Source organism: Micromonospora sp. NPDC004704 (genome assembly GCF_053601675.1).
On record NZ_JBSGCD010000003.1, the window covers coordinates 339,332 to 434,239 of the forward strand.

Consider the following 94,908-nt stretch of genomic DNA (forward strand, 5'->3'; position numbering starts at 1 on the left):
ACGGTTTCGTGGTGGTGCACAGCAACGGCTTCCCCAGCGGGCACACCAGCAACGCGAGCGCGTTGGCGCTGGTGGCCGTACTCCTGCTCTGGCCCCGGTTCGCGCGGACCGGGCGGGTCGTCACGGTTGCGCTGGCGGCGGTGTTTGCGATCTTCATCGGACTGACCCGGCTGGCGTTGCTGGCGCACTGGCCGGCCGATGTGCTCGGTGGCTGGCTGCTCGCGCTCGCGGTGGTCCCCCCGGTGGCGTACGCCGTGGACCGTCTCGCTCCCCGCCCGCCCGTTCCCGCGCTGGCCGCGAACCGGGCGCCCCGCTGATCCGAGAGGATCCCGAACCGCCGGACTCTTCGTGATCAACAGGTGTCCCTCCGTCGATTGACGGAGTGCGGGTGCCGACGGGTCATCGATTCGTCGGATGGCAACGGACCGATGGTGTGGTGGGATCGACGGATGGCCGTACAGCGTCGTACGACCGGTCAGCGCGAGGTTCTGCCGAACCGGGGTTCGACGCGTAGCCGGGTCCGGTCCGCAGCGCCATCCTGATCTCCAGCCACGGCGGCGTCGGACCCGTCAACTTAGGCCAGTACGGTGAGAGTGCCTGGTACGGCTTGCCACAGTCCCGCGATGGTCACCACCACCGATGAGCTGGGCCGTTCCGGGGGACCGCCCACACGGCGACGGCGACAAAGAGCAAGAGGAGGCCGGATGGCGCACGGGGAGGCCGAGCACGGCTGCGCCCGCGGCGATCAGCCGCTGTTCCGGGGTGACCAGGACGAGCAGTCGACTTCCTTCACGGGTAAGCCGATGCGTTGGGTCTGCGGAGCAGTGCCGGCCGGAGCCGAGGTGGCACCCGGCTCCGGCGCGACCGGGGTGGGCGCGTCCGGCGTCGGCCCGGCGTTGACCGGCCCGGCCCCGGTCGGCGGTGCACCGGTGGCGGAGCCGCTGGTGGACGACGGTGTGGTCGAGGTGGCGGTGGGTTCCCTGGTGCCCCGGCAGCGGATCGGCGACCCAGCCGGAACGTCCGTCACGACCACCACGGCGACCGGCGACACCGAGCCGGTGGACCCGGTCGACCAGGTCGGTGACGAGTTGCAGCGGGCGCCGTCCTGCCAGCCGGATCTGCCCGGATGGGCCGGTGGGCACCGACACGGCGCGGTCCGGCCACGAGTACGCGGGGACCGGCGGCAGCGACCACCGGACCGGTGGTGCTGAGATGACGGCGAGCCGCGCCCGGAAAGCGGGTGCGGTGTCACCGCCCCCGGTGGTGTCAGCGGGTACGGCGGCGGACCAGCAGCGAGATGCCGGCCAGGCAGATCGTGATCGCGACGACCACGGCACCGTTGAGCAGCAGCAGGCTGCGCAGGTCGGTGAGGACCCGGGAGAGGTCCTTGCCCGGGGTCAGGGAGTCCTCCTTGATCACCCGCTCGCCGCCGCCGATGCCGCCGTTGACCATGCTGGCCTGATTGGGCAGTGGCACCCCGGCGGCCTGCAACGTCTCGTTCATCGAGAGCCGGCCGAAGAACCAGGCCGGGGCGACGGTGGTGCCGTCGGGCTGCTTCGTCGGGCGGTACGCCCGAGGCCCGCCCTTGGCCAGCGGGTAGAGGTCGTAGGTCTGCTTCGCCACGTCGTCGATCAGGACCGTCACGATGTACTTCGGGCCGAGGTCACCGGCGGCCGGGGAACTGGTCTGTCCGGTGCCGCCCAGCCAGCCGACCTGGTCGAGCACGGCGGCGAAGATCTCCTGGTCGCCCTCGGCGCGGATGACCAGCGGCGCGGCGACCCCGTCACCGGTGATGGTGACCGAGTTCGGTGCGGGTGCCGGTGCGGCGGACGCGGGAGTGGCCAGGCCGAGCCAGGAGCCGACCGCGATCAGCAGCGCGGCGACGACCGTGAGTCGGTGCTTCTTCCCTCTGATCATCGCTGACCTCCCCGCCCCGTTCGATGGATGGCCTTGATGCAGGTCACGCACTGGTGTTGTTCGGAGTGCGGTCTGCTGCCGGGGCAGGTTCGTCGCGCTCACTACACAGACTCCGCAGAACGCCGCTCGGTTGCACCTGTTCGAGCAGTATTTGGAACTATCTGCGATCTAGGGTCGACTTAATGACGAGCCGTCGATCGGTGGCCGAATCGTATCTTCGCGGAGGACTCCATGGGGGGCAAATCAATCCGGGCCGCCGGCCTGCTGCTGGCCGCGATCGCCGGTGTGGCAAGCGTTGCGCTGACGGCGACGCCCGCCGCCGCGCACAACTCGCTGACCAGCAGCGATCCGAAAGACGGGGCCACCCTGGCCAAGGCACCCGTTCAGGTGACCCTGACCTTCCTGGCCCGGCTCGACCCTCGGGCCACGAAAATCACCCTTACCGGACCGGATAACGTTTCGGCCGCAAGTGCCGCGCCAACCTTTTCCGGCTCCAAGGCCACGGTCGGGTTCCGGCCCGGACCAGCGGGCCTCTACACCGTCGGGTACGAGCTCCCATCCAGCGACGGCCACCCCATCAAGGGCAAAATCAAGTTCACCCTCACCGTAGGCACAACCCCCACCGAGCCCCCCACCCCATCGGCAACCCCAGCCGCAGCCCCCACACCCACACCGTCCGCCACCACAGCCGCCCCCGCCCTCACCCCGCTGGCCGGCAGCGGCCAAGACAAAGACGGCGACTCAAGCTGGTGGCCCTGGGCCATCGGCGCCGCCGTCGTACTGCTCGCAGCGCTGATCGGCACCCTGCTAACCCGACGCCACCGCTCCACAAACCCATCGAACCAAGCCGATTAATTCAGCCACTGAAGCAGCAAAACGCTGATGAACGAAGGTGGGGGCCCGCCGTGCCCGCGGCGGGGATCAAGTTTGACGGCCCAGAGCGGGCACGGCGGGCCCCCACCCAACAGCATCAAGGCAACCGAACCCGAGCCCCCCGCAACCGCGCGAGCGTACGCTCCCGCCCCAGCACCGTCAGCGACTCGAACAACGGCAGCCCGACGGTACGACCCGTCACCGCGACGCGTACCGGTGCCTGGGTCTTGCCGAGCTTCAACCCCCGCTCGGCGCCAACCTGCTCCAGCGTCGTCTTCAGCGGCTCGGTGTCCCACGTCTCCAACGCCTCGAAGGCGGCGATCGCGGCGTCGAGCAACTCGGCCGAGCCCTCCTTCATCGTCTTGGCCCAGGCCGCCTCGTCGATCAGCGGGCTGGCCAGGAAGAGGAAGTCGACGTTCGGCACGATCTCGCTCATGACCGCGATCCGGGTCTGGGCCAGTGCCGCCACCGCCGCGAACGCGGCCGGGTCGAACTCGTCCGGCTGCCACGGCGGCGGGGCGATCGTGTCGGTGCCGGTCAGCCACGGCTGGCAGGTGGCGATGAACTCCTCGACCGACAGGGCGCGGATGTAGTCGCCGTTGAAGGCGCGCAGCTTCTTCTCGTCGAAGAAGGCCGGTGAGGGGTTGACCTCCTCCAGCCGGAACTCCGACTCGATCACCGACCAGGGCACGATCTCCCGGTCGCCGGACGGCGCCCAGCCGAGCAGCATCAGGTAGTTGCGCATGGCCGAGGCCAGGTAGCCCTCGTCCTTGTACGCCTCCAGGGCCACCTTGTCGCGCCGCTTGGAGAGCTTCTGCCGCTTCTCGTTGACCACCACCGGCACGTGTGCCCAGATCGGGGGCTTCACCCCGAGCGCCTCCCAGAGCAGTTGCTGCTTGGGGGTGTTCGGCAGGTGCTCCTCGGCCCGAATGACGTGACTGATCTCCATGATCATGTCGTCCACGACGTTGGCCAGCAGGAAGACCGGCGACCCGTCGCCCCGGGCGATGACGAAGTCCTCGATCAGCCGGTTCTCGAAGGTCGGCTCGCCCCGGATCAGGTCGACCACCACGGTCTCGCCCTCGTCCGGCGTACGGAAGCGCAGTGCGCGACCCTCGCCCGGTCCGAGGTTCTTGTCGCGGTGGTAACCGTCGTACCCCTGGTACTGCGAACCGGTGCGGGCCTGGACCGCCTCGCGGGTGCAGTCGCAGTAGTAGGCGCGACCGAGGCCGTAGAGCTTCTCGGCGGCGGCCCGGTGCTGGTCGGCGTTGGCGGACTGGAAGTACGGGCCCTCGTAGCTGCCGCGTTCGATGCCGATCCACTCCAGCGCGGAGAGGATGCCCTCGGTCCATTCGGGCTTGTTCCGGGCAGCGTCGGTGTCCTCGACCCGGAGGACAAAAACACCGCCCTGCTGCCGGGCGTAGATCCAGTTCTGGAGGGCCGAGCGGGCACCGCCGACGTGGAACATGCCAGTCGGGGAGGGGGCGAAGCGTACGCGTACCGTCACGGCCCAAGCCTACGGGCGACCCCGTACGCCCCCGCCACCAGGTTTCCGAACGGTCCGATTATCGTCGCCTCCGGCCATCGCACCGCTGACCAGGGGTGGTCAACGGCGCAGAACCGGTCGATCGGCGGCAACCGGCCGCAACGTGGACGAGAGCGGGCGGGGGGAGGCGCGGATGGTCCGGTTGGATGCCGTACGCCGGTTGGCTCCGGTGCGGCGGCTGGACTGGTCGGCGTGGCTGGCGCTCGGTCTGTTCGCCCTCGGGCTGGTGCTGCTCGCCACCGGGCTGGTGCCGGCGGCCGACGCCGACGCCACCCTGCACCGGATCGCCCCGATCCTGGTTTTCCTGTTCGCGGTGCTGATCCTGGCCGAGTTGGCCGCGCGGGCCGAGTTCTTCGACGTGCTGGCCGCCCGGATGGCGATCGCCGCCCGGGGCAGCTATCCGGCGCTGTTCGGGCTGAGCGTGGCGCTGGCCGCGGCGACCACCATGATCCTCAACCTGGACACCACGGCGGTCCTGCTCACCCCGGTCATGCTGGCGGTCGCGGCCCGCGCCGGGATCGCCCCGCTGCCGCTGGCGATGACCACTATCTGGCTGGCGAACACGGCGAGCCTGCTCCTGCCGGTGTCGAACCTGACCAACCTGCTAGCCGCCGACCGGGTGGGTCTGCCGGTGCTCGGGTTCGCCGAGCGGATGGCGCTGCCGCAGCTCGCGGCGCTGGTCGCGACCGCAGCCTGCCTCTGGTTCTGCTACTGGCGCCGGGGCCTGCGATCCGAGTCGCGCTACCAGCCGCCACCCCGGTTCCGCCCCCGCGACCGGGTCCTGTTCCGGGTAGCCGCGCTGACCTGCGGTTTCTTCGTGGTGGGCATCCTGGTCGGGGTGCCGATCGCGGTGGTGTCGGTGGTCGGCGCGGTGGTCCTGCTGGTGGCGTTCGCCGTCCGGGACCGGGCGCAGGTGCGCTGGGCGCTGATCCCGTGGCGGCTGCTGGCCCTGGTCAGCGGGATGTTCCTGATCGTGGACGCGGTCGGCCGGCTCGGCCTGTCCCGGCTGCTGGGTGTCCTGGTCGGTGTCGATCCCGGCCTGGGTGGGGTGTGGCGGGCCGCGGCCACCGGCGGCGTACTGGCCAACCTGATCAACAACCTCCCGGCGTACGTGGCCGCCGAGGCGGTGGTGCCGCTCGGCCACACCAACCAACTCCTCGGCCTGCTGATCGGCACCAACGCAGGGCCGCTGGTGCTGCCCTGGGCGTCGCTGGCGACCCTGCTGTGGCTGGAGCGGTGCCGGGCCGCCGGGTTGAGCCCGCGCTGGCCGCGCTTCCTGCGTACGGGCGCGTTGACCGCGATCGTGACGGTCGCCGCCGCCGTGAGCGTCCTGCTCCTGGAACGGTGACGGCGGCTCAGGGTACGGAGCGGATGTTGACCACCAGGGCGCTGCCGAGCAGGGTGACGGCGGCGGTGACCGCGTACAGGGTGGGGTAGCCGCCGAGGTGGACCACGATCGGGGCGGAGAGCGCCGGCCCGAGCACCTGCGGGGCCGCGTTGGCGATGTTGATCACGCCGAGGTCCTTGCCCCGGTCGGTGGCCACCGGGAGCACCTGCGTGATCAGGGCCGCGTCCACCGCCAGGTAGACGCCATAACCGGCACCGAGCAGGAGTGCCGCGACCAGGGCGGCGGGCCAGATCGGCCAGGCGGCGAGCAGCAGGGCCGCCACCGCCATGATCACACCGGCCCAGATGACAAAAACCTTCCGCCGCCCGGTCCGGTCCGACAGCCGGCCGGAGACGACGGCGGTGGCCATCATCCCGGCGGTGTAGAGCAGGATCAGGACCAGCAGGCCGGCTTCCGGGTCGCCGTGGCGGACCTTGTCCTGGAGGAAGTAGAGCAGGTAGAGGGTGCCGAGGGCGTTGCCCATCTGGACCAGGAACCGGGTGCCCCAGGCCCAGGCGAAGTCCGGGTGCCGGCGCGGGCTGATCCACATCCCGGCGATCAGTTCCCGCCACCGCAGCGTCGAGGAGTGCGTACGCGGCAACGGGTCGTCCGGGGTGAGCAGGGCGAACGGGAGCGCCAGCAGCAACAGGGCACCCGCGATCACCAGGTAACCGGCGCGGGTCCCGGTGACCACGGTGGTGACCAGGACCGCCCCGACCACCAGCCCGAGCGCCTGCGGGATGCCCACCCAACCGGAGACCCCGCCCCGCTGCACCACCGGCACCCGGTCCGGGATGGCGGCGGTCAGCGCGGCGAGCATGGCGTTGAGGCTGAGCTGGGCGGCGACCCAGGCCAGGGCCACGCCGAGGATGGTCCGCTGCTGGGCGAGGAGCAAAAACGAGCCGGCGGCGAGCAGTGCGCCGAGGACCGTCCAGACGTGTCGGCGCCCGACCGCCCGACCCCACAGCCGCAGGGACGTACGGTCCGACAGCGCCCCGGCCAGCGGGTTCGCCAGTACGGCGGCGAGCGCCCCGAGCCCGGTCACCACCGCCAGCATCCCCTCCTTGCCGACCGGTGAGATCGACTCGACCTGCTGCGGAAGCAGGATCTGGATCGGGGTGAAGAACGCCATCCAGACGCCGAGGTTGGCGCCGAAGATCAGTGCGATCCAGCCACGGCGTACCGGGACGGTCGGTTCGGTGAGGGCGGCGGGCAGGGACGCCGGCACGGGCTGCACGGTGGTCATGCCGGACCGTTGATCAGGTCGCGGTACCAGGCGTACGAGGTTTTCGGGGTGCGGGCCTGGGTGTCGAAGTCGACGTGCACCAGGCCGAACCGTTTGGTGAACCCCTCGGCCCACTCGAAGTTGTCCAACAGGGACCAGACGTAGTAACCGCGTACGTCGACGCCGTCGGCCATTGCCCGGTGCAGTGCGCGCAGGTGCCCGTCGAGGTAGGCCACCCGTTCAGGATCGTCGCATCGGCCGTGCGCGTCGATCGTGTCTTCGTACGAGCAGCCGCCCTCCGTGATGTGGATCGGGGGGAGGGCGTCGCCGTACTCGCGGTGCAGTCCGGTGAGCAGTTCGTGCAGCCCGTCCGGGTCGACCGGCCAGCCGAAGCTGGTGGTCGGGTAGCCGTCGAGCGGCACCAGGTCGAACGGGAGCGGGCTGTCCGGGTCGGTTGGCGCCCGTACGCCGGTGGGGTTGTAGTAGTTGACGCCGAGCGCGTCGATCGGCGCGGCGATGGTGTCGAGATCGCTCGCGTGCACGATGGACGGATCGGTGCCGGGGATCTCGGGGTAGCCGCGACCGAGGATCGGGTCGGTGAACAGCCGGTTGTGCAGGGCGTCGTAGGCCGCACCGGCGGCCCGGTCGCCGTCAGTCGTGCCCTGGAGGCGGACCGGGGAGTAGTTGTTGGTGATGCCGATCGGGCTGGTGGTCAGGGCGCGCAGGGCGGTCACCGCGAGCCCGTGCCCGAGGAGCTGGTGGTGGGCGACCGGGAACGCGTCGAAGAGCTGTTGCCGGCCGGGTGCGTGGACGCCGAGTCCGTATCCGAAGCTCATGTGGACGAACGGTTCGTTGAGCGTGATCCAGAGCTTGACCCGGTCACCGAGCCGGGCGGCGACCAGGCTCGCGTAGTCGGCGAACCGGCCGGCGGTGTCGCGGGCCAGCCACCCGCCCCTGTCCTCCAGGGCCTGCGGCAGGTCCCAGTGGAACAGGGTGGCGACCGGGTCGATGCCCCGGTCGAGCAGGGCGTCGACCAGCCGGTCGTAGAAGGCGAGGCCGTCGGGGTTGGCCGGGCCGGTCCCGTCCGGCTGGACCCGGGGCCAGGCGATCGAGAAACGGTACGCCCCGACGCCGAGCCCGGCGAGCAGTTCGACGTCCTCGGCGTACCGGTGGTAGTGGTCGCAGGCGACGTCGCCGGTGCTCCCGTCGACGACCTTTCCGGGGGTGCGGGTGAAGGTGTCCCAGATCGACGGTCGGCGGCCGTCTTCGCTGGTCGCGCCCTCTATCTGGTACGCCGAGGTGGAGACGCCGAAGGTGAATCCGGCGGGAAACTCGGGCAGCCGAGCGCTCATCCACCCCTCCTCGAAACGCGAAAGTTGTTCGGACTGTAGTCCCTCGGCGTGTCGTTGGATAGGCGTCCGGTTTGGTGCCAATATGCGCATAAGCTCCGAATGTTCGTACGATGTCCTCAATGGAGGCAGCTAGAGATGATGCTCATTGAACGCAGCGTGCGGGTGGCAGCGAACATCGACGCGGTATGGGACGTGGTCCAGCGCGCCGAGCGGCTGCCGGCCTGGCTCGCTGGAGTACGCCAGGCCGAGGTCCTCTCGGGTGAGGGTTTCGGCCGGCGGCAACGTGTTCGGGTCATCCGTGGCCCGGCGGTGGACGCCGAGGTGATCGCCTACCAGGCGCCCACGCTGATCGCCTGGCGCGAGCGGATCGAGGGGTCCGGCGCCCGCGCCGAGGCCCGTACCGAGGTCTACGTGGAACTCGCCCCCGACGGGGACGACGCCACCGCGGTCCGGCTGATCATGGTCCGGTGGCCCGCCGGCCCGATCCGGGGCGCCCTGCTGCGCTGGGGCATGCGACGCGTCGGCGCGAACCTGGAAGGCTCACTGGAACGCCTCACCGGCCTCGCCACCGTGAGCTGATCCTCTCGACGGCCCGTCTTTTCGGTGTGGTGCTCGTGTCGCGCCGACCCGTTACGGAATGACGGTCTGCTGCCGGCGGCGGTGGCCGGCGACCTTGTGCCGGTTGCCGCACCGCTGCATCGAACACCAGCGCCGCCGGCCGGGGCGGGACGTGTCCAGGTAGAGCAGGGCACAGTTGTCCCCGGCGCACCTGCGTACCCGGTCGATGGCGGCGGTGCCGAAGATCCGTACCGCGTCGCGGGCGATCTCGGTGACGAACTGACCGGCGCTGACCGGCCGCTGCCAACCGGCCGTCCCGGTCACCGGATCCCACCTCGGCACCAGCCCACGCCCGCCCGCCAACTCGTTGATCACCGCCAACTCCGCCCCGAACGCCCCGAACCGCCCGCCGCCCACGGCCAGCGCGTCACCGGTCGGCCCCTCGCCCGATGTGCCGTCGGCGCTCGTCGTGGCCACGGCGAACGCGACCGACCAGATCGCCTCGCGGAGTCGCCTCAGGTCGGCCAGGTCCTCGGGACCGGCGTCGACCTCGGACGGGTCCACCCCGTGCGCGGCCGGGTCGAGCCGGCTGAGCGCGGCCCAGGTGACGATGTCGGCCGGGCTGTGCAGCACCTCGAACCTGGCCCGGAACCCCTCGCCGCCGGTGGTGCAGACCAACTCCAGGCAGAGCGTTCCGGCGTCGAAGTCGAAGACCTGCCCGTCCGGGTGGTGCAGGGTGATGACGCCGGCCATGTAACCACCATAGGCGGTTACCGGATGGCCGTTCCAGGCGAGGGGAGAAACGGCACGGGCCCGTCCGGCTGGGCTGGGGGATCCAGCCAGCGGACGGGCCCGCGTGGAGACGTACCCGGGGACTATCCGATCAGGAGTCGCCGCCGGTCTCGCCGACCGGAGCCGCCGAGATGTCGTTGATCGCGTACTTCTGGGCCGCCTCGGCCGGTACCGAAGCCGGTACTACACCGCGGAGCGCGAGCTGCCGCAGCGTCGCCACGGTGATCGACTCGGCGTCCACGTGGAAGTGCCGGCGCAGGGCGTGCCGGGTGTCGGACAGACCGAACCCGTCGGTGCCGAGCGAGGTGTAGTCGCCCGGAACCCAGCGTGCGATCAGGTCCGGCACCGCCCGCATCCAGTCGCTGACCGCGACGACCGGGCCGGGCGCGTCGGCGAGCTTCTGGGCGATGTACGGCACCTTCGGCTCGGTGCCCGGGTGGAGCAGGTTGTACTCCTCGGCCTGCACCGCGTCCCGGCGCAGCTCGGTCCAGGAGGTGACCGACCAGACGTCGGCGGCCACACCCCAGTCCTGGGCCAGCAACTGCTGTGCCTTCAGGGCCCACTGGATGCCCGTACCCGAGGCCAGCAGGTTGGCCCGCGGCGTCTCGCCGCCGGCCGAGTTCGAGACCGACGGTGCCGGCGCGTAGCGGTAGATGCCCTTGAGCAGCCCCTCCACGTCGACGTCGGCGGGCTCGGCCGGCTGGAGGATCGGCTCGTTGTAGACGGTGAGGTAGTAGAAGATGTTCTCCGGATCCTCGCCGTACATCCGGTGCAGGCCGTTCTCCAGGATGTGCGCCATCTCGAACGCGAACGCCGGGTCGTACGCGACGACGGCCGGGTTGGTCGCGGCGATCAGGTGCGAGTGCCCGTCCTCGTGCTGGAGGCCCTCACCGTTGAGCGTGGTCCGCCCCGCGGTGGCACCGAGGACGAAACCGCGCGCCATCTGGTCGGCAGCCGCCCAGAACGCATCACCGGTGCGCTGGAAGCCGAACATCGAATAGAAGATGTACAGCGGGATCATCGGCTCGTCGTGGGTGGCGTACGACGACCCGGCGGCGGTGAACGAGGCGACCGAACCGGCCTCGTTGATCCCCTCGTGCAGGATCTGCCCGGTGGTCGACTCCTTGTACGACAGGAACAGCTCCCGGTCGACCGAGGTGTACTTCTGCCCGTGCGGGGAGTAGATCTTCTGGGTCGGGAAGAGGGAGTCCATACCAAACGTACGGGCCTCGTCCGGGATGATCGGCACCCACCGCTTGCCGAACTCGCGGTCCTTCATCACGTCCTTGAGCAGGCGGACGAAGGCCATCGTGGTGGCGATCTTCTGCTTGCCCGAGCCGCGCTTGACGTCGGCGAACCGCTCCGGGCCGGGGATGGCCAGCTTCTTGCCCTCGGTCCGGCGCGACGGCAGGTAACCGCCGAGCTGCTGCCGGCGCTCGCGCAGGTACGCCAGCTCCTCGGACTTCTCACCCGGGTGGTAGTACGGCGGCAGGTACGGGTTGCTCTCCAGCGCGCTGTCCGGGATGTCCAGGTAGAGGCGGTCACGGAACGACTTCAGGTCGTCCAGGGTCAGCTTCTTCATCTGGTGCGTGGCGTTGCGGCCCTCGAAGTGCGAACCGAGCGTCCAGCCCTTGATGGTCTTCGCGAGGATCACGGTCGGCTGGCCGGTGTGCTCGGTGGCCGCCTTGTACGCCGCGTACAGCTTGCGGTAGTCGTGCCCGCCCCGCTTGAGGTTCCAGATCTCGTCGTCGCTCATGTGCTCGACGAGCTTGCGGGTGCGCTGGTCCCGACCGAAGAAGTGCTCCCGGACGTACGCGCCGGACTCGGCCTTGTACGTCTGGTAGTCACCGTCCGGAGTGGTGTTCATCAGGTTGACCAGCGCGCCGTCGGTGTCCGCGGCGAGCAGCGGGTCCCACTCCCGGCCCCAGACGACCTTGATCACGTTCCAGCCGGCGCCCCGGAAGAACGACTCCAGCTCCTGCATGACCTTGCCGTTACCGCGTACCGGGCCGTCCAGCCGCTGGAGGTTGCAGTTGATCACGAAGGTGAGGTTGTCGAGTTCCTCGCGGGCAGCCACGCCGATCGCGCCCAGCGACTCCGGCTCGTCCATCTCGCCGTCACCGAGGAACGCCCACACGTGCTGCTGGGAGGTGTCCTTGATGCCACGGTTGTGCAGGTACCGGTTGAACCGGGCCTGGTAGATGGCGTTCATCCCGCCGAGGCCCATGGAGACGGTGGGGAACTCCCAGAAGTCGGGCATCAGCCGCGGGTGCGGGTACGACGGCAGGCCGCCACCCGGATGCGACAGCTCCTGCCGGAACCCGTCGAGCTGGTGCTCGGACAGCCGCCCTTCCAGGTACGCGCGCGCGTACATACCGGGGGAGCCGTGGCCCTGGTAGAAGATGTGGTCGCCGCCACCCGGGTGGTTCTTGCCCCGGAAGAAGTGGTTGAAGCCCACCTCGTAAAGCGAAGCGGAGCTGGCGTACGTCGAGATGTGTCCGCCGACGCCGATCTCCGGGCGCTGCGCGCGGTGCACGAGCATCGCCGCGTTCCACCGGATGTACGCCCGGATCCGGCGCTCGACGTGCTCGTCGCCGGGGAACCAGGGCTCGCGCTCCGGGGGGATGGTGTTGATGTAGTCGGTGGTGGTCAGCGGCGGTACCCCGACCTGGCGCTCTCTCGCGCGCTCCAGCAGACGGAGCATGACGTAGCGGGCGCGTTTGGCACCGCGCTCGTCGATCACTCCGTCAAGCGACTCGACCCATTCGCTGGTTTCTTCAGGGTCGATGTCCGGAAGCTGGCTCGGCAGGCCGTCGCTGATTACCGGGCGCTTGCGTTCCGTGGCCACAGGCGTTCCCTCGGTTGTGTGTGGGATTAGTCTCTGGCGCCATCCTGCCCCCTCATGCCCGGTTCCGTCACGCCTAGTGGCCGCAGACGCGACACTCGACACATGTACCCTCCAGTAACTTGGCGGCAACATGTTTGTCAGCTAACCGACGGTGGCGAAAGCTGACGCCCGGTTTGCGGGAGGAACGGACCCTTCCCGACCACTCGGGCAGACTGTGCCTCATGCACACCGAAGTCATCACTGTCCGGACCGGCTCCCGTCCCGTGGTCCGGGACATCACCCGGGAAGCGCAGCGGTTCGTCGACGGTCAGGGCGACGGCCTCCTGCACGTCTTCGTGCCGCACGCGACCGCCGGACTGGCGGTCATCGAGACCGGCTCCGGGTCCGACGACGACCTGCTCAGCGCCCTGGACGACCTGCTGCCGACCGACGACCGGTGGCGGCACCGGCACGGCTCGCCCGGCCACGGCCGCGACCACGTTTTGCCCGCCTTCGTGCCCCCGTACGCGACGGTGCCGGTGCTCGCCGGCCAGTTGGCGCTGGGCACCTGGCAGTCGATCTGCCTGGTCGACCCGAACGGCGACAACCCCACCCGCCAGGTCCGCTTCTCCTTCCTCCCCGCCTGACGCCCCGCCCCGCACTCCCCCCGCACCCCCCAAAACTCCGCACCCCCGAAGAACCCCCCTCCGGGGGGCGCCTCTTGTAGAGAAAGAGTGGCTATCCACCCTCGGATAACCACTCCTTTTCTACAAGAGTGCGGATCTTGGGGTCAGGGGCGGGTGGTTTCCTGGGCGGTGGTGTCGGGGGTTGCGGGGGACTGGCGCTGGGTGGCGGCCGGGGCGGGGTCGAGGGGGCGGTCGTAGGTTTGGTGGAGGCCGGGGACGCGGTCCTCGATCACGAACGAGGCGCGGGTGTACGCGGGGGCGTCCGGGGTGCTGACGTACGGCAGGACCTCGAAGTCGGCCTTCAGGTGCTCGTTGGTGATCTTCGTGAGGACGAAGCCCCGCTGGTTGTTGTAGAACCGCAGGTGCGGGTTGATCCCGAGGAACGGGTGCTCCGACGGGACCGAGTCGGCGCCGTCCCCGCCCGAGGTGATCGAGGAGCAGACCAGTTCGGTGCCGACCGTACGCGAGGTCGGGTCGGCGTAGTCGAGCTTGAGGTCACTGGCCCAGTGGGCGTGCACGTCGCCGGTGAGCACCACCGGGTTGCGTACGCCCGCGCCGAGCCAGCCCCGGGTGATCCGGTCACGGGAGGCGACGTACCCGTCCCAGGAATCCATGCTGGTCACCGTCGCCGGGCCGGCGTTGTTGTCCCGCTGGGCGAAGAAGACCTGCTGGCCGAGGATGTCCCAGCGGGCCGACGAGCGGCGGAACCCGTCGATCAGCCACCGCTCCTGGGCGGCGCCGGTGATCGAACGGGCCGGGTCGACCGCCGCCGGGCAGTCCTTGTAACCGTCGCCGCAGCCCTGGTCGTCCCGGTACTGCCGGGTGTCGAGCATGTGGAACGTGGCCAGCCGGCCCCACTGCACCCGCCGGTAGAGCTGCATGTCGATGCCGCGCGGGATCGACGTACGCCGCAGCGGCATGTTCTCGTAGTACGCCTGGAACGCCGCCGCCCGCCGGGCCGGGAACTCCGGGTCGGGCGCCTCGGGTACGTCGTCGGCCCAGTTGTTCTCCACCTCGTGGTCGTCGAAGACCACCAGCCACGGCGCCACCAGGTGAGCGGCCTGGAGGTCGGCGTCGGTCTTGTACTGGGCGTGCCGCTGCCGGTAGTTGGCCAGGGTGCGGGTCTCCGGACCCTCGTGGTCGCGCGGGTTCCCGCCGGGGATGTTGTACGTGTCCGGGGCGTACTCGTACTGGTAGTCGCCGAGGTGCAGGATCAGGTCCGGGTCGGCCTCGGCCAGCCGCTTGTACGCGGTGAAGTACCCGTGCTCGTACTGGGAGCAGGAGACGAACGCCATCGCCAGGGCCCCACCGACGCTCCACGGCGGGGGCGCGGTCCGGGTCCGGCCGACCGGTGAGGTGTACCGCTCGACGTGGAACCGGTAGAAGTACTCGCGTCCGGCCTGGAGCCCGTCGAGTTCGACGTGGACACTGTGTGCCGATTGCGGGCGGGCGAGCGCGGTGCCGGTGCGTACGACCCGGCGGAACCGCTCGTCGGCGGCGAGTTCCCAGCGAACCGGCACGGTGCGGGCCGGCATGCCACCGAGACCGTCCTCGGCCAGCGGCTGCGGGGCGAGCCGGGTCCAGAGGACGAAGCCCTCGTGGTCGGGGTCACCGGAGGCCACCCCGAGCGTGAACGGGTCCTCCCGCAGCGGCCGGGCCGGCGTCGCACCGGCAGCCGCAGGCAACCCACCCACGGCACCAGCGGCACCGACCGCCGCCCCGCTGAGCAGCAGAGTACGTCGAGAAACAGACACGGATTTCTCCCCAGGATCCGGAAACCAAGGACCCCCAAACCCTCTCGATCTCCCGTTCACCCCCCACCGCCCCTGCCTTACCCCCAGCCGAACACCAGGCGAAGACTCCCGTCGATCTTGCAGTTGTGGTGGTCCACATAGGCCGCATTCGCGGACATACGAGGCACCACAACTGCAAGATCGACGGGGGAATCGGGACTGTCTCGGCCAACGGTGTTTTCGGCAATGGTGTTCGACGCGCGGTCAGCGGTCCTCCGCCTCCGGTCGCGCCATCTTCCGGGCGTGTTCGGTCTTGAACCGTTCGATGAAGCCGGGTAGCTCCCGTTCGACGAAGGCGTAGAGGTCACGGGTGTAGACGAGCCGGTCGGTGAGAGGTGACTGTTCGCCGCCGAGCAGTTCGATGCCCCGGTCCATCAGGTGACGGAAGAGACGGAACCGTTCGGATTCGGCGACCCGGGTGAACCCGTCGGGCATGAGCTCCCAGGCGATGCCGCGCCGACCCGGGTTGGCCACCTTCCGGACCAGGCCGGTGCTCTCCAACATCCGGATCCCGGTGCTGACCGAGCCCTTGGACAGCCCGGTCATCTCGGCGATCTCGGTGGCGGTCGCGTAAGCCGGGTCGCAGATCAGGAGCCAACCGAGGACCTTGCCGTACGCGGGTGGCAGGCCCAGGCCGGTCAGCACGACGCCGGCGTCCTCGACGTAACGACGTTCGGGGGAGAACTCGACCACGGATCCCTCGCTTGTTCCCAATGTTCAAAGACTTGCAAACTAACCGTACGGCGACCCGTCCAGCCCCCGCCCCACCCGCGCCCGCCGGAAGTCGCACCCACCGAAGACTCCGACACACCCCGCCCGGCCTGCTCATGATCGTTGCGCGCTCACCTGTCGGATCGGCGGCTCGGAGAACAGCTCAGCGCGCAACGATCATGGACGTGACCTTGGCGATAAGAGCGCGGTAGGTGGTCTATGCGCGGGTACCGTCCTGCCCATGGCGCAGATCGGCGACCCAAACGCGGCCCCCGCCGGTGACGGTGGGGTGGCCGGTGAGGTGGTGCGCCGGATCATGCACGTGTCCGGGGCGATGCGGCACTTCATGGACCTCGACCTGGCCGAACTCGGGCTGACCCCGGCGGTCGCGAACGCCCTGCACGAACTCGACCCGGACCGCCCCCTGCCCGCCCGCGACCTCGCCGAGCGGCTCGACTGCGACCCGTCGAACATCACCATGCTGGTGGACAAACTGGAACGCCTCGGACTCGTACGCCGCCAGGTCGACCCGGCCGACCGTCGGCTGCGCACCCTGGTCGTCACCGACGAGGGCCGGGACGTACGCGAGCGGGTCGGGCGGATCATGTCGGACTCCCGACTCCTGGCCGGGCTCACCGCCGACGAGTTGGCCACGCTGCGCACCCTGATGTGGAAGGTTTCCGACGGCGGCTGTCCGGAAGAACCCGCACTGGGCTGATCGGCGCGCCACATCCGCAGCGCGGCGACCGTGTCTGAGTGGTCAGTGGTGGCAGAAGTCGGTAATGCTGTCCGACGTGACCACCCCTCAAGATCTCGACGATCGGTTCCGGGAGGCGGTCGGCGGTCTGGTCGTACCCACCCCGGTACGCTCGGCCGACGGGCCGGTCCGCGACGGCGCCACGCTCACCGGCGTACGTGCCATGGAGCTGTTCGACGCCCAGCTCACCAGCCGGCACCTCGACCTCGCCGCGCGCTGGCTGCGCAGCTTCGGTGAGGGCTTCTACACGATCGGTTCCGCCGGCCACGAGGGCAACGCCGCGGTGGCCGCCGCCGTACGCGCCACCGATCCTGCCCTGCTGCACTACCGCTCCGGTGCCTTCTACGCGGCGAGGATGGCCCAGGCTGCCGCCGTACCGGCGTCGGCGGGTGACGGTGACGGGTCGGACGAGGCGTCGAGCAGGGTTTTCGGTGATCCGATCGCGAACGCCGCTCGCGACGTGCTGCGCGGGATCGTCGCCTCGGTCGAGGAGCCGATCGCCGGTGGCCGGCACAAGGTCTTCGGCAACGCCGCGCTCGACATCATCCCGACCACCTCCACCATCGCCTCCCACCTGCCCAGGGCGGTCGGGGTCGGGTTCGCCGTCGAACGCCTGCGCCGGGGCGCGGCCAGCCCCGCCGCCCGGCACCGGGGCGGCAACCCGAGCCGGCTCACCGACGCCCGTACGGCCGCTGCCGAGGCACGAGCGGCCTGGCCGGCGGACGCGATAGTGGTCTGCTCGTTCGGGGACGCCTCGGTCAACCACGCCAGCGCCACGGCCGCGTTCAACACGGCGGGCTGGTGCGACCACACCGGCCTGCGCATTCCCGTACTTTTCGTGTGCGAGGACAACGGGCTCGGCATCAGCGTCCGCTCACCGGACGGCTGGGTGGCCGCCGCACTGTCCGCGAAGCCCGGCATCCGCTACTTCTCCGCCGACGGCTGCGACCTGGCCCAGGCGTACGACGTGGCGAGCGAGGCGGCGGCATGGGTACGCCGGCACCGGCGCCCCGCCGTCCTGCACCTGTCCACGGTGCGGCTGATGGGACACGCCGGGGCGGACGCCGAGGTGGCGTACCGGCCGGCGAGCGAGTTGCAGCGGGACCTCGGACGGGACCCGCTGATCGGCACCGCCAAGCTGATCGTGGAGGCGGGGCTCGCCACCCCGGAGCAGGTGATCGCGCGGTACGACGCGGTCGGCTGGCAGGTCCGCAAGGTGGCCGAGGAGGTCCTCGGCGAGGCCAAGCTGACCACCGCCGCCGACATCGTCGCCCCGCTCGCCCCACGCCGCCCCGTACGCGTCTCCCGTACGGTCGCCGAGGCGGGGACCTGGGGGGCGGGACCGGGGGCCGCCGCACGGGCTGCCGCGTTCGGTGACCGGCTACCCGAGGCGGCGGGACCGCTGACCCTGGCCCAGACCATCAACGCCGCCCTGGCCGACGGGATGCTCGACTACCCGGGGATGACCGTCTTCGGCGAGGACGTCGCCGCCAAGGGCGGGGTGTACGGGGTGACGAAGGGGCTGCGGGACCGGTTCGGCGCCTCCAGGGTCTTCGACACGCTCCTGGACGAGACGAGCGTGCTCGGGCTGGGGCTCGGTGCCGGGCTGGGCGGGATGCTGCCAGTGCCGGAGATCCAGTACTTGGCGTACCTGCACAACGCCGAGGACCAGTTGCGCGGCGAGGCCGCCACCATGCAGTTCTTCTCCAAGGGGGCCTACCGGAACCCGATGGTGGTACGCGTGGCGGGGCTGGCGTACCAGGAGGGGTTCGGCGGGCACTTCCACAACGACAACTCGGTTGCCGTACTCCGGGATGTTCCCGGTCTTGTGCTCGCGGTGCCGTCGCGGCCCGACGACGCCGCGCCGATGCTGCGCTCGTGCCTGGCCAGTGCCGCGGTCGACGGGACGGTCTGCGTGTTCCTGGAGCCGATCGCGCTCTACCACACCCGTGATCTTTATTCCGAGGGCGACGACGAGTGGTTGGCGCCCTACCTGGGGCCGGGCGGCTGGGCCAGCGGACATGTGCCGATCGGCCGGGCCAGGGTCTACGGAGTGGGGTCCGCCGAAGACATCACGATCATCACTTTCGGTAACGGCGTACGCATGTCCCTGCGAGCCGCCTCCCGGCTGGCCGAGGAGGGCATCGGGACGCGGGTGGTGGACCTCCGGTGGCTGGCCCCGTTGCCGGTCGCGGACATCTTCCGGGAGGCTTCCGCCACTGGTCGGGTGCTGGTCGTGGACGAGACACGCCGGTCCGGAGGGGTCGGTGAGGGCGTGGTCGCCGGCCTGGTGGATGCTGGATATGTGGGTGTTGTGCGACGCGTTGCGGCAATTGACTCGTTTGTACCCTTAGGTCCGGCCGCGCGCGAGGTGCTGGTGTCCGAAGATGCCATTACCCAGGGTGCCCGTACGCTGCTGGCACGGTAAATTCGCATCCACTCGGTGCGCCACTTGCGCCGAGCCGAACAACTGTGTGGACTCTGCCCTACCGGCACCGACTGGTGCCGGGTTGTAGCTGAGATGAGGAGGCACGCGACAGTGAGCGCGACCGCTGGTCAGGCCGCCGACGGAGTACGGAGCCTGGCGGACCGGTTCGGCATCGAGCCGGGCATGGTCGTCATGGAGATGGGTTACGACGAGGATGTCGACCAGGAACTCCGTGACGCCCTGACCGACCGCTGCGGAGAGCTGGTCGACGAGGACACCGACGAGGTGGTGGACGCCGTACTGGTCTGGTACCGGGACGGCGACGGCGACCTCTTCGAGCTTCTCGTGGATGCCCTCGGCCCACTGGCCGACAACGGCGTGGTGTGGCTGTTGACGCCCAAGGCTGGACGTGACGGCCACGTCGAGCCCAGTGAGGTGAGTGAGTCGGCACCAACCGCCGGTCTCCAGCAGACCTCCACGATCAACGCCGGCAAGGACTGGAGCGGGGCCCGTCTGGTCCTGCGCCGGGGAGCCAAAGTGAAGAAGTAGCGTCACCACCCAGTGCGGAGAAGGCGGGGTGCCGGTCGGGGGAGACCGGTGCTCGGTTGATCCGCGTGCCATTCGCGACAGGAGCCGATCCATGCCGATCGAGGTTGGTGCCGAGGCGCCCGACTTCGTGCTGAAGGACCAGAACAACCAGGAGGTACGCCTCTCGGACTTCCGGGGACGGCGGACCGTACTGCTGGTCTTCTACCCGCTGGCCTTCTCCGGCACCTGCCAGGGCGAGCTGTCCGAGGCACGCGACAACCTCGGCGAGTACGTCAACGACAACGTCCAGTTGTTGACGATCAGCGTCGACTCGGTCTACAGCCACAAGGTCTGGTCCATCGAGCAGGGCTACGAGTTCCCGCTCCTGGCCGACTTCTGGCCGCACGGCGAGGTTGCCCGGGCGTACGGCGTCTTCAACGACGTCAAGGGGTACGCCAACCGGGGCACCTTCGTGATCGACAGGGCGGGCGTGGTCCGCTTCGCCGAAATGAACGCCCCCGGCGAAGCCCGCGACCAGGCAGGCTGGCGCAAGGCGCTGGCCGCGGCCACCGCCTGACCAGGGCCTTGACGTGGTCTTGGAAGGTTCCCCGCGTGGGGATGCGGGGAGCTTCCAAGATCTCAACCCCGGGGTACGCCGCCTCAGGTGACCCGGAACCACGCGGCAGGGTAAGCTTGCCGCCGCCGGACGCTGCACGTACGAGCGTTCCGGGCGCGTAGCTCAGTGGGAGAGCACTCGCCTTACAAGCGAGGGGTCGCAGGTTCGAAACCTGCCGCGCCCACCCCGTCAGGGAGGGTCCCGACCGATCGATCGATCGCGCTGTCGAAATCTTGGTCATACGGCGGTCTGAAGCTCTGAACCTGCCGCAGGTGCTGCTTCGAATCCCATTCTATGGGTCCCAGCTCAAACTGGATCGGGCGTTTCCGTCTACTCAAGGTTCAGGAAAGCATGCATCCCTTAGCGTGTTGACAAGTTCAGACCACTGCTCCGTGGACTCGCTGAATGAGGCCGAAGTTCGCATGCTCACTATGGATACGGTGAGAGTGGCAATGGCAAGGGCAACAGAGGCGAGAAGCAATCTCCGGTGTTCTTTTTTCCAAACTACCTCATTGCTCTGTCGTTCCGAAGTAGTTACTTTCGTGTCTGCGAGTTGATCAGTTGGAGTGATTTTGGGTGGTGCTCCCTCTGTGATCACGCTGAAACTCAATCGTGTCCCCCGCTTCAATAACGAAGGTTCGATGAGAATCCTATCTTCGTGTGCTAATATGCGCACGAATGGATCTAGTTGTGCCGTCGCGGTAAGGGTAGTAGTCGTTCCAAAATCTAGAGCGAATGGAGCGCCCCGGTCAAAGTCGCTGGACCTGATGTCGTGCCTACCGGAGACGTGAAATTCGACGTGCGTTAAAAATGGAGATATTAGAACCTTGTTATCTAGCTCGACCAGAAGCGAGACTCGCTGCGACGAGGGTCCCGCTATGAGGGGTGCTGGGGTCACCCATTGGACGCGTAGTTCTCGTTTTCCTGGGAAGAGCGCTGCGCGGCTGTACCCAATGGCAATAACCGCAACAAGAATGCCGATACTTGACATGATTAGTGTCACAAGATTGAAGGACTCGCCGGTTAGTGCGTTCGTTGCCATGGGCACCTCGGGAAAGCTGAAAAGATTGTGACTCGGTAGATTAAGGCTTGGCGTCCCGGTTGAACGCCGATAGTCCTCCTGGCGAGCAGTCGTATTATGGCCAGCGATGCGGTCGTGGAGGGGTACCGGGCTCTTTCGGCAATTCGATCATCACGCGGCCGATCGTGGGCTGATTCAAGCGGCGTAACATCAACCGGGATAACGGGATGACGGGGGTGTGTCACGATTCCGGGTCGTCGTCCATACCCGCGAGTTGATTGGATAGGAGTACCACGACAACGGCCGCTACCGACATGGCTGGCGGTCATGTAGTCGCATTCGAGGCCACTGCACGTATGTGTCCTGGAGTGTCGCCTAAGGGGGTGGTATAGCCGTCTCAGCGTATGACAATGCGATTCACGTATCTAGCTGCTGACTGTCGGGTTCAGGACAGCCCCTGGTCTGCGGTGACTTCCTGTCATGCCCACTTGGCAATCTGTGACAGTGACAACGACACCTCAGCCTCGCGCCAAGGGCGCTGGCGAACGAAAGAGCCTTCCTCCAGCGATGCTGGCGGCGCTGTGGGCGGTGAGTAACGGTCGGTGCTACGCACCTGGCTGCGTGATGCCGGTAGTTTTTGAGGTTCGACCGGGCACGTACCAAAAGAATGCGCAGGTTTCTCACGTTTACGGAGTCAAACCTGGGGCGGCACGCTACCGGCCTGACATGCCCGCCGAGCAGCGTGACTCCTTCTCTAACCTGCTGCTGCTCTGCTTAGGGCATCACGAGGAGGTCGACGGGGACGAGCGACGCTACCCAGCGGCGATGTTAAAAAAGTGGAAAATCGATCACGAGGGTGGGGACAAGTCTGTTCTGGACCGGTTGACCGTACTCGACACCGATGCGCTGCTGAAATTGCTCACCGAGATTGCGACCCCACCTCTGGAACGACTTGAGGCAGTCACAAAGAGGCTTGAAGAAACCGGCACAGCAACCGCAGAGACAGTGGCGGAGCTCAAACGGATCATCGCCGCGATGTCTACATCGGAGGGAGGTATCGACGCGAGGACGGCTCGAGTCCTTGCACTCTCGGCCGAAGTGTTCGGTGCGGCTAGCTTTGAGAGAAGTGCAAGGGCGCTTGGCCTCGCGGCTGATGTATTGCCAGGCGTAGTTTCGCGAATGGAGAGCGCTGCTGGCAGGATGTCGCAGTTCTACTAGGCATTACGTGGAGCAGGGTGGGAAATGCTGGGTGCGTTTGGCAGATCTCACCCTGCTCGCGTCTTCGGACAGGATGAGGCGTATAGGTCTGCCGCGATCTGCTGTTGTCGATCGTGAATCTGGTCGCCGGAGGGACCAGTTGTTGACGAGTGCCTGTATATGGCAGGTGAAGCAAGGGAGAAATGAGCGACAGTGCGGGTCACATACTTTACCGCTGCGCTGTTCCCGTTTCGGGCTCACCCGCCTCATCGCGAGCCGCGGTTCGTCGGCGCCGATGCCGAGCAACGTCAGCTCTGCTCCGCTCGGTAGACGGGGCGTTGATGTTCGCGGTGACGATGGCCGAGGTGTGCTCGTCCATCGTGGCCCGTCGTAGACCGATCCAGCCGGCTTGAGATCATCGCCTACCTTCGCAAGCTTCTCGCTCGTCAACGCTGACGATGATGCCGGACGGTGGCGTCGCCTAGAACACGGATAAGGGTGTTGGGTGACCAACTGGGTGACGACGGCCAGGAATAAGGACGGGCGGCGATGGACGCTGGAAGACCCTGGCGGGCGCCAACGCTACTGTCTGCCCAGCTATCGGTCAGTGATGATTGTTCAGATCGAAGGGGTCGTTGGTCTGGCTCGGCCTGCCTTGAGTGCGGGCCAACGATCTCTCGGGTGATGATTATTCGGTCCTATTAACACTGGTTACCTGGAAAGTGGTGTCTCCTACTAGATCGTCCTGAGTCAGGACTTGCGGGCCCGTGTAATCGATCACTGCATCGTCAGAAATTTCTTGCAGTGGGCCGTCCCAAGTTATGAGACCTCGCACCCTGAGAAAGATTAATTGTCCGACGAGCGCCGTGATGCTGATTTTGTTGAAATAGTGGCTGAGCCGCAAGCGCCGGAAGGCCAGGGGTCCGTTGCGCACAATATTGATGATCGATCGGCGTAGGTTGATAGTCTCCGCCTCCCATGCTCCACTGAGCTTCGAATTGGTCAGGGCCCGATCGACTGTGGGGGCTATCTCCGATCGAAGTGTGCTGATTTGAGTCTCGGTCACTCCGATGCGGTTCGAGATCGCGTCTATTTCCTTGAGGATGGCCTCTTTTACGGCGCCGAATTCCTCGGTGGGTTGCCCATCCTGTGAGCCTTCTGTTTTCTCAAGAATCGAGGACGGAACTTGTGCCCGCCAAACATGCGCCCGCATGTCTGTAACGGTGTCTTTCATGATCGTAAAGGTATCAGAGTACATCGTGCCAAAGAGGGCCTCCAGTCGCTTAACGCTCGCCGAGATCTCCTCTGCACTTCGTTGGGAACGTTGAGCCTCGCCGTTACTAAGCCTGTAGAAAACGATGGAGAGCCATAGAGCGACAATGGCGAGAACAGTCGAAACCGCAGCACTAAAGAGATTGAGTACATCCGTTATGTCCAACTCTTCGCCCTCTGCTCGATTGGTTGCGGTCCCATCTTCTATCGCATCTAGTGCCGTGCAACCCAAGCCTGTCGCTTATCTGACATGCCAGGAACAACGTTCCGTGTCAGAGCCGTGCTCGATGCGGCGGTAGCCACGGGCTCGGTTGCGGTCGACCGCGAACGTCGTCACCGAGACGCGGACCGGCCGGTCGGCGGTGAAGCCGGTTCGGATGTAGTGCAGGACCGGCGTGCCCGGTTGAGTCGAAGCATGCTGACCTCGTCAGGCGTGGGCATGGCTTGCGACCAGTTCGTCTTCGGCTCCGAGCTGCTGATAGCCGCGCTCGGCGAGTAGCCGCGTCGTGCCATGGGGGATGTCGCGAGGTGACAGCGTTTCCGGCACGCTCTCGCAGAGATCCATCGGGTAGTAGCTTGATTGCACGGATGACGGCTGGCCGTTGAGCCGGCGGATGCAGCGGCGTACGGCGACTGTGGAGTCAGCCTCGACACCGAGCCGTTCGGCGATCGCGGCGGAGACGGCCTCGATCCGTAGCTCGAAGTCTTGCGTCGGCTCGTGGCCTTGAGCGCGGACTTCACCGAACCAGGCGTCCGACTCGGCCCACAGTCCGTGCGGCATCTCGGCGCGGCTGGCGTGGTAGGTCAGGGTGACTCGTTCGCGGATGACCATGCCGCCGGCTCGACCTGGGACGGATTCGACCAGACCTTCGTTGAGCAGGAGGGCGGTCGCGAGGCGGACGGTGTTGCGGGAGACGCCGTACTGGTCTTGGAGCTGGGTCTCGGTCGGCAGCTTGTCGCCTGGGCTGAGTTCGCCGGAGATGATCCGCTTCCGAAGTCGCCCAAGGGCTCAGTCATCGAGGGATACCTGCATCTGGTAGGTGAAGCCGGGGGACAGACGAGAGACAGTGCGGGTCACGACGTACTCGACCGGTGTGCCGTCGGTGTTTCGGCTCAGTCGTCTCATCACGATCAGGGGTTCGTCGGCGTCGACACCGAGCAGTGTCCGTTCCGCCTCGGTCGGTTGGCGGGCGGTGATGTTTTCGGTGACGGTGGCCGCCGTGTGCCCGAGCTGTGCGAGCACGGCGATTGCGCCGCCCCGGATCTTCCAGTTCTCGGCGAGCCGGGTGCCGCTGGCCAGCCAGAACGGGTAGTAGGAGTCGGCCAGCTCCACGGGTTGGTCGTCCTCCTGGATCAGCCGGCGCCGGACCACGGCTTGATCCTCCTCGCCAAGGTTGAGGGCGGTGCGGATGGGCGCTTCGGGGGTTAGTGTCTCGACGCCCAGGAGTTGTTGGGTGCCGGTACGGCCACGAGCGGCAGCCTCGTTGGCCCACGCGTCGCCGGCTCCCGGCGTGACGTAAGGGTCGGACGTGCTGGTCCAGCGCGGCGGGGTGGTCATCGGATCCACCTTCGGATATGCGAGTAGCTGCTTGTCACCGACCCGCTCGTTCGACCTCCTGGAGCACGAGGCCCAGGGTCTGTGAGCGCCGATCTGCTGGCAGCGCTGCCCAGGCCCGCCGTGCGTGCGTGATGCCTCCGGCCTTGTCGCCAGCCTTGGCCATCATCAGACCTCTGTGCAGCTCGATATGCGTCGCGAAGCGGGTCAGAGCCGCTGGCCGCAGTCGATCGGCTTCGTCCTGCGCTTCGGCGCCCGGACCGACGATCCCGAGCCGGGCGTAGAGCATCGAACGGAAGGTGGCCATACGCCACGCCGGCACTGCGAAGTCCGACACCAGCTCGTCGGACGCGACCCGGTCGAATACCCGCTTCGCGTCCTCGTCCGAGGAAACCGCCCCGGTCAGGTCGCCTCGTCCGGCCGCGACGTGTGCCCGCGCCATCAGTGCGTTGAGGCGCCCGAGCGAGGGCGCGTCAGACAGTCCGATCGCCTCGTCCGAGTAGCGCTTGGCGACGGGCAGTACGGCACCTTCGTACGCGAGGGCGATTGCGGCTCGGCCCCGGACCCATACCCGTACGCCAAGATCTTCGGAGCGGTCGGCGGCTGTTGCGGCGAGGTCGTACCACCTGATTGCCTCGCGTGGATCCTTCGTGGTCTTGCCGTAGACGGCGAGCGCCCGTGCCGCGTTCGCCCACATCACGGGGGTGTCGAGGTGCTGTTGCATGACCACCAGGTCGCCGGCGAGCCGGCTTTGAAGGGCGTCGGCGCCGATCTCCATGTAGTCGCGGCCGTACTGGGCGACTCGCTCCCGCCAGTCTTCCTCGGCGCCTCGTCCGACGAGCGCGGCGCTGAAGCCGGTTCGGATCAGCTCACTGGCCGCGACGGGGCCGACCAAGCCTGCCGCGAGCACCTGCCTTCGATTCACGTCCGCGTCTCCCAACGGTCGCGCGTAGGCGAGCACGACATCGTCCGTCGCGGTCCGGCGTCCTGCCTCGACGTTGCTCAGGTGCGTTGCCGAGTAGCAGGAGCGGGCCGCGATGTAGGCCAACGTGACGCCGGCCTCGGTTCGAGCTTGCCGTAGCTGGGCGCCGAGATCGCTCACCGGGTGCCCCTTCTTGAAAGGTCCTGAAAGCATCGATTGCCTTCCGAGCGTGATGCTGCGCTCACAAAACTGAGCGTAGCCCGACCGCTCTGGACCGTCCGTCATGGACCCGGATGAGGCGAGCGGGACGCGAGCAGGCTGACATCAATCTTCCCCGATATCGGCCCGCTCCCCAACGCTGAGGAGGTGCCCGGATGCGCTTCACCCGCCGCTGGTGGCGATATTTTCGATCATGGTCGGATGGTGACTCTCCGTCGCAGCCGCGAACCATTCGAAGAGGTTCGTTCAATTCTTTGAAGTGGTCCCGAGCCGCTACCTCAAGTGGTGCCGTTGATCGGGTGGGGCCGGCAACCCAGTACGGGGGTCGGTCCGGTGGTTACCTGAGGGCGGCTGTCCCGGATGGTGCCGAGGCGCTGCCCGTACGCGGTGACGAGCCGGCCGACTCGACGCGCACCCAGGCCCGGGTGAGGTGGCCGGAGAACCGTGGGTCGCACTGGCGGTCGGTATGAGTGAGTCGAGTCCGATCCGCCTCACCTACAGCCGGTCGCTCTGGCCTGCGCTGATGCAGCAGGCGCGCAACGTTGTCGCCGCGCACGAGGGCGGCAGGTTGTGTGACTACTGCATCGAGCCGGGTGACTGTGGGCGGCTTCGGGGTGCGCACAGCCGTCTGGCTGATCCGGAGATGCTGGCCGCCGAACAGGAGGACCGGTCGTGAGCGGGCTTTACGGCGTACGTCGGAATCACGCCGAGTCGGACGTGGCGCTGCTTCGGCCGCGGCATCGCGCCGACGGGCCTCGTGCCGCACAGCCTGCCCGGACCCGCCCGACGGGAAGGTTCCGCCGCTGGTGGTGTCGCCTCTGGCCGTGGGCGGTGCGGCGGAGTGTGCCGCTGCCGGCCGCGTCCGGGCGCAGCGCGGTGCCGCCTCCGGGGTGGGCGGCGGCGCCGACCATGCACTCCGGGCCGTTGCTCACCTACGGCCAGCAGATCGGTTATCGGGTACGCCGCCCAGGCGGTGACCGCCGATGAGCGAAGTTTCCCCGGCTCAGCCCTACGGGGACGAGCAGCCGACGGTGGTACACCTTTGGACGTTGACGGGGTATCGGCCGGGGACGCCCCCGCCCATCGTCGGACCGGTCGAATGGTGACGCCGACCGGGGGGACCTCGTCCAGCGGGCTGCATCTGCCGCTCCGGCCGCTGTGGATCTGCCGGATTGACGCCTACCCTTGGCCGTGCGCGGATGCGCGACTCGACCTGACGAGCGGCTACCGCGGCAAGACGATCAGTTTGACCCTCTTCCTCGCCTCCCAGTTCGTCGAAGCGCTCAACGACCTGAACACGATCGACCCGGCCCTCGGACCGCCACCCGACCCACGTGCGCTGTACGAGCGTTTCATCGGCTGGGTTCCGGCAAGGCGTACGCGATGAGCGGGCTGATCAAGGTGACCGTCAACCTGACCCCGGCGGCCGAGGCGGCACTGACCAGGCTCGGCGAGGTGCACGCCAACTGGACCGACGCGGTCAACTTCGCGTTGCGGTTGGCGTCGCTGATGGCCGACCTGGCGCCCGAAGGACATTTCACGATCGTCCAGCCGGACGGTACCCACGACCGCGTACACCTGATCTAGCGGTCCCAGTATCAGAGTTTGCCCTGCTTGCGCGTGCATCGCGTACGCGCACCGGACACGACGGAGTCACCGTTTGATGAGTCACCACCCGGAACCGGTCAACGCCGACGCCATCCGAGCGTCGGCCGACCTGACCTGGCAGCAGCACCAGGCCGGCGGCAACTCCTGGCACCCCGGCACCTGCCGGCAGTGCACACCGGAAGGGTGCCCCCAACTGAACTGGGCAACCGCCGTACGGGCCGCCGGCCCTGCCTCTTCGGAATAGCCTGCTTTGCCACGCTGGGCGGGACTCGGCGGGGGCGGTTCGGAGTTGTACGGTTCTTACCAGCACGTTTGTGACGGGGGAGGGGCGGATGGCCGAGGAGATCACGTTCGAGGACGTTGCCCCCGTGGTGCCCGTGCTCGACCTGGACGCGGCGCTCGATCGTTACCGGCGGCTGGGCTTCACCGCCCACCCCTACGAGGGCGGCGAGCGGTACGGGTTCGTCGAGCGCGGCAACGTGTCGCTGCACCTGACGGAGTGGGCCGAACACGATCCCCTCCGTACGGCATCAACGGTGTACCTCTACGTCTCCGACGCCGACGCCCTGCACACCGAATGGGCCGGGTCGGGTGTGGAGGGGCGCCTGGTCGAACCGCGCGACACCCCGTACGGCCTGCGGGAGTTCGCCTTTGTCGACCCGGACGGAACCCTGCACCGGGTCGGCTCCCCGCTTCCGGGACGGTAGCTTTCCCTGCCTCCGCCTAACCGACCTTTGTCATTTCCCACCGTTCGCTGCCACTGTTCATCTTCAAAAGACCAGAACCCGACAATCGCAACCGTACGGGGTACCAGCGACCGTCGGTGAACATCTGCCGCCCCCGGATATCCTTCCGGTTGAATTCCTCGACCACCAGAATCGTCTGGCCCGGACCGAAGTATGACGGTGCGTTGGTCACGGTGCAGATACCGACGCCATTCCTGAGCCGGAACGCGTACTCGCCCACGCCCCGCGGTCGCCCCGATCGCCAGGCCCATTCGCCGTTGTACCGACCGTCGTCGACCCCGCGGGCTTGACCGGGGTGACCGCTGAGCTGCGCAGGGTCCAGGAGAGCGGCGGACGACCCGCGACCCACCCTGAGCGCCCAGTAGATGGCGAGGACGGCGAGGGACCCTGCCACGAGCCCGTCCCTGCCGGCGCCGGGCGGGGCCACGGACGGGGCGAAGAACAGCACGAAAAGCGCAGCCACGTGCATGCCGAGCGCCCAGAAGCCCAGGAACCGGCCGAAGACCGCACCGAGGATGCGGCCGAGGAGCCTGTCCATTCCTGGTACGGCAACGTGCACCATAAGAAAGATGAGCATAAGGACGAAGCCGCCACCGGCGGTGAAGACCGCTCCCGCCACGGCGGCGGACCCGAAGACCTCAATGTAATCCGACATTTGATATCTCCCGCTCGCCGGAGGGGCATCGTAAGTGCGCGGGTCATTGCGTCGTATCAATGGTTCGGTAATCAGATACTAGCGATACCAGGCCGCATTGAAAGGTACGGACGGGCCGTACGCGGCGGCAGGGTGGGCGAAGCCGTCAGCCGATCAGCGGGGCGTGGACGACCCGTCGGCGCGGAACACATCGACTGAGGTGGACGGGCGCTCCCGTCGGCCGGGCGCGGCAGACGTTGCGGGGGGCGTACATCACCAGGCGGGTACGTACATCGAATTTGATGTAAGAGATTGACGCGTTACACGGCCCGGCGGGTTGGTCCGGGGGTGGCCCGGCTTGAAGTTGCCGTGATCGTTGCTCGCTCAGGCACGTCGCTGGCGGCGTGTGACGTGCGTGAGGGAGCAACGATCATCGGACCGGGACGGTCAGAGGTTGGTGAGGCTCTCGGCGGCGTCGCTGTAGCGGCCACCCTGGACCTGGATTGTGGACGCGGCGCTGTCGATCTCGGCGAGTTCGTCGGGGGACAGGTCGATGTCGGCGGCGGCCAGGTTCTCGTCCAGCCGGTGCGGCTTGGTGGTGCCGGGGATCGGGACGATCCACGGCTGCTGCGCCAGGAGCCAGGCCAGGGCGATCTGGCCGGGGGTGGCGTTCTTGCGCTGGCCGATGCCGGTGAGCAGGTCGACCACGGCCCGGTTGTGTTCGAGGGCGTCCGGCGCGAACCGGGGGATGCTGCTGCGGATGTCGTTGCTCGGGTCGAAGCTGGTCGACGCGGTGATGGTGCCGGTGAGGAAACCCCGGCCGAGCGGGCTGAACGGCACGAAGCCGATGCCCAGCTCCGCGCACGTGGCCAGCACGTCCTCCTCGGGGCGACGCCACCACAGCGAATATTCGCTCTGCACGGCGGCCACCGGCTGGACTGCGTGCGCCCGTCGGATCGTCCCGGCGGCCGCCTCGGAGAGGCCGAAGTGTTTCACCTTGCCGGCCTCGATCAGCTCCCCGACCGTGCCCGCGACGTCCTCGATCGGCACCTGCGGGTCAACCCGATGCTGGTAGTAGAGGTCGATGGTGTCGACCCCGAGGCGGCGCAACGAGCCCTCGACGACCTTCCGGATGTGATCGGGGCGGCTGATCACCCGCCCGGTCGACTTGACCTCGACCGGGTCGATGTCCCAGCCGAACTTGGTAGCGATCACCACCTGGTCCCGGTACGGCGCCAGCGCCTCACCGACAAGTTCCTCGTTGGCATACGGGCCGTAGACCTCGGCGGTGTCGAAGAAGGTCACGCCACGGTCCACGGCACCGCGGACCAGGGAGATCATTTCCTGTCGGTCGGGCCGGTCGCTGTATCCGCTGCTCATACCCATGCAGCCGAGACCGATGGCGGAGACCTGTGGGCCGCTGGTGCCGAGGGTGCGCTTGTCCATGGTTCAACACGGTAGTAGGCCGCGCGGGTCGCCGGGAGGGTCCGGCAGGGCCTCCTGGCAGGGGCTCCGACCGGGCATAGGACCTAGTTGATATCCGAAGGACATTCACGATTGACCGGCCGGACGGTTCCGTCGGGCGCACGTACACGTTTTGATCGAGGGTAGCGCGATCGTCACTAAAAGGAGTGGAGTCATCGCCATGAGCCGCAACCAGGAGCCGATCAACGCGGGCGTGATCCGTGCGTCCGCCGACCTGACCTGGCAGCAGCACCAGCCCGGTGGCAACAGCTGGCAACCCGGCACCTGCCGGCAGTGCACCCGTGACGGTTGCCCCCAACTGGCCTGGGCGACCCGCGTACGCGCCAGCGGTGTGGCGGCACAGCGCAACGTCGGGTGAGCGGCCCGCTCCCGATCGCCGCTGTCCGCAGCGGCGGGAATGACAGACCCGCGTGCGAGGGTCCAGGCCCGAACCGCACAAGCGCCAAACCCCGGGAGTACGAAGTGAGCGTGGCCGGTCCGCGTGACGCCGCCGTGCGGCTGTTGTTCCGACAGTACGTACGGCCGGTGATGGCCGCGCACGGTGTGGGCGGCAAGGGGAGGACGTACCGGCGCTTCGCGGACAGCGGTGACGCGGTGGTGGTCCACTTCCAGAACATCGCGCTGGTGCCACGGCCCTGGTTGAGCTGGATGAGGAAAACCGAGGAAGACTCCGACCTGCGAGATCCGTACGCGTCGGAAGGCGTGGTCGAGACGCGGCTCTGGCATCCCGGCGGTGATCATCAGTGGTCGATCGGCTCGGTGGAGGCGGTGCACACCCACGGGCCGGTGCTGGCGGACTTGCTCTCGGAGCAGCTCGGTGAGTTCGTCGCCCTGCTCGACCGGGACGTTTTCGAGGAACGCCTGCGGGCCGACGCCGACCTGCCCGATCGCAGCCGTCGGGAGGCGGCGCTGGTTGTCCTGCTCACCGAGAAGGGGCCGGCACCGGAACTCGAAGCCTTGCTCGCGGATTTTTACGACAACGGCAGCGGCTTCCCCACCTGGGCGTGGGAACGGGCGATCGGGGTCGGATCCGGTCGACGCCTCCGGGCGGCGGTGGCCGAGGTTCGGGCCGCGGGCGAGTAACTCGGTTCGGACGTACATCGTCTTTGATGTACGTACATCAAAGACGATGTAAGAACTCGACGTGTTATGCCGGTTCGGCCGGGGGAACGGGTCAGGGGGTCAGGTTGACGGTGTAGTTCTCCGCGCGGATGTCCACCCCGCGCAGGCCCAGGTGGCGGTCGCCGATGCGCTGGTTCCAGATGCACGAGTCGAAGGCGAAACCGGGCGCGAACATGGTCGGGTCCGAACCGGCCCAAAAGGCGCCGTCGGCGGCCTCGGCGAAGAAGTACGCCACCCTGACGTCGGTGATCAACACCAGGGCGGTCTGCCCGGAGTCGAGGATCCACCAGCCACGGGTCCCCCAGATTCCCCAGGCCGAGCAGGTCACCGGGCTGTAGTAGGCGATGACCATCTGGATCCGGGGACCGTAGCTGTTGCGGAAGGACAGTCGCCGGGTGACGTTGACGCTCTGCTCCGGGCGGGCCTTCGGGTCGAACGGCGTACGGGCCGGGGTGATGCCGGGGGACTCGCTCACGTACAGGCCGGAGGCTTGGTCGGACCGGAGGGCGACGGTGGGCGAGGGCGCGTCGCCGTAGGCCCCGGTGGGGTCGGTGCGGAGGATGCCGCCGGTCGAGGGTGCTCCGGCCTCGGCGGCACCCGTGCCGAAGAGGCCGCCGGCACCCAGGCCGAGCAGGGCGCCCGTGCGGAGAACTGTTCGTCGGTTGATCGGCGCGTCGTCGGATCGGCTCATTCGCCCATCGTCAGGGCGTGAGCGGCTGTCCGAGCAGATCCCGGAGGGCGCCTCGTGTTGATCGCCGGCCGCCTTTGCGCACCGTCAACGGTGTGGTCGTGCACCTCGGGCAGCCGACGATCAACGACGCGGACCTACTGTATCCGTTGCCGCCGGGCCGGTTCGAAGCCAGCGGCTGGACCGACGGGCACGCGGGTCGGCGATCAGCGCCCCTGCGCCTGTGTCTCGGCGTCGGCGCGGGCTCCGGCGGCGCGGAGGGTGCTGATGGTGGCACCGAGGTGTTCGAGGTCGCGCTTCGGGAGCGCCGAGCCGAGCCGTACGTCGAGTTCGTTCTCGACCGTGGCGGTGGCCTTGGCGAGCAGGGATTCTCCGGCGGGGGTCAGCTCGATGATCGAGGAGCGCCGGTCCTCGGGGTGCGGCCGGCGTACGCACAGCCCGTTCGCCTCGATCCGGTCGACGCTCTTACTGGCCGCCCCGACGGTGATCGACACCTCCCGGGCCAGGTCGTACACCCGGCATCCCTCGGTACGCGAGATCACCTGCATCAGGTCGTACCTGCCCAGTGGGAGATCGAACTCGGCGCGCAGCCGCTGGTCGACCGCGTTCCACATCTCGGTCTCCAGGCGTACCAGTTCGGTGAAGAGCTGCTTGAGGTTCATCACACCGCACTTAGATTCCGTGGAATTAACTTCCGTGGCAACGTGTTGGGCCGGAGGCACCACCACGTCGAGTCTAGGTAGTGAGCCCCTCGGGGGTTCGGATGGAGATGGATCATGAGCAGGGAACAGCGGGTTGCGCTCGACCAGATGATCCGGCAGGCGCCGCCGAGCCACACCCTGGCCGAGCAGCGGGCCGGGTACGACCGGATGATGCGGGCCCTGCCGCTGGCCGAGGGAGCCCGGACGAAGCTGTCGACGCTCGGGGGCGTACCCGTGGTCGACATCGAGCGGGCTGAGGCCGACAACGTCATCCTCTACCTGCACGGCGGCGCGTACACGCTGGGCAGCGCCGAGGCGTTCGCGGGGCTCTCGTCCGATCTCGGCCGCCGGGCCGGAGCGCGGGTCGTGAACGTCGACTACCGGTTGGCGCCGGAGCATCCGTACCCGGCGGCGCTCGACGACGCGGTGGCCGCGTACCGGGGGCTGCTCGACAGCGGCGTACCGGCGAACCGGATCGCGATTGCCGGTGACTCCGCCGGCGGCGGCCTGGCCCTGGCAACCCTGGTGAAGCTGAGAAGCGAGGGGGTTCCGCTGCCGGTCGCGGCCTTCGTGATCTCCCCGTGGGTCGACCTGACGCTGAGCGGGGCGAGCATCAGCGCCAAGCGTGCGGTCGAGCCGATCCTCGGCGAGGAGGGCCTGCGGGAGCGGGCCGCCGGGTACGCCGGCACCCACAGCGTCACGGACCCGCTGATCAGCCCCGTCTTCGCGGACCTGGCCGGGCTCCCGCCGCTGCTGATCCAGGTCGGATCGCACGAGATCCTGCTCGACGACGCGACCCGGCTCGCCACGGCGGCGGCGAGCGCCGACATGGCGGTGACGCTCGAGGTGACGCCGGAGGTCCCGCACGTGTTCCACTCGTTCGCGGCCGTACTCGAAGAGGGCGACGCCGCCCTGACCAGGGCGGGTGCATTTTTGCGTACCCGGTTCTCCGCGTAGCGGTCCGGTGGTGGCGGCGGCGCGGGGACGACGTTGGCCCCGCGCCGCCGGGTCCCGCCTCAGCTCTGAGGCTCGATCCAGATGTTGCGGTAACGGACGTTGGCGCCAGCGTCGCCGTGGTCCTGGAGCTTGATCGGGCCGATCGCCGGGCTCTCGGCGGCACCGCCACCGGTCGACCCGTCGATCTCGACGTTGTTGTGCACGACGACGCCGTTCCAGACCACGGTCACCCGGGCGTTCTCGCTCTTGGTGGTCCCGTTCCACCGGGCCGCCCGGAACGTGATCTCGTACGTCTGCCAGGTCTCCGGCGCGGTCGCCCGGTTACTGTCCGGGGCCCGCTTCTGGTAGAAACCGCCGCACTCGTTGTCGGCCGGGGTGGTGTCGCCGAACGAGTCCAGGACCTGCAACTCGTACCGGTCCTGGAGGTAGATGCCGCTGTTGCCGCGCGCCTGGCCGGTCACCTCCGGCGGCAGGTTCGGGATCCAGAACTCGGCGTGCAGCTTGAAGTCGCCGAAGCTCTGCTTGGTACGCAGATCCCCGCCGAGCACCTCGGCCGACCCGTTCGACACCGGCCAGGTCGGCGCGGCCCCGTTGGTGTGCTCCCAGTTCGCCGACAGGTTCGTGCCGTCGAACAGGTTGATCCGGGTCGGCGGCGCAGCCGTCCCGTACGCCTCGAACTCGTAGATCCGGGCCGCGTTGTCGGTGGTGCTGGTCGGCGCGGTGATGTTCAGCCGGACGTAGCGGGCCTGGACCGCGGTGATGTTGTGGGTGGTGGTCGAGGCGGTGTTGCCGGTGACCGTGGCCGCCGTCGACCAGGTGGTGCCGTTGGTGCTGGTCGCGATCGTGAAGTCACGGGTGTTCCAGGCGGTGTTCTCCCCGCCCGCACCCGCGTGCGCGACCACGAACCGGCTCACCGACTGGGCCTGGCCCAGGTCGACCTGGAGCCACTTCGAGGACCCGAGCGAGCACCACTTGTCGGTCCCGCCGCCGGTGACGCTGCCGTTGACCGCCTTCGCCGGAGCCTCGTTGGCGTTGCACGAGGAGTCGGCGCTGGCCGGCTTCCCCAGGGCCAGGTTCGTGGTCGGCGGCGGAGCCGAAGCACCGTACGCCTCGAACTCGTAGATCCGGGCGGCGTTGCCGCCGGCCTGCTCACCGGCGGTGATGTTCACCCGGACGTATCTCGCCTGGACCGGGGTGATGGTGTGGGTGGTGGTCGATGCGGTGTTGCCGGTCACCGTGGCGGCCGTCGTCCAGGTGGTGCCGTTGGTGCTGGTCGCGAGGGTGAAGTCGCGGGTGTTCCAGGACGCCTGCTCCCCGCCCGCCCCGGCGTGCTGGAGCACCAGGCGGCTCACCGTCTGCGCCTGGCCCAGGTCGACCTGGAGCCACTTCGAGGTGCCGGTCGAGCACCACTTGTCCAGGACACCGCCGGTGACGCTGCCGTTGACCGCCTTCGCCGGACCCTCGTCGGCCTTGCACGAGGAGTCGGCGGTGGCGACCTTGCCCAGCGCCAGGTTCGGCTGGGCGGCGGTGCCGGGAATGCTGTTCAGGGTGTACCAGGCCTCGGTGCTCCACAGCGACTGACCGGTGTTCGAGGTGAACGGGCGGGGCGAACGGACGTACACCACCCGGTCGGGCTGGAGACCGTTGATCACCAGGTTGACCTTCTTCCCGTCCGCCGACAGGGTCGCCGAGGAGACGGTCAGGGTCTGCAGGTTCAACTTCGGGCCGCCGTACGCGGCGGTCGGCTGGTACCGCCACTGCTGCACCTTGTACGAGGTGGCCAGCGCCGCCGCGGTCGCCGCCGACAGGGGCTGGGTGTACTCCAGCTCGAAACCGGTCGGCGTCGCCCGCATCGCCAGGATGTCGAACGTGTTCGCACCGTTCGGGGTCAGCTTCTGCAGGCCGTAGCTGAGCTTGCCCTCCTGGCCCCAGTTACCGCCCGCACCCAGGCCACCGGCGTAGATCGCGCCGTCCGGACCCTGGGTCAGCTCGGTCACCCCGGCCTCCAGGCCCTGGGTCAACCGGAACAGGGCGCCCTGGTACTCGCCGTTGACCTTCTCCAGGTACGCCCGCTGGATCCCGCCGTACGTCACGTCGCTGATCAGCATCTGACCGGCGAAGGTGCCGGTGTTCAGGTAGACCGGGGTGCTCGGCGAGTTCGCGATCTCGTTCTGCGGCATCCACAGCACCGGCTGGGTCACCGGGCGGGAGTCGAACGGGCCCGCCGGGTTCATGTAGTGGTTGAAGAACCGGTCCTGCTTGACGTGCAGCAGCTTCGACGACGGCAGCCAACCGCCCTGGTTGTCGGTGACGAAGATGCCGCCCTCCGGACCCCACCCGATCCCGTGCGGCGTACGCAGACCGCCCGCGACGTAACTGACCGCGCCGGTGGTCCGGTTCACCTTGATGGTGGTGCCCCCGGTTCGGGGCCGGCTGCGGGTCGGTGGTGTTCCCGCCCAGGTTGATCGAGACGGAGAGGTTGAGGTAGAAGAACCCGTCCTGGTAGAGCAGGCCGAACCCGAACTCGTGGAAGTTCCCGCCGAACGGCCAGGTCGCGACCGTACGGTAGTTGTCGGTCACCCCGTCGCCGTTGGTGTCGTTCAGTTCGGTCAGCCGGTGCTTCTCCGACACGTAGATCTTGCCGTCCACGATCTTGATCCCCTGCGGTTCCCGGAGCCCGCTCGCCACCCGCTGCGTGGTCACCTGGCCGGGGCCGGTGTTCCCGGTGGTGTTGCCCAGGACCCAGACCTCGCCGAGCAGGTTGTCGGTGCCGCCCCAGGTGGTGATCGCGAGCCGGCCGTCGGGGAAGAAGTCCATCCCGGTGACCTGCGGCTGGAAGCCGGTCGGGCGCAGGTTCGTCAGGTTGTAGCTCGGGTGGACCGAGGTCAGCGGCAGCCCGTCACCGGGGGTGTCGGTGCTCGCCTCGCACTGCTTCTGACCGGGGGCGGTCACCCGTACGACACCGGAATCGGTGCTGAGCACCGAGTTGGGGACCAGGACGTACGACGAGGCGCCCGGCGGCTGCCAGTGCAGGGTGATCTGCTGGTCCGCGCCGCGCTCGAAGTGGTCGATGCGCAGCGAGTGGTAACCCGCGGTCAGGGCGATCGAGCCGTCGACCGGCGGGTTGGCGCCGTGCAGGCCGTCGTGATCGATGACCACGGTGCTGTCGATGGTCAGCCGGGACCCGTCGTCACTGAAGAGCCGGAAGTTGTACGTACCCGCCTGGGGAACGTTGATGTTGCCGATCACCTGGGTGACGAAGTTGTCCGCGATCCCGCCGAAGTCCGCGGTGGTGGTCCAGTTGATCGTCGGCATCAGCTTGTCGATGTTCGGCGTCTGCCCCGGCTTGAGTACGCAGATCTCCTCCAGCGGCACCTGCACGTCGAAGACCCGCAGGGTGACGCCGGGCTCCTGCGGCGGAGGGGCCAGCGCCGACAGTGGGCCTGTGGCGTGGACCGGCGCCGTGGCGCGGATCGGGCCCGCCGAGGCGGGCGAGGGCAGGGTGGCGGGTATTACCAGGGCGAGGGAGGCAACTGCGAGGGCATGGCGAAGCCATCGTCTGTCCATGGTGTCTCCTGGGCGCGGTGGGACGGGACGGTCCACATGCGACGCCCCGTCGACAACTGGCCCGGAGACACCGACTCGGAGGCCAGCCACGCCGACGATGTAACTTCGCCGATACGTCGCGCTGAGGTTGGCGTCACACTAATCGACAAACGTCGAATTTTCTATGCCTTTCGCGGCGACCGCCACAACTTCCGATCGACGGATACAAAAGTTCCGGCGGGTGGCGGCCGTACCCCGCCGGGCGGGGCACGGTGGTGTTCAATGTAGACGCGCGCGAACCGTGGGAGGTATCACCGATGTCCGAGGTCGCCGTCGCGATCGAACCGCAGACACCCGTCGCGGCCGAACGGCTCGACGCACTCGCCGGAGGGCTCGCCGACGACCTCCGTACCATCCGTGGGCTGCGGATCGGGCACGCGGGATCCACCGCGATCGGCCCCGGCAAGTCGCCCCAGGCGTGGGAACTCGGCATGCTCGTGGTCAGCGGTGTCTTCTCCGCCGCCACCATGGGGGCGATCGCCCAGATCGTGGTCGCGTACGTCAACCGGGCCAACGCGCGGTCGATCAGGCTGCGCAGCGGCGAGAACGAGGTCGAGATCACCGGCTCGACCCGGCTCGACGACCCGGCCCTGGTCGCCCAACTGGAGAAGATCTTCGGCACCGGTTCGGCTCCGCTGAGCACCGCACCCGCTCCGCCGGGCGGCGGGGACGGACCACGGGCGGTCGAGGGCGAACAACGCGCCGACACCGATCGCTGAGTCACGATGGGACGCCGCCTCGCCCTGCTGATCGCCAACGACCGGTACATCGACGAGTCGCTGTCGGACCTGTACGCGCCGCGCGACGAGGCCCGCGACCTGTCCAGCCTGCTGTCGGACGCCGACGTCGGCGCGTTCGACCACACCGTACTGCTGGAGAACGAGTCCAAGAGCGCGGTCGAGCGGGCGATCGAGTCGATGCTGCGTACGGCCGGGCCCGAGGACCTGTTCCTGCTCTACTTCTCCGGTCATGGGATCCGCAGCAACAAACGCGGCCGGCTCTACCTGGCGGTGGCAAACACCGAACTCGACGCCCTGTCGTCCACCGCCATCTCCGCCTCCTTCGTCCGCGAACTCCTCGACGAGTCCGACGCCGCCAGCTCGGTCATCCTGCTCGACTGCTGCTACAGCGGCGCCTTCGACGGCCAGGGCCTCAAGTCCACCGACGACCTGCCGATCGACGGTGAGCTCAGCGCCGGATACGGGCGTTACGTCATCACCGCCACCAACTCCGTCGAGCGGGCCGACGACGGCCGCCCCGCCACCGAGATCACCCCACGGCTGCGGTCCGCGTTCACCGAGACGATCATCCAGGGGCTGGGCACCGGCGCCGCCGACATCACCGGGATCGGGCGGATCACCCCCGAAGACCTCTGGCGGTACGTGCGGATGGAGCTGCCCCGGCGGGCGCCCAACCAGTCACCGTGCCAGTTCGGCCGGGCCAGCGACGAGATCCACATCGCCCTGTCCCGGGACGGGCACCACCGCCAGCGCCGCCACCGCGACCAGCGAGAGGTTCGCCTCGGTGACCTGCTCGGCCCGCTCGAACCCAGCGACGACGTACGCCTCTGCGCCACCGAATGGCGCCGGCGCGGGCTGCTCAAGGTGCCGATCGGGCAGGCGCAGCGGATCGACCAACCGGCCGGTGAACCGGTCTGGCTCGACCTCGCCGCCACCGAGGGGCACCTGCTGCTCGTCGGGCGCGCCGGCACCGGCAAGACCACCCTGCTGCGCACCATCATCGGTGGGCTCGCCCTCACCCACACCGATCGCGAGGTCGCGTTCTACTGCCTCGAATCCGGCGGCAACTGGCTCGGCCCGATGCGCCGGCTGCCACACGTACGGGCGGTGGTCGGTGACGACGAGGTGGGGGAGGTCGGCAAGCTGCTCGACCACCTCGAACAGGACGTGCTGCGGCGCAAGCAACTGTTCCGCGAACACGAACTGGAATCACCGACCAGCCTGCGCGCCAAGCGGGCCATGCTGGACTCCGGACCGTACCCGGACGTTTTTCTCGTGGTCGACCGCTGGCAGGACTTCGCCACGCTGATCCACGACTTCGCCCCGAGGGTCATCGACCTCGCCAACAAGGGCCTCGGGTACGGCATGCACGTCGCCGTACTCGACCGGAGCTGGCGGACGATCCCCGAGGAACTGCTCGAACTGCCCCAGTCGCGGATCGAGACCCGGCTGACCCAACCGCACGAGTCGCGGGTCAACCCGGACCACGCCGGCCGCCTGCCGAACCTCCCCGGCTGGGCCATCCACGGCCGGCAGACCTTCCGCATCGCCCTGCCCGACCTGACCCCGAGCGAGGTCGACGTCGACACCGAACCGGTGGACGGCGCACCCGACGGCGCAGCGCTGCTGATCTCGACGATCGCCGAGGCGTGGCAGCCACCAAGGCCGTCCGGCGACGGAACGCCGGGAGGGACCATCGACGGCCTACCCCCGTGGGGAGAGACCGGCGGCGTACCACGCGGGGTGGTGGTGCCGCAGACCGATCCGGGCGACCCGACGAGTGCGGTGGAAACGGTGGAGACGCCGGGAACGGTCCCGCCACCCAGCGAGGTCCTGACCGTGCTCGGCGTGCCGAACTACGCCGCGCTGCTGGAGTTCACCGGCGCCGGCACCCCGAGCGGCGCCGACTACCTGCGGGTGCCGATCGGGCTCGACGAACACGGGGGGCCCGTACAGCTCGACATCAAGGAGGCCGCGCAGGGCGGTGACGGGCCGCACGGCCTGCTCGTCGGCGCGACCGGCTCCGGCAAGAGCGAACTGCTCCGTACGCTGGTCACGGCGCTGGCGATGCGGCACACGCCGGACCAGCTGAACTTCCTCCTGATCGACTACAAGGGCGGGAACACCTTCCGACCACTGGGCCAGCTCCCGCACACCGCCGCGGTCATCGCCAACCTCGCCGACGACCTGTCGCTGGTCGAACGGGCGGCCGAGGCGTTGCAGAGCGAGCTTCGGCGCCGGCAGGAGGTGCTGCGCGAAGCCGGCAACGTGGGCGGCCGGTGGGAGTACGAACGGGCCCGGCAGACCAATCCGACCCTGCCCCCGATGCCCACCCTGCTGGTGATCTGCGAGGAGTTCGCCGAACTGCTCGCCGCCAGGCCGGACTTCGTCGACGTGTTCATCCTGATCGGACGGATCGGACGCAGCCTCGGCGTACATCTGCTCCTGGCCAGTCAGCGGATCGAGGAGGGCCGGCTGCGGGGCCTGGAAAGCCACCTGTCGTACCGGATCGGGTTGCGCACCTTCTCCGCCTCGGAGTCCCGGGCGGTCCTCGGGGTGGCCGACGCGTACGAACTGCCCACCGCCCCCGGTCACGGCTACCTGAGGGTCGGCCAGGACCTGACCCGGTTCCACGCCGGGTACGTCTCCGGCCCGTACCTCGCCCACGTACCGCCGCCGCTGGCCGGTGACCGCGAACTGGGCGACAGCACCGTCCTCGACGTGGTGATCTCGCGGCTGCGCGGCTCCGGAACACCCGCCCGCCCGATCTGGCTGCCGCCGCTCGACGAACCGCCCGGCCTCGACAGGCTGATGAACCTGGTCGAAGACCCGGAACTCGGCCTGCGCGCGGCCGAACGTCACCTGCTGACCGTGCCGGTGGGCATCGTCGACCTGCCCCTGGAGCAGCGCCAGGACCGGCTCCTGCTCGACTTCGCCGCCCCGACCAGCAACCTCGCCGTCGTCGGTGCGCCCCGCAGTGGCAAGAGCACCCTGGTCGCCTCGGTCATCGCCGCGCTCGCGCTCACCCACACCCCACGCGAGGTGCAGTTCTACTGCCTCGACTTCGGTGGCGGGTCGCTGGCGAACCTGGCGAGCCTGCCGCACCTGTCCGGGCTCGCCACCCGCCGCGAACCCGATGCCGTACGCCGTACCGTCGCCGAGGTCGAGAACATCGTCGACGAGCGCGAGGCGCTGTTCGGCCGGCTGGGCATCGACTCGATCGGTGCGTACCGGGACCGGCGGGCGTCCGGTGAGTTTCCCGAGGACCCGTTCGGGGACCTGTTCCTGGTGGCGGACGGTTGGAGCGCCCTGCGCCAGGACTACGAGGAGCTGGAGGAGGCGATCTTCACCCTCGCCGCCCGGGGACCGGGAGTCGGGGTGCACGTCATCCTCACCGCCGTCCGGTGGACGGAGATCCGACCGGCCCTGCGCGACCTGCTCGGCATCCGGCTGGAGCTGCGGCTCTCCGACCCGACCGAGTCGGAGGTCGACCGCCGGGTGGCGCGCAACGTGCCGGGTCACCGGCCCGGCCGGGGTTTGACCGCCGACAAGCGGCACTTCGTCGCCGCCGCACCCCGGATCGGCGAGGGCGGACCGACGCACCGGGAACAGACGGAGGCGACCACCGCCCTGGCCCGTCGGATCCGCGAGTGCTGGCCCGGGCAACCCGCGCCGAGCGTACGGCTGCTTCCCCGTACGCTCACCGCGGACGACCTGGCCAGGGTGGTCGACCCGGACCGGCCGGGGCTGCCGATCGGGGTGAACGAGGCCGCCCTCGCCCCGGTGTACCTCGAACCCTCGGTCGACCCGCACCTGCTGGTCTTCGGCGACGCCGAGTGCGGCAAGTCCAACCTGCTGCGGCACATCGCCCGGACCATCGTGGCCCGGCACACCCCGGCCGAGGCGCGGATCGTCATCGCCGACTACCGGCGCAGCCTGCTCCGGGCGATCGAGGGTGAACACCTCATCGGCTACGCCGCGTCCCACCAGGCATTCAGCGAGATACTGGGCCAGGTCCGCTCGGTGATGCAGGAGCGGCTCCCGGGAGCCGACATCACCCCGGCCCAGCTCCGGGACCGGACCTGGTGGCGGGGACCGGAGCTGTACCTGCTGGTGGACGACTACGACCTGGTCGCGACCGGTGGCGGCAACCCGCTGGCGGCCCTGCTCGACCTGCTGCCGCAGGCCCGCGACCTCGGCCTGCACCTGATCCTGGCCCGACGGGTCGCCGGGGTGGCCCGGGCCCAGTACGAGCCGGTCCTGCAACGCCTGCGCGAGCTGGACACTCCGGGGCTGCTGATGTCCGGCAACCGCGAGGAGGGGGCGGTGCTCGGCTCGATCCGCCCCACCCCGCTGCCACCGGGCCGGGGCACGCTGGTCCGCCGCCGAGACGGCGTACAGGTCGTGCAGACCGCACTCGCCGAACCCTGAGCCCCGCGTACCCGGCCGCTCCGCGCCCGCCCGTCCGGCGCCGGTCAGTCCACGTCGGTGCAGACGTCGTGGGTGGTGCCGTGCGCCATCGTGATGGTCTTGTCGAACGTCGGGGTGAACTCGACCATGAACACTCCGTCGACGATCCACAGGCCACGCGGCAGGGAGCCGGCGTTCTCCCGGAAGCCGAGCAGGACCGGCCCGGTGACGTACCAGGTCATCGAGCCGTCGGTGGCGTACTCGACCAGCGAGGTGCCGCTCGCGTCCGCCGTGCTGGTGGCACCGGTCTCGAGGTTCGTGATTTCGTTGATCAGCGCACCCGTGTACAGCTCCCGCTTGGGCGAGCCGTCCGGATACACCGCCAGGACCAGCTTGCGGACCTCGTCCACCACCGGCTGCACCCGTACGGCGAAATCACAGCGCGCCCCGGCGGGCATTTCGAACGCCTCCTGCGGTGCCGGCACCCACCCGCCGGGCCACCCGCCTCCGGTGCCGGCCGGTGCGGCGGACGCCGTGGCGGGCACGGTCGCCACCAGTAGCGCCGCCGCGATCGCTCCGATGCTCAGTCTCCAACGCATGATCACTCCAGGTCTCTGTCCGGAAGCATGACCGGATCAGCATTTCCCGCCCCGCTCACCACGTCCTGACCGTCCGGTGACGCCGGAACACCCCTACGGGCCGGCCGGGGCACCGGGACTCACCATCGGCTGACCGGGGTGGCAACCGTCCCCGGCGGCCAGGCTGTCAGTGTGGGTATGGAATTCCGACTGCTCGGCCCGTTCGAAGCCCGCCACGACGGTCACCCCGTCGACATCGGCAGCCGTCGCCAGGAGCGGTGCATCCTCGCCGTCCTGCTGCTCGATGTGGGCCGCGTGGTCAGCACCGACCGGCTGATCGACCTGCTGTGGAACGGGCGCCCGCCGGTGTCGTTCCGCAGCGCCGTGCACACGTACGTCGGTCGGCTCCGGGTGGCACTGACCCCGTACCGGGTACGGATCATCACGCGCGGGGACGGCTACCTGGTGGAGGCGGAGGGGCACCGGGTCGACGTGGCGGAGTTCACCCGGCTCACCTCCCTGGCAGGTGCGACCACCGACCCCGGTGAACGCGTACGGCTGCTCGACCGGGCGCTGTCGCTCTGGCGTGGACCGCTGCTCGCCGACACCGCCGACGACGAACTCCGGGAACGGCTGCACGGCCCGATCGAAGAACTCCGGCTGACCGGCATCGAGTCACGGGCACAGGCCCAGCTCGCCCTGGGACAGCACACCCTCGTGGTGGGCGACCTGACCCCGCTGGTCGACCGGTTCCCGACCCGGGAACAGCTCGTCGCGACCCTGATGACCGCCCTGTACCGGGCCTCCCGCCAGGCCGACGCGCTGCTGCTCTACCGGACGACCAGGAAACGCCTGGTGGACGACCTCGGGGTCGAACCGGGGCCGAAGCTGCGGGAGGTGCACCAACGGATCCTGCTCGACGACCGGCGACTCGACCGGCCCGGTCGGCCCGCGTACGAGGTGCTGGTGCGCGACGAGACCCTGCCGTGGAACGTGGGCGGGCATCCGGCGTTGGAGTTCTGCAACACGTTCGCCGGCTGGGGGCAGGAGCCGCCGCTGCCCGGTTCGGAATGGCTGCGCGCGTACCGGACCCTGGCGGTCTGGGGCGGGTACGTCGGACTTTTCGACGACGTCGAGGTGAGCCGACTGGTCGAACTCGCCCGACGGGACCCCGGTACGGCCGCCACCGTGCTCGACGAGGTTCGCGCACTGCGTACCCGGTTGTATGCCTGTCTGACCGACCCCGACGACCGGCGGGCGTTCGACGCGGTGGCCCGGTCCGCGGAGGCCGCCGCGAAATCGCTGGTCTTCGGGCGCGACGTGGACGGCGTCGGGCGGTGGTGCCCGGCCGCCGCGTCGGGCCTGCGGTCACCGTTGTACGCGGTCGCGTGGAGCGCCGCCGAACTGCTGGCCGATCCGCGCCGGCTCACCATCCGGGTGTGCCCCGACCCGCGCTGCGGCTGGCTGTTCCTCGACGAGACCGGGCTGCGCCGGTGGTGCAGCCTCGCGGCCTGCGGTCCGTCGGTGCCGACCGTCCCCTGCCGTCCCGCCCGGCACGGCAACGGCGACCGGTCGGGTTTCGGGACCTCCGCGAAGTGGGCACCTGGTTGGTGACAACGACCACGACGGCCGGGAGGTCCTGGTGACCACGTACGGGTTCCACGCATCGCACGAGCAGCTTCCGCCGAGCGAGTTGCTGCGTCAGGTCCAGGCAGCGCAGCAGGCGGGGTTCAGCCGGGCGATGTGCTCGGACCACTTCGCCCCGTTCGGCCCCGAGCAGGGCGAGTCCGGGTTCGCGTGGTCCTGGCTGGGCGCCGCACTGGCCAGCACCGACCTGCCGTTCGGTGTGGTCAACGCACCGGGCCAGCGGTACCACCCGGCGATCATCGCCCAGGCCGCCGCCACCCTGGCCGAGATGTTCCCGGACCGGTTCTGGATGGCGGTCGGCAGCGGGGAACTGGTCAACGAGCACATCACCGGCGAGCGGTGGCCGGCCAAGGACGAGCGCAACGCCCGCCTGCTCGAATCGGTGCAGATCATGCGGGCCCTGTTCGCGGGCGAGACGGTCAGCCACCGGGGCCTGGTCACCGTCGACCGGGCGAGACTCTGGACGCTGCCGGCGTCACCCCCGGCGATCTTCGGTGCGGCGGTCACCCCGGAGACCGCCCGGTGGGTCGGCTCCTGGGCCGACGGACTGATCACCGTGAACCGGCCGGTGGAACAGCTCCGACCGGTGATCGAGGCGTACCGCGAGGGCGGTGGCGCGGGCAAGCCGGTCAAGTTGCAGGTGCACCTGAGCTGGGACCGGGACGAGGAGAAGGCACTGCGGATCGCGCACGAGCAGTGGCGTACCGGGATCCTCGGCAGTGACGTGGCCTGGGATCTGGCCATGCCGGCCGAGTTCGCCCGCGCCACCGCGTACGTCCGCCCCGACGACATGCGCGAACACGTCCTGATCTCGAACGACCCCGCCCGCCACACCCAGTGGCTCCACGAGTACGCCGACCTCGGCTTCGACGAGATCTACCTGCACCACGTAGGCCTCGACCAACGCGACTTCCTGGACACCTTCGCCACCCAAATCCTCCCCGCCCTCACCTGACCACCCCCTCCACTCCCAAGATCCGCCCTCTTGTAGAGAACGAGGCGCAATCCGGCGCGCGATTGCCACTCTTTCTCTACAAGAGGGGCCTGCTCTAGGGGGTGGGGTGTTCGCGGTCGGTGGTGCGGCCGAGGGCGACCATGCGGAGGGTGTGCTCGCGTCGTCGCAGCAGGAGCAGCGCGATCAGGAGCGTCAGCACCGGGACGGTGGCGAGTACCACCCACTGGGCCGGCGCCAGGTAGATCGGGCGGCCCATGTTCATGTTCGACACCGCCCACCCGTCGAGGGTCTGCTCGACCAGCACCACCAACGCGACGACCGGTGCCAGCAGGACCGCGATCCGCCGCCGTACGGGTCCGTCCATTGTGGTCAGCGCGACCAGCAGGGCCAGCACGGCCGCCGCGAGGAACGCCTCGTAGAACAGGAGCTGAGCGCTGGAGCCGGAGGCCAGTTCGAGATCGGGGCGGGGCACCTTGTTGTCGTGCAGGTGGAACACGTAGAACGTCGCGCCGTTCGCGCCGACGCCGTCGCTGGCGAGCCGGTTGATCAGAAATACCGCGTCGATCGTCGCCAGGGCCAGCACGATCGTCAGGAGTCGACGGGTGCCGAGCACTACGAGCGCGCGGCGGCGCGGCGCCCGTACGGTGACCGCGACGGCGGCGACCAGTGCCAGCGGAAGTTGCCACAGGGCGCTCACGGCCGGGACGGGATCGGTGTCGTACTGCGACGGGACCAGGGTGACCTCGGTGAGCAGCGCCGCCCAGACGAGCACGATCGCCGGCCAGCGCAGTCCCGCCAGCAGGGCGACGCTGACCGCCGCCCAGGTGCCGACCGGTAACCAGTCGATCGCGCCGATTCCGTCGCCGGCGAACTGGTAGAACTGCGGTCCCATGGCCGGCGGGAGGTCCGATATCAGGGCGTGGCCGTTCATGGTGAGCAGGGTGAGTGCGGCCAGCAGGCCGGTCACGGCTGCCGCGTCGGACCAGGCCCGGTCGGTCAGCCCGTGGGCGGTCCAACCCAGCCGGGCACGCAACCCCGCGACGACCAGGTTGGCGACGTCGCCGATGCGGGGGTGCCGCTGTCCGGGTCGGGCGTCGTCGAGCAGTACGCCGAGCATCTCGTCCTCGTAGCGGCGGCGGTGCTCCCAGGGATAGACGGCGAGCAGCCGCCGGTAGCGGCTCTCCAGATCCCGGCCGGTCATCCGACGCCTCCCTCGGCGAGCAGGTTACGACGGCGCAGCCGGCTGCCTGCCGTGTTCGCGTTGTGCCGCAGGCGGGCGGCCTCCTCGGCGAGCCGTTGCGCGCCCAGGGCGGTGATGCGGTAGTAGCGGCGCAGCCGGGACTGCACCACCTCCTCGCGGTCGACCTCGATCAGGCCCTCCGTCCGGAGCCGGTCGAGTACGGCGTAGAGGGTGCCGGCGCGCAGCTTCACCCGGCCGTCGGAGATCTCCAGGACGTCCCCGATCACGCCGTAACCGTGCTGGGGTGTCTCGGCCAATGCGGTGAGGATCAGGAACGTCGGTTCCGTGAGTGGCGGACTACTCATGTCGGCAGCATATACCGAGCGACGGTATATGCGGGGGCCCCGAGGTGCCGACGGGTGATCGCCGGTTCGACGTCAGGGCAGCGCGAAGAGTGAAGTAACTTCAAATTTGCCTTAACTGCGGCTTTTTCGTGTTGATGCACCGAGCGGCGGTCTTTAGGTTTTCCCTGCGACGGCTACCGCGTTTGTCGGCCGAATGATTCAAGGGAGTTCCATGGGCATCTCACGACGGTCGGTCCTCGCCTCCGCGCTGGTGGGAGCCGGCCTCGGAGGTTCGGCGTACCTGGCCGGACCGGCGTCGGCGGCCAGCGGACCGGGCGATGTCGTCGGAAAGATCACCGTCGGCTACCAGGGCTGGTTCGCGTGCGCCGGCGACGGGGCGCCGATCAACGGCTGGTGGCACTGGAGCGAGAACTGGTCCCAGTCCCCGTCACCGAGCAACAACGTGATCAAGGGCTGGCCGGACATGCGGGAGTACACGAACGTGTACCGGACCGCGTACCCGAACTTCGGCAACGGGCAGCCCGCGACCCTGTTCTCCTCGTACGACCAGCAGACCGTGGACACCCACTTCACGTGGATGCAGCAGTACGGCTGCGACACCGCGGCCCTGCAACGCTTCAACCCGAACAGCTCCGAGGGGCCGACCCGCGACGCCATGGCCACCAGGGTCCGCAGCGCGGCGGAACGCACCGGGCGCAAGTTCTACATCATGTACGACGTCACGAACTGGACGAACATGCAGTCGGAGATCAAGGCCGACTGGAGCAGCAAGATGTCCGTCCACACCGGATCGTCGGCGTACGCCCGGCAGAACGGCAAGCCGGTCGTCTGCGTCTGGGGGTTCGGCTTCAACGATTCCGGCCGCCCGTTCGGCGCGGCGGCCTGCCTCGACGTGGTCAACTGGTTCAAGGCCCAGGGCTGCTACGTCATCGGCGGTGTGCCGACGCACTGGCGGTCCGGCAACGAGGACTCCCGCCCCGGCTTCGGCGACGTCTACCGCGCCTTCCACATGCTCTCCCCGTGGATGGTCGGGCGGATCGGCAACACCGCCGACTCGGACCGGTTCTACGCCAACGTCAACCAGGCCGACCAGGCCGACTGTGACGCGCACGGGATCGACTACCAGCCGTGCGTACTCCCCGGCGACCTGACCGAGGGCCAGCGGGCGCACGGCGACTTCATGTGGCGGCAGTTCTACAACATGGTCCGGCTCGGCGCCCAGGGCATCTACATCTCCATGTTCGACGAGTACGGCGAGGGCAACCACATCGCCAAGAATGCCGAGAACGCCTCGATGGTGCCGGTCGGGATCACCATGCCCTCGCTCGACGAGGACGGGACCGTGTGCTCCTCCGACTACTACCTGCGGCTCACCGCCGACGGGGGCCGGATGCTCAAGAAGCAGTTGGCGCTGACCGCCACCCGTCCGACCCCGCCGGTGGTCGGTGGCCCGGTCGTCGAGACCGGGATCAGCCTGCGCTCGCGGGCCAACAATCTCTTCGTCTCGGCCGGCGCCGGAGGCGACTCGGCCCTGATCGCCAGCGCCTCCGCAGCGGGTGCCGCCGAGCAGTTCGACCGGGTGGACCTCGGCGACGGCGGGATCGCCCTGCGGTGTCGGGCCAACGGGAAACTGGTCACCGCCGAGGACGCGGGTGACGGCCCGCTGGTCGCGAACCGTACGGCGGCCGGACCGTGGGAGTCGTTCACCCTGGTGCAGAACCCGAACGGCACGGTCAGCCTGCTCGCCCGGATCAACAACAGCTACGTCTGCGCCGAGGGTGGTGGATCGAGCGCGCTGGTCGCCAACCGGGCCGCGATCGGCCCCTGGGAACAGTTCGACCTGATCACCGCCTGACCCGCAAGGAGTACACCCACCCTCCGGACAGGCATGGAGAGCGGCTGAGCGGGTACGCCGCACTCCAGCACCGGAGGGTGGGTGGAGATGTCGAGGGGTGACGAACCGACCATCGGCGTGATCGGGTCGTACGGTGGCCGCAACCTCGGCGACGAGGCGATCCTCACCGGCATCCTCGGCGACGTGCGCGCCGCCCGCCCGGAGGCGCGGATCATCGTCTTCTCCCGCAACCCCGAGCACACCGCGCACGCCCATCCGGGGGTCGAACCGGCGGCCTGGGACGGGATCCGGCGGGCCGACTCGGCGGCCACGGTCGCCCGGCTCGACCTGCTGATCCTCGGCGGCGGCGGGATTCTCTACGACAGCGAGGCCCGGCGTTACCTGCGGCTGGTCCTGGCCGCCCAGGAGCGGGGTCTACCGGTGTTCACGTACGCGGTGGGTGCGGGTCCGTTGACCGATTCGATCGACTGCTCGATGGTGCAGCAGAGCCTCGACGGGGCGGTCGGGGTGACCGTACGCGACGACGAGTCGCAGTTGGTGCTCGAGGGGATCGGGGTGAACACCCCGATCACGGTCACCGCCGACCCCGCCTTCCTGCTCGAACCGGAGGAGTTCCCGGTGGAGTGGCTGCGCCGGGAGGGCGTACGACCCGGCCGGCGGCTGGTCGGGATGAGCGTACGGGAGCCGGGGCGGGCCGCCTCCCGCCTCGACGTCGACGGTTACCACCGGCTCCTGGCCCAGATCGGCGACTTCCTGGTCCGGCGGCTGGAGGCGAACGTCCTGTTCGTCCCGATGGAGCGCGACGACATCAAGCACTCGCACGGGGTCCTGTCCCACATGACCGCCCCGGACCGGGGTCGGATCCTGCACGGCGACTACTCGCCCCGGCAACTACTGGGCCTGATGTCGCATTTCGACATCGCCGTCGGGATGCGACTGCACTTCCTGATTTTCGCCGCCATGTCCGGCGTACCGTTCCTGCCGTTGCCGTACGCGGGAAAGGTCTTCGACTTTGCCCAGCGGATCGGCGTGCCGGCGCTCAGCGGGCTGGCCCGGGAGGTCGAGGGGCCGCTGCTGGCCGAGGTCGACCAGCTCTGGGACGAGCGGGAGGCGCGGGCCGGGGACACCGCCCGCCGGGTCGACGAGGTACGCGAACAGGCCCGGCTCACCAGCCGGCTCGTGACCCCGCTGCTGAAGCGCATCTGACGCGGCGGGTTCCGGGATTCAGGACGCCGGGCCGCGCCAGCGGTAGACCCAGGGCGGGCCGTCGTCCAGGACCGACTCCAGCTCGTACATCTCGGCCTTGGCCAGGCCGCCCTCGCCCAGGTGCGGGTGGACCAGGGGCGGGCGACCGTGCGCGTCCAACTCGACGGTGACCACGCCACCGTCGGCCACCCCGCCCTCGAGCGGTACCTGTGCCGTCGCTCCCATGCCACCATCTAACCCGCCGGCCGGGACCGCCCGCAGCGGATCGCCCCGGTCCCGCAGGCCCGCACCGACCGGGGCCGCTCGGGCTCAGCCGTTCAGGTCGCGGATCCAGCGCACCTCGGTCGCGGACTCCAGGTAGCCGAACCACTTGTTGATCGCGAGCATCGGTTCGTTTCCGCTGTCGTTGTTGGTGAACGCCTCGGTGTAGCCGGCCGCGCGGGCCCGGTGCAGCGAGGCGGACTTCGCCAGCTTCGCCAGGCCCCGCCGGCGGTAGGCGCGCCGGGTGCCGGCCATCCCGGACATGTAGCGGGTGCCGCCGTCGGTGATGGCCAGGCTGAACGCGGCGACCTCGCCGTCCACGGTCACCACAGAGGTGAGTTCCCGGTCGTGCTCCGGGTGCAACCAGTACTGGCTCAACCACAGGTCGTAGCTAATCGGCTCGATGTCCAGGTCGTCCGGCTCGTCCAGGGCCGCCTCGTTGTCGGCCGCCCAGATGCCCCGCAGGTCGTCGCCGAAGCTGGCCCCGGTGCGTACCTCGATGCCGGGCGGGCAGGGCGGCATCGGGGGCAGCGAGCCGTCGTCGAGCGCCAGCCGCTGGAAGTGCGCCGAACGGCCACGCCGGTACCCGTTGCGCTCGGCGAACGCGATCGACCGGTCGTCGTCCAGGGACCAGCAGAAGTTGGTTCGGGCGTCGAGCCCGGTCACGTACGCCTCACCGGCCGCCAGCAGCGCGCGGCCGGCACCCCGTCCGCGCCGGTCCGGGTGGACGTAGATGTTCAGGTACGCCTGACCGGGCTCGCTGCTGTCGTAGTAGATCCCGGTCCGCGCACAGCCCAGGAGCTGCCCGTCCGCCTCGGCCAGCAGCAGCCGGTGGTGCTGGGCTTCGGGCGCGGTCTCCACCTGCCAGCGCAGTGCCCGTGGCGTCACCACGAGGTACGGCAACACGGCGCGCAACACCGACGCGGCGGCCTCGGTATCGGCCTCGGCGGTCGGGCTGTCCAGCCGGAACTCGCGGATCGTCACACTCATGTGCCCGTACGGTACGGACGAACCGGGCCGAACGCCCGTCAATTTCCGGCGACGACCGGCGTACGCCAGACCACGTTGTCGAGCCACTCCTCGATCGCGGTGACGACCCGACCGAGCACCTCCGCCGACCCGGCCAGCGGTCCGGGGACGTACATCCCGTGGTCGGCGTCGGGCACCTCCAGCACGTACGGCGAGAGCCGGCGGGCGAGCGCACCGTCCCACGCCGGGTCGGCCGTCCCCCCGATCAGCAGGGCCGGTGCGGTGGCCCGGCGCAGCTCGGCGACGACCGGCTCGACGGTGAGCAGCGGGGTGAGCCAGACCGCCGGCAGTCCCCGGTCGGCGGCGAGCGGTGCGGCGTGCGTCCCGAGCGACTTGCCGATCAGCAGCGGCGGGTCACCGGGCGTCCCGGCGGTCAGCTCGTCCAGGACCGGCGTCACGTGCGCGGCGACCCAGTCGAACAGTTCCTCCGGCGGGACCTCCCTCGGGTTCCCGGTCCAGGAGATCGGATGCGGACGGGCGCCTCGGGCCTCGGCCGCGTCCGCGGCGTACATCAACAGGGGCGCCTGCGGGCCGTACCCGCCGCCGGGAGCGAGGACGGCGTTGCGCTGGTTCGTCGACTCGGTCACCCGCCCGAGGCTAGCCGGGCGGCCCGTTCGGCGAGGGGCGAGGCCGGCCGGCGGGGTCCGGTGGACAGTCCCGGCGGAGAGGCCGGTTACACCGGACCGTCCGTCCGTCGGGGTGGGTCCGCCGGATGACTAGCCTGGGATGTTAGGAAGGGACCCTTCCTGCTTCGAGAACGACGAGAAGGGCCCTTCCTTGCGGGTGATCCACGGGCTTTGGCTGCGCGGTGGGCGGCTGGCGCTCTGGGGAGAGGACTCGACCCTGGTCGCGCCGGTGGTCCGGCGATCGGGTCGGGCACCGCGCGAGCGGGCGCATCCGTACGCCGCCGGTCACGCCGCCCTGGCCGAGGTGCTCGACGAGGTCGCCGCGAAGGCCGCGACCAGCACCGCGCTGCTCACCCTGCCGACCCGCGCCGGCCTCCCCGTCGACTCGCCGGAGATGATCCGGGTCGACCAGGCCGAGCCGGGTCGGGCGACCCTCACCCTGGCCGGTTGGCGGGTCCCGACCCTGGAGTACGACGCCGACCACGCCCTGCCGGTGCTCCTGACCCTCGCCGACGATCCGACCGTGGTCCGGGGCGGCACCCTGCGGCTGATCGAGGAACTGGCCGGGTTCGCCGCCGACCTGGTCGGCCGGGGGCGGACCCTGCCCGGCGTACGCGCCGGCACCGACGGCGCCGATCCGGCCACCGCCGTCTGGCGTCCGCTGCTCACCGGTGCCGACGCGGCCCGGGTACGGGCACTGGCGATGGCGCTGCCCCCGGCGGCACGGGCGGCCGAACCGGACCTCTCCGTTGCCGTACTCGTCGCCGACGCCCTGGACACGCTCACCGACGCCGCCGCCCGTACGGCCCTGGAGGGCGTACGCCTGATCGACTCGCGGGCCACCGGGGTGTCGGTGGGCGTACGGGCCTGGTTGCGGGCGCTCACCGGGCGGCAGCGCCGGTTCGACATCGCACCGGACGCGCTCGGCACCCTGATCACGGAACTCGACACCTGGCAGCGTGACGCCGCCGGCAGCCCGGTACGGGCCTGCTTCCGGCTGGTCGAGCCGCCGGCACCGGACCCGGAGGAGTTCGGGGCCGAGGAGGTGGACGGGGTCGGGATCGAGGTCGACACCGACGGCGGCTGGCGGGTCGAGTTCGCGCTCCAGTCGGCCGACGAACCGAGCCTGGTGGTCGGCGCCGACCGGATCTGGCAGTCCCGGGGTGGGCTGCGGGCACTGGCCCGGCACCTCGACGCGCCACAGGAGACGCTCCTGGCGGAGCTGGGTCGGGCCAGCCGGCTCTGGCCGGAGCTGACCGACGCCCTGCGTACGGCCGCACCGGACGGATTGGCGCTGGACACCGAGGGGGCACACCGGTTCCTGCGCGACGGGGCGCCGGTCCTGCACGCCGCCGGGTTCGGGGTGCTGCTCCCGTCGTGGTGGTCCCGGCCCAGCGCCCGGCTCGGGGCCAGGTTGCAGGCGAAGAGCCGGACCGCGCCGGGCACCGTCGCCGCGCGCAGCTCGCTCGGCCTGGACGCGCTGGTCGACTACAAGTGGGAGCTGGCCCTCGGCGACCAGCCGCTGTCCGGCCGGGAACTGCGCGACCTGGCCAAGCTCAAGACCCCGCTGGTACGCCTGCGCGGGCAGTGGGTCGAGTTGGACGCCCGCCGGCTGGCGGCAGGGCTGCGGCTGCTCCGGGACAGCGGCGAGCTGACCGTCGCCGACCTGCTGCGCCTGGGGTTGGAGAGCGCGGACGAGCCGGACGCGTTGCCGGTGCTGACGGTCGGCGCCGACGGGGCGCTCGGTGACCTGCTCGCCGGGCAGGCCGAGCGGCACCTGACCCCGCGCGACGAGCCGGAGGGGTTCCGGGGGACGCTGCGGCCGTACCAGAAGCGGGGTCTGGCCTGGTTGGCGTTCCTCCAGTCGCTCGGCCTGGGTGGGGTGCTCGCCGACGACATGGGGCTGGGCAAGACCGTGCAGTTGCTGGCGCTGCTCGCCGGTGACGGGCCGACCGACGGGCCGACGCTGCTGGTCTGCCCGATGTCGCTGGTCGGCAACTGGCAGCGGGAGGCGGCGAAGTTCGCGCCGGAGTTGCGCGTACACGTGCATCACGGTGCCGAGCGGGCGCGCGGGGAGACGTTCACCGCGGCAGTGCGGGACGCGGACCTGGTCCTGACCACCTACTCGGTCGCGGCGCGGGACGCGGCGGCGTTGGCCGAGGTCGACTGGCACCGGCTGGTGGTGGACGAGGCGCAGGCGATCAAGAACGCGGCGACCCGGCAGGCCGCCGCGGTCCGGGCACTGCCCGCCCGGCACCGGATAGCGGTCACCGGTACGCCGGTGGAGAACCGGCTCGCCGACCTGTGGTCGATCATGGAGTTCGCCAATCCCGGCCTGCTCGGCACCGCGTCGGCGTTCCGCAAGCGGTACGCGGTCCCGATCGAGCGCCACGGTGACGACGCCGCCGCCGAGCGGTTGCGCCGGTTCACCGGCCCGTTCGTGTTGCGCCGCACCAAGACCGACAAGTCGATCATCTCCGATCTGCCGGAGAAGCTGGAGATGGAGGTGCTCTGCAACCTCACCGCCGAGCAGGGCTCGCTCTACCAGGCCGTGGTCGACGACATGATGGCCAAGATCGAGTCCAGTACGGGAATCGAGCGCCGGGGCCTGGTGCTGGCCACGATGACCAAGCTCAAGCAGGTCTGCAACCACCCGGCGCAACTTCTGCGCGACGGCTCCGCGCTGACCGGCCGGTCGGGCAAGCTGGCCCGGCTGGAGGAGATCGTGGACGAGGTCCTGGCGGCGGGGGAGAAGGCCCTGCTGTTCACCCAGTACGCCGAGTTCGGCAACATGCTCCGGGCGCAGCTCTCGGCCCGGCTCGGCCGGGAGGTCCTCTACCTGCACGGCGGCGTCGGCAAGGCCGAGCGGGACACCCTGGTGACCCGGTTCCAGTCCGACGGCGGCCCGCCCCTGTTCGTCCTCTCGATCAAGGCCGGTGGCACCGGGCTGACCCTCACCGCCGCCAACCACGTGGTGCACGTGGACCGGTGGTGGAACCCGGCGGTGGAGGACCAGGCCACCGACCGGGCGTTCCGGATCGGTCAGCGCCGGGCGGTCCAGGTACGCAAGTTCGTCTGCGCCGGCACGGTCGAGGAGAAGATCGCCGCGATGATCAACGAGAAGCGCGGTCTGGCCGCGAAGATCGTCGGCACCGGCGAGCAGTGGGTGACCGAACTGTCCACATCGGAACTACGGGGCCTGTTCGCCCTGGAAGCCGGGGCGGTGGCCGAGTGACCGAGCAGAGCAGCGGACGGTTCGCCGACTACGGGCGCCCCCGCAAGGTCGACGGCGGACTGCGGGCGCGTACGGCCCGTGGCTCGATCGGGGCGTCCTGGTGGTCCCGCCGGTTCGTCGACGTACTGGAGTCGTTCGCGCTCGGCACCAGACTCACCCGTGGCCGGGCGTACGCCCGGGCGGGGCAGGTGCTGTCGCTGGAGGTCGCGCCGGGACTGGTGACGGCGGTGGTGCAGGGCTCCCGGCCGAAGCCGTACCAGGTGACGGTGCGGCTGCACCCGTACCCGGAACCGGTCTGGACCGGGATCGAGACGGTCCTCGCCGGTCAGGCGCTGTTCAGCGCCCAACTACTGGCCGGGGACCTGCCACCGGAACTGGAACGGGTGTTCGCCGAGGCGGACGCCCCACTGTTCCCTAGCGTGATCGACGACCTGACGATGCGCTGCAACTGCCCGGACTTCGCGGTGCCGTGCAAGCACCTCGCCGCCTCGTTCTACCTGCTCGCCGAGGCGTTCGACGCGGACCCGTTCCAGTTGCTGCACTGGCGCGGCCGTACCCGTGCCGAACTGCTCGACCGGCTGCGCGAACTCCGCGCCGGACACCCGTCCGTCGACCCGGTCGGCCCGTCCGACGAGTACGCCGACCCGGTGCCGGCCGAGCCACTGCCCGGACTGGAACGTCCGGCGGTGCCGGTCGCCGGTGCCGGACTGGCCCTGGCCGACCTGCCCGACCTCGCACCGGCCACGGCGGTCGACCGCTACTGGCAACCACCGGTGCCGCTGCCGGATCCGGTGCCGATCCTGGCCACCGAACCCGACCTGCTGCTGCGCCAACTCGGCGCTCCCGGTGCCCCGATCGGCGGCCCCGGACTGGTCGAGCGTCTGCGGCGGGCGTACGACCGGTTCGGCCAACCCGCACCGTGACGACCCGCGCGTGACGACGGTGAACCGGCACGGGTGACGCCGGGGTCAATGGTGCAACCGGCGGACCCGCCAGGCCAGCACACTGGCGGCGGCGAGTACGACCGGCGCTATCACGGCCGCCAACCAACCGCCGATGACAACCACGGCCGGTACGGCGCTCCAGAGCACGACGGTCATCAGGAGCAGAAGTCTGCCCCGGCGGTGCTGGGCACGATCGCTGAGCCGGGCGACGAAGTCCGGGTCGCTGATTCTCAGCTGGCGGGTGATCTCGTCGAACCGACGCTGATCCTCTTTGCTGAGCATGGCGGCAGCCTTCCCCTCACGCGTCAACTGTCCGGGGCGGGGATACCCGATCCGTAGCCGCTCTCACTCCCGCTCCCGATCGCCTGCGTTCCAGCGCTCGGATTGGCGCAGGTTTTACTTATTCCCACCTTAAGTTTGTCTTTACCGCCGAATCCCGGTCCGTGCTACGAGCAGGTTACGGATCCCTTCGTAACCACCGGCCCGGCGACATCGGTGCTGCTGGCGACCGTTGCCGTGCGCCCCGGTCGAAACCGCGCGCCGGTGATTCCCCTTCAGGGTTGCTTAAGTCGCTGCTGGAGGGCGGTTTCGGCGACCTTGAAGCGGATCGGCGGCTTGGTTACTTTGCCGTAGCAACCCCCTCAGTAACCGCCGCCGGATCACCGCCCCTGCCGTTTACGCGGCTGAATCCGGCGCGCCTCAGCAGACGGATTGGTACATGGCTGACCAGAATGTGCCACCACGCCGATCGCGTGACGACAGCCCTTGGGACGGTCGACCCCAGCCCGGCGCCGACGGATACCGGGCCGCGCCCGGCCAGTCCGCGTACGGCCGCCCGGCCCCCGGATCCGACGCGTACCCGGACGCGCGCTACCCGCAGTCGGCGGGTCACCAGCAGTACCCCGGCTACCCCCAGTCGGGCCACCCGCAGCGTGGACAGCAACACCCCGACCAGTACGTGGACCAGTGGACCCAGGAGCACCGCGCCGGTGGCACCGGGCACCGGGGCCCGCAGTGGGTCGGTCCGGAGGGCTTGGAGCCGCAGGGCCGCGACCCGTACGCCGGGCCGTCGCAGCTTCCCGAGCTGGACGACGACGGTGAGCCGGGCAAGCGCAACGTCGGGCGTCGCCGGGCCCTGGTAGCGCTGACCGGTGCCGCCGCGGTGGTGGCCGGTGCCGGTGCGATCGCGATGGCCTCGCGCGGCACCGAACTGGGCGACAAGATCCTCGGCAACACCCCGTTCGGTGGCGGCAACGGCAACGGCAACGCGACCGCCGCCGCGATCACCGACGGGACCGCCGACCGCCCCAGCGGACAGCAGCCGAGCACGGTGCGTACCTACACCGAGCAGAACGAGAGCTACATGGGCTCCCGGGCCGGGGCCGAGCTGAAGAAGAACGCGCCGGCCAGTGGTCGTACCCTCGCCGGCCCGGCCTCCGCGGCGGCCTCGACCGAGGTCACGGTCAAGACGGTGCTCGCCAAGGACCCGATCCGGCACCTCGCCACCCGGGCCACCTTCGGCGCCACCCCCAAGGTCCTCGCCGAGATCAAGACCATGGGGATCGACGAGTGGCTGCGCTGGCAGCTCGATCCGGACAAGATCGCGCCGACCAAGGGCGAGCTGAAGCTCTCCGAGCTACCCACCCTGAACCTCTCGATCAAGCAGCTCCGGGAACGCCGCGACACGGTCAAGGACGTCGACAACTCCGACAACGAGTTCGTCTGGGCGTCGGTCGCCCGCCAGATCTGGTCCGACCGGCAGCTCTTCGAGGTCATGGTCGACTTCTGGAACGACTTCCTGCACGTCGCCGCGTTCTTCGACGGCGGTGACATCACCCGCTCCACGTTCGACCGGGACGTGATCCGCAAGCACGCCCTGGGCAACTACGCGGACATGCTGGTCGCCGCGAACACCCACCCGGCGCTGATCGTCTACCTGAACCAGAACGAGTCGCACAAGGACGCGATCAACGAGAACCTGGCCCGGGAGAACCTGGAGCTGTACTCGGTCGGCGTCGACGGCGGCTACACCGAGATGGACGTACGGCAGGCCGCGATGCTCCAGACCGGCCTCGGTGTGGACAAGGACGAGTACGTCTACCGCGCCAACCGGCACTACGTCGGCAAGGTCAGCATCCTCGGCTTCAACAGCGACAACAGCTCCGCCGAGGGCGGCGAGTCGGTGATCAAGGCGTACCTGAAGCACCTCGCCCTGCACCCCTCGACCGCGAACTACATCGCGCAGAGCCTAGCCACCCGGTTCGTCTCGGACACCCCGCCGAAGTCCCTGGTCGAGCGGCTGGCCAAGACGTACACGGCCAACAAGGGTGCGATCAAGCCGACCCTGATGACCCTGTTCAGCTCCACCGAGTTCTGGGGCTCCGTCGGCCAGAAGGTACGCCGCCCGATGGAGTACCTGGTCGCCACGTACCGGGTGCTCGGCATGCAGCCGGACCCGTCGCCGGACTACCAGAAGCGGGCCGACCTCAAGCGGACCCCGTTCGCGGACGGGCTGAACCAGCTCAGGAACAAGATGGAGGAGCTGGGCCAGTTCCCCGCCGGCCTCTCCACCCCGAACGGCTACCCGGACGTCTACGTCGCCTGGACCTCCGCCGGGACCATGGTCAACGGCTGGAACGAAGCCCACGACGTGATCAACGGCAACCGGAAGGTCTTCTCCTACACCAAGCCGGACAAGCTGGTGGCGGCCCCGCCGGCCACCGCGGGCGCCTACCTCGACGCCCTGTCGCTGCGGCTGGTGCACCAGAAGCTGACGGACAAGGAAAAGTCCCTGATTCTCGGCATCGCCGGGGTGACCGCCGACGCGAAGGTCGACGCCACGTTCAACGGCGCGATCACCGCCATCGCGCGGGCGCTTCTCGCCTCCCCCCAGCACCACCTCCGGTGAGCTAACAGTGGAGAAGACTGTGCACTCGTACCCCCTGCACCCCGACTGCCCCGACCTGCGGCGTCTCGCCCCGAACCGGACCGAGGCCGTGCTGCGCGCCGAGCACGCCGCGGTCACCGCCGAGAACGCCGCCGTACGCGAGCAGTTCCTCAACCTGTCCGAAGTGGAGGAGGCCCAGCAGGACGGACGCGGCGTCACCCGCCGTACGTTCGTCGCCGGTGCCGCCGCCACGGTGACCGCCCTGGCCACCACCCAGTTCGTCTCGACCCAGGCGTCGTTCGCCGCCACCCCCGGCGGCACCCTGATCCACGTCTTCCTCTACGGCGGGCTGGACGGGCTGAGCCTGATCGCGCCGGACAACGACCCGGTCCTCAGCAAGGCCCGCCCCGACCTGCTGCTCGGCACCGACTCGCTCGCCCTGGACCGTGGGTTCAAGCTGACCAGCGCGTTCGCCCCGTTGCAGAAGTTCCTGGACGCCGGGCAGCTCGGCTTCGTACCGGCCGCCTCCGACCCTCGGGTGTCGCGCAGCCACTTCCAGGCCGCGGACGCCTGCAACCTCGGTGGCCTGCCGAACGAGACCGGTGGCCGGGGCTGGCTGGACAGCCTGGTCGACGCCCTCGGGCCGGGCACCGCGTTCCGCAGCGTCGGTGTCGGCAGCACCCTGCCGCGCTCGCTGGTCGGCAACAACAGCGCCCTGTCGCTGAACAACGTCGGGTCGCTCGGCTTCAACGGCGACGGCCGGTTCAAGGACGCCACCGCCAGGGCCATCCAGGGCCTCTTCACCGGGATCAACCACCCGGTGGAGGAGTCGGTGATCGCCGGGCTGGGCGCGCTGAAGACCGCGCAGCAGTTGGCCGCCAAGCCGTACACCCCGGCCGAGGGGGCCGAGTACACCGGCATCGGCAACTCGTTCCGTACCCTGGCCCAGCTCATCAAGGGCGGCGCCAACGTACGGGTGGCGACCATCGGCATGGGCGGCTACGACACCCACGAGAACCAGGGCACGGCCAAGGGCGGTCAGCTCCACAACCGGCTGGGTGAGCTGGCCAAGGGCATGGCGGCGTTCTTCACCGACCTCGGCCCGCTGGCCGCCGACGTGACGATCATGGTCAGCAGCGAGTTCGGTCGCCGGGTCGCCTCGAACAGCGGCGGCACCGACCACGGCCACGGTGGCGTGGTCACCATCCTGTCCGGCAAGAAGCTGGCCGGCTCCCTGCTCGGCAACTGGAACGGGCTGGACAAGCTCGACAGCGGTGACGTGCCCGAGTACAACAACATGTTCCACGTGTACGGGTCGGTAGCCCAGGGCCGCTTCGGCCTGACCGACGCCGAGGTGAAGAAGATGTTCCCCCGTCAGACCTTCACCCCGGTCAAGCTGTACGCGTGACAAACCGGTCGACCTCCACTGGCCACCGTTCCGGGGACTACTCCCGGGACGGTGGCCAGCAGCCGTACGTCTACGCCGACGACGCCCGTTGGACCGACGACACCCGCTACCCCGAACAGCCCCGCCGTACCGAACAGGCCCGGTCGGGCGGGCAGCAGACCCGGCCGGCGCGGTCCGATCCGCCTGCGGGCGTACCGAACGAGGTGCCGGAGCAGCGGGGGCCGGTGGGCCGGTGGGTGGTCGTCCTCCTGCTCTGGGTGGGGCTGCTGGCCGCCGTGGTGCCGTGGTGGCTGGACACCGAGCCCGGCGCGGTGAACAGCGAGCACGCCGCCCTCACCGCCGCCGGCCGGATCAGCGGCCTGATCGCCGGTTACCTGCTCCTGGTCCAGGTGCTGCTGATGAGCCGGCTGCGGTCGCTGGAGCGGTGGATCGGCGCCGAGCAGCTCAGCCGGTGGCACCGCGACATCGGCGGCACCGTGTTCGTCGCGGTGCTGGCACACGTCGGGCTGATCCTCGCCGGCTACGCCGGCCTGGAACGCAAGACGCTGCTCGCCGAGGCGACCACCCTCCTGCGCGACTACGAGGACATGCTCGCCGCGTTCGGCGCCGCCGCCATCATCGTCCTGCTCGGGTTCACCGGGATCCGGTTCGTCCGCAACGCACTGCCGTACGAGTTCTGGTACTACCTGCACCTGAGCAGTTACGCCGTACTGCTGCTCGGCTTCGGCCACCAGTTCACGTACGGCCAGCAGTTGTTCCGGCCCGGACCGGTGCGGACCGGGTGGATCGCCGTCTACGTCCTGGTGATCGCGGCCGTCCTCTGGGGTCGGGTGTTCACCCCGCTGTGGCTGAACCTGCGGTACCGGCTGCGCGTCGCCGACGTGGTGGCGGAGAGCCGGGACACCATCTCGATCTACCTCACCGGCCGGAACCTGGACCGGTTGCAGGTGCTCGCCGGGCAGTTCTTCCGGTGGCGGTTCCTCTCCGCCGGGCGCTGGTGGCAGTCGCACCCGTTCTCGCTCTCCGCCGCGCGCAACGGCCGCTGGCTGCGGCTGACCGTCAAGGTGGTCGGCGGGCACACGTCCGAGCTGCGCCGGCTGCGTCCCGGCACCCGGGTCTGGGCCTCCGGCCCGTCCGGTACGTTCACCGCCGCCCACCGGGTCGCGGAGCGGTCGCTGCTGATCGCCGGGGGGAGCGGGATCTCCCCGATCCGGGCCCTGCTCGAGGAGTTGCCGCCCGGTGCCGCGCTGATCTACCGGGCCAGCACCCCGGACGACCTGCTGCTCCGGCGCGAGCTGGACTGGCTGGCCGAGGCCCGGGAAACCGAGATGTGGTACGTCCTCGGTTCCCGCAACGACCCCGGCCCGCAGCAGATCTTCACCGCCCGTGGCCTGCGCCGGCTGGTGCCCGACCTGACCGAGCGGGACGTCTACCTCTGCGGGCCGGCGGGTCTGGTCCGCGAGTCGGTCCGGGCGCTGCGTCGCGCCGGGGTGCCGCGCCGGCAGATCCACCTGGCCACGTTCGAACTCTGACGGAGGTTGCACCGTTGCGTCGCGCCATTCTCGGCATCACCGGTCTTGCCGCGAGCACCACCCTGCTGGTGGTGCTCAAGGGCGGGCCGGCGACGACCGCGACCGCCCAGGACGTGCCGGTCGGAACGGCGGGTGCGTCGACCGACCCGAGCGCCGGTGCCCCGCCGGAGCCGACCCCGGACCCGGCCGGTGGCGGTGCGCAACCGACCGCGTCCGGTAAGCCGGGTGCGCCGAGCGGATCACCCGGCAAGTCACCGTCGAAGACCCCGACCGGCAAGCCCACGTCGAAGGCGCCAACCGGTGGGGGAGCGCCCACCACCACCAAGGCACCCCCGCCGCCGGCCAGCGGCCCCCGCAAGATCGACGGTTCGGTGACGCCCGCGGCCGACTTCGGCCTGGTCCAGGTGCAGATCACCGTCTCCGGCGACCGGGTCACCAACGTCATCGCGCTGGAACTGCCGGGCGAGACGGCCACCTCGGAGGGGAACAGCGACCGGGTGGACCGGGCCTACAGCGGGACCGGCGGGCAGGCGGTCACGGCGGCGAACCAGGGCCGGCTCCCGGACACCGTCAGCGGGGCGACCGCGACCAGTTCGGCGTACCGGCGGTCGTTGCAGGCCGCCCTGGACAAGATGTGAGGTCGGCGTGACCAGCGTACGGACCAGGCCGGGGCTGCGCCGGGTCGAGTTCGTCATGGGTACGGCGATCAGCCTCGACCTCGCCGACGACCTGCCCCCGGAGCGCCTCGACCAGCTCGCCGAGCAGGTTTTCGGCTGGATGCGCGAGGTCGACCAGCGGTTCAGCACGTTCAAGGCCGACAGCGAGGTGAGCCGGTTCGACCGGGGCGAGGTGGTGCTCTCCGACGCGTCGGCGGACCTGCGGGCCACCCTGGAACGCTGCGCCGACCTGTGGGGCGACACCGACGGTTTCTTCGACGCGTACGCCACCGGCCGGTTCGACCCGTCCGGGTACGTCAAGGGCTGGTCGGCCCAGGTCGCCTCGGACCGGCTGGTGGCCGCCGGGGCGCCGAACCACTGCGTGAACGCCGGTGGTGACGTACGGGTACGCGGCCTGTCCAGTTCCGGCGAGCCGTGGCGGGTCGGGGTGCAGGACCCGTGGGACCCGAGCCGGGTCGCGCTGGTGGTGCACGGGACCGACCTGGCGGTCGCCACCTCGGGGGTCTACGAGCGGGGGCACCACGTGATCGACCCGCGCCGAGGCACCCCGGCCCGGGGCCTGCGTTCGGTGACGGTGGTCGGCACCGACCTCGGCACCGCCGACGCGTACGCGACCGCGGCGCTGGCGATGGGGCAGGCCGGAGTGGGCTGGCTCGGCCGGTTGTCCGGGTACGAGTGGGCCGTGGTCACCGACGACCGGCGTACGCCCCGGTCCGACCGCCTGCCGATCACGGACTGACGTACGTGGCGGGCCGGGTCAGCGCACGGGGCGGTGGGTCCCGGCCGGTCGGGAGCCGGTCGGCCGAGGGCCGCCGGGGCGGGATCCCTTCGGTCGGGTCCCCGCCCACCGGCACGGCGGTGAGCCGGTGGCCGGCTCCGCCCCGTCCATACCGCCGGATGCCGGCGGTGTCTCGTCAGTTCGCATGTCATCCCCCGTGTGCGCGCCGGCTCGGTTTGCCTCTTGCGGTCCCGACCTCGGCTGTGCTACCTGCGTTAACGACCGTTACCTCGGCGGGTCGCTGCATGCCGCGCGCCGACTCGCCCGGACCGGCGTGGGAGCCGGGCGCCACGCGGTGCGGGGGTTCAGTAGCCGCGCCGGGGAGCGGGCAGCCGTCCGGGCAGCAGGGCGACCGGGATCGCCGGGGTGTGCGCCTGCAACGCGTCGACCAGGAGTTCCTGTACGGCGTACGAGTCGGGAAGCTGCCAGCGGACCTCCTCCGGTGGCACCACCCAGCGCACGGTTCCCTCGGGAAGCCGGGTCGGCGGGGCGGGGATCCAGGAGCCGGGACCGTGCCGGATCACGTACAGGCACTGGTCGAGTTCGGGCCGGAGCGGGTCACCGGGGCGGACCAGGAACATCCACCGCCCGCCGGGGGTGAGTGCGACCGGGCCGCGTACCTGGTCGTGGCCGGGGATGGTCACGCCGGGGTGCGGCCGGGAGGCGTCGAGTACGTGCTGGCCGAGGTACGCCGGCACCTCCAGCACGTCGAAGGTGTAGCCGGTGGCGAGCAGTACGGCGTGCGGCCGTACCCGCCACCAGGCGCCGACCCGGGCGGGGTCGGAACTGGCGGCTCCCTCCCACTCCTCCAGGGCGGGGTGGCAGCCGGTGGTGGGGCAGCCGGCCCGGCCGCAGACGAAGCGCTGCCGGTTGAGGAAGGCGCCGGGGGTCACCTCCCAGCCGTGCATGGCGTACCGGACGGCGACCCGCCTCAGGCGTACCCGTTCCAGGGTGGTCAGGCGGGTGATGGGCGGTCGGGTGGTCCCCCACATGGCACGCAGCTCCTCTCGGGGTCGATCAAGGTGAGATCGATGGAGTGGCGCCGTCACCGGCGCCGGGCGTATTCGTTGCTCCTGGCATAAAGCCACTTGCAACTTGCATCGAAAAGTACGAGCACCAAACGGGGGTCAGACGCACAGAATGTGCGACCGGCACATAGCGAACAAAACGCACAATGGATCTCGTACGGCAACGAAGCGTACATCTGAAAACTGAGCCCGATTACATACCCGACAGAGCTCGACCGGCCCGGACCGCCGGCATGGCAAAGGGGAGGAACGGACGTGGACGAGCTGCCCATCGGGCGCCGCGTCGCCTATTGGCGTGGTCGACGCAAGTTGTCCCAGCAGGTCTTCGCCGACCGCCTCGGCAAGTCCAAGAGCTGGGTCGACAAGGTCGAACGCGGGGTACGCCGGCTGGACAAGTTCTCCGTCCTCTACGAGATCGCCGACGTGCTCACCATCGACGTACAGCTCCTGCTCGGCAAGGACCCGGAACGGCGTACCGATGCCCTGAACTGCATCGACGAGGTCGAGGTCGAGGAGATCCGGGCCGCACTGGAGCGGTACGTCTCGATGAGCAAGTACTTCGACGCGCAGGTGGTCCCGCCGCCCCTGCCGGAGTTCCGCAAGGCGGTCAGCCACGCCTGGCTGACGTACCAGTACGCGCGCTACGGCGTACTGACCCGGGCGCTGCCGAAGCTGCTGCGCGACGCACAGGCGGCGGACGCGTACTACACCGGCGACGACGGGCAACTCGCCGCGAGCCTGCTCGGGCAGGTCTACCAGATCGCCTCGTCGGCCCTGCGCAAGCTGGGTGAGCACGAGCTGGCCTGGCTCGCCGCCGACCGCTCCATGGCCGTCTCCGTACGCGCCGACGACCAGTTGCTCGCCGGGGTGGCCACGTACCGGGTCGGCAACGCCCTGCTCGCCCTGGGCCGGGCCCGGTCGGCGCTGGAGGTCAACGTCAACATCGCCAACCGGCTCGCCCCCGGCGGCACCAACGGCGCCGACCCGGACCGGCTCTCGGTGTACGGCATGCTCCTGCTCCAGGGTGCGATGGCCGCCGCCCGGCTGGGCGACAACGCCACCGTCCGGGACCTGATCCGGGGCGCGGAGGAGGCGTCGAACGCGCTCGGCTCGGACCAGAACTACTACTGGACCAGTTTCGGCCCGACCAACCTGGAACTGCACCGGGCGGCGGCGGCGGTGGAACTGGGTGAGGGCCGGCAGGCGGTCGAGACCCACGAGCAGCGGATCGACAAGCGGAGGTTCGCCGCCCTGCTGCCCGAGCGGCGGGCCCACCACCTGCTCGACATCGCCCGCGGCTTCGCCCAGATCGGGGACGTGAGCAGCGCGGGGGAGATGCTGGTCGACGGCGACCGGCTGGCCCCCTCGGAGATCCGGTGCCGGCCGATCGCGCACGAGGTGATGTCCGACATCCTCCGTCGCACACGTGGTGCGCCGCCCGCGCCGATTGCGGAGTTGGCTGAGCACATGGGTGTCGGCATATGAGTGGGTTGGTGGCCGGATGACCGGGCAACCCCAGCGCAGAGTCCTGTACGTGATCGCCTGTGGGTCCCCGCTGGCCCGCAACGTCGACCGGCTGGTGGCACTCGCCCAGCAGGACGGCTGGGTGGTCTGCGTGGTGAGTACGCCGGACGGGCGCAAGTTCGTGGACGTACCGGCGATCGAGGAGCAGACCGGTTATCCGGTCCGTTCGACGTACAAGTCTCCGGGTGATCCGGACCTGCTGCCGCCGGCCGACGCGATGATCGTCGCCCCGGCCACGGTCAACACGGTCAACAAGTGGGCGGTCGGGATCACCGACAGCCTCGCCCTGGGCTTGTTGATCGAGGGACAGGGGCTGGGGCTCCCGATCGTGGCGATGCCGTTCACCAACGCCGCGATGGCCACCCACCCGGCCTTCCGGGCCAGCCTGGACCGGCTGCGCGGGTGGGACGTGACGGTGCTGTTCGGCGACGACGTGCTGCCGCCGTTCGCCCCCGGCAGCGGGGCGCACTACCTCGACCAGTACCCCTGGGAGCTGGGGCGCGACGCCCTGCGGGCCCGATGCGCGGTCAACGGCCTCCCCGGCTGAGCGCCCCGACCGGCCCGGCCCCGGCCCGGCGGAGTTCCCGGACGGTGGTCCGGCCGGACCGACCGGCCGGGCCGATCGAGCCGGCACCACGGTCGACGGGCCGACGCCGGTAAGCTGGGCCGCCGTGGGAACAACTGGATCCGAGACGTCGAGCGTGGCCGAAGTGGTGGCCGCGCTGGACCGTCGTTACCCGCCGGCCTGGGCCGAGCAGTGGGATCGGGTCGGGTTGGTGCTCGGCGACCCCGAGGCGCCCGTACGCCGGGTCGCCTGCGTGGTCGACTGCGTGCCGGAGACCGTCGCCGAGGCGCTGGCCCGGGGGGCGGACCTGATCGTCGCCCACCATCCGCTGCTGCTGCGGGGGGTGTCGTCGGTCGCGGCGACGACGTACAAGGGTCGGATCGTGCACCAGTTGATCAAAAACGATGTCGCCCTGTACGTCGCGCACACCAACGCCGACGTAGCCGACCCGGGCGTCTCCGACGCGCTCGCCGCCCGGCTCGGCCTCACCGACCTGCGCCCGCTGCGTCCGGCCACCGGCCCGGCGGCGGGAGCGGGACGGGGCGCCGGTCGGATCGGCCGGCTGCCCCGACCGATGACGCTGACCGACCTGACCCGGTACGCGGCCGACGCGCTCCCGCCCACCACCTGGGGCGTACGCGCCGCCGGTGACCCGGACCGGGTGATCCGCACCATCGCGGTCAGCGGCGGCGCGGGCGATGGTTACCTCGGCGACGCGCGCACCGCCGGGGTGGACGCCTTCCTCACCGCGGACCTGCGTCACCACCCCGCCAGCGAATACCTCGCCGAGGGCGGTCCGGCGCTGCTGGACGCCGCCCACTGGGCCACCGAGCGTCCCTGGTTGGATGACCTCGCGACCCACCTGCGGGAACACCTGCCCGTCAGCGCGTACGTGTCCGACCTGGACACCGACCCGTGGACGGTCCGGGCCGGATCGCCGTCCCACGGCGCCCCCGCATCACCCGTCACCCCCGTACCTTCGCCTGTGGCCGCCGTACCTCCCGTGCACGCCGCATCCCCCGTGGACAAGGAGCACCTTCTGTGAAGGCCAACCCGCAAGAGCAGCGTCGCCTGCTGGACCTGCAAGCGATCGACACCCAGCTCGCCCAGCTCGCGCACCGGCGCCGCACCCTGCCGGAGCACGCGGAGCTGGAGGCGCTGGCCCGGCAGCTCTCCGCGCTCGAGGACGAGCGGGTACGCGCCCAGGTGGCGGTGGACGACCTCGACCGGGACATCAACCGGATGGAGAAGGACATCGACCAGGTTCGGGCCCGCAAGGACCGGGACCAGGCACGGTTGACCGTCGGCTCCGGCCCGGCCCGCGAACTGGAGGCGATCCAGCACGAGCTCAACTCGCTCAACCGGCGGCAGAGCGAGCTGGAGGACACCGAGCTGGAGCTGATGGAGCAGCGGGAAACCGCCCAGGGTGTGCTCGACGGGATCCTGGAGCGGTTGACCACGACCCGGGAGACGCGCGAGGCGACCGAGCAGCGGCGGGCCCAGTCGCTGGCCGACATCGCCAAGGAGGAGGAGTTCAAGACCGGCGCGCGGCAGCCGCTCTCGGCGGACCTCCCGGCGGACCTGGTGGCCCTCTACGACAAGATCCGCGAGACGTCCGGCGGGCTCGGCGCGGCGCTGATGACCCACGGCCGGTGCGGCGGGTGCCGGCTGGAGCTCTACGGCGCCGACCTGGCCCGGATCAAGGCGGCGGCGCCGGACGAGGTGGTGCGCTGCGAGGAGTGCCGGCGGATCATGGTCCGGACCGCCGAGTCGGGGTTGTGACCGTGTCAGCCCGTCGGCGCCGGAACCGGGCCGAGGTCCAACGTCCGGAGCCGGTGGATCGGGTGCTCGAATGAGCCGCCGGCTGCGGGTGGTGATGGAGGCCGACGGCGGGGCGCGGGGCAATCCGGGTCCGGCCGGCTTCGGGGCGGTGGTCCGGGACGCCGAGTCCGGCGAGGTCCTGGCCGAGCGGTCCGAGTCGATCGGGGTGGCCACGAACAACGTCGCCGAGTACCGGGGCCTGATCGCCGGTCTGGAGGCCGCCGTCGAGCTGGGGGCAGCCGAGATCGACGTACGGATGGACTCCAAGCTGGTGGTCGAGCAGATGTCCGGCCGCTGGCAGATCAAGAACCACGGGCTGCGCCCGCTGGCGGCGCAGGCGGCCACCCTGGTCCGCAAGTTCGAGTCGGTGCGGTACCAGTGGATCCCGCGCGACCAGAACCGGCACGCGGACGCGCTGGCGAACGCGGCGATGGACCTGGCGGCGGGCAGGCCGGAGGTTGCCGAGGCCGGTGCCCTGGCCGGGCCGGACGCCTCCGCCCGGGCCCGTGCGCGGGAGGTCGCCGCCCAGGGCTCGACCACCCGCAGTTCGTGGGAGCCGAGGCCGGCGTCGACCGCCACCCGGCTGCTGCTGGTCCGGCACGGTGAGACCGAGCGGACCGCCGAGCGCCGTTACTCCGGCCGGGGTGACGTGCCGCTCTCCGAACGCGGCCTGGCCCAGGCGCGGGCGACGGCCGCCCGGGTGGCCGGGCTGGCACCCTCGGCCGCGGTCGTGGTCAGCTCACCCCTGTCCCGGTGTACGGCCACCGCAGGGATCATCGCCGAGCAGCTCGGCGGCAAACCGGTGGGGATCGAGCCGGACCTGATCGAGTGCGACTTCGGCCGCTGGGAGGGCCACACCTTCGCCGAGGTGCAGGAACGCTGGCCGGGGGAGATGGACGCCTGGCTGGCCTCGCCGGCCGTCGCCCCGCCGGGCGGGGAGTCGTTCCGGGCGGTGACCGGTCGGGTCCGTCGGGCCCAGTCGGCGCTGCTGGCGGCGTACCCGGGGGAGACGGTGGTGGTGGTCTCGCACGTGTCGCCGTTGAAGATCCTGCTCCGGGACGCGCTCGCGGCCGGTGACGCCTTCCTGCACCGCCTCTACCTGGAGCCCGCCGGACTGTCCATCGTGGACTTCTGGCCGGACGGGGGCGTGGCCGTACGCACCGTCAACGACACCGCCCACCTGACCACCAGCTAGGCGGTGTGCGGGGCGACGGCGGTGAGGTGGGTGAGCACCAGTCGGGCGAAGGTCGGTCCGTCGTCCACCCACGGGTAGTGGCCGGCCCGGTCCTGCACCACAAGTTCGCCGTACGGGAACAGGTCGGTGAGGGCCCGTGCGGCCGGTGGCGCCGGCATCGGGTCCAGCTCACCGGCCAGCACCAGTACCGGTACGTCCAACGTCGCCAACGCGGCGCGTACCGCTGCGGTGTCCGGTTCGAAGCCGGCGTAGAAGCCCTCGGTGGCGGCGTCGGCGCGTTCCCAGGCGTCGGCCTCGCGGTGGGCGCGGGCGCGCTCGTCCCACCGGCCGTAGCTGAACGGGGCGGCGGCGAGCCGGAGCGCGGCGGTGTCGGCCAGGCTGGCCCCGCCGGCCACCGCCTCCTGCCAGGTGGCCCGTGCCGCTCGGGCGCCCCGGTACCACCATTCGCCGGCCCGGGCGGCGAGGGCGTCGTCCTGCCCGGTCGCCTCGGTCCCGGTGGCCCGCAGGGCCGGGGTGATCAGGAGCAGCCGTTCCAGTCGGTCCGGGAACCGGGCAGCGTAGAGCTGGGCCAGGTCACCACCGGCGGAGTGGCCGAGCAGGCTCATCCGGTCCAGGCCGAGGTGTTGCCGGAGTGCCTCGACGTCGTCGACCAGCCGGTCGCACCGGTAGCTGGCCGGATCGGCCGGCACCTCGGACTCGCCGGTCCCCCGGTGGTCCAACATGATCAGAGTCCGGTACGCCGAGAGTCCGCCGAGTTCGTCCAGATAGGACGACGCGCGTCCGGGGCCGCCCGGTAGGCAGACCAGCGGTGGCCCGGCACCGTGCACGTGGTAGGTCAACTCGGTCGCGTCGTACGAGGGGAACCTCGGCACCCGACCAGCATGCCAGAGTCAGGGCTTGACCGCAGCAGGTGATCAGCAGATCATCGATCTGCAAGGTTTCCTTACAGATCTCAGCTCCTCAAGGAGTGTGGATGAATAACCGTCTCGCCCGTCGACTCGGTGTCCTCGTCGTCACCGCGTCTCTGCTGCTCACCGCCGCTCCGCCCACCGTCGCGCAGGCCACCGGCACCAACCGGGCCTCGGACGGTTACTACAAGGTCGGCTACTTCACCCAGTGGGGCATCTACGGCCGGGCGTTCCCGGTCAAGAAGCTCGACACCTCCGGCGCCGCCGCCCGGCTCACCCACGTCAACTACGCGTTCGGCAACGTCACCGAGGACGGCAAGTGCTACGTGGACGGTGGACCGGGCGAGGGTGACGCCTGGGCCGACTACCAGCGGCCGGTCCCGGCCGAGGAAAGTGTGGACGGGGTCGCCGACGCGCCCGGCCAGGCGCTGAACGGGAACTTCAACCAGCTCGCCAAGCTCAAGGCCAAGCACCCCGACCTGAAGGTGCTGATCTCGCTCGGCGGCTGGTCCTGGTCGACGTACTTCTCCAACGCCGCCGCGACCGACGCCTCCCGCAAGGCGTTCGTCTCCTCCTGCATCGACCTGTACCTCAAGGGCAACCTGCCGGGCACCGCCCCCGGCACGGCCGCCGGTGTCTTCGACGGGATCGATCTGGACTGGGAGTGGCCGGGATCGGCAGGCGAGCCGGGCAACGTGATCCGCGCCGAGGACAAGCAGAACTTCACCAAGCTGCTCGCCGAGTTCCGCAAGCAGCTCGACGCGTACGGCAAGAAGAAGCGCGAGCACTACGAGCTGACCGCGTTCCTGCCGGCCGCCCCGGCGACCATCGACGCCGGCTTCGAGGGCAACAAGATCTTCAAGTACCTGGACTTCGCCACCGTGCAGGGTTACGACTTCCACGGCGGCTGGGACGCCCGCGCCAACCAGCAGTCCGCGCTGCGGGTGCCGGCGGGTGCGCCGGACAACCCGGACTTCTCCGTCGAGGTCGCGATCAACACCTGGATCGACCGGGGTGCCCCGGCCCGCAAGCTGGTCCTCGGGGTCCCGTACTACGGTCGGGGTTGGACCGGGATCACCGGCGGCGGCAACGGGCTCTTCGGCCCCGCCGCCGGCCCCGCACCGGCCACCTTCGAGGCCGGGTACGAGGACTACAAGGTGCTGAAGAACCTGGCCGGCAACGGCTACACCGTGCACCGCGACCTGCGCGCCGGGCACGCCTGGCTGTTCGACGGCACGACCCTCTGGACGTACGACGACCCGGCGGTGGTGCTGCAGAAGGCGCTCTACATCCGGACCAAGGGACTGGGCGGGGCGATGATCTGGTCGCTCGACGGTGACGACGACAACGCGTCGCTGACCCGGACGATCTCCCTCGGACTCTGGACCTTCTGAGCTAACGGGAAAGCGTCGCCACCTGCACCTGCTTGACGGCTGCCCCGTCGACCACCCGGTCGGCGGGGCAGTCCTCGTATCGGCCGTTCGGCGCAGCGCGCTCGCCGTTCGGCGCACCACCTCCGCCGTCGGTACGTGATGGCGGTCACAGCCTCGATAACCTCCGGCCGCGTACGAGATCAGAACCGCTGGTGGAGGTGTGCGATGAGCGAACCAGAATCGGCCAACCCCGGTACGGCGGACCCACCGGATCCGGCCGGTACGCCCGAGGCCCCCGCTCCCACTCCCGAACCGGTGCCGGTGGCGGCCTCGAAGGCCGGCGACCGCAGCCCGTGGAACTGGCTCCTCTTCCTGCCGATCCTGGTCCCGCTGATGACGCCCCTGTTCAACCAGGACTCACCCCGGCTGTTCGGCTTCCCGGTCTTCTACTGGCTGCAACTGGCCTTCATCCTGCTCGGCGTCACCACCACCACGGTGGTCTACCAGCTCACGAAGCGGCGGGGGTGAGCCCACATGTGGCGCGACCATCTCACTGAGATCATCATCTTCACCCTGCTGTTCCTGCTGGTCAGCGGCATGGGCTTCGTCGCCGCCCGGTGGCGGGCACCGAAGGACATGGCCCACCTGGACGAATGGGGGCTGGGCGGGCGCAGCTTCGGGGGCTGGATCACCTGGTTCCTGGTCGGCGGGGACCTCTACACCGCGTACACCTTCGTCGCCGTACCGGCGCTGAGGCGGTGCTCAAGACGATGGGCGTGACCGGGGAGAGCACCGTCGCCCGGCACCTGCCGATCATCGTCGCGTTCGCCATCCTCGCCGCCTACACCTACCAGTCCGGACTGCGGGCACCGGCACTGATCGCGTTCGTCAAGGACATACTGATCTACATCGTGATCCTGGTGGCGATCATCTACCTCCCGTACAAGTTGGGGGGTTGGGGGGAGATCTTCGACGCGGCGGACGCCAAGTTCGACGCGAGCGCCGCGCCGGGTGACGGCACGCTGCTCAACCCCAACAACCAGATCCAGTACGTCACCCTCGCGCTCGGCTCCGCGCTCGCCCTGTTCCTCTACCCGCACAGCATCACCGGCATCCTGGCCAGCAAGAACCGGGACGTGATCAAGCGGAACATGTCCGCGCTGCCGGCCTACAGCCTGCTGCTCGGGTTGATCGCCCTGCTCGGTTACATGGCCATCGCGGCCGGGGTGACGCCGCTGCCCGGCGCGACCGAGGGCAGCGTCGACAACAACACCGTGGTCCCGTTGCTCTTCGAGCAGCAGTTCCCGAGCTGGTTCGCCGGCATCGCGTTCGCCGCCATCGGCATCGGCGCCCTGGTCCCGGCCGCGATCATGTCGATCGCGGCGGCGAACCTGTTCACCCGCAACATCTACAAGGAGTACCTGAAGCGGGACGCCTCCCCGGCCCAGGAGGCGCACGTCTCGAAGATCGCCTCCCTGGTGGTCAAGGTCGGCGCGGTCGCCTGCATCGTCTTCCTCGACCCGCAGTTCTCCATCGACCTGCAACTCATCGGCGGCGTGATCATCCTCCAGACCCTGCCGGCGGTGGCGCTCGGTCTCTACACCCGCTGGTTCCACCGGGGCGCCCTGATCGCCGGCTGGGCCGCCGGCATGGGGCTGGGCATGTGGATGCTCTACCAGATCCCGAACGCCGCCTCGAAGCGCGCCCACTTCGGCGGCTCCAACTTCCCCCTGGAGAAGTTCGGCCTGGACACCCCCAAGACCATCTACGTAGGACTGGTGGCGGTCGCCCTCAACCTCCTGGTAGCCACCATCCTCACCCTGATCCTGCGCGCCCTACGGATAACCGAGGGCCCCGACGGCACCACCCGCGACGACTACTTCGCCGACGAAAACGACCCCCGCCCCATCCCCACCCAACGCACAGAAACCCCCACCCCAGCAGAACCCGTCGCCTGAGCTCCCCTCCGGCTCCCCCCCGGTTCGCCCCGTTGATCATGAAGTTAGCGACGGATTTCGGCTTGAATCCTGTCGCTAACTTCATGGTCAACGGCGGGGGTGGACGGGGTGGACGGGGTGGGGGTGGGGTGGGAGGGTGGTGGGGTGGATGGGGTTGATGCTTCGGGTGGGCGGGGGGTGCAGGTCAATCAGGGGGGCGTCAACAGTCAGCAGAACAACTTTTACGTGCAGGCAGGGGCGCCGGTCGGTTGGCCGCAGCGGGTGGGGATGGTGCCCGCGCTGGCATCGGCGTTCCAGGACCGCGCCGGGCTCCGCGCCACGATCGAAACCAGCCGTACGCGCCGCAGCGGCGCCGTGTCCACCCAGGTCCTGACCGGAGGGGGCGGTGTCGGCAAGTCACAACTCGCCGCCGCGTACGCCATCGAGGCCGCCCGGGACGGTGTCGACCTGCTGGTCTGGGTCGACGCCAGCGGACCCGACGCGGTGGTGGCCGCGTACGCGCAGACCGCTGGCCGCGTACAGGCTCCCGGTGGCGGTGGCTCCGATGCCGTCGTGGCGGCACGGGCGCTGCTGGACTGGTTGGCCACCACCGAACGTACGTGGCTGATCGTCCTCGACGACATCACCGAGCCGGAGCGGATCGAGCCGTGGTGGCCGACCGGTGCCACCGGCAACGGACGGGTCCTGGCCACCACCCGCCGCCGTGACGCCATCCTCTCCGACCACGGCCGGACCGTGATCGACGTCGACGTGTACGACGAACCCGAATCCGCCGGCTACCTCGCCGAACGGCTCACCGCCGCCGGAGCGCCGCACCTGCTCGACACCGGCGCCCGCCCGCTCACCACGGCACTGGGGCACCTGCCGCTGGCCCTGTCGCACGCGGCGGCGTACATGGTCAACGAGGCGGTCGGGTGTGCCGCGTACCTCGGTCTGTTCACCGACCGGCGGTCGCAGCTCGACGCCGTGCTGCCGTCGACCACCGACTCCCGGGGCTGGCGCCGGTCGATCGGTGCCACCCTGCTCGTCGCCCTCGACGCCGCCCAGGCATGCGAACCCATCGGTCTGGCGCTTCCCGCACTCCGGCTCGCGGCCGTGCTCGACCCAGCCGGACACCCGGACACCCTCTGGACCGACGCCGCCGTCGTCGCCCACCTGAGCAGGCACAACCCCGCACCGGACCGGGGCGTGACCGTCAGCCGGGCACGGGCCGCGATGCGCCTGCTGCACCGGTACGGACTGCTCGCCCACGACCCGCGAACCGGACCCCGCGCGGTACGCGTGCACGCCCTCACCGCCCGAGCCGTACGCGAAACCACCCCGCCGGTCGAACTGGAGGCCGCCATCCAGGCCGTCGCGGACGCCCTGCTCGACGCCTGGCCCGACCCGGACACCCACCCCGACCAGGCAGAACTGGTCGCCGCGCTGCGTACGAACACGGCGGCGCTGATCGACAACACCGCCGGTGGGTTGTGGTACCCCAACCCGCCGGAAGTCCTGCTCACGCTCGGGGACAGCCTGTTGGCCGGCGGACTGCCCCAGGCCGCGATCCGCTACTGGGAGCACCTGATCGCCGTCACCGGACGGCTGGTCGGCCACCGGCACCCCGGCATGACGACGCTCTGGCTCGGTCTTGCTGACGCCTACCGGCACAGCGGTCGTACCGCCGAGGCGATCACCATCGAGGAGCAGATGGTCGCCGACCGGGAGCGCAACCTCGGTGACCGGCACCCGAACACCCTGTCCGCCCGGATCAACCTGGCCGCGTCGTACTGGCAGGCCGGGCGCGTGGCCGAGGCGATCACGATCGAGGAGCGGGTGGTCGTCGACAACGCGCAGGTGCTCGGCGACCTGCACCCGAACACCCTGACCGCGCGGATGAACCTCGCCGCCTCCTACCGGGTAGCCGACCGGCACGCCGAGGCGATTGAGCTCGCCGAACGGGTGGCCGCGGACTGTGTCGAGGTCCAGGGCGACGAGCACCCGCAGACGCTGACCGTGCTCGGCAACCTCGCCTCCTCGTACCGGGAGGCGGGGCGGGTCGCCGAGGCGATCCCGATCGAGGAACGGGTGCTGGCCGCCAGCGAACGGGCGCTCGGTGAGGGGCACCCCGGGACCGTGACCGCGCGGGCCAACCTCGCCGCCTCGTACGCGGACGCCGGGCGAATCGCCGAGGCAATCCCCATGCTCGAACGGGTGATCAACGACAACGGCCGGGTGTACGACGAAGCGCACCCGAGCGGACCGAACGCGAGGCTCGCCCTCGCGGGCCTCTACTGGAAGGCCGAGCGGACCGGCGAGGCGATAACCACGCTCGAACGGTTGCTCGCCGACAGCGCCCGGTTCGTCGGTGAACAGCACCCGCAGACCGTGAAGCTGGCCGCCGCACTGCGCGAGTGGCAATCGATCGTTTCCGGAGCACAGCCGTAAGCGCTCTCCATGGCTAGATCAGGAGCAGGCCGATGGTCGTACCGAAGGCCACGATCAAGCCCTTGAGCACGGCCGGCGGCAACCGGCGGGCGACCCGCGCGCCGAGGTAACCGCCGACCAGGGTGGCGGGCGCGACGATGGCGACGGCTGCCCAGTCGACCGGCCCGAACGCGGAGAAGATCGCCACCGTGGTCAGCCCGACCACCGCCGAGATCACGTTCTTCAGGGCGCTGACCCGGGCCAGGGTCTCGTCCAGCACCAGGGCGAGACCGGCCACCAGCATCACGCCGAGGGCGGCACCGAAGTAACCCCCGTACACCGAACCGAGCGCGACCATGCCCTGGAGGGTGAGCGTACGGCGGCGCGGCCCCAGGTCCGCCGGATGCCCGACCAGGCGACGCAGCCGATCCTGAAACGCGAGTACGGCCGTCGCGCCGAGCACCAGGATCGGGATGACGATCTTGAATGCGCCCTCGGAGGTGTTCAGCAGCAGCGCGCCCCCGGCGGCGGCACCCAGCGCGGCGGTGGGGAGCAGTGGCACCAGGCGCCGATAATCGGGCAGGTCGTCCTTGCTGCCGGCAACCGCAGCCAGATAACCCGGACAAACTGACACGGAATTGGTCACGTTAGCCTGGATCGGCGGCAGTCCGACCGCGATCAGCGCCGGGAAAGTGATCAGCGACCCGCCACCGGCGACCGCGTTGATGGTGCCCGCGGCGAGCCCAGCGGCGAGCAGCAGGCCCGCGTCGAGGAAGTCCATCGCTGCCGAGAGTAACGACCGGTCAGGTACGGGCAGCGTCACTCCCGGCGGCTCCGTGACGCCGTCGACAAGTAGACTTGCCGGCGCGACGGACGAGTTGACCGGGCGGTCGCGTCGACGGGGTCGAACCCGTCGCCGAGGAACGTCCGGACTCCACAGGGCAGGGTGGTTGTTAACGGCAACCCGGGGCGACCCGCGGGACAGTGCCACAGAAAACAAACCGCCGGGCAGAGTCTGCCGAGCTGACAAGCGCGGTAGTGACGCCAGGTAAGGGTGAAACGGTGGGGTAAGAGCCCACCAGCACCCCGGGTGACCGGGGTGGCTAGGTAAACCCCGCCCGGAGCAAGGCCAAGACAGGGCCATCACCGCGAGGTGACGGCCCGCGCAGACGCTTGAGGGCTGCCCGCCCGATGTCTGCGGGTAGGCCGCTGGAGCCTGCCGGCAACGGCAGGCCGAGATGGATGGCCGCCGCCGGCGACACCGGCAACGGTGCCGCCGGGCACAGAATCCGGCGTACAGGTCGACTCGTCCGTCGCCCTCCTGGTCGCAGTCCTGATCAAGGCTCTGAACTGGCTCTATGTCCGGGCGTCGATGGTCGTTCTTGGTCAACATTGGCCGGCGTTTGACGCCCTGGAAACGCCCTGACGCCCTGGAGACGCCCTAGCTCAGGCACGCGGCCATGTCGTGCGTTCATGGCACTCTGTACGGCGTGCGGATGACCGATGACAGCGGGCGCGTGTTGAACGCGGAGTTCTCCGTGGAGCCGGACGGCCAGGGGATTGCGGTGATCCTTGAGAGCGCGGGTGGCCTCACCTCCTCCGGCCCGGCCCGCAACTCCGACTACACGCCCGCCTTGGAGCTGATCCTCGCGAGGTTGCGGGTGCTCGGTGCGGTGCTGACGACGGCCCTGGTCGACTCGCGGTTGACCGAGCGACTTTCCGAGTCCGACCGTACGGTCCTCGACCATCCGGTCCAGATGGCGTCCATCGACGACATCGGCGGGTTCCGGCTTCAGCTCACCAGCAGGCAGGGGCGCATCGGGCAGGCGCCGGACGCACGCAAGGCGGGCAACAACCGGAAGCGCCTTCGGCTCCGCGTGCATGTTCCTGGTTACGGCCCGACCGACGCCGTCCGCTTAGCCCAGAGCCTCGCTGCTTCCCCGGAAGCCGTGCAGCCGGCCGCGGACGACCCGCCAGCGCCCCTGCCGGCCCCACGGCAGACCGGCGAACCGGGCACGGTGCAGATCAACGAGTGGTGGCGTGACGATCCGAGCGAGTGTTACTGGATGGAGATCACCGACCGGGACGACCTCGGCGCAAACGTGCAGGCTCTCCAGCGTGACGGCAGCGGTCGGGAAAACTGGTCGTACGCGCTCGTCAAAGCGCTGAGGCCGGGGGACATCGTCCTGCACTGGCACAAGACACAGCGCCAGGTGCCCGGCATCGTCGGCTACTCCCGCGCGGCCGAGGGACCGTTCGATGATGAGCTGGTCTGGCAGGCACGGGGGACCTACGGCCAGAGCCGGCCGGCCGTCGAGCATCCGCAGCCATCCTGGCGGTACGAGCTGACCGGTTACACCCCACTGCCGACGCCTGTGGACCAGGTGGCCTTCCAGGATGCGGAAGCGGCGCTGAGAGACATCAAGCAAAAGCTCGACGAGCAGCACCCGGGTCCGTTGTACTTCCCCTTCGCCTTCTATACGAGTCGCCCTGTCCGAGTGATGCAGGCGTACCTGGTCAAGTTCCCCGCGGCTATCCTCGACGCCGTACCGGAACTAGCGGGCATCCCGCGTTTGGGTCCCCGCCGACCAGCGGTTCCGTTGCCGCGGCTGCCCAGCAACCGAACGCGGACGGCTCGTCCCCGCGGCTCGGGGTACATCGCTGACCCCATCTTGAAGCGGGCCTTGGAACGGCATGCGGTAGAGCGGGCGGCGAGTCTCTACGAGGACTACGACGTCAGCGACGTCGGTACGACCCGGTCCTACGATCTGCACGCCGTCAAGGGGACCGAGGAAATCCACATTGAGGTCAAGGGCTCGTCCGGCACCGCTGACACCGTCGAGCTGACCCGCAACGAGGTGGATCACGCGCACGACGCTGTCACCCACCTTGTCGTCGTCGACCAGATCGAGTGGTCTCGACAACCGAACGGCGAGATCGAAACCCGCGGCGGACGCGTACGGCGATGGGACGCCTGGACCCCGCAGGATCAGGACCTGGAGGTCACTCGGTACCGCTATCGCCTTCCCGCCGCGGGCGTGGAGTTGGTCGACGGACTGTTGAAGCGGCCCGAGTAGCTGTCCTCGTCAGGCGAGTCGTCCGATGGCAAGCCAGTCCCGGGGTTGGACTGGCGCGGCAGCCGGAAGCCCCAACACCGTCGTGCAGCGACCCCGTCGGCTTCCGCCCGGCCGCAAGAAGGCAGACCCAAGCGCGGGCGGCCAACCGGCGGATGTCGGCGGTTGACCGCCCCGGCGCCGTAGGCGTCCGGGGCGGCTTGCCGCCGGGCGGTCCACCGTCCGCGCGCCGCGCGCAGCGCGGCTCTTGATCCAGAAGAGAATAAATCGGCAACGTCGCTCCCTCCCGGTACCTTGCCTTTATGCCCGCACGCAAGAGCCGTCGCCGCATCCAACGCCCCGCGTCAGGTCTTCCTGATGTTGAAGGGTGGCGTCCGAAACTTCACCCTTCCGAAAGCCTCGACAGGGCCTTTTTCAGCAGGTGCCATCAAATTGAGCAGGAGATTCTTGGGCGAGTAGCTTACGAGAAGCGCTTCAACGAACAAAATTTCGATTCAGGCTGGATCGTGGAGGAGATCATCCGCGAGGCATTGCGGGAACTGCTACCGAATCGGTACTCAGTCAGGACTGGATCCTTAAGCGACAGTAAGGGCTACTCGGCAGGCGATTGTGATGTGGTGATATTTAACGACGAGTGGTTTCCTGCGGTGAAAGCCGGTCCAAGTAAGGATTCCCGCAAGGTCTACCTACCCATAGAAGGGGCGTACGCCGTCCTTGAGGTTAAACAATCCCTCACCCGCAAGAGCCTCGAAGATGCGATGCGCAAGCTCGTGACATGCCACCGCCTATTCCGACCGCGCGTGGCCTTTGACCGACTGGTTGAAAACGATACCAGGAACGCCTGCACCCATTGGGTGTCGAATCCGCTATTCTCTGCGGTCGTTGCAGCAGACCTTGGGGATGGACTGGATAGAGACAAAGCGGTCGAGCACTTCATCCGGATTAACCAACTGCTGCCACGTCAGAACGTAGTGCGAGCACTGTGTATACTCGGCCACGGCACCATTTCGTGGGCATATCGACCCACCTCCTCGAATCCTTCGGTGCAGCTTAAGGATCTGGCATCCGCCACCTTCGCAATGGACGATCGCTACTCAGAGCTAATGCCGGTATACGGCAACACGGAGCCTGAAGATTCGCCCTTTTATGATCTGGCACAAGGGCTGATGAACCATTGTTTCACGCAGGTTCTAGGCCCCGAAAACGTTACTGTTCACTACGGCCGTTCGTCGGGGGGACGGATCCCAAGCACCGAGGGGGCCACCCTCAAGCCTGATCGGATCATGCTGGACTCCCTTGAAGATGTCTGCATAGGAAAGCATGTTTGCACCGAGCACGCCTACGAATCTCACCCACCCTTAAGCAAGACTAGCGAAATGGGAAATGCCCGCTTATTGGGTGGGATACAACGCAGTCAGGACGGAGCGACCCATCATGTGATTTGAAATCCTGCTCGTTTACACGCGGAAGAGGGCGCCTGTCGATCTCCCCAACCTCTTCGCGCGACACACACAGAAAACTTCACAATAAATAGATGTCCTTCTCTGGGCCGTCTGCCAAAATGATTTTGAAATGACCGCTAGGCGCCATTTCATACAACAAGGCGGCCAGTTTTATTGAACGATTGATGGCGTCGGTCCGGCTGCTGTCCTGCTCAACTGCCAGCCGAGTTAAGGCAGCGTCGGTGGCGCCACTGAGGTTGACGGTAACTTTGACGAGCCGGGGCCTGCTGGCTTCGCTCATAGATACGAGCACCTGTATCGGCTAATGAATGAATGAATCGAGCGGCGGGCCAAGGTAATCTCCTAGGTGGGGTTGCAGGGGTCGCTGTGGCCATACAGATAGAGACATCGTCCCTGATTGGGAATAATGCTTCCACAAAAGATGGCGTGTTGATTAAGTTGATCGTCTTCGAGACTGACGGCCGTGTCAATAGCGTCGAATTCAGGAATGAAACTGAGGAAGTCCGCGAGCCTTTCGCCAACTCCGAGGGCTCCCCCGAGCGTGGGCGCCTTGAAGGGGATGTGGACGACGTATCGCGATTCTGCTGAGAGATCTATGAGCGGTAGTGGGCGCTGGGTCGCGGTTGGCGAGATCGCATTCCTTGGCGGCGGGCCACTTGCGTAGCGTGCGTCGGTCACGTTTTGACTCCTTGGACTCATTGCGGTGGTCGGGGTACGGGTGTCGGCGGGGGACCTCACCCGCACCCCGACTGGTGCTGTCGTACGCACCTGCCCTCGCGGCCCTTGCGGCGAGCACGAGACCAGGGCCGTCCCCGTACGACGTTGGGTAGTCAACCGGCGACCGGTCGTACGTCGCGCCTGCCCTGGTAGACCCCTCGTGAACGTCTAGGGCCTTGGTGATACGTCCCGTGACGGCCTTGCAGCGTCCCGTCCGGCAAACGTCCAATAGAGATATGAATGAACGTCTGCGGACGGTGATGGTGCGGCGGGGCGTCGCGGTTGAGGACCTGGCGAGTGAGTGTGGCGTCGACCCGAAGACCGTCGAGCGGTGGATCAGCCTGGGGCGAGTCCCGCATCGGCGGCATCGGTGGGCGACGGCGCGGCGGCTGGGTGCGGAAGAGGCGTACCTTTGGCCTGACGTGCTTGCCTCCGTCGCTGCCAAGCGTGGTGAGGCGAGTCAGGCAGAGTTGATCGAGGTCTTTCCGGACCGGGCATCGGTTCCGCGTGAGACGTGGCTACGGCTGCTCTCGGAGGCGCAGGAACGGGTAGACGTGCTGGTCTTCTCAGGGACCTTCTTCGCACAGATACAGCCACGGGTCGCCCGGATGCTGGCTGATCGTCTGTCAGCCGGGGTGCAGGTCCGGCTCTGCTTCGGCGACCCGAACAGCGACGCGGTGACCGTTCGGGATCGGGAGGAGGGCTTGGGCGGCACGCTCGCGGCGAAGATCCGGGCGTCGCTGACGTACTACCGGGAAGTCGCGGGGATGGACGGCTGCGAAATCCGGCTACACCCGACCACGCTCTACAACAGCCTGTTCCGGTACGACGACGAGATCCTGACGAACCCACACGCGTACGGCGAGGCTGCCAGCGCCAATCCGACCTTCCATCTCCGTAAAGTCGACGGTGGCAGCCTGTTCGATCACTATGTGAGCAGCTTCGAACGGGTGTGGGCTACCGCGATGCCATGGCTGGGTACGGAGGTCTGAGCGTGGGACGAGTCGAGTACTGGAACGACCCGAACGCACCGAAGGCGAACACGCTGGTGCCGGCATGCGGCGTCCTCGCGGTCAACGACCAGGGCGCCATCCTGCTCCAGCGGCGGCGGGACACCGGCCAATGGGCGCTGCCCATGGGCAAGATGGAGATCGGCGAAACCCCGTCAGAGTGCGCGGTTCGGGAGACTCGGGAGGAGACCGGCGTTGATGTCGAAGTGACCGGCATTCTTGGCATCTATTCCGACCCTGGCCACATCGTGGCTTATTCGGATGGTGAGGTGCGTCAGGAGTACGAGGTGACACTCCTGGGTCGTCCAGTAGGAGGTACTCCGGCACCAAACGATGAGGCGAGCGAGGCTCGCTGGTTTCGACCTCGTGAACTGGCTGATCTGGACATCCACCCTACAATGCGGCGACAGATCGATGATTATCTCGCTGGCCGCATGCCCTTGGTTGACTGAGTGCATTGTCACGGGATAGCTCAGATTGGAAGGGGGAGGGCTAAGGCAGTAACTTAGAGGTCGCCACAATCACTTGTTCGGCAATGAAGCGCATCAACGGCACTTCCGCCACTAGTTCGGCGTCATGGGAGAAGGGTATAAAGCGTCCTTTGGCGCCTTCCTTGCTGTGAACCAAAGCATTCCGCGTCTTGTAAATTCGTCGACCGAGAGCCCCGAACACCTCCTCGGTGTTTCTCGCTGCCAGATCTACTGTATCGCCGGCCGAGAAACCCACTACTTCATTGGCGTAACGCGGTACCAGTTTCGGTTCAAAATGGTTGAGATCATCAACGAGCTGCGCAAGATTGACGTATCTCCGCAGAGTGAGTCGGAGTGCTGCCTGCTCATTGATGACTAGCTCATCGTCGCGCAATTGCACGGCCTTGCTAATTCGTCGAATCAGTTGTCGCACATCTTGTTTCCGCCGGTAGGAGAAACCAGGGGAGGTGATGATATTTTGAATCTGCTCGGTCAGATCTTCTTGGAATATGTTTTCGAACCAGTGTTCAGCAACGTGATAATACGACAGATACTGCAGCATGGGACTGTCGGCCGAGACCCCTAGTTGATAGTGATGCACAAGGTCGGCCACGTACTGGCGCCTGGGGCCGTCGAGTTCGTCGACGGACGACCTCCTCACCCTGCTGATTTTGGAAGACTCAAACAAGTGATCGAGGCTAAGTTGTGGCATGACCGCAACATCGAGATTATAACCAACATGAAAGAAAAATGCATCAACGAATGGCTTCCATGAAGCCTCGCTGCGTGGTGTCGACGACACAACGCGCAAAGTCCGGGCACGCGATGCCCGCCTGAATATCATGAGGGTGTCGAGTGGGTCACTCGGATGTCGATTCCCTGGGATCGGCATCCAGAAAGCGCGCCGCCAGCGGGGGCCGATACGTTCTTGCATCTTGGAAATTAGGCGAATGGTGAACGGCGCACTCGCTGGCCCAAGCTCATAAGCCAGCCCAGAGCGCGCATCTTCTAATCGAAATTCCTCTCCTGGCTGGCGCGGCCCCCAAGCGGATTTCCCCCCAAACTGCACAAGCACCTCGTAGCTGCCTGGCGTGACGACACATGCCTCATTGATTTCCTTGTGCTGACTCAATTCGTTTACAATTTGTTCGATGTCGGTCACCGGAACCGGTGCCAGAGTATTGCGACGGCCGTCGAAGATGAATGCTTCGTTCTCTACATGCGCCTCGCTGCTCAATGTCGTCGAAATCAGTCGAACGGCATCGTCCACCGAAATCTCCATGCCGGCCCTTCATTTCCATCGCTGCCCACTGTGGCCACGTAGTTTAATCACCAGGCTCGGTGCTACGTATAGCCCTGTAGCATTCGCGTCAGACGTGGCCGACATAACGGGCAATTATTGTCAAATGGGACGAGACGCACGTGTGTGGATATTGTCCTACAGCTCTTCGCGAGCGAGGGCGGTGGCGAGTTCGGCCATGCTGCCGATGATGGCTTCGGCTTTGGCGAGGCGGGTGCGTTTGCCTCGTTTGTTGGCGTACCCGATGGCGGTGACCCGGGCGGCCTGGGCGGCTTCGACATCGCTCTCGGAGTCGCCAACGAGGACGCACTTTTCAGGGTCGGCGTGCAGCTCGCGGAGGGCGGCGAGGACCGGTGCCGGGTTGGGCTTCATCTGGTCCGGCTGGCCATGGGCGCGACCGACGATCGGGTCTACGTAGTCGGTGAGGCGTCGGGCGGTGAGGTAGGCGCGTACGGCTTCGGCGGAGTTGTTGGAGACGATGGCGACGCGTCGGCCGGTTTGGTGGGCGGTGACGATGACTTCGCGTGCGTACGGGGTGGGTTCGGCGGTGGCAGCCGCGGTGACCTCTGCGGCTCGGAGTGCGTCGTCGATGCGGCGGGTGATGGTCGGTTGGTTCAGGGTGGCGGTGAACCGGAGCACGGCCAAGGGGTCGGCCTCGGTCTGGATGTGCTCGGGGAGGGTCACGCCCTGGTCGACGAGCAGGCGGCGCAGCTCGGTCGCGACGGTGGGGGCGGGGTAGTTGGCGAAGATGCTGCACACGGGGCCGTCGAAGTCGAGCAGTACGTAGCGGCTCCGGTCGGCGATGGTGCGCAGGTTGGTGCGGGTCACGATGTGTACTCGCGGGCGATGGTGCGCCACATGCTGTCGAACCAGGCGCGGGCCTGCTCGACGTAGAGGGCGTCGTTGGAGGAGTCCTCGTCGCTGGGCGTGAACGGGAAGAGGATGGCGTCCTTGCCCATGGCGTCGTAGATCGCGAGGGGCTTGCCGTCGATGGTGACGGTGTGTTCGACGACGGGGTAGAAGCCGAAGAAGGCTTCTTCCTCGTTGATGACGAACAGCTTGAACAGTGGGGCGGCCTTGTGGACGCGTACCTCGGTTGATGCGCTCTTGACCAGGCCGAGGTCTGCGAGTTCCTGGACGGCGTCGATGACGGCCTGAATGGACCGGTCGGTGATGCGTTGGGCGCGGGCGCGGATGGCGGGGTCGTCGGCCTGGTCCTCGGCGCGGCAGGGGATCGCCATCGGGGCGGTCATGTCGGAGAGGAGGATGCGGAGCTGGATCGACTCCGGGGTGAGCCGTCCGATGCGTACCTTGTCCAGGGTTTCCTGGATCGCGTTGTAGAGGGTTTCACCGGAGAAGCCGGCGAAGTCGATGGTGACGTGGGTGGCTTCGAAGGCGCGTTCAACGTGGGGGCGTAGTCCGACGGGGCGTTCGGTGTTGGCGCGGACGAAGGTGCCGCTGCCCTGGCGGGTGACGATCAGCCGTTCCTCTTGCAGCTTGCGGAGGGCGGCTTTGATCGTTTCGCGGGCGACGCTGAACCGCTCGACCAGGTCGTGCTGCGAGGGCAGCTTCTCGCCGGGGGCGAACTTGCCGGTCTTGATCTCGGCGCGCAGGGCTGCCGCGATCTGCTGTGACGGTGTCCGGGGGTCGTCGGGGTCAAGACTCATGCGCGGACGATACCGCTGACTAGCCAAGCTAGGAAAGTTTTCGATCTATCTCTTGACATGGCTAGCCAAGTCGACCTACCTTTGATCCACACCGCTTGGCTAGTCAGGATAGCCAGGCAGATAGTGGAGGTCTGAGCAGATGGCTCTCAGGGGCGGAACGAGATTCTCGGTCCGGTGTGAGGACGTGTTCCCGGCGGGGTGCGCGTTGGTGCCCGAGTCGATGGGCGAGGTGGAGGACTACGACGAGAAGACTGGCCGGCGGTCCCCGGCCAAGGACAAGGTGACCGGCCAGCGGGTGTGGCAGGTGAAGGTGATGGACCTGGACCCGGAGTTGGGGAAGCGGTCGCGGGAGACGACGGTGAAGATCTCGGCTGACTACCAGCCGGCGGCCCCGACCGGTGCCTACTTCGAGCAGGTGGAGTTCGACGGGATGACGGTCACGCCGTACGTGGCCAACAACGGTCGGATGGCGTACTCGCTGCGGGCGACCGGGATGCGCGCTCCGGCGGGCGTGACGAGCAGGGCGGCGGCGTAGCCGCATCAGGTACGGGCGGGGCTGTCTGGTCTTGGCGGACGGCAGCCCCGCCCTCTGTCTTCCCCTTCCCCCATCTCTGAGGAGAGGTTCCAACGTGTCCAAGCGTAGGCGCCAGCCTGCCCAAAAGCGGGTGCGGTGCGGCGTGTGCCAGGCAAATTACGACCCGACCAACGGCGGCACGGATGGCCGTTGCCCGCTCTGCGTCGACCAGCTTGTCCTTCCGCTGCCTCCGGTTCGGGATGCCTCGGGCCGGTTCGTGTCCCTGCGGGGTGGCCGATGATCGGGCGGCGGCCTCGGGGCCAGGTGGTGATGACCACGGGCGGGGACTTCGTGGTGTTCCGGCCGAAGCGGTTCGAACTGCCCGTCTGGGCGGTGATCCTCGGCCTGCTCGCCCGCTGGACCGGCAAGGCTGTCTGGTGGTGCCTGCGGCACCCGATCGCCACCACCTCAACCTGCTTCGTCATCGCGGTCTACATCGACTACGGCTGGTCCGGTCTGCTGGTGCCACTGGTCCTGGCCGGCGCGGGCTCGGCGGTCTGGCGGTGGAAGCACGAACCGTCCTGGTGGACCTGGTTGGCGGGGCCGTTGCTCGGCCGGTTCCGGCAGGCGTTCGTCTACCGGCGGGTCTGGCGTGAAGCCATGACGCTGTGCGGGCTGGCCAGCACGTACGACCATCAGACCGTCCTACCCGAACTGCTGTCGGTGCGGTCAGACCAAGCACTCGACGTGCTGACGATCCGGATGGTGCGCGGCCAGACCCCGACCGACTTCCAACGGGTGACCGCGAACCTGGCGTACGCGTTCGGCCGGCGGTACGCACGGGTGTACTCGGAACGGCCCGACGATGCCCCGACCCGTACCGGCCGCTGGGCGTGGCTGCTGCGGCTCGTCGACCGGATGCGGTTCCGGGACCGCCCGACGGTGGTCTACCTGGTCCTGGTGCGTACGGATGCGCTGCGGACGATCGTGCCGCCGTTCCCCGTACCTGCGGTGCCGGACTTCACCGCGCTCCCGCTGGCACGGCGGGAAGACCTGCGTACCTGGTGCCTGCATCTGCTCGCCACTCACGTCCTGGTGGGCGGCGCAACTCGGCGCGGTAAGGGCTCGGTGCTCTGGTCCCTCGTCCGTTCCCTCGCTGGCGGGGTCGCCTCGGGGCTGGTTCGGCTGTGGGTGATCGACCCGAAGGGCGGGATGGAGTTCGCGTTGGGGCGGCCGATGTTCGCCCGGTTCGCCTGCAAGTCCTTCGAGGCCATGGCGGACCTGCTCGACGAAGCCGTAGCGGTGATGCGGGAGCGGCAGACCAGATTGGCGGGCAACGTCCGGGTGCACACCCCGACCGTGGCTGACCCCCTGGTCGTGGTCGTCATCGACGAGATGGCCGCTTTGACCGCGTACCTGCAAGACGGGGAACTGCGTAAGCGCATCGCCGCCTCGCTGGGAATACTCCTGTCCCAGGGTGCCGGCGTCGGTGTCCTGGTCGTGGCCGCGTTGCAGGACCCACGCAAAGAGGTGCTGCCGTTCCGGGACCTGTTCCCGACCCGGATCGCGCTCGGCCTGACCGAGGAATCCCAGGTGGACATGATCCTCGGTGACGGCGCACGCGACCGGGGAGCACTCGCTGACCAGATGCCGCGCTGGGCGAAGGGTGTCGGCTACGTCATCCTCGACGGCACCCCGGAACCGATGCGGGTCCGCTTCTCCTACCTGACCGACGAGCAGATCCGGGACATGGCGCGCGAGTACCCCGCCCCGGCCGATGCGGCGGACATCCTCGCCCAGGTCGGCCGGGAGACCGCCACCGAACCCATCCGCGTCCCGTTGCCGCGGCGGCCGGTGGCTGGGCCGCTGATCCCGGACACGTTGCTGAACCTCCTCAACCGCGACACCGACAAGCGGGGAGGTGAGCCGCGGTGACCACCACCCCGAACGCCCGGCGCTTCTACCGACTCCGCGCACCGAACGGCACCGACCCCGACACTGCCGTCTCCGTACGCGTCGACCCCGACCGGCCCGACCCGTACCCCGTCTACCTCGCCGTCGGCGGCGGCCGGCGACGCATGTACCTCACCGCCGACGAAGCGTGGACCCTCTGGCGCTGCCTCTCCGAAGCCGTCGTAACCCTCGGCGACCCACCCGACCACATCCACACCACCATCCGACCGGCCGGGAGGTAACCAGCCATGACACCCCTCAACCGACTCCCATACCTGGTCAACCTGATGCGCCGGCCGCTACGAATTTGGCTCGTCGGCCCACCCGACCAGGCTGCCGCCGCACTCCAGGGCATCGCTCACCTGGTCCTCCGGCGCCGGGACATGAACGGCCGACGCATCCGCATCCACATCACCATCCGCACCCGTCCCACCGGGGGTGACCGATGATCCGCCAACGCGCAGAGAACGCGGTCAAGGTGCTGATCCTGCTCGCCATCGGCGGCATGGCCGGGGCCGCCGCCTTCACCCACGTACATGACCTGACCGTCGCCCACGGCCAGCCCAACTGGATCGGCTGGGCCAACGCCGTAGCCGTCGAACTCATGGCCATCTACCTCGGCCTGGAAATCCGCTCCCGGCGTCGTACCGGTCGGCCGGTCGGGTTCGTCGGCGTCCTCCTCGTCGCCTTCTCCCTGCTCTCCCTCGCCGCCCAGGTCGCCGAAGCCGAACCGACCGTCTGGGGCTGGGTCGTCGCCGCCGTCCCCTCCCTCGCCTTCCTCGCCCTGGTCAAGGTCGTCCTGTCCAGCGCTCCCGCTGCTCCTGTCATCGCCGACGATGAGGGCCTGCCTGCCGTCAACGAACCCGAACCGGAACGCGTCGCGGTCGACCCGGAACCGGTACGGGAACCAGCCGTGTACGCGCCCGTCGCTCCACCTGCACGGTCCGCTGCCTCGGCGGTGCTGCCTCCGCTGGGCGTGGTCCATCCTGCCCGGCCCAACGTCGTCGGGGTGATCCGATGACCGCCCCGACCCTGCCCGGCCTCGAACCGGCCGCCACACCCGAACCTCCCCGCCCCGGATCGCGAGCGGCCAGGATGGCGCTCCCTCGCTCCATCGACGTACTCCGGGACATCGCCACCGAGTACGGCGTCTGCATCCGACCACTCCCCATGCGACGAACCGACCTCGACAGCGGACTGACCGAGGTCATCGACCTGCCCTGCGGGGCAATCCGTGAGGACAAGTGCCCGCCGTGCGCGAAGAAGAATCGACGGCTGCGGCAGGCGCAGATCCGGGAAGGCTGGCACCGATCCGACGAACCCTCACCGCCACCCGAACCAGCGACGGAGGAACAGAAAGCCCTGATCGTGCTGCGGGCGCACTTCGAGTTTGCCCGAGACGAAGCCGTCCGCTCGTCCCAGTGGGACCAGGTCGCCGACCTCGACGAAGCCATCCAAGAGGTGGAAGAGGCCATCGCGGCGGAAGGACTACGCGGCCGAGTCGGACCACCGCACCACGTCGACGGTGACGACCAGGCCGACGACGACAACGGCCCCCGGCGCAAGCGCTCGACCAGGCGGCGGCAGGACGCACCCGACCTACCCCGCCGCAAGGTCGAAACCCGCACGCTCGGCAAGACCTACAAGGCACCGGACGGCACCACCTACCAGCCGTCGATGTGGCTGACCCTCACCCTCGACTCCTACGGCCCGGTCCTCTCCGACGGCACCCCCGTCAACCCCGACCGGTACGACTACCGCCGAGCAGCCTGGGACGCGGTCCACTTCCCCCGACTCCTCGACCGGTTCTGGCAGAACCTCCGACGCTGCGAAGGCTGGAACGTCCAGTACGCCGGCTGCGTCGAGCCGCAACGACGCCTCGCCCCCCACGCACACTTCGCCATCCGGGGCACCATTCCTCGCGACACCCTCCGCACCGTGGCAGCGGCGACGTACCACCAGGTGTGGTGGCCGAGCGTGGACGTACAGCTCTACCACCGCAACCGGCTCCCGATCTGGGACGAAGAAGCCTCGGCCTGGGTCGACCCGGACACCCGGCAACCACTGGCCACCTGGACCGAAGCCCTCGACGCACTCGACCAGGATGAAGAAGCCGAACCCGTACACGTCGTCCGGTTCGGCTCCCAGGTCGACGCACGCGGCGTCATGCCCGGCACGCAGGATGCCGAACGCACCATCCGGTACGTCACGAAATACATCACCAAAGCCACCGGCGACTGCCACAAGATCACCACCGACCGGCAGCAACGCCACCTCGACCGGCTCTGGCACCAACTCCAGATCACACCCTGCACCGACCGGTGCCCCAACTGGCTCCTCTACGGCATCCAGCCGAAGAAGGCACACGCCAAGCTCAAGCCCGGCCGCTGCAAAGGCAAGGTCCACCAACGGGAAACCCTCGGCATCGGCGGCCGGCGCATCCTCGTCTCCCGCGACTGGTCCGGCAAGACCCTCGCTGACCACAAGTACGACGCTCGCGCCTGGGTCAAGGCGCTTCTCGGAGTCACCACCGATCTCGCCGGGGTCGAGCACGCCCAGGGCGCCACCGTCGAACGGGTCCGGCACGCCTGGGAACTCGCCCGACCACACGACCCCGACGTGACACCCCTCGCCCACCGGCTCATGCGCTCCATCTCCGAACGCGCCCGGTGGCGCTCCGAACTCCTCGCGGCCAAGGACCGAGCGGCCCAGGAGTCGACCAGCGCTACACCGATCTTGGCGACGGCGTGACGGGGGAGGGGCGCACCATGAACGGGAACAACGAGCTGTGGTCGGTAGAGGACGTGTCCGCCTACCTGCGGATACCTGTTGAGACGCTGTACCGCTGGCGCAAGGTCCGATACGGGCCTCCAGCCGCGCGGGTCGGTCGACACCTGCGTTACGACCCGGCGGACGTACGGTCCTGGGTCAAGAAGCAGGTGGCGGCCTGATGGCACACATCGAGGACCGCTGGTACAAGGTCATGCGGCACCCGGACGGGCGACGGGAACGGGTCAAGACCGAGTTGTTCGGCAAGGGCCTGCGATATCGAGTCCGCTACGTCGGGCCGGATGGCAGGGAGCACAAGAAGTCGTTCCCTGACCGCGCCAAGCGTGATGCCGAAGCCTTCCTGGTCTCGACGGAGACGGACAAGCTACGCGGCTCCTACATCGACCCGACCGCCGGACGCCTGACCTTTCGTGTGTACGCCGAAGAGTGGCTACGGACTCGCTCGTTCGATGAGTCGACCCGCGAGACGACAGAGTTCCGGGTCCGGAAGCACCTGCTGCCGTTCTTCGGTGATCGGCAGTTGGCAGCGATCAAGCCGGGGCATGTGCGCGAGTGGGACCGGAGCATGGTCGGCGTGCTCGCCCCGGCCACTCGTGCCGTGGTCTTCGCGCATCTCCGTACGATCCTCGGCGCGGCCGTCGATGACGAGCGCATCGCCAAGAATCCCTGCTCGGCAAAGTCGGTGACCCCACCAAGGCCGGTTGTGCGTCGGGTGGTGCCGTGGAAGCTCGACACTGTTTCGGCAATCCGGCAGGGCCTCGCCGAGCGATACCGCCCCTCGGTTGACCTGGGCGCCGGGTGTGGCATGCGCCAGGGAGAGATCTTCGGACTCTCGCCCGACGATGTCGACTTCGATGGCGGCTGGATCCACGTCGTTCGGCAAGTGAAGATCGTCCGGTACCGGCTGGTGCTCGGGCTACCCAAGAACGACCGCGACCGCCGGATCCCGCTACCTGCCAGCGTCGCCACAGTCCTGCGCGCTCACTTCGACGCCTTCCCTCCGGTCGAGGTAACCCTTCCGTGGGAGGACCCGGCCAGCGACGAAAAGGTCACTCTCCGCCTGGCGCTCACGACCACCCGCCGGAACGTCATCAAGCGGAACACGTTCGACGAGAAGAACTGGCGTCCGGCGCTCATCGCGGCCGGGTTGGCTCCGTCGAGGTCGACCGGCATGCACGCGCTCCGACACTTCTACGCATCAGCCCTGTTGGACGCGGGGGAGAGCATCAAGGCTCTGGCTACCTACCTTGGGCACTCCGACCCCGGTTTCACACTGCGGGTCTACACCCACCTGATGCCGGCCAGCGAGGAGCGCACCCGGCACGCGATCGATGATCTGTTCGCCCCGGCTCCGGAGGTCGACAACCTCCCGGACGATGGTGAGGAGCAGGCGTGACGCCCTGGCGACGCCCTGACGCTGCCGCTGGCGGATTCCGTTGCTGTTCAGAGGCCGTGTACGTGGCAGAATCCGGCGTACAGGTCGACTCGTCCGTCGCCCACCTGGTCGGGCGCCCCACCCGGCGCTTGACCTGGCATTTCGTCTGGTGTCGCTGGTCGTCACCGGTCATCGTTAGTCAGCATCTGACGACCCAGGAACGGCCCAGACGGCCCAGCGACTGCCCGAGGTTCAGGGCCGGAGCAGCGGGGTTAAGAGGCTCATCCTGGCTCCCGGTCGGGCCACCGCCGCCTCGGTCACGTTGGTAGTCGGGTCTGGACTGCTGGTTGGTGCCTGCTTGCACGGCGTCTCCGGCTGCCATCGTTGTGGCTGGAGGACGACGTTTGACGGTGTCTTGTGCTCCCTATCTGCCCCACGCCGCCATGGGCCTGGGGCGTGCCCCGCCCTGCTCACGGCTCCGCAGTGGGGCCACCGAGAGCCAAACAGGCGTTGTCGTCAGCCGGCCGGCGGGCTCTAGGTGCATCTTCGGTCCTGTTGCTTTCCGTGTGCGCTGACATACCATCCTGTGATGGTGGCGGGCGAGCTACGACAGCAGACCGGCAGCATTGGCGTAGATCGAGCTAAGCGATGGCTGAACTACTCGACCCGTGTTGCGTCGATATACACAAACACTGACAAGGTGTTTAAGGACCTGCTGCATTTTCAGTGGCCCTACGGTGGTCAAGGCTTCAGCTTTGACTTGGGGGGCAAGTTGCGTGGCGGCACTCTGCATGACATGTCATTCATGGCGGAGGTCAAAGCGTATCGCTACGAGATGGACTCGGCCACGGAGTACCGGAAATTCATCGCCGAATGTTACGTAGCCTTCCAAGAGAAGCCAGACCGGTGCGATAACCTCCTATGGTTATCTTGGGCGCCCTTTCAAGCGCAAAGCTGGCATAAACATCGGAGTGCAGAGTCCATTAAAAAGCATCTTCTTCACGCTGACAACGTTTTTCGGGTATTCGGGACGGAATCGGCGGAGGAAGCACAAGAAAAACTAGACGCGCAAGTCATATATGAGTTGACCAATCGCCTGTGGCTGCTGACACTTTGTGATGAGCAAGAAGGTTTAGTAATCACGAGCGATCACTACCAGCGGGTTATGGCGTTCATGGGCATCGGGGAGGAGTCCCAATGAGCGGCGAATTCAGCGAGGCACTGCGTCATGCGCTTGATTTCGACACGCCGGATCGACGTATCGACTCCTTGAAAACCAGCGTCAGCAACTTTCTGCGATCCGGCGATCCGTCTGCCCGCGTCAGGAAGACCGAATACTTCAACCACACGTTCGCGCCTGACCTAGTGCTAACCTGGCCGGATGAGAAGCGGGAGAGGCTGGTCTTCCTGCGTACTAATCCGAACCCAGAATGGCTAGCAGCCGACCTCAAAGTCATCGCACCTAGCCACCCGATTATGCTCACGCTGGATGACTCCGGGTCCGAACGGGATTCAACCGCTCATGAACGCTTGGTGATGGCTGCGAAGGAGGCGCGGGCCCTAATCACGGATCCAGATGCGATCGAGGAGTTCGTGTCCCCTCGCGTCCCGATCACTTCGGTACTTACGAACGCCGTAATCCGTGGCGGCTTGGGTCTAGCCTCGGTCTTTCATGAGTGATTGATCTTGGTTGGTGGTGTGCCGTTAGTGGTCTTTCTGCTGGTGGGCATGGTGGTGACCCGGCGTGTGGCC

86 protein-coding genes, 1 tRNA gene, 1 other RNA gene and 3 pseudogenes (1 of these 91 running past the window's edge) are annotated in these 94,908 nt (G+C 68.9%); 57 read left to right on the top strand and 34 right to left on the bottom strand.

Annotated elements, in window-relative coordinates:
- Window positions 1-317: the final stretch of a phosphatase PAP2 family protein gene (locus ACWEFB_RS05865; protein WP_452282608.1), read on the top strand. 346 nt of this gene lie to the left of the window's left edge; the window shows 317 of its 663 coding nt (coding positions 347-663); its start codon lies beyond the left edge, outside the window; the stop codon is at window positions 315-317.
- Between the two features lie 387 nt (window positions 318-704).
- Window positions 705-1,211: a hypothetical protein gene (locus ACWEFB_RS05870; RefSeq protein WP_452282610.1), complete on the top strand. Its 507-nt coding sequence runs from the start codon at window positions 705-707 to the stop codon at window positions 1,209-1,211.
- Between the two features lie 55 nt (window positions 1,212-1,266).
- On the opposite strand, the gene ACWEFB_RS05875 is transcribed toward ACWEFB_RS05870, so the two are convergent.
- Window positions 1,267-1,917: a hypothetical protein gene (locus tag ACWEFB_RS05875; RefSeq protein WP_452282612.1), complete on the bottom strand. Its 651-nt coding sequence runs from the start codon at window positions 1,915-1,917 to the stop codon at window positions 1,267-1,269.
- A gap of 231 nt (window positions 1,918-2,148) precedes the next feature.
- Here ACWEFB_RS05875 and ACWEFB_RS05880 point away from each other — a divergent pair, with 231 nt between their 5' ends.
- A complete protein-coding gene (locus tag ACWEFB_RS05880; RefSeq protein WP_452282614.1) occupies window positions 2,149-2,772 on the top strand; it encodes a copper resistance CopC family protein in 624 nt (207 codons plus the stop codon).
- A gap of 115 nt (window positions 2,773-2,887) precedes the next feature.
- On the opposite strand, the gene gltX is transcribed toward ACWEFB_RS05880, so the two are convergent.
- Window positions 2,888-4,297, bottom strand: a complete 1,410-nt coding sequence (gene gltX, locus ACWEFB_RS05885) for a glutamate--tRNA ligase (RefSeq protein ID WP_452282616.1) — start codon at window positions 4,295-4,297, stop codon at window positions 2,888-2,890.
- A 172-nt stretch (window positions 4,298-4,469) separates the two neighbouring features.
- On the opposite strand from gltX, the gene ACWEFB_RS05890 reads away from it, so the two are divergent.
- Window positions 4,470-5,684: an SLC13 family permease gene (locus ACWEFB_RS05890; protein WP_452282618.1), complete on the top strand. Its 1,215-nt coding sequence runs from the start codon at window positions 4,470-4,472 to the stop codon at window positions 5,682-5,684.
- Window positions 5,685-5,691: 7 nt separating this feature from the next.
- On the opposite strand, the gene ACWEFB_RS05895 is transcribed toward ACWEFB_RS05890, so the two are convergent.
- Window positions 5,692-6,969 (bottom strand): MFS transporter, encoded by a 1,278-nt coding sequence (locus tag ACWEFB_RS05895; RefSeq protein ID WP_452282620.1) that lies wholly within the window; start codon window positions 6,967-6,969, stop codon window positions 5,692-5,694.
- On the bottom strand, window positions 6,966-8,300 hold the full coding sequence (locus ACWEFB_RS05900; RefSeq protein ID WP_452282623.1) for a GH1 family beta-glucosidase: 1,335 nt from the start codon (window positions 8,298-8,300) through the stop codon (window positions 6,966-6,968). The genes ACWEFB_RS05895 and ACWEFB_RS05900 overlap by 4 nt, the downstream gene beginning before the upstream one ends.
- A gap of 135 nt (window positions 8,301-8,435) precedes the next feature.
- On the opposite strand from ACWEFB_RS05900, the gene ACWEFB_RS05905 reads away from it, so the two are divergent.
- Window positions 8,436-8,879 (top strand): SRPBCC family protein, encoded by a 444-nt coding sequence (locus ACWEFB_RS05905; protein ID WP_326556511.1) that lies wholly within the window; start codon window positions 8,436-8,438, stop codon window positions 8,877-8,879.
- A 51-nt stretch (window positions 8,880-8,930) separates the two neighbouring features.
- Here the strand turns inward: ACWEFB_RS05905 and ACWEFB_RS05910 are convergent, their stop codons facing one another.
- Both ACWEFB_RS05910 and aceE read right to left on the bottom strand, forming a co-directional pair.
- Window positions 8,931-9,611, bottom strand: coding sequence for a CGNR zinc finger domain-containing protein (locus tag ACWEFB_RS05910; RefSeq protein WP_452282625.1), 681 nt, complete (start codon window positions 9,609-9,611; stop codon window positions 8,931-8,933).
- 130 nt (window positions 9,612-9,741) lie between these two features.
- Window positions 9,742-12,498, bottom strand: coding sequence for a pyruvate dehydrogenase (acetyl-transferring), homodimeric type (gene aceE / locus ACWEFB_RS05915; protein ID WP_452282627.1), 2,757 nt, complete (start codon window positions 12,496-12,498; stop codon window positions 9,742-9,744).
- 221 nt (window positions 12,499-12,719) lie between these two features.
- Between aceE and ACWEFB_RS05920 the strand changes: the two genes are divergently transcribed.
- A complete protein-coding gene (locus tag ACWEFB_RS05920) occupies window positions 12,720-13,124 on the top strand; it encodes a YjbQ family protein (RefSeq protein ID WP_452282629.1) in 405 nt (134 codons plus the stop codon).
- A 143-nt stretch (window positions 13,125-13,267) separates the two neighbouring features.
- Here the strand turns inward: ACWEFB_RS05920 and ACWEFB_RS05925 are convergent, their stop codons facing one another.
- Both ACWEFB_RS05925 and ACWEFB_RS05930 read right to left on the bottom strand, forming a co-directional pair.
- Window positions 13,268-14,917 (bottom strand): alkaline phosphatase D family protein, encoded by a 1,650-nt coding sequence (locus ACWEFB_RS05925; RefSeq protein WP_452282631.1) that lies wholly within the window; start codon window positions 14,915-14,917, stop codon window positions 13,268-13,270.
- Window positions 14,918-15,160: 243 nt separating this feature from the next.
- Window positions 15,161-15,649: a GbsR/MarR family transcriptional regulator gene (locus ACWEFB_RS05930; protein WP_452282633.1), complete on the bottom strand. Its 489-nt coding sequence runs from the start codon at window positions 15,647-15,649 to the stop codon at window positions 15,161-15,163.
- 259 nt (window positions 15,650-15,908) lie between these two features.
- Here ACWEFB_RS05930 and ACWEFB_RS05935 point away from each other — a divergent pair, with 259 nt between their 5' ends.
- From ACWEFB_RS05935 to ACWEFB_RS05960, 6 genes are all read left to right on the top strand, one after another.
- Window positions 15,909-16,385: a MarR family winged helix-turn-helix transcriptional regulator gene (locus ACWEFB_RS05935; RefSeq protein WP_452282635.1), complete on the top strand. Its 477-nt coding sequence runs from the start codon at window positions 15,909-15,911 to the stop codon at window positions 16,383-16,385.
- Between the two features lie 202 nt (window positions 16,386-16,587).
- Window positions 16,588-18,852 carry a transketolase C-terminal domain-containing protein gene (locus tag ACWEFB_RS05940; protein ID WP_452282791.1) on the top strand — a complete coding sequence of 755 codons (2,265 nt, stop codon included), beginning with the start codon at window positions 16,588-16,590 and terminating at the stop codon, window positions 18,850-18,852.
- A 111-nt stretch (window positions 18,853-18,963) separates the two neighbouring features.
- Window positions 18,964-19,401, top strand: coding sequence for a DUF3052 domain-containing protein (locus ACWEFB_RS05945; protein ID WP_326556520.1), 438 nt, complete (start codon window positions 18,964-18,966; stop codon window positions 19,399-19,401).
- Window positions 19,402-19,492: 91 nt separating this feature from the next.
- Window positions 19,493-19,957 (top strand): peroxiredoxin, encoded by a 465-nt coding sequence (locus ACWEFB_RS05950; RefSeq protein ID WP_452282637.1) that lies wholly within the window; start codon window positions 19,493-19,495, stop codon window positions 19,955-19,957.
- Window positions 19,958-20,108: 151 nt separating this feature from the next.
- Window positions 20,109-20,180 (top strand) — tRNA-Val (locus ACWEFB_RS05955).
- A gap of 1,563 nt (window positions 20,181-21,743) precedes the next feature.
- On the top strand, window positions 21,744-22,235 hold the full coding sequence (locus ACWEFB_RS05960; protein WP_452282639.1) for a hypothetical protein: 492 nt from the start codon (window positions 21,744-21,746) through the stop codon (window positions 22,233-22,235).
- Window positions 22,236-22,902: 667 nt separating this feature from the next.
- Here the strand turns inward: ACWEFB_RS05960 and ACWEFB_RS05965 are convergent.
- The 5 genes and pseudogenes from ACWEFB_RS05965 to ACWEFB_RS05985 form a co-directional block, all read right to left on the bottom strand.
- Window positions 22,903-23,448: a hypothetical protein gene (locus ACWEFB_RS05965; protein WP_452282641.1), complete on the bottom strand. Its 546-nt coding sequence runs from the start codon at window positions 23,446-23,448 to the stop codon at window positions 22,903-22,905.
- A 465-nt stretch (window positions 23,449-23,913) separates the two neighbouring features.
- Window positions 23,914-24,318, bottom strand: a complete 405-nt coding sequence (locus tag ACWEFB_RS05970; protein ID WP_452282643.1) for a UTRA domain-containing protein — start codon at window positions 24,316-24,318, stop codon at window positions 23,914-23,916.
- A gap of 18 nt (window positions 24,319-24,336) precedes the next feature.
- Window positions 24,337-24,474 (bottom strand): annotated as a pseudogene (locus ACWEFB_RS05975) (winged helix-turn-helix domain-containing protein); the annotation flags it as partial.
- A gap of 21 nt (window positions 24,475-24,495) precedes the next feature.
- Complete coding sequence (locus tag ACWEFB_RS05980) at window positions 24,496-25,044, bottom strand: UTRA domain-containing protein (RefSeq protein WP_452282645.1); 549 nt, start codon at window positions 25,042-25,044, stop codon at window positions 24,496-24,498.
- 34 nt (window positions 25,045-25,078) lie between these two features.
- On the bottom strand, window positions 25,079-26,143 hold the full coding sequence (locus ACWEFB_RS05985) for a helix-turn-helix domain-containing protein (RefSeq protein ID WP_452282647.1): 1,065 nt from the start codon (window positions 26,141-26,143) through the stop codon (window positions 25,079-25,081).
- Window positions 26,144-26,648: 505 nt separating this feature from the next.
- Between ACWEFB_RS05985 and ACWEFB_RS05990 the strand changes: the two genes are divergently transcribed.
- The 5 genes from ACWEFB_RS05990 to ACWEFB_RS06010 all read left to right on the top strand — a co-directional run bounded on the left by ACWEFB_RS05990 (window position 26,649) and on the right by ACWEFB_RS06010 (window position 28,497).
- Entirely contained in the window at window positions 26,649-26,858 is a 210-nt protein-coding gene (locus ACWEFB_RS05990) for a hypothetical protein (protein ID WP_452282649.1), read from the top strand.
- A gap of 423 nt (window positions 26,859-27,281) precedes the next feature.
- Window positions 27,282-27,569: a hypothetical protein gene (locus ACWEFB_RS05995; RefSeq protein ID WP_452282651.1), complete on the top strand. Its 288-nt coding sequence runs from the start codon at window positions 27,282-27,284 to the stop codon at window positions 27,567-27,569.
- Window positions 27,566-27,769 (top strand): hypothetical protein, encoded by a 204-nt coding sequence (locus ACWEFB_RS06000; RefSeq protein WP_452282653.1) that lies wholly within the window; start codon window positions 27,566-27,568, stop codon window positions 27,767-27,769. The genes ACWEFB_RS05995 and ACWEFB_RS06000 overlap by 4 nt, the downstream gene beginning before the upstream one ends.
- A gap of 76 nt (window positions 27,770-27,845) precedes the next feature.
- Window positions 27,846-28,034, top strand: a complete 189-nt coding sequence (locus ACWEFB_RS06005; RefSeq protein ID WP_452282655.1) for a hypothetical protein — start codon at window positions 27,846-27,848, stop codon at window positions 28,032-28,034.
- Window positions 28,035-28,122: 88 nt separating this feature from the next.
- Complete coding sequence (locus tag ACWEFB_RS06010; RefSeq protein WP_452282657.1) at window positions 28,123-28,497, top strand: bleomycin resistance protein; 375 nt, start codon at window positions 28,123-28,125, stop codon at window positions 28,495-28,497.
- A gap of 16 nt (window positions 28,498-28,513) precedes the next feature.
- On the opposite strand, the gene ACWEFB_RS06015 is transcribed toward ACWEFB_RS06010, so the two are convergent.
- Both ACWEFB_RS06015 and ACWEFB_RS06020 read right to left on the bottom strand, forming a co-directional pair.
- Window positions 28,514-29,191, bottom strand: coding sequence for a hypothetical protein (locus ACWEFB_RS06015; protein ID WP_452282659.1), 678 nt, complete (start codon window positions 29,189-29,191; stop codon window positions 28,514-28,516).
- A gap of 426 nt (window positions 29,192-29,617) precedes the next feature.
- On the bottom strand, window positions 29,618-30,616 hold the full coding sequence (locus tag ACWEFB_RS06020) for an aldo/keto reductase (protein ID WP_452282661.1): 999 nt from the start codon (window positions 30,614-30,616) through the stop codon (window positions 29,618-29,620).
- Window positions 30,617-30,815: 199 nt separating this feature from the next.
- Here ACWEFB_RS06020 and ACWEFB_RS06025 point away from each other — a divergent pair, with 199 nt between their 5' ends.
- Together ACWEFB_RS06025 and ACWEFB_RS06030 are read left to right on the top strand one after the other, a co-directional pair.
- The gene (locus ACWEFB_RS06025; protein WP_452282663.1) at window positions 30,816-31,013 is read left to right on the top strand and encodes a hypothetical protein; all 198 of its coding nucleotides are present in this window, start codon (window positions 30,816-30,818) and stop codon (window positions 31,011-31,013) included.
- 110 nt (window positions 31,014-31,123) lie between these two features.
- Complete coding sequence (locus ACWEFB_RS06030; RefSeq protein WP_452282665.1) at window positions 31,124-31,738, top strand: hypothetical protein; 615 nt, start codon at window positions 31,124-31,126, stop codon at window positions 31,736-31,738.
- Window positions 31,739-31,829: 91 nt separating this feature from the next.
- Here ACWEFB_RS06030 and ACWEFB_RS06035 read toward each other — a convergent pair whose 3' ends face one another.
- Entirely contained in the window at window positions 31,830-32,468 is a 639-nt protein-coding gene (locus tag ACWEFB_RS06035; protein WP_452282667.1) for a hypothetical protein, read from the bottom strand.
- 203 nt (window positions 32,469-32,671) lie between these two features.
- Window positions 32,672-33,127 (bottom strand): MarR family winged helix-turn-helix transcriptional regulator, encoded by a 456-nt coding sequence (locus ACWEFB_RS06040; RefSeq protein ID WP_452282669.1) that lies wholly within the window; start codon window positions 33,125-33,127, stop codon window positions 32,672-32,674.
- A gap of 114 nt (window positions 33,128-33,241) precedes the next feature.
- Between ACWEFB_RS06040 and ACWEFB_RS06045 the strand changes: the two genes are divergently transcribed.
- Window positions 33,242-34,123 (top strand): alpha/beta hydrolase, encoded by an 882-nt coding sequence (locus ACWEFB_RS06045; RefSeq protein WP_452282671.1) that lies wholly within the window; start codon window positions 33,242-33,244, stop codon window positions 34,121-34,123.
- A 59-nt stretch (window positions 34,124-34,182) separates the two neighbouring features.
- On the opposite strand, the gene ACWEFB_RS06050 is transcribed toward ACWEFB_RS06045, so the two are convergent.
- Together ACWEFB_RS06050 and ACWEFB_RS06055 are read right to left on the bottom strand one after the other, a co-directional pair.
- The gene (locus tag ACWEFB_RS06050) at window positions 34,183-36,525 is read right to left on the bottom strand and encodes a family 16 glycoside hydrolase (RefSeq protein ID WP_452282673.1); all 2,343 of its coding nucleotides are present in this window, start codon (window positions 36,523-36,525) and stop codon (window positions 34,183-34,185) included.
- Between the two features lie 655 nt (window positions 36,526-37,180).
- Window positions 37,181-37,690 (bottom strand): annotated as a pseudogene (locus tag ACWEFB_RS06055) (PA14 domain-containing protein); the annotation flags it as partial.
- A 296-nt stretch (window positions 37,691-37,986) separates the two neighbouring features.
- Here ACWEFB_RS06055 and ACWEFB_RS06060 point away from each other — a divergent pair.
- Both ACWEFB_RS06060 and eccCb read left to right on the top strand, forming a co-directional pair.
- Complete coding sequence (locus ACWEFB_RS06060) at window positions 37,987-38,448, top strand: hypothetical protein (RefSeq protein WP_452282675.1); 462 nt, start codon at window positions 37,987-37,989, stop codon at window positions 38,446-38,448.
- Window positions 38,449-38,454: 6 nt separating this feature from the next.
- Window positions 38,455-42,900, top strand: coding sequence for a type VII secretion protein EccCb (gene eccCb, locus ACWEFB_RS06065; RefSeq protein ID WP_452282677.1), 4,446 nt, complete (start codon window positions 38,455-38,457; stop codon window positions 42,898-42,900).
- A 44-nt stretch (window positions 42,901-42,944) separates the two neighbouring features.
- On the opposite strand, the gene ACWEFB_RS06070 is transcribed toward eccCb, so the two are convergent.
- On the bottom strand, window positions 42,945-43,478 hold the full coding sequence (locus tag ACWEFB_RS06070) for a hypothetical protein (RefSeq protein ID WP_326556544.1): 534 nt from the start codon (window positions 43,476-43,478) through the stop codon (window positions 42,945-42,947).
- 177 nt (window positions 43,479-43,655) lie between these two features.
- On the opposite strand from ACWEFB_RS06070, the gene ACWEFB_RS06075 reads away from it, so the two are divergent.
- Window positions 43,656-45,071 carry a BTAD domain-containing putative transcriptional regulator gene (locus ACWEFB_RS06075; RefSeq protein WP_452282793.1) on the top strand — a complete coding sequence of 472 codons (1,416 nt, stop codon included), beginning with the start codon at window positions 43,656-43,658 and terminating at the stop codon, window positions 45,069-45,071.
- Between the two features lie 28 nt (window positions 45,072-45,099).
- Window positions 45,100-46,059 carry a TIGR03885 family FMN-dependent LLM class oxidoreductase gene (locus ACWEFB_RS06080; RefSeq protein WP_452282679.1) on the top strand — a complete coding sequence of 320 codons (960 nt, stop codon included), beginning with the start codon at window positions 45,100-45,102 and terminating at the stop codon, window positions 46,057-46,059.
- A gap of 94 nt (window positions 46,060-46,153) precedes the next feature.
- On the opposite strand, the gene ACWEFB_RS06085 is transcribed toward ACWEFB_RS06080, so the two are convergent.
- The gene (locus ACWEFB_RS06085) at window positions 46,154-47,260 is read right to left on the bottom strand and encodes a hypothetical protein (protein WP_452282681.1); all 1,107 of its coding nucleotides are present in this window, start codon (window positions 47,258-47,260) and stop codon (window positions 46,154-46,156) included.
- Window positions 47,257-47,604: a PadR family transcriptional regulator gene (locus ACWEFB_RS06090; protein ID WP_452282683.1), complete on the bottom strand. Its 348-nt coding sequence runs from the start codon at window positions 47,602-47,604 to the stop codon at window positions 47,257-47,259. The genes ACWEFB_RS06085 and ACWEFB_RS06090 overlap by 4 nt, the downstream gene beginning before the upstream one ends.
- A 211-nt stretch (window positions 47,605-47,815) precedes the next feature.
- On the opposite strand from ACWEFB_RS06090, the gene ACWEFB_RS06095 reads away from it, so the two are divergent.
- Entirely contained in the window at window positions 47,816-49,459 is a 1,644-nt protein-coding gene (locus tag ACWEFB_RS06095) for a lectin (RefSeq protein ID WP_452282685.1), read from the top strand.
- Between the two features lie 87 nt (window positions 49,460-49,546).
- Window positions 49,547-50,665, top strand: coding sequence for a polysaccharide pyruvyl transferase family protein (locus ACWEFB_RS06100; protein WP_452282687.1), 1,119 nt, complete (start codon window positions 49,547-49,549; stop codon window positions 50,663-50,665).
- A gap of 18 nt (window positions 50,666-50,683) precedes the next feature.
- On the opposite strand, the gene ACWEFB_RS06105 is transcribed toward ACWEFB_RS06100, so the two are convergent.
- The 3 genes from ACWEFB_RS06105 to ACWEFB_RS06115 all read right to left on the bottom strand — a co-directional run bounded on the left by ACWEFB_RS06105 (window position 50,684) and on the right by ACWEFB_RS06115 (window position 52,542).
- Window positions 50,684-50,890, bottom strand: coding sequence for a hypothetical protein (locus tag ACWEFB_RS06105; RefSeq protein ID WP_326556550.1), 207 nt, complete (start codon window positions 50,888-50,890; stop codon window positions 50,684-50,686).
- Between the two features lie 84 nt (window positions 50,891-50,974).
- Window positions 50,975-51,916 (bottom strand): N-acetyltransferase family protein, encoded by a 942-nt coding sequence (locus tag ACWEFB_RS06110; RefSeq protein WP_452282689.1) that lies wholly within the window; start codon window positions 51,914-51,916, stop codon window positions 50,975-50,977.
- A 38-nt stretch (window positions 51,917-51,954) separates the two neighbouring features.
- Window positions 51,955-52,542, bottom strand: a complete 588-nt coding sequence (locus ACWEFB_RS06115; protein WP_452282691.1) for an alpha/beta hydrolase — start codon at window positions 52,540-52,542, stop codon at window positions 51,955-51,957.
- Window positions 52,543-52,681: 139 nt separating this feature from the next.
- On the opposite strand from ACWEFB_RS06115, the gene ACWEFB_RS06120 reads away from it, so the two are divergent.
- Window positions 52,682-55,816, top strand: coding sequence for a DEAD/DEAH box helicase (locus tag ACWEFB_RS06120; RefSeq protein ID WP_452282693.1), 3,135 nt, complete (start codon window positions 52,682-52,684; stop codon window positions 55,814-55,816).
- Window positions 55,813-56,739 (top strand): SWIM zinc finger family protein, encoded by a 927-nt coding sequence (locus tag ACWEFB_RS06125; RefSeq protein WP_452282695.1) that lies wholly within the window; start codon window positions 55,813-55,815, stop codon window positions 56,737-56,739. Before ACWEFB_RS06120 ends, ACWEFB_RS06125 begins: the two co-directional genes overlap by 4 nt.
- 45 nt (window positions 56,740-56,784) lie before the next feature.
- Here the strand turns inward: ACWEFB_RS06125 and ACWEFB_RS06130 are convergent, their stop codons facing one another.
- Window positions 56,785-57,042 carry a DUF3040 domain-containing protein gene (locus tag ACWEFB_RS06130; RefSeq protein WP_452282697.1) on the bottom strand — a complete coding sequence of 86 codons (258 nt, stop codon included), beginning with the start codon at window positions 57,040-57,042 and terminating at the stop codon, window positions 56,785-56,787.
- 436 nt (window positions 57,043-57,478) lie between these two features.
- On the opposite strand from ACWEFB_RS06130, the gene ACWEFB_RS06135 reads away from it, so the two are divergent.
- From ACWEFB_RS06135 to ACWEFB_RS06155, 5 genes are read left to right on the top strand one after another with little or no spacing between them, the layout of a single operon-like run.
- Window positions 57,479-59,668, top strand: coding sequence for a DUF1800 family protein (locus tag ACWEFB_RS06135; protein ID WP_452282699.1), 2,190 nt, complete (start codon window positions 57,479-57,481; stop codon window positions 59,666-59,668).
- A 7-nt stretch (window positions 59,669-59,675) separates the two neighbouring features.
- Window positions 59,676-61,055: a DUF1501 domain-containing protein gene (locus tag ACWEFB_RS06140; RefSeq protein ID WP_452282701.1), complete on the top strand. Its 1,380-nt coding sequence runs from the start codon at window positions 59,676-59,678 to the stop codon at window positions 61,053-61,055.
- A complete protein-coding gene (locus ACWEFB_RS06145) occupies window positions 61,052-62,587 on the top strand; it encodes a ferredoxin reductase family protein (protein WP_452282703.1) in 1,536 nt (511 codons plus the stop codon). The genes ACWEFB_RS06140 and ACWEFB_RS06145 overlap by 4 nt, the downstream gene beginning before the upstream one ends.
- A gap of 14 nt (window positions 62,588-62,601) precedes the next feature.
- The gene (locus ACWEFB_RS06150) at window positions 62,602-63,225 is read left to right on the top strand and encodes an FMN-binding protein (RefSeq protein ID WP_452282705.1); all 624 of its coding nucleotides are present in this window, start codon (window positions 62,602-62,604) and stop codon (window positions 63,223-63,225) included.
- A gap of 55 nt (window positions 63,226-63,280) precedes the next feature.
- Window positions 63,281-64,003: an FAD:protein FMN transferase gene (locus ACWEFB_RS06155; RefSeq protein WP_452282795.1), complete on the top strand. Its 723-nt coding sequence runs from the start codon at window positions 63,281-63,283 to the stop codon at window positions 64,001-64,003.
- A 344-nt stretch (window positions 64,004-64,347) separates the two neighbouring features.
- Here ACWEFB_RS06155 and ACWEFB_RS06160 read toward each other — a convergent pair whose 3' ends face one another.
- On the bottom strand, window positions 64,348-65,034 hold the full coding sequence (locus tag ACWEFB_RS06160; RefSeq protein WP_452282707.1) for a bifunctional DNA primase/polymerase: 687 nt from the start codon (window positions 65,032-65,034) through the stop codon (window positions 64,348-64,350).
- 291 nt (window positions 65,035-65,325) lie between these two features.
- Here ACWEFB_RS06160 and ACWEFB_RS06165 point away from each other — a divergent pair, with 291 nt between their 5' ends.
- From ACWEFB_RS06165 to ACWEFB_RS06185, 5 genes are all read left to right on the top strand, one after another.
- Window positions 65,326-66,555: a helix-turn-helix domain-containing protein gene (locus ACWEFB_RS06165; protein ID WP_326556561.1), complete on the top strand. Its 1,230-nt coding sequence runs from the start codon at window positions 65,326-65,328 to the stop codon at window positions 66,553-66,555.
- A 16-nt stretch (window positions 66,556-66,571) separates the two neighbouring features.
- Entirely contained in the window at window positions 66,572-67,141 is a 570-nt protein-coding gene (locus tag ACWEFB_RS06170) for a flavoprotein (RefSeq protein ID WP_452282709.1), read from the top strand.
- A gap of 163 nt (window positions 67,142-67,304) precedes the next feature.
- On the top strand, window positions 67,305-68,204 hold the full coding sequence (locus tag ACWEFB_RS06175) for a Nif3-like dinuclear metal center hexameric protein (RefSeq protein WP_452282797.1): 900 nt from the start codon (window positions 67,305-67,307) through the stop codon (window positions 68,202-68,204).
- Window positions 68,201-68,941, top strand: a complete 741-nt coding sequence (locus ACWEFB_RS06180) for a zinc ribbon domain-containing protein (RefSeq protein WP_452282711.1) — start codon at window positions 68,201-68,203, stop codon at window positions 68,939-68,941. Before ACWEFB_RS06175 ends, ACWEFB_RS06180 begins: the two co-directional genes overlap by 4 nt.
- Window positions 68,942-69,011: 70 nt before the next feature.
- Complete coding sequence (locus ACWEFB_RS06185) at window positions 69,012-70,175, top strand: bifunctional RNase H/acid phosphatase (protein WP_452282713.1); 1,164 nt, start codon at window positions 69,012-69,014, stop codon at window positions 70,173-70,175.
- Here the strand turns inward: ACWEFB_RS06185 and ACWEFB_RS06190 are convergent.
- A complete protein-coding gene (locus ACWEFB_RS06190; protein ID WP_452282715.1) occupies window positions 70,172-71,047 on the bottom strand; it encodes an alpha/beta fold hydrolase in 876 nt (291 codons plus the stop codon). The genes ACWEFB_RS06185 and ACWEFB_RS06190 overlap by 4 nt on opposite strands.
- 101 nt (window positions 71,048-71,148) lie before the next feature.
- On the opposite strand from ACWEFB_RS06190, the gene ACWEFB_RS06195 reads away from it, so the two are divergent.
- From ACWEFB_RS06195 to fxsT, 4 genes and pseudogenes are all read left to right on the top strand, one after another.
- Entirely contained in the window at window positions 71,149-72,477 is a 1,329-nt protein-coding gene (locus ACWEFB_RS06195) for a glycoside hydrolase family 18 protein (protein WP_452282717.1), read from the top strand.
- A gap of 294 nt (window positions 72,478-72,771) precedes the next feature.
- On the top strand, window positions 72,772-72,984 hold the full coding sequence (locus ACWEFB_RS06200; RefSeq protein WP_326563203.1) for a DUF3311 domain-containing protein: 213 nt from the start codon (window positions 72,772-72,774) through the stop codon (window positions 72,982-72,984).
- 6 nt (window positions 72,985-72,990) lie between these two features.
- Window positions 72,991-74,414: pseudogene (locus ACWEFB_RS06205) on the top strand (sodium:solute symporter family protein).
- Window positions 74,415-74,591: 177 nt separating this feature from the next.
- Window positions 74,592-76,844 carry an FxSxx-COOH system tetratricopeptide repeat protein gene (gene fxsT, locus ACWEFB_RS06210; RefSeq protein WP_452282719.1) on the top strand — a complete coding sequence of 751 codons (2,253 nt, stop codon included), beginning with the start codon at window positions 74,592-74,594 and terminating at the stop codon, window positions 76,842-76,844.
- A gap of 13 nt (window positions 76,845-76,857) precedes the next feature.
- Here the strand turns inward: fxsT and ACWEFB_RS06215 are convergent, their stop codons facing one another.
- Window positions 76,858-77,604, bottom strand: coding sequence for a sulfite exporter TauE/SafE family protein (locus ACWEFB_RS06215; RefSeq protein WP_452282721.1), 747 nt, complete (start codon window positions 77,602-77,604; stop codon window positions 76,858-76,860).
- A gap of 93 nt (window positions 77,605-77,697) precedes the next feature.
- Here ACWEFB_RS06215 and rnpB point away from each other — a divergent pair.
- From rnpB to ACWEFB_RS06230, 3 genes are all read left to right on the top strand, one after another.
- Window positions 77,698-78,136: RNase P RNA component class A (gene rnpB, locus ACWEFB_RS06220), an RNA gene on the top strand.
- A gap of 183 nt (window positions 78,137-78,319) precedes the next feature.
- Window positions 78,320-79,900: a protein NO VEIN domain-containing protein gene (locus tag ACWEFB_RS06225; RefSeq protein WP_452282723.1), complete on the top strand. Its 1,581-nt coding sequence runs from the start codon at window positions 78,320-78,322 to the stop codon at window positions 79,898-79,900.
- A 299-nt stretch (window positions 79,901-80,199) separates the two neighbouring features.
- Window positions 80,200-81,342, top strand: a complete 1,143-nt coding sequence (locus tag ACWEFB_RS06230) for a DUF6602 domain-containing protein (protein WP_452282725.1) — start codon at window positions 80,200-80,202, stop codon at window positions 81,340-81,342.
- A gap of 76 nt (window positions 81,343-81,418) precedes the next feature.
- On the opposite strand, the gene ACWEFB_RS06235 is transcribed toward ACWEFB_RS06230, so the two are convergent.
- Together ACWEFB_RS06235 and ACWEFB_RS06240 are read right to left on the bottom strand one after the other, a co-directional pair.
- Window positions 81,419-81,640, bottom strand: a complete 222-nt coding sequence (locus tag ACWEFB_RS06235; protein ID WP_452282727.1) for a hypothetical protein — start codon at window positions 81,638-81,640, stop codon at window positions 81,419-81,421.
- Window positions 81,641-81,702: 62 nt separating this feature from the next.
- Window positions 81,703-82,038: a hypothetical protein gene (locus ACWEFB_RS06240; RefSeq protein WP_452282729.1), complete on the bottom strand. Its 336-nt coding sequence runs from the start codon at window positions 82,036-82,038 to the stop codon at window positions 81,703-81,705.
- A gap of 275 nt (window positions 82,039-82,313) precedes the next feature.
- On the opposite strand from ACWEFB_RS06240, the gene ACWEFB_RS06245 reads away from it, so the two are divergent.
- Complete coding sequence (locus ACWEFB_RS06245; RefSeq protein WP_452282731.1) at window positions 82,314-83,069, top strand: XRE family transcriptional regulator; 756 nt, start codon at window positions 82,314-82,316, stop codon at window positions 83,067-83,069.
- Window positions 83,070-83,071: 2 nt separating this feature from the next.
- Window positions 83,072-83,539: an NUDIX hydrolase gene (locus ACWEFB_RS06250; protein WP_452282733.1), complete on the top strand. Its 468-nt coding sequence runs from the start codon at window positions 83,072-83,074 to the stop codon at window positions 83,537-83,539.
- Window positions 83,540-83,579: 40 nt separating this feature from the next.
- Here the strand turns inward: ACWEFB_RS06250 and ACWEFB_RS06255 are convergent, their stop codons facing one another.
- The 3 genes from ACWEFB_RS06255 to ACWEFB_RS06265 form a co-directional block, all read right to left on the bottom strand.
- Window positions 83,580-84,839 (bottom strand): hypothetical protein, encoded by a 1,260-nt coding sequence (locus tag ACWEFB_RS06255; protein ID WP_452282735.1) that lies wholly within the window; start codon window positions 84,837-84,839, stop codon window positions 83,580-83,582.
- A gap of 156 nt (window positions 84,840-84,995) precedes the next feature.
- A complete protein-coding gene (locus tag ACWEFB_RS06260; protein ID WP_452282737.1) occupies window positions 84,996-85,685 on the bottom strand; it encodes an HAD family hydrolase in 690 nt (229 codons plus the stop codon).
- Window positions 85,682-86,524, bottom strand: a complete 843-nt coding sequence (locus ACWEFB_RS06265; RefSeq protein ID WP_452282739.1) for a GntR family transcriptional regulator — start codon at window positions 86,522-86,524, stop codon at window positions 85,682-85,684. Before ACWEFB_RS06265 ends, ACWEFB_RS06260 begins: the two co-directional genes overlap by 4 nt.
- Before the next feature lie 139 nt (window positions 86,525-86,663).
- Between ACWEFB_RS06265 and ACWEFB_RS06270 the strand changes: the two genes are divergently transcribed.
- The 10 genes from ACWEFB_RS06270 to ACWEFB_RS06315 all read left to right on the top strand — a co-directional run bounded on the left by ACWEFB_RS06270 (window position 86,664) and on the right by ACWEFB_RS06315 (window position 94,836).
- On the top strand, window positions 86,664-87,059 hold the full coding sequence (locus ACWEFB_RS06270) for a transcriptional regulator (RefSeq protein WP_452282741.1): 396 nt from the start codon (window positions 86,664-86,666) through the stop codon (window positions 87,057-87,059).
- A gap of 309 nt (window positions 87,060-87,368) precedes the next feature.
- Window positions 87,369-88,973: an FtsK/SpoIIIE domain-containing protein gene (locus ACWEFB_RS06275; RefSeq protein ID WP_452282743.1), complete on the top strand. Its 1,605-nt coding sequence runs from the start codon at window positions 87,369-87,371 to the stop codon at window positions 88,971-88,973.
- Window positions 88,970-89,233, top strand: a complete 264-nt coding sequence (locus tag ACWEFB_RS06280) for a hypothetical protein (protein WP_452282745.1) — start codon at window positions 88,970-88,972, stop codon at window positions 89,231-89,233. The genes ACWEFB_RS06275 and ACWEFB_RS06280 overlap by 4 nt, the downstream gene beginning before the upstream one ends.
- A gap of 6 nt (window positions 89,234-89,239) precedes the next feature.
- A complete protein-coding gene (locus ACWEFB_RS06285; protein WP_452282747.1) occupies window positions 89,240-89,440 on the top strand; it encodes a hypothetical protein in 201 nt (66 codons plus the stop codon).
- Complete coding sequence (locus ACWEFB_RS06290) at window positions 89,437-90,012, top strand: DUF2637 domain-containing protein (protein ID WP_452282749.1); 576 nt, start codon at window positions 89,437-89,439, stop codon at window positions 90,010-90,012. Before ACWEFB_RS06285 ends, ACWEFB_RS06290 begins: the two co-directional genes overlap by 4 nt.
- Window positions 90,009-91,742: a replication initiator gene (locus ACWEFB_RS06295; protein WP_452282751.1), complete on the top strand. Its 1,734-nt coding sequence runs from the start codon at window positions 90,009-90,011 to the stop codon at window positions 91,740-91,742. The genes ACWEFB_RS06290 and ACWEFB_RS06295 overlap by 4 nt, the downstream gene beginning before the upstream one ends.
- 17 nt (window positions 91,743-91,759) lie before the next feature.
- Window positions 91,760-91,942, top strand: a complete 183-nt coding sequence (locus tag ACWEFB_RS06300; RefSeq protein ID WP_452282753.1) for a helix-turn-helix domain-containing protein — start codon at window positions 91,760-91,762, stop codon at window positions 91,940-91,942.
- On the top strand, window positions 91,942-93,177 hold the full coding sequence (locus tag ACWEFB_RS06305; protein WP_452282755.1) for a tyrosine-type recombinase/integrase: 1,236 nt from the start codon (window positions 91,942-91,944) through the stop codon (window positions 93,175-93,177). The genes ACWEFB_RS06300 and ACWEFB_RS06305 overlap by 1 nt, the downstream gene beginning before the upstream one ends.
- Before the next feature lie 568 nt (window positions 93,178-93,745).
- Window positions 93,746-94,357 (top strand): hypothetical protein, encoded by a 612-nt coding sequence (locus ACWEFB_RS06310; protein WP_452282757.1) that lies wholly within the window; start codon window positions 93,746-93,748, stop codon window positions 94,355-94,357.
- Window positions 94,354-94,836 carry a hypothetical protein gene (locus tag ACWEFB_RS06315; protein ID WP_452282759.1) on the top strand — a complete coding sequence of 161 codons (483 nt, stop codon included), beginning with the start codon at window positions 94,354-94,356 and terminating at the stop codon, window positions 94,834-94,836. The genes ACWEFB_RS06310 and ACWEFB_RS06315 overlap by 4 nt, the downstream gene beginning before the upstream one ends.
- Window positions 94,837-94,908: the final 72 nt, after the last annotated feature.

Excerpts from the sequence above, each read along its gene's own strand:
- ACWEFB_RS06005 (WP_452282655.1), top strand. The coding sequence starts at position 27,846 with ATGAGTCACCACCCGGAACCGGTCAACGCCGACGCCATCCGAGCGTCG.
- ACWEFB_RS06215 (WP_452282721.1), bottom strand. The coding sequence starts at position 77,604 with ATGGACTTCCTCGACGCGGGCCTGCTGCTCGCCGCTGGGCTCGCCGCG.
- ACWEFB_RS05900 (WP_452282623.1), bottom strand. The coding sequence starts at position 8,300 with ATGAGCGCTCGGCTGCCCGAGTTTCCCGCCGGATTCACCTTCGGCGTC.
- ACWEFB_RS06040 (WP_452282669.1), bottom strand. The coding sequence starts at position 33,127 with ATGAACCTCAAGCAGCTCTTCACCGAACTGGTACGCCTGGAGACCGAG.
- ACWEFB_RS06120 (WP_452282693.1), top strand. The coding sequence starts at position 52,682 with ATGTTAGGAAGGGACCCTTCCTGCTTCGAGAACGACGAGAAGGGCCCT.
- ACWEFB_RS06310 (WP_452282757.1), top strand. The coding sequence starts at position 93,746 with ATGGTGGCGGGCGAGCTACGACAGCAGACCGGCAGCATTGGCGTAGAT.
- eccCb (WP_452282677.1), top strand. The coding sequence starts at position 38,455 with ATGGGACGCCGCCTCGCCCTGCTGATCGCCAACGACCGGTACATCGAC.
- ACWEFB_RS06020 (WP_452282661.1), bottom strand. The coding sequence starts at position 30,616 with ATGGACAAGCGCACCCTCGGCACCAGCGGCCCACAGGTCTCCGCCATC.
- ACWEFB_RS06035 (WP_452282667.1), bottom strand. The coding sequence starts at position 32,468 with ATGAGCCGATCCGACGACGCGCCGATCAACCGACGAACAGTTCTCCGC.
- ACWEFB_RS05950 (WP_452282637.1), top strand. The coding sequence starts at position 19,493 with ATGCCGATCGAGGTTGGTGCCGAGGCGCCCGACTTCGTGCTGAAGGAC.
- ACWEFB_RS05895 (WP_452282620.1), bottom strand. The coding sequence starts at position 6,969 with ATGACCACCGTGCAGCCCGTGCCGGCGTCCCTGCCCGCCGCCCTCACC.
- ACWEFB_RS06235 (WP_452282727.1), bottom strand. The coding sequence starts at position 81,640 with ATGAGCGAAGCCAGCAGGCCCCGGCTCGTCAAAGTTACCGTCAACCTC.
- ACWEFB_RS06105 (WP_326556550.1), bottom strand. The coding sequence starts at position 50,890 with ATGGGAGCGACGGCACAGGTACCGCTCGAGGGCGGGGTGGCCGACGGT.
- ACWEFB_RS05890 (WP_452282618.1), top strand. The coding sequence starts at position 4,470 with ATGGTCCGGTTGGATGCCGTACGCCGGTTGGCTCCGGTGCGGCGGCTG.
- ACWEFB_RS06295 (WP_452282751.1), top strand. The coding sequence starts at position 90,009 with ATGACCGCCCCGACCCTGCCCGGCCTCGAACCGGCCGCCACACCCGAA.
- ACWEFB_RS05980 (WP_452282645.1), bottom strand. The coding sequence starts at position 25,044 with ATGACCACCCCGCCGCGCTGGACCAGCACGTCCGACCCTTACGTCACG.
- ACWEFB_RS06090 (WP_452282683.1), bottom strand. The coding sequence starts at position 47,604 with ATGAGTAGTCCGCCACTCACGGAACCGACGTTCCTGATCCTCACCGCA.
- ACWEFB_RS06170 (WP_452282709.1), top strand. The coding sequence starts at position 66,572 with ATGACCGGGCAACCCCAGCGCAGAGTCCTGTACGTGATCGCCTGTGGG.
- ACWEFB_RS05880 (WP_452282614.1), top strand. The coding sequence starts at position 2,149 with ATGGGGGGCAAATCAATCCGGGCCGCCGGCCTGCTGCTGGCCGCGATC.
- ACWEFB_RS06025 (WP_452282663.1), top strand. The coding sequence starts at position 30,816 with ATGAGCCGCAACCAGGAGCCGATCAACGCGGGCGTGATCCGTGCGTCC.
- ACWEFB_RS06305 (WP_452282755.1), top strand. The coding sequence starts at position 91,942 with ATGGCACACATCGAGGACCGCTGGTACAAGGTCATGCGGCACCCGGAC.
- ACWEFB_RS06075 (WP_452282793.1), top strand. The coding sequence starts at position 43,656 with ATGGAATTCCGACTGCTCGGCCCGTTCGAAGCCCGCCACGACGGTCAC.
- ACWEFB_RS06155 (WP_452282795.1), top strand. The coding sequence starts at position 63,281 with ATGGGTACGGCGATCAGCCTCGACCTCGCCGACGACCTGCCCCCGGAG.
- ACWEFB_RS05965 (WP_452282641.1), bottom strand. The coding sequence starts at position 23,448 with ATGAAAGACACCGTTACAGACATGCGGGCGCATGTTTGGCGGGCACAA.
- ACWEFB_RS05875 (WP_452282612.1), bottom strand. The coding sequence starts at position 1,917 with ATGATCAGAGGGAAGAAGCACCGACTCACGGTCGTCGCCGCGCTGCTG.
- ACWEFB_RS06070 (WP_326556544.1), bottom strand. The coding sequence starts at position 43,478 with ATGCGTTGGAGACTGAGCATCGGAGCGATCGCGGCGGCGCTACTGGTG.
- ACWEFB_RS06130 (WP_452282697.1), bottom strand. The coding sequence starts at position 57,042 with ATGCTCAGCAAAGAGGATCAGCGTCGGTTCGACGAGATCACCCGCCAG.
- ACWEFB_RS06230 (WP_452282725.1), top strand. The coding sequence starts at position 80,200 with ATGCCCGCACGCAAGAGCCGTCGCCGCATCCAACGCCCCGCGTCAGGT.
- ACWEFB_RS05910 (WP_452282625.1), bottom strand. The coding sequence starts at position 9,611 with ATGGCCGGCGTCATCACCCTGCACCACCCGGACGGGCAGGTCTTCGAC.
- ACWEFB_RS06085 (WP_452282681.1), bottom strand. The coding sequence starts at position 47,260 with ATGACCGGCCGGGATCTGGAGAGCCGCTACCGGCGGCTGCTCGCCGTC.
- ACWEFB_RS06010 (WP_452282657.1), top strand. The coding sequence starts at position 28,123 with ATGGCCGAGGAGATCACGTTCGAGGACGTTGCCCCCGTGGTGCCCGTG.
- ACWEFB_RS06135 (WP_452282699.1), top strand. The coding sequence starts at position 57,479 with ATGGCTGACCAGAATGTGCCACCACGCCGATCGCGTGACGACAGCCCT.
- ACWEFB_RS05995 (WP_452282651.1), top strand. The coding sequence starts at position 27,282 with ATGGTGACGCCGACCGGGGGGACCTCGTCCAGCGGGCTGCATCTGCCG.
- ACWEFB_RS05935 (WP_452282635.1), top strand. The coding sequence starts at position 15,909 with ATGGCGCAGATCGGCGACCCAAACGCGGCCCCCGCCGGTGACGGTGGG.
- ACWEFB_RS06015 (WP_452282659.1), bottom strand. The coding sequence starts at position 29,191 with ATGTCGGATTACATTGAGGTCTTCGGGTCCGCCGCCGTGGCGGGAGCG.
- ACWEFB_RS06185 (WP_452282713.1), top strand. The coding sequence starts at position 69,012 with ATGAGCCGCCGGCTGCGGGTGGTGATGGAGGCCGACGGCGGGGCGCGG.
- ACWEFB_RS06000 (WP_452282653.1), top strand. The coding sequence starts at position 27,566 with ATGAGCGGGCTGATCAAGGTGACCGTCAACCTGACCCCGGCGGCCGAG.
- ACWEFB_RS05870 (WP_452282610.1), top strand. The coding sequence starts at position 705 with ATGGCGCACGGGGAGGCCGAGCACGGCTGCGCCCGCGGCGATCAGCCG.
- ACWEFB_RS05970 (WP_452282643.1), bottom strand. The coding sequence starts at position 24,318 with ATGGTCATCCGCGAACGAGTCACCCTGACCTACCACGCCAGCCGCGCC.
- ACWEFB_RS06275 (WP_452282743.1), top strand. The coding sequence starts at position 87,369 with ATGACCACGGGCGGGGACTTCGTGGTGTTCCGGCCGAAGCGGTTCGAA.
- ACWEFB_RS06060 (WP_452282675.1), top strand. The coding sequence starts at position 37,987 with ATGTCCGAGGTCGCCGTCGCGATCGAACCGCAGACACCCGTCGCGGCC.
- ACWEFB_RS06225 (WP_452282723.1), top strand. The coding sequence starts at position 78,320 with ATGACCGATGACAGCGGGCGCGTGTTGAACGCGGAGTTCTCCGTGGAG.
- ACWEFB_RS05905 (WP_326556511.1), top strand. The coding sequence starts at position 8,436 with ATGATGCTCATTGAACGCAGCGTGCGGGTGGCAGCGAACATCGACGCG.
- ACWEFB_RS05940 (WP_452282791.1), top strand. The coding sequence starts at position 16,588 with ATGGAGCTGTTCGACGCCCAGCTCACCAGCCGGCACCTCGACCTCGCC.
- ACWEFB_RS06095 (WP_452282685.1), top strand. The coding sequence starts at position 47,816 with ATGGGCATCTCACGACGGTCGGTCCTCGCCTCCGCGCTGGTGGGAGCC.
- ACWEFB_RS06110 (WP_452282689.1), bottom strand. The coding sequence starts at position 51,916 with ATGAGTGTGACGATCCGCGAGTTCCGGCTGGACAGCCCGACCGCCGAG.
- ACWEFB_RS06285 (WP_452282747.1), top strand. The coding sequence starts at position 89,240 with ATGACACCCCTCAACCGACTCCCATACCTGGTCAACCTGATGCGCCGG.
- ACWEFB_RS06045 (WP_452282671.1), top strand. The coding sequence starts at position 33,242 with ATGAGCAGGGAACAGCGGGTTGCGCTCGACCAGATGATCCGGCAGGCG.
- ACWEFB_RS06270 (WP_452282741.1), top strand. The coding sequence starts at position 86,664 with ATGGCTCTCAGGGGCGGAACGAGATTCTCGGTCCGGTGTGAGGACGTG.
- ACWEFB_RS06195 (WP_452282717.1), top strand. The coding sequence starts at position 71,149 with ATGAATAACCGTCTCGCCCGTCGACTCGGTGTCCTCGTCGTCACCGCG.
- ACWEFB_RS06245 (WP_452282731.1), top strand. The coding sequence starts at position 82,314 with ATGAATGAACGTCTGCGGACGGTGATGGTGCGGCGGGGCGTCGCGGTT.
- ACWEFB_RS06315 (WP_452282759.1), top strand. The coding sequence starts at position 94,354 with ATGAGCGGCGAATTCAGCGAGGCACTGCGTCATGCGCTTGATTTCGAC.
- ACWEFB_RS06290 (WP_452282749.1), top strand. The coding sequence starts at position 89,437 with ATGATCCGCCAACGCGCAGAGAACGCGGTCAAGGTGCTGATCCTGCTC.
- ACWEFB_RS06160 (WP_452282707.1), bottom strand. The coding sequence starts at position 65,034 with ATGTGGGGGACCACCCGACCGCCCATCACCCGCCTGACCACCCTGGAA.
- ACWEFB_RS05920 (WP_452282629.1), top strand. The coding sequence starts at position 12,720 with ATGCACACCGAAGTCATCACTGTCCGGACCGGCTCCCGTCCCGTGGTC.
- ACWEFB_RS06100 (WP_452282687.1), top strand. The coding sequence starts at position 49,547 with ATGTCGAGGGGTGACGAACCGACCATCGGCGTGATCGGGTCGTACGGT.
- ACWEFB_RS06300 (WP_452282753.1), top strand. The coding sequence starts at position 91,760 with ATGAACGGGAACAACGAGCTGTGGTCGGTAGAGGACGTGTCCGCCTAC.
- ACWEFB_RS06265 (WP_452282739.1), bottom strand. The coding sequence starts at position 86,524 with ATGAGTCTTGACCCCGACGACCCCCGGACACCGTCACAGCAGATCGCG.
- ACWEFB_RS05990 (WP_452282649.1), top strand. The coding sequence starts at position 26,649 with ATGAGTGAGTCGAGTCCGATCCGCCTCACCTACAGCCGGTCGCTCTGG.
- ACWEFB_RS05960 (WP_452282639.1), top strand. The coding sequence starts at position 21,744 with ATGCCCGCCGAGCAGCGTGACTCCTTCTCTAACCTGCTGCTGCTCTGC.
- ACWEFB_RS06255 (WP_452282735.1), bottom strand. The coding sequence starts at position 84,839 with ATGGAGATTTCGGTGGACGATGCCGTTCGACTGATTTCGACGACATTG.